96 protein-coding genes and 1 tRNA gene (2 of these 97 running past the window's edge) are annotated in these 115,343 nt (G+C 46.2%); 42 read left to right on the top strand and 55 right to left on the bottom strand.

Going from position 1 to position 115,343, the window contains the following annotated elements; translation table 11 throughout:
* The 6 genes from tig to JT717_RS06420 all read left to right on the top strand — a co-directional run.
* Nucleotides 1-849, top strand: the 3' portion of a protein-coding gene (gene tig, locus JT717_RS06395) for a trigger factor (RefSeq protein ID WP_205509370.1). The gene continues 531 nt to the left of window position 1, outside the view; only the last 849 of its 1,380 coding nucleotides appear in the window; its start codon lies beyond the left edge, outside the window; the stop codon is at nucleotides 847-849.
* 311 nt (nucleotides 850-1,160) lie between these two features.
* Entirely contained in the window at nucleotides 1,161-6,461 is a 5,301-nt protein-coding gene (locus JT717_RS06400; protein ID WP_205509371.1) for a S8 family serine peptidase, read from the top strand.
* A 242-nt stretch (nucleotides 6,462-6,703) separates the two neighbouring features.
* Complete coding sequence (locus tag JT717_RS06405; RefSeq protein WP_240347864.1) at nucleotides 6,704-7,612, top strand: DMT family transporter; 909 nt, start codon at nucleotides 6,704-6,706, stop codon at nucleotides 7,610-7,612.
* A gap of 177 nt (nucleotides 7,613-7,789) precedes the next feature.
* Nucleotides 7,790-10,270: a TonB-dependent receptor gene (locus JT717_RS06410; protein WP_205509372.1), complete on the top strand. Its 2,481-nt coding sequence runs from the start codon at nucleotides 7,790-7,792 to the stop codon at nucleotides 10,268-10,270.
* Between the two features lie 301 nt (nucleotides 10,271-10,571).
* Nucleotides 10,572-11,732, top strand: a complete 1,161-nt coding sequence (locus tag JT717_RS06415; RefSeq protein ID WP_240347865.1) for a PepSY-associated TM helix domain-containing protein — start codon at nucleotides 10,572-10,574, stop codon at nucleotides 11,730-11,732.
* Between the two features lie 165 nt (nucleotides 11,733-11,897).
* Complete coding sequence (locus JT717_RS06420; RefSeq protein ID WP_205509373.1) at nucleotides 11,898-12,413, top strand: hypothetical protein; 516 nt, start codon at nucleotides 11,898-11,900, stop codon at nucleotides 12,411-12,413.
* 28 nt (nucleotides 12,414-12,441) lie between these two features.
* Here JT717_RS06420 and JT717_RS06425 read toward each other — a convergent pair whose 3' ends face one another.
* From JT717_RS06425 to JT717_RS06435, 3 genes are all read right to left on the bottom strand, one after another.
* Nucleotides 12,442-13,524: a fatty acid desaturase family protein gene (locus JT717_RS06425; RefSeq protein WP_205509374.1), complete on the bottom strand. Its 1,083-nt coding sequence runs from the start codon at nucleotides 13,522-13,524 to the stop codon at nucleotides 12,442-12,444.
* Between the two features lie 410 nt (nucleotides 13,525-13,934).
* A tRNA-Ser gene (locus JT717_RS06430) sits at nucleotides 13,935-14,021 on the bottom strand.
* Nucleotides 14,022-14,104: 83 nt separating this feature from the next.
* Nucleotides 14,105-14,878: a TatD family hydrolase gene (locus tag JT717_RS06435; RefSeq protein ID WP_205509375.1), complete on the bottom strand. Its 774-nt coding sequence runs from the start codon at nucleotides 14,876-14,878 to the stop codon at nucleotides 14,105-14,107.
* 107 nt (nucleotides 14,879-14,985) lie between these two features.
* Between JT717_RS06435 and JT717_RS06440 the strand changes: the two genes are divergently transcribed.
* Entirely contained in the window at nucleotides 14,986-15,864 is an 879-nt protein-coding gene (locus JT717_RS06440; protein ID WP_205509376.1) for a hypothetical protein, read from the top strand.
* A 140-nt stretch (nucleotides 15,865-16,004) separates the two neighbouring features.
* Here JT717_RS06440 and JT717_RS06445 read toward each other — a convergent pair whose 3' ends face one another.
* On the bottom strand, nucleotides 16,005-16,646 hold the full coding sequence (locus JT717_RS06445; protein WP_205509377.1) for a polysaccharide deacetylase family protein: 642 nt from the start codon (nucleotides 16,644-16,646) through the stop codon (nucleotides 16,005-16,007).
* Nucleotides 16,647-16,678: 32 nt separating this feature from the next.
* Nucleotides 16,679-17,611 (bottom strand): ARPP-1 family domain-containing protein, encoded by a 933-nt coding sequence (locus JT717_RS06450; protein WP_205509378.1) that lies wholly within the window; start codon nucleotides 17,609-17,611, stop codon nucleotides 16,679-16,681.
* A 115-nt stretch (nucleotides 17,612-17,726) separates the two neighbouring features.
* Here JT717_RS06450 and gltX point away from each other — a divergent pair, with 115 nt between their 5' ends.
* A complete protein-coding gene (gene gltX, locus JT717_RS06455) occupies nucleotides 17,727-19,268 on the top strand; it encodes a glutamate--tRNA ligase (protein WP_205509379.1) in 1,542 nt (513 codons plus the stop codon).
* A gap of 70 nt (nucleotides 19,269-19,338) precedes the next feature.
* Here the strand turns inward: gltX and JT717_RS06460 are convergent, their stop codons facing one another.
* Nucleotides 19,339-19,758, bottom strand: a complete 420-nt coding sequence (locus JT717_RS06460) for a cobalamin B12-binding domain-containing protein (RefSeq protein WP_205509380.1) — start codon at nucleotides 19,756-19,758, stop codon at nucleotides 19,339-19,341.
* A 216-nt stretch (nucleotides 19,759-19,974) separates the two neighbouring features.
* Between JT717_RS06460 and JT717_RS06465 the strand changes: the two genes are divergently transcribed.
* From JT717_RS06465 to fumC, 3 genes are all read left to right on the top strand, one after another.
* Nucleotides 19,975-20,751 (top strand): enoyl-CoA hydratase/isomerase family protein, encoded by a 777-nt coding sequence (locus JT717_RS06465; RefSeq protein WP_205509381.1) that lies wholly within the window; start codon nucleotides 19,975-19,977, stop codon nucleotides 20,749-20,751.
* 172 nt (nucleotides 20,752-20,923) lie between these two features.
* Complete coding sequence (locus tag JT717_RS06470) at nucleotides 20,924-21,937, top strand: LacI family DNA-binding transcriptional regulator (protein ID WP_205509382.1); 1,014 nt, start codon at nucleotides 20,924-20,926, stop codon at nucleotides 21,935-21,937.
* A 193-nt stretch (nucleotides 21,938-22,130) separates the two neighbouring features.
* Entirely contained in the window at nucleotides 22,131-23,528 is a 1,398-nt protein-coding gene (gene fumC, locus JT717_RS06475) for a class II fumarate hydratase (protein WP_205509383.1), read from the top strand.
* 108 nt (nucleotides 23,529-23,636) lie between these two features.
* On the opposite strand, the gene JT717_RS06480 is transcribed toward fumC, so the two are convergent.
* The 7 genes from JT717_RS06480 to JT717_RS06510 all read right to left on the bottom strand — a co-directional run bounded on the left by JT717_RS06480 (nucleotide 23,637) and on the right by JT717_RS06510 (nucleotide 33,241).
* Complete coding sequence (locus tag JT717_RS06480; RefSeq protein ID WP_205509384.1) at nucleotides 23,637-24,326, bottom strand: lipoprotein signal peptidase; 690 nt, start codon at nucleotides 24,324-24,326, stop codon at nucleotides 23,637-23,639.
* 191 nt (nucleotides 24,327-24,517) lie between these two features.
* Nucleotides 24,518-27,013, bottom strand: a complete 2,496-nt coding sequence (locus JT717_RS06485) for a bifunctional UDP-N-acetylmuramoyl-tripeptide:D-alanyl-D-alanine ligase/alanine racemase (protein ID WP_205509385.1) — start codon at nucleotides 27,011-27,013, stop codon at nucleotides 24,518-24,520.
* Nucleotides 27,014-27,026: 13 nt separating this feature from the next.
* Entirely contained in the window at nucleotides 27,027-27,992 is a 966-nt protein-coding gene (locus tag JT717_RS06490) for a TerC/Alx family metal homeostasis membrane protein (RefSeq protein ID WP_205509386.1), read from the bottom strand.
* A 48-nt stretch (nucleotides 27,993-28,040) separates the two neighbouring features.
* Nucleotides 28,041-29,753, bottom strand: coding sequence for a gliding motility-associated ABC transporter substrate-binding protein GldG (gene gldG / locus JT717_RS06495; protein WP_205509387.1), 1,713 nt, complete (start codon nucleotides 29,751-29,753; stop codon nucleotides 28,041-28,043).
* A gap of 14 nt (nucleotides 29,754-29,767) precedes the next feature.
* A complete protein-coding gene (gene gldF / locus JT717_RS06500) occupies nucleotides 29,768-30,493 on the bottom strand; it encodes a gliding motility-associated ABC transporter permease subunit GldF (protein WP_205509388.1) in 726 nt (241 codons plus the stop codon).
* 1,008 nt (nucleotides 30,494-31,501) lie between these two features.
* A complete protein-coding gene (locus JT717_RS06505) occupies nucleotides 31,502-31,834 on the bottom strand; it encodes a HesB/IscA family protein (RefSeq protein ID WP_205509389.1) in 333 nt (110 codons plus the stop codon).
* A 234-nt stretch (nucleotides 31,835-32,068) separates the two neighbouring features.
* On the bottom strand, nucleotides 32,069-33,241 hold the full coding sequence (locus tag JT717_RS06510) for an IscS subfamily cysteine desulfurase (RefSeq protein WP_205509390.1): 1,173 nt from the start codon (nucleotides 33,239-33,241) through the stop codon (nucleotides 32,069-32,071).
* 220 nt (nucleotides 33,242-33,461) lie between these two features.
* Here JT717_RS06510 and mce point away from each other — a divergent pair, with 220 nt between their 5' ends.
* Entirely contained in the window at nucleotides 33,462-33,863 is a 402-nt protein-coding gene (gene mce, locus JT717_RS06515; RefSeq protein ID WP_205509391.1) for a methylmalonyl-CoA epimerase, read from the top strand.
* A 99-nt stretch (nucleotides 33,864-33,962) separates the two neighbouring features.
* On the opposite strand, the gene JT717_RS06520 is transcribed toward mce, so the two are convergent.
* The 5 genes from JT717_RS06520 to JT717_RS06540 all read right to left on the bottom strand — a co-directional run bounded on the left by JT717_RS06520 (nucleotide 33,963) and on the right by JT717_RS06540 (nucleotide 39,031).
* The gene (locus tag JT717_RS06520) at nucleotides 33,963-34,568 is read right to left on the bottom strand and encodes a MarR family winged helix-turn-helix transcriptional regulator (protein ID WP_205509392.1); all 606 of its coding nucleotides are present in this window, start codon (nucleotides 34,566-34,568) and stop codon (nucleotides 33,963-33,965) included.
* A 207-nt stretch (nucleotides 34,569-34,775) separates the two neighbouring features.
* Complete coding sequence (locus tag JT717_RS06525) at nucleotides 34,776-35,735, bottom strand: T9SS type A sorting domain-containing protein (protein WP_205509393.1); 960 nt, start codon at nucleotides 35,733-35,735, stop codon at nucleotides 34,776-34,778.
* An 863-nt stretch (nucleotides 35,736-36,598) separates the two neighbouring features.
* Complete coding sequence (locus JT717_RS06530) at nucleotides 36,599-37,333, bottom strand: ribonuclease III family protein (protein ID WP_369411695.1); 735 nt, start codon at nucleotides 37,331-37,333, stop codon at nucleotides 36,599-36,601.
* Between the two features lie 103 nt (nucleotides 37,334-37,436).
* Complete coding sequence (gene fabF, locus JT717_RS06535) at nucleotides 37,437-38,690, bottom strand: beta-ketoacyl-ACP synthase II (protein ID WP_205509395.1); 1,254 nt, start codon at nucleotides 38,688-38,690, stop codon at nucleotides 37,437-37,439.
* Nucleotides 38,691-38,794: 104 nt separating this feature from the next.
* Nucleotides 38,795-39,031, bottom strand: coding sequence for an acyl carrier protein (locus tag JT717_RS06540; RefSeq protein ID WP_081146706.1), 237 nt, complete (start codon nucleotides 39,029-39,031; stop codon nucleotides 38,795-38,797).
* Nucleotides 39,032-39,296: 265 nt separating this feature from the next.
* Here JT717_RS06540 and JT717_RS06545 point away from each other — a divergent pair, with 265 nt between their 5' ends.
* Nucleotides 39,297-39,725: a GNAT family N-acetyltransferase gene (locus JT717_RS06545; RefSeq protein WP_205509396.1), complete on the top strand. Its 429-nt coding sequence runs from the start codon at nucleotides 39,297-39,299 to the stop codon at nucleotides 39,723-39,725.
* Between the two features lie 62 nt (nucleotides 39,726-39,787).
* Here JT717_RS06545 and mfd read toward each other — a convergent pair whose 3' ends face one another.
* On the bottom strand, nucleotides 39,788-43,042 hold the full coding sequence (gene mfd, locus JT717_RS06550) for a transcription-repair coupling factor (RefSeq protein WP_240347904.1): 3,255 nt from the start codon (nucleotides 43,040-43,042) through the stop codon (nucleotides 39,788-39,790).
* A gap of 36 nt (nucleotides 43,043-43,078) precedes the next feature.
* On the opposite strand from mfd, the gene JT717_RS28350 reads away from it, so the two are divergent.
* Nucleotides 43,079-43,294, top strand: a complete 216-nt coding sequence (locus JT717_RS28350; protein ID WP_240347866.1) for a hypothetical protein — start codon at nucleotides 43,079-43,081, stop codon at nucleotides 43,292-43,294.
* A gap of 295 nt (nucleotides 43,295-43,589) precedes the next feature.
* Nucleotides 43,590-44,357: a ferredoxin--NADP reductase gene (locus JT717_RS06555; protein ID WP_205509398.1), complete on the top strand. Its 768-nt coding sequence runs from the start codon at nucleotides 43,590-43,592 to the stop codon at nucleotides 44,355-44,357.
* Nucleotides 44,358-44,581: 224 nt separating this feature from the next.
* On the opposite strand, the gene JT717_RS06560 is transcribed toward JT717_RS06555, so the two are convergent.
* The 4 genes from JT717_RS06560 to dtd form a co-directional block, all read right to left on the bottom strand.
* Nucleotides 44,582-44,875: a hypothetical protein gene (locus JT717_RS06560; RefSeq protein ID WP_205509399.1), complete on the bottom strand. Its 294-nt coding sequence runs from the start codon at nucleotides 44,873-44,875 to the stop codon at nucleotides 44,582-44,584.
* Between the two features lie 121 nt (nucleotides 44,876-44,996).
* A complete protein-coding gene (locus tag JT717_RS06565; RefSeq protein ID WP_205509400.1) occupies nucleotides 44,997-46,436 on the bottom strand; it encodes a glycine--tRNA ligase in 1,440 nt (479 codons plus the stop codon).
* Nucleotides 46,437-46,591: 155 nt separating this feature from the next.
* Nucleotides 46,592-46,921, bottom strand: a complete 330-nt coding sequence (locus tag JT717_RS06570; RefSeq protein WP_205509401.1) for a nucleotide pyrophosphohydrolase — start codon at nucleotides 46,919-46,921, stop codon at nucleotides 46,592-46,594.
* 101 nt (nucleotides 46,922-47,022) lie between these two features.
* On the bottom strand, nucleotides 47,023-47,475 hold the full coding sequence (dtd, locus tag JT717_RS06575; protein WP_205509402.1) for a D-aminoacyl-tRNA deacylase: 453 nt from the start codon (nucleotides 47,473-47,475) through the stop codon (nucleotides 47,023-47,025).
* Nucleotides 47,476-47,516: 41 nt separating this feature from the next.
* On the opposite strand from dtd, the gene arfB reads away from it, so the two are divergent.
* Genes arfB through JT717_RS06590 form a run of 3 tightly spaced genes read left to right on the top strand, consistent with a single transcriptional unit; the run spans nucleotide 47,517 to nucleotide 49,806 of the window.
* Nucleotides 47,517-47,915, top strand: a complete 399-nt coding sequence (gene arfB / locus JT717_RS06580; RefSeq protein WP_240347867.1) for an alternative ribosome rescue aminoacyl-tRNA hydrolase ArfB — start codon at nucleotides 47,517-47,519, stop codon at nucleotides 47,913-47,915.
* Nucleotides 47,916-47,932: 17 nt separating this feature from the next.
* On the top strand, nucleotides 47,933-48,739 hold the full coding sequence (locus JT717_RS06585; protein WP_205509403.1) for an MbnP family protein: 807 nt from the start codon (nucleotides 47,933-47,935) through the stop codon (nucleotides 48,737-48,739).
* A gap of 56 nt (nucleotides 48,740-48,795) precedes the next feature.
* A complete protein-coding gene (locus JT717_RS06590; protein ID WP_240347868.1) occupies nucleotides 48,796-49,806 on the top strand; it encodes a cytochrome-c peroxidase in 1,011 nt (336 codons plus the stop codon).
* 153 nt (nucleotides 49,807-49,959) lie between these two features.
* Here JT717_RS06590 and JT717_RS06595 read toward each other — a convergent pair whose 3' ends face one another.
* Nucleotides 49,960-50,637, bottom strand: coding sequence for a hypothetical protein (locus JT717_RS06595; RefSeq protein ID WP_205509405.1), 678 nt, complete (start codon nucleotides 50,635-50,637; stop codon nucleotides 49,960-49,962).
* Between the two features lie 285 nt (nucleotides 50,638-50,922).
* On the opposite strand from JT717_RS06595, the gene JT717_RS06600 reads away from it, so the two are divergent.
* On the top strand, nucleotides 50,923-52,434 hold the full coding sequence (locus tag JT717_RS06600; RefSeq protein ID WP_205509406.1) for an oligosaccharide flippase family protein: 1,512 nt from the start codon (nucleotides 50,923-50,925) through the stop codon (nucleotides 52,432-52,434).
* 107 nt (nucleotides 52,435-52,541) lie between these two features.
* Here the strand turns inward: JT717_RS06600 and JT717_RS06605 are convergent, their stop codons facing one another.
* Nucleotides 52,542-53,183, bottom strand: coding sequence for an MBL fold metallo-hydrolase (locus JT717_RS06605; protein WP_205509407.1), 642 nt, complete (start codon nucleotides 53,181-53,183; stop codon nucleotides 52,542-52,544).
* 73 nt (nucleotides 53,184-53,256) lie between these two features.
* On the opposite strand from JT717_RS06605, the gene JT717_RS06610 reads away from it, so the two are divergent.
* Nucleotides 53,257-56,778 (top strand): hypothetical protein, encoded by a 3,522-nt coding sequence (locus tag JT717_RS06610; RefSeq protein WP_205509408.1) that lies wholly within the window; start codon nucleotides 53,257-53,259, stop codon nucleotides 56,776-56,778.
* A 167-nt stretch (nucleotides 56,779-56,945) separates the two neighbouring features.
* Here JT717_RS06610 and JT717_RS06615 read toward each other — a convergent pair whose 3' ends face one another.
* The 8 genes from JT717_RS06615 to JT717_RS06650 form a co-directional block, all read right to left on the bottom strand.
* Nucleotides 56,946-57,656: a DUF1361 domain-containing protein gene (locus JT717_RS06615; RefSeq protein WP_205509409.1), complete on the bottom strand. Its 711-nt coding sequence runs from the start codon at nucleotides 57,654-57,656 to the stop codon at nucleotides 56,946-56,948.
* Nucleotide 57,657: 1 nt separating this feature from the next.
* A complete protein-coding gene (locus JT717_RS06620) occupies nucleotides 57,658-58,032 on the bottom strand; it encodes a diacylglycerol kinase family protein (protein ID WP_205509410.1) in 375 nt (124 codons plus the stop codon).
* A gap of 28 nt (nucleotides 58,033-58,060) precedes the next feature.
* On the bottom strand, nucleotides 58,061-58,471 hold the full coding sequence (locus tag JT717_RS06625; RefSeq protein ID WP_205509411.1) for a hypothetical protein: 411 nt from the start codon (nucleotides 58,469-58,471) through the stop codon (nucleotides 58,061-58,063).
* A 7-nt stretch (nucleotides 58,472-58,478) separates the two neighbouring features.
* Complete coding sequence (locus JT717_RS06630) at nucleotides 58,479-60,110, bottom strand: DUF4153 domain-containing protein (protein WP_205509412.1); 1,632 nt, start codon at nucleotides 60,108-60,110, stop codon at nucleotides 58,479-58,481.
* A 19-nt stretch (nucleotides 60,111-60,129) separates the two neighbouring features.
* Nucleotides 60,130-60,570: a hypothetical protein gene (locus JT717_RS06635; RefSeq protein ID WP_205509413.1), complete on the bottom strand. Its 441-nt coding sequence runs from the start codon at nucleotides 60,568-60,570 to the stop codon at nucleotides 60,130-60,132.
* Nucleotides 60,571-60,615: 45 nt separating this feature from the next.
* On the bottom strand, nucleotides 60,616-60,915 hold the full coding sequence (locus JT717_RS06640) for a winged helix-turn-helix domain-containing protein (protein ID WP_205509414.1): 300 nt from the start codon (nucleotides 60,913-60,915) through the stop codon (nucleotides 60,616-60,618).
* Between the two features lie 16 nt (nucleotides 60,916-60,931).
* Nucleotides 60,932-61,585: a hypothetical protein gene (locus JT717_RS06645; protein ID WP_240347869.1), complete on the bottom strand. Its 654-nt coding sequence runs from the start codon at nucleotides 61,583-61,585 to the stop codon at nucleotides 60,932-60,934.
* A 349-nt stretch (nucleotides 61,586-61,934) separates the two neighbouring features.
* On the bottom strand, nucleotides 61,935-62,111 hold the full coding sequence (locus JT717_RS06650) for a hypothetical protein (protein ID WP_205509416.1): 177 nt from the start codon (nucleotides 62,109-62,111) through the stop codon (nucleotides 61,935-61,937).
* Between the two features lie 74 nt (nucleotides 62,112-62,185).
* Here JT717_RS06650 and JT717_RS06655 point away from each other — a divergent pair, with 74 nt between their 5' ends.
* Nucleotides 62,186-64,693, top strand: a complete 2,508-nt coding sequence (locus JT717_RS06655) for a DUF5686 family protein (protein WP_205509417.1) — start codon at nucleotides 62,186-62,188, stop codon at nucleotides 64,691-64,693.
* A 773-nt stretch (nucleotides 64,694-65,466) separates the two neighbouring features.
* On the opposite strand, the gene JT717_RS06660 is transcribed toward JT717_RS06655, so the two are convergent.
* Nucleotides 65,467-65,982, bottom strand: coding sequence for a DUF4399 domain-containing protein (locus JT717_RS06660; protein ID WP_205509418.1), 516 nt, complete (start codon nucleotides 65,980-65,982; stop codon nucleotides 65,467-65,469).
* A 186-nt stretch (nucleotides 65,983-66,168) separates the two neighbouring features.
* A complete protein-coding gene (locus tag JT717_RS06665; RefSeq protein WP_205509419.1) occupies nucleotides 66,169-67,362 on the bottom strand; it encodes an aspartate aminotransferase family protein in 1,194 nt (397 codons plus the stop codon).
* A 306-nt stretch (nucleotides 67,363-67,668) separates the two neighbouring features.
* Here JT717_RS06665 and JT717_RS06670 point away from each other — a divergent pair, with 306 nt between their 5' ends.
* The 3 genes from JT717_RS06670 to JT717_RS06680 all read left to right on the top strand — a co-directional run bounded on the left by JT717_RS06670 (nucleotide 67,669) and on the right by JT717_RS06680 (nucleotide 68,829).
* Entirely contained in the window at nucleotides 67,669-68,196 is a 528-nt protein-coding gene (locus tag JT717_RS06670) for a gamma carbonic anhydrase family protein (protein WP_205509420.1), read from the top strand.
* 74 nt (nucleotides 68,197-68,270) lie between these two features.
* A complete protein-coding gene (locus tag JT717_RS06675) occupies nucleotides 68,271-68,435 on the top strand; it encodes a hypothetical protein (RefSeq protein WP_205509421.1) in 165 nt (54 codons plus the stop codon).
* Between the two features lie 58 nt (nucleotides 68,436-68,493).
* The gene (locus JT717_RS06680) at nucleotides 68,494-68,829 is read left to right on the top strand and encodes a DUF3630 family protein (protein WP_205509422.1); all 336 of its coding nucleotides are present in this window, start codon (nucleotides 68,494-68,496) and stop codon (nucleotides 68,827-68,829) included.
* A 126-nt stretch (nucleotides 68,830-68,955) separates the two neighbouring features.
* Here the strand turns inward: JT717_RS06680 and rsgA are convergent, their stop codons facing one another.
* From rsgA to JT717_RS06705, 5 genes are all read right to left on the bottom strand, one after another.
* On the bottom strand, nucleotides 68,956-69,888 hold the full coding sequence (rsgA, locus tag JT717_RS06685; protein WP_205509423.1) for a ribosome small subunit-dependent GTPase A: 933 nt from the start codon (nucleotides 69,886-69,888) through the stop codon (nucleotides 68,956-68,958).
* Between the two features lie 183 nt (nucleotides 69,889-70,071).
* A complete protein-coding gene (locus tag JT717_RS06690; protein WP_205509424.1) occupies nucleotides 70,072-71,079 on the bottom strand; it encodes a vWA domain-containing protein in 1,008 nt (335 codons plus the stop codon).
* 3 nt (nucleotides 71,080-71,082) lie between these two features.
* Nucleotides 71,083-71,982, bottom strand: coding sequence for a BatD family protein (locus JT717_RS06695; protein WP_205509425.1), 900 nt, complete (start codon nucleotides 71,980-71,982; stop codon nucleotides 71,083-71,085).
* A 2-nt stretch (nucleotides 71,983-71,984) separates the two neighbouring features.
* Nucleotides 71,985-72,857: a DUF58 domain-containing protein gene (locus JT717_RS06700; protein WP_205509426.1), complete on the bottom strand. Its 873-nt coding sequence runs from the start codon at nucleotides 72,855-72,857 to the stop codon at nucleotides 71,985-71,987.
* Between the two features lie 114 nt (nucleotides 72,858-72,971).
* Entirely contained in the window at nucleotides 72,972-73,973 is a 1,002-nt protein-coding gene (locus JT717_RS06705; protein ID WP_240347870.1) for an AAA family ATPase, read from the bottom strand.
* A 280-nt stretch (nucleotides 73,974-74,253) separates the two neighbouring features.
* Between JT717_RS06705 and JT717_RS06710 the strand changes: the two genes are divergently transcribed.
* Nucleotides 74,254-74,733, top strand: coding sequence for a lipocalin family protein (locus JT717_RS06710; RefSeq protein WP_205509427.1), 480 nt, complete (start codon nucleotides 74,254-74,256; stop codon nucleotides 74,731-74,733).
* Between the two features lie 178 nt (nucleotides 74,734-74,911).
* On the opposite strand, the gene JT717_RS06715 is transcribed toward JT717_RS06710, so the two are convergent.
* Nucleotides 74,912-76,627: an NAD+ synthase gene (locus JT717_RS06715; protein ID WP_205509428.1), complete on the bottom strand. Its 1,716-nt coding sequence runs from the start codon at nucleotides 76,625-76,627 to the stop codon at nucleotides 74,912-74,914.
* A 503-nt stretch (nucleotides 76,628-77,130) separates the two neighbouring features.
* Between JT717_RS06715 and gldB the strand changes: the two genes are divergently transcribed.
* Entirely contained in the window at nucleotides 77,131-78,147 is a 1,017-nt protein-coding gene (gene gldB / locus JT717_RS06720) for a gliding motility lipoprotein GldB (RefSeq protein ID WP_205509429.1), read from the top strand.
* A gap of 319 nt (nucleotides 78,148-78,466) precedes the next feature.
* Here gldB and JT717_RS06725 read toward each other — a convergent pair whose 3' ends face one another.
* Nucleotides 78,467-78,946, bottom strand: a complete 480-nt coding sequence (locus JT717_RS06725; protein ID WP_205509430.1) for a YcxB family protein — start codon at nucleotides 78,944-78,946, stop codon at nucleotides 78,467-78,469.
* A gap of 858 nt (nucleotides 78,947-79,804) precedes the next feature.
* Complete coding sequence (locus JT717_RS06730; protein ID WP_205509431.1) at nucleotides 79,805-83,173, bottom strand: vitamin B12-dependent ribonucleotide reductase; 3,369 nt, start codon at nucleotides 83,171-83,173, stop codon at nucleotides 79,805-79,807.
* Nucleotides 83,174-83,608: 435 nt separating this feature from the next.
* Here JT717_RS06730 and JT717_RS06735 point away from each other — a divergent pair, with 435 nt between their 5' ends.
* The 11 genes from JT717_RS06735 (at nucleotide 83,609) to argH (ending at nucleotide 95,019) form a co-directional block, all read left to right on the top strand.
* Nucleotides 83,609-84,364: a DUF2490 domain-containing protein gene (locus JT717_RS06735; protein WP_205509432.1), complete on the top strand. Its 756-nt coding sequence runs from the start codon at nucleotides 83,609-83,611 to the stop codon at nucleotides 84,362-84,364.
* A gap of 91 nt (nucleotides 84,365-84,455) precedes the next feature.
* Nucleotides 84,456-85,214 (top strand): phosphoglycerol geranylgeranyltransferase, encoded by a 759-nt coding sequence (locus JT717_RS06740; protein ID WP_205509433.1) that lies wholly within the window; start codon nucleotides 84,456-84,458, stop codon nucleotides 85,212-85,214.
* 438 nt (nucleotides 85,215-85,652) lie between these two features.
* Complete coding sequence (locus JT717_RS06745) at nucleotides 85,653-86,396, top strand: GNAT family N-acetyltransferase (protein ID WP_205509434.1); 744 nt, start codon at nucleotides 85,653-85,655, stop codon at nucleotides 86,394-86,396.
* Between the two features lie 74 nt (nucleotides 86,397-86,470).
* Complete coding sequence (locus tag JT717_RS06750) at nucleotides 86,471-87,727, top strand: argininosuccinate synthase (protein WP_205509435.1); 1,257 nt, start codon at nucleotides 86,471-86,473, stop codon at nucleotides 87,725-87,727.
* Nucleotides 87,728-87,899: 172 nt separating this feature from the next.
* Entirely contained in the window at nucleotides 87,900-88,916 is a 1,017-nt protein-coding gene (gene argC, locus JT717_RS06755; protein ID WP_205509436.1) for an N-acetyl-gamma-glutamyl-phosphate reductase, read from the top strand.
* A 42-nt stretch (nucleotides 88,917-88,958) separates the two neighbouring features.
* A complete protein-coding gene (locus tag JT717_RS06760; protein WP_205509437.1) occupies nucleotides 88,959-90,104 on the top strand; it encodes an aspartate aminotransferase family protein in 1,146 nt (381 codons plus the stop codon).
* 53 nt (nucleotides 90,105-90,157) lie between these two features.
* On the top strand, nucleotides 90,158-91,126 hold the full coding sequence (locus tag JT717_RS06765; protein WP_205509438.1) for a Rossmann-fold NAD(P)-binding domain-containing protein: 969 nt from the start codon (nucleotides 90,158-90,160) through the stop codon (nucleotides 91,124-91,126).
* A gap of 123 nt (nucleotides 91,127-91,249) precedes the next feature.
* Complete coding sequence (argB, locus tag JT717_RS06770; protein WP_205509439.1) at nucleotides 91,250-92,080, top strand: acetylglutamate kinase; 831 nt, start codon at nucleotides 91,250-91,252, stop codon at nucleotides 92,078-92,080.
* Nucleotides 92,073-93,146 (top strand): M20 family metallo-hydrolase, encoded by a 1,074-nt coding sequence (locus tag JT717_RS06775; RefSeq protein ID WP_205509440.1) that lies wholly within the window; start codon nucleotides 92,073-92,075, stop codon nucleotides 93,144-93,146. The genes argB and JT717_RS06775 overlap by 8 nt, the downstream gene beginning before the upstream one ends.
* Before the next feature lie 117 nt (nucleotides 93,147-93,263).
* On the top strand, nucleotides 93,264-93,641 hold the full coding sequence (locus JT717_RS06780) for a four helix bundle protein (RefSeq protein ID WP_205509441.1): 378 nt from the start codon (nucleotides 93,264-93,266) through the stop codon (nucleotides 93,639-93,641).
* Nucleotides 93,642-93,717: 76 nt separating this feature from the next.
* Nucleotides 93,718-95,019 (top strand): argininosuccinate lyase, encoded by a 1,302-nt coding sequence (argH, locus tag JT717_RS06785; RefSeq protein ID WP_205509442.1) that lies wholly within the window; start codon nucleotides 93,718-93,720, stop codon nucleotides 95,017-95,019.
* Nucleotides 95,020-95,205: 186 nt separating this feature from the next.
* Here the strand turns inward: argH and JT717_RS06790 are convergent, their stop codons facing one another.
* The 3 genes from JT717_RS06790 to JT717_RS06800 are packed head-to-tail and all read right to left on the bottom strand — an operon-like array spanning nucleotide 95,206 to nucleotide 98,314.
* Entirely contained in the window at nucleotides 95,206-96,495 is a 1,290-nt protein-coding gene (locus JT717_RS06790) for a M20/M25/M40 family metallo-hydrolase (protein ID WP_205509443.1), read from the bottom strand.
* Nucleotides 96,496-96,515: 20 nt separating this feature from the next.
* Nucleotides 96,516-97,250, bottom strand: coding sequence for a LytR/AlgR family response regulator transcription factor (locus JT717_RS06795; protein ID WP_205509444.1), 735 nt, complete (start codon nucleotides 97,248-97,250; stop codon nucleotides 96,516-96,518).
* A gap of 8 nt (nucleotides 97,251-97,258) precedes the next feature.
* The gene (locus JT717_RS06800) at nucleotides 97,259-98,314 is read right to left on the bottom strand and encodes a sensor histidine kinase (protein ID WP_240347871.1); all 1,056 of its coding nucleotides are present in this window, start codon (nucleotides 98,312-98,314) and stop codon (nucleotides 97,259-97,261) included.
* Between the two features lie 239 nt (nucleotides 98,315-98,553).
* On the opposite strand from JT717_RS06800, the gene dxs reads away from it, so the two are divergent.
* Nucleotides 98,554-100,485, top strand: a complete 1,932-nt coding sequence (dxs, locus tag JT717_RS06805; RefSeq protein WP_205509446.1) for a 1-deoxy-D-xylulose-5-phosphate synthase — start codon at nucleotides 98,554-98,556, stop codon at nucleotides 100,483-100,485.
* A 217-nt stretch (nucleotides 100,486-100,702) separates the two neighbouring features.
* On the opposite strand, the gene JT717_RS06810 is transcribed toward dxs, so the two are convergent.
* The 4 genes from JT717_RS06810 to JT717_RS06825 all read right to left on the bottom strand — a co-directional run bounded on the left by JT717_RS06810 (nucleotide 100,703) and on the right by JT717_RS06825 (nucleotide 104,104).
* Entirely contained in the window at nucleotides 100,703-101,527 is an 825-nt protein-coding gene (locus JT717_RS06810) for a segregation and condensation protein A (RefSeq protein WP_205509447.1), read from the bottom strand.
* Between the two features lie 302 nt (nucleotides 101,528-101,829).
* Nucleotides 101,830-102,762, bottom strand: coding sequence for a DUF3078 domain-containing protein (locus tag JT717_RS06815; RefSeq protein WP_205509448.1), 933 nt, complete (start codon nucleotides 102,760-102,762; stop codon nucleotides 101,830-101,832).
* Between the two features lie 87 nt (nucleotides 102,763-102,849).
* The gene (gene mscL / locus JT717_RS06820) at nucleotides 102,850-103,221 is read right to left on the bottom strand and encodes a large conductance mechanosensitive channel protein MscL (protein ID WP_205509449.1); all 372 of its coding nucleotides are present in this window, start codon (nucleotides 103,219-103,221) and stop codon (nucleotides 102,850-102,852) included.
* Nucleotides 103,222-103,354: 133 nt separating this feature from the next.
* A complete protein-coding gene (locus JT717_RS06825; RefSeq protein ID WP_205509450.1) occupies nucleotides 103,355-104,104 on the bottom strand; it encodes a PPK2 family polyphosphate kinase in 750 nt (249 codons plus the stop codon).
* A 66-nt stretch (nucleotides 104,105-104,170) separates the two neighbouring features.
* Here JT717_RS06825 and JT717_RS06830 point away from each other — a divergent pair, with 66 nt between their 5' ends.
* A complete protein-coding gene (locus tag JT717_RS06830; RefSeq protein ID WP_205509451.1) occupies nucleotides 104,171-105,055 on the top strand; it encodes a DMT family transporter in 885 nt (294 codons plus the stop codon).
* 187 nt (nucleotides 105,056-105,242) lie between these two features.
* Here the strand turns inward: JT717_RS06830 and frr are convergent, their stop codons facing one another.
* Entirely contained in the window at nucleotides 105,243-105,806 is a 564-nt protein-coding gene (gene frr, locus JT717_RS06835; RefSeq protein WP_205509452.1) for a ribosome recycling factor, read from the bottom strand.
* A gap of 229 nt (nucleotides 105,807-106,035) precedes the next feature.
* Entirely contained in the window at nucleotides 106,036-107,169 is a 1,134-nt protein-coding gene (locus JT717_RS06840) for an MraY family glycosyltransferase (protein ID WP_205509453.1), read from the bottom strand.
* A 244-nt stretch (nucleotides 107,170-107,413) separates the two neighbouring features.
* On the opposite strand from JT717_RS06840, the gene JT717_RS06845 reads away from it, so the two are divergent.
* Nucleotides 107,414-108,250 carry a transketolase gene (locus JT717_RS06845; RefSeq protein ID WP_205509454.1) on the top strand — a complete coding sequence of 279 codons (837 nt, stop codon included), beginning with the start codon at nucleotides 107,414-107,416 and terminating at the stop codon, nucleotides 108,248-108,250.
* Nucleotides 108,251-108,361: 111 nt separating this feature from the next.
* On the opposite strand, the gene JT717_RS06850 is transcribed toward JT717_RS06845, so the two are convergent.
* On the bottom strand, nucleotides 108,362-109,585 hold the full coding sequence (locus JT717_RS06850; protein WP_205509455.1) for an FtsX-like permease family protein: 1,224 nt from the start codon (nucleotides 109,583-109,585) through the stop codon (nucleotides 108,362-108,364).
* Between the two features lie 153 nt (nucleotides 109,586-109,738).
* A complete protein-coding gene (rbfA, locus tag JT717_RS06855; protein WP_205509456.1) occupies nucleotides 109,739-110,116 on the bottom strand; it encodes a 30S ribosome-binding factor RbfA in 378 nt (125 codons plus the stop codon).
* Between the two features lie 68 nt (nucleotides 110,117-110,184).
* Here rbfA and JT717_RS06860 point away from each other — a divergent pair, with 68 nt between their 5' ends.
* Both JT717_RS06860 and JT717_RS06865 read left to right on the top strand, forming a co-directional pair.
* The gene (locus tag JT717_RS06860; protein ID WP_205509457.1) at nucleotides 110,185-112,002 is read left to right on the top strand and encodes an ABC transporter ATP-binding protein; all 1,818 of its coding nucleotides are present in this window, start codon (nucleotides 110,185-110,187) and stop codon (nucleotides 112,000-112,002) included.
* A gap of 271 nt (nucleotides 112,003-112,273) precedes the next feature.
* Nucleotides 112,274-114,385 (top strand): S9 family peptidase, encoded by a 2,112-nt coding sequence (locus JT717_RS06865; RefSeq protein ID WP_205509458.1) that lies wholly within the window; start codon nucleotides 112,274-112,276, stop codon nucleotides 114,383-114,385.
* A gap of 183 nt (nucleotides 114,386-114,568) precedes the next feature.
* On the opposite strand, the gene JT717_RS06870 is transcribed toward JT717_RS06865, so the two are convergent.
* Nucleotides 114,569-115,343, bottom strand: partial view of a TraR/DksA family transcriptional regulator gene (locus tag JT717_RS06870; RefSeq protein WP_205509459.1) — the 3' portion only. 110 nt of this gene lie beyond the right edge of the window; 775 of the gene's 885 nt are visible here — the last part of the coding sequence; its start codon lies beyond the right edge, outside the window; it ends in the stop codon at nucleotides 114,569-114,571.

Here is a 115,343-nt window from a genome sequence, read left to right on the forward strand (position 1 = left end):
ACCGATGCCAACGGTAACGAAATTGAAGGCGGTATTAAAAAAGACAACTCTTTCCTGGTTAAATACTTTGCCCCAGATTTTCGGGGTAACCTTACCGGCAAGAAAAAAGACGACGTATTGAACATTCAGTTAAATAAAGCGTTCGACGAAAAAGAAAGAGAGTGGATCCTGGGTGACCTGGGCCTCGACAAACACGACGAAGCTGCTGCCGCCAAATTCTTTAACATGACCATTACCAAAGTGGGCCTGGTAGAGAAAGCTGAACTGAATGAAGAATTCTTCAAAGCTGTATATCCTAAAAAAGACATCAAATCAGAAGCTGATCTCCGCAACGAAATAAAAGAAGAGATCCAGGGCTACTGGGATAAACAAACGAAAAATCATTTACAGCACGAGATCTATCACGTGCTGTTAGACCATACGAAGATCGAATTCCCCGAGTCATTCCTGAAACGCTGGATGCAAACCGGCGGCGAACAACCGAAGAGCCAACAGGAAGTAGAACAGGAATTCCCCACCTTTGCCAATCAGCTGAAATGGACCCTGATCATCGATAAACTGGTGCAGGAAAACAATATCGAAGTAAAAAATGAAGATATTGAAGCTTTTGCCAAGCAACAGTTATTCGGCTATATGGGTATGAGCATGCAGGAAGATGAGCAACCCTGGATCGCCGAATACATCACCCGCATGATGAAAGACCGTAAGTTTGTGGAAGATGCCTACCATCGCATTCAAACCGAGAAAGTGTTTGAGCTGGCAGAAACAAAAGTAAATGCTGTTGAAAAACCGGTAACTGTAGAAGAATTCACGAAAGAAGCTGAAAAACACCAGCACCACCATCATTAGCAGATCGCACACAGCCCATAGCTGTTTCAACATAAAGGACCCGGAATCTGAGGTATCAGGTTCCGGGTTTTATTTTATCCCTATTCCCCGCAAACAGCCCGCTCGATCAATCAACCTTGCTACATAGAACCACATAGCCCGAAAAATGGAAACCCATTAGTTGCTGAGCAAGTGATAACAAACTGATTAAAAGCACCTTATACAATTCAGTTCACAATAATAAACCCTTCTTATTTCCGTTTATATAGCTGATCATTCCGGCTCACATCATTGTATAACCTGAGAACCCTGTCCTGCTAAAAAATCCGTTGATGAAATACCCTTTACTCGTAGCCTTTTCACTTTTCATTACCGTTACAGGCTCTGCCCAGGAGATCATTCGTCCCATTCAATTGAAAAGCGGCACCATCTCCAGGTCTAAGAACCTGCGTAATGAATCGCATCTAACCGATTCCCTGTTCAAATACCGTTTCCGGAACAAATGCTATGTAATGCTTCAGTTCACCAAATTGCCTGATGCTGCAGAGCGCCAGTCCCTGGCCCGGGAAGGGATCTTACTTTACGATTATATTCCCGACAATACATTCCTGGCCGAAGTAACCGACCGGCTTAACCCCGCTTTGCTTAAGAAGAATACGATCGGCGGCGTATATACATTGAATGCAAAAGCCAAAATAGCCTCCTCGCTGAAAAAAGATCTAAGCGCCTCGCTGATGGATCCTGATAAACTGATAGCGGTAAGTTTTTATGGCCATATGGATAAAGCCACGGCCATCGCCGAATTGAAGCAGGCCGGCGCCCAGATCGTTGAAACCAAGATCCAGCCGGCCCACGTGGTTTTTGTAAAAGCGGCAGCCGCTACGGTAGATAAAATTGCAGCACTCCCATTCGTAGCTTACGTGAGCAGCCAGCAGATGAAACCGGTACCACTCAACAATAATAACCGCGCTGCGCACAGTATTGAAATATTAAGCGCTGCATCGGGCCGTAACCTGCATGGCAGCGGCGTTGTGCTGGGAATCGGGGACGATGGCGATGCCAGCACCCATATTGATTTCGCAGGCCGGCTGATCAACCGGAACCCGGGCGCAGCCACCCTGCACGCTACCCTTACAATGGGCTGTATGAGCGGCGCAGGCATTGTGAATCCCAGGTTCAGGGGTGTGGCGCCCAAAGCCACTATGATCGGTCAGAACTTCAGCGATATCCTGGTGAACGCGCCTTATTATGTGACCGATTATGGAATGGTTATTACCAACAACTCATACGCCTACGCGCCAACCGGCTGCCCGGGGCAGGGCGATTATGATGTGCTGAGCCGGTATATAGATAACATGGCCAATAACAACCTCACGCTTTTACACGTCTTTGCAGCCGGTAACGATGGCGGTTATACCTGCTCGCCCTTTCCACAGGCATTTGGAAATATTAAATCCGGTTTCCAAACCGGAAAGAACGTGTTGACGGTAGGTGGCATCAGTAATATAAACTTCAGCAATATTTTCAGCCGCGGCCCGGTTGATGATGGCCGTTTAAAACCTGAAATAGTCGCCGGTGGAGATGCCGTTGGAACTACTGCGCCCAATAACAGTTACACGGTTCAATGGGGAACCAGTTTAGCGGCGCCTGCTGTTGCCGGCTCCATGGGGCTTTTATATGAACGCTACCGCCAGTTGCATGGCGGCGCAAACCCAACGGCCGCCCTGATAAAAGCACTGACCTGCAATGGCGCCGATGACCTGGGTAACCCCGGTCCGGATTTTACCTATGGCTTTGGCAGTCTGAATACACTCAAGGCAGTAGAAGCACTTGAAAACCATACTTACTTTAACGGTACTGCCAACCAGGGCGGTTTCCAAACATTTACAGTAACAGGCGTACCGGCCGGTACGGCGCAGCTAAAGATCCTGTTGTATTGGAATGACCCTGCAGGAACGGCCTATGCAGCATCTTCCCTGGTCAATAACCTCGACCTCACCGTTACTGCACCAGACGCCACCATCCACCGCCCGTTAATTCTGGATCCATCACCCACCAACGTTACCGCTGTAGCGGTGGAAGGTCTCGACAGCCGCAATAATATCGAGCAGGTGGTGATCAATAACCCGCCTGCCGGTGATTTTACGGTCCGGGTCAATGGCACCCATGTACCCCAGGGCCCGCAGGATTATGTAGTAGCGTACCAGGTAACTGCCCCCACCATTACCGTCACCTACCCTGCTGGCGAAGAAACGCTGGTACCCGGCGAAACTGAATATATCAGGTGGAGCGCTTTCGACGGCAGCACAAACAGTTTTACCATTGAATATTCTACCAATAACGGCAGCAGCTGGACGACCATCAGCAACAGTGTAGCGGCCAGTGACCGCTTATATCAATGGACGGTTCCTGCCACAGCCTCCAATGCAGCGCTTATCCGGGTAAGCCGGAACAGCACCGGAACCAGCGACCTAAGCGATCATACCTTCACCATTCTCGGTCAACCAACGGTACAACTCGCCGATACCTGCGCAGGTTATGTGTATATGAACTGGGATGCCATACCCTCCGCAACCAGTTATGATATCATGATGTTAACAGGCAGCGAAATGAGCGTTGTGGCCAATACCAGCAGCACGGGTTATTTGCTGGGCGGTCTGAATAAAGACAGCACCTACTGGCTCGCGGTTCGCCCGCTGATCGGTACTGTCGCCGGCCGCCGTTCAGTTGGTCAAAGTATTACTCCATCGGGTGGCCCCTGTCCATCGCCCGACTTTGATAACGACATTACCACCGATCTGCTCGTAGCACCGGTTAGCGGCCGCGAACATACTTTGTCTCAACTAGGTGCTGTATCACCCCAGATCCGCATTAAAAATCTTGGTGCTATAACCGCTACCGGCACATTCAATATCACCTACCAGGTAAATGGCGGCACACCGGTGACCGAAGCCACTGCACAAAGTATTGCAGCCAACAGTACGTACACGTTTACCTTTGCATCTGCATACAATTTTGCAGCAACCGGCACCTATACCATAAAAGCCTGGGTTGATTTTGCAGGCGATCTTAAAAAGGCAAACGATACCCTGGTAACCGTCGTAAAGCATTTGCAGAACAGCCCCATTACTTTAAGCCCTTCATTTACGGAAGGATTTGAAAGCGCCACAGCCCAAAGTTATTCTACCGGAACCCGTGGTTTTGATGGCCTCGACCGCTGCGACTTCTTCGCAGGAAGCAGCAATGGCCGCGCCCGCACCTTTGTGAATACCGGCATAGCAAGAACGGGCAACCGGGCAGTAACACTCGATCAAAAAGCCAATCTCAATGTGCTGCAGGCAGACAGCCTGATCACGACCTTTAACTTAAGTAATTATAACGCTACGGACCAGTTATGGCTGTCTTTCTATTACCAGAACCAGGGAATTGATTTCACGGCGCCCAACAACCGCGTATGGATCAGGGGTAGTGAAACCGGCGCCTGGATCCCCGTATTTGTGTTGCCTGCGAGCACTGCTGATTTCGGGGTTTACCGCGCCGCTACCCCCGTTAACATAACGGAGACCCTGGCCAATGCCGTACCTGCCCAGGCGGTTAGCAGCAGTTTCCAGGTGAAGTTCGGCGAGCATGGCTACCGGTCTACCAATTCGGTTGTTGTAAATGGCAACGTCGATGACGGTTATACTTTCGATGACATCACTATTACGCTTGCTACAGATGATATGACCATGGTTCAGCTGCAGGCCCCGGCCACCAACAATGTGTGCGCCTTCAGCAGTACGCAACCTGTAACCGTTCAGGTAAAGAATTACAGCACCGGAACACTTACCAATGTACCCGTATCTTACAAGGTTGATAATAACCCCGTGGTCACAGAATTCATCCCATCGATTGCAGGCGGTCAAACACTGAGCTATACGTTTACACAAACGGCCGATCTTTCAGCCTTTAAAGAATACACATTAATTACCTACGTTGACCTGGCTACCGATAACTACCGGGTAAATGATACCCTCACCGCTACCTTCCGCACCAAACCGCTTATTACAAGCTTTCCCTACTATGAAGGTTTTGAGAACGACAATGGCGGCTGGTATACAGGCGGCATCAACAGCAGCTGGCAATGGGGTCAACCCGCCGCTGCGCTCATCAACAGGGCAGCCAACGGCACCAATGCATGGGTGACCAACTTAACAGGCAATCATAACGACAACGAATTGTCTTACCTGTATTCACCTTGTTTTGACCTGAGTGGTTTAGCACAACCTGTGTTGTCATTCAGCCATAAGTATCGAACAGAAGACAATTGCACCTGCGATCTGCATTGGGTTGAATACAGCAACGATGGCGTAAGCTGGAGCAAACTGGGCAGCACCAGCGGCGGTACCAACTGGTATGATAATGTTCCATTCCAGGTTTGGCGATTTTCCAATACCCGCTGGCATGTAGCCAGCCATAATCTGCCAACACCTCCCGGCAGCACAGTACGGTTCAGGATCGTTTTCTACAGCGATCCGGGCGTAACATACGAAGGGGTGGGCATAGATGATATCCATATCTTCGACAAAGCAGCCATTTACAGCGGCCCCAATATCACAAGCGGACTAACGCAGGCGGTTAGTGGTAATAACTGGATCCATTTCAATTCGGGCGGTAACCGCATCGCTTCTATAAACCCCCATGGCCAGGACCTGGGCAATACCGAGGTAAAGGTGTATATCAATACCGCGGCTGTACGCAACGACGGATCACAATATTACCTCGACAGGAACATTGTTATTCAACCTACCAATGCCCCCGGCAGTCCGGTAAGCGTACGTTTTTATTTTTTGAACACCGAGGCCAACAAACTGATCAATGCTACGGGCTGTGGAACCTGCAGCACGATTTCCGATGCCTATGCTGCCGGTGTTACCCAATACAGTGGCCTGCCGGCAGAAGAGAACGGCACCCTGGCCGATAACGCCAGCGCCTTGCCCAGCTTTATTACGCCATCCAATGTAGCCGTCATTCCTTACGACAATGGGTATTATGCCGAATACCAGGTGAACGGCTTCTCGGAGTTCTGGATCAACAGTGGTGGACCGGGACAAAATCAACCGCTGCCCATGATCTTGGGACAATTCACCGTTACAAAAAATAACAAAGCCGCTTTATTACAATGGACCACCCTGCAGGAAAACAATACCAGCCAGTTCATTATTGAAAGAAGCACTGATGGCGTCCATTATGCATCGATCGGTACGGTGGCTGCTGCGGGTAATGCCACCACTGCCATCAAATACCAGTTCATTGATGCAGGAATGGCCAATGGTATCAATTTCTATCGCATTAAAACTGTGGACAAAGATGGGAAGGCGGCATTATCGCCGGTGCGTTCGCTGAATAATGCAGATAATGATCTCACCATCAGCCTGCAGCCTAATCCGGTTACAAACGGCGTGGTTTATATCACGAGTTCGGTAAACAGTACCCGTATTGAATTACGGGATGCAGTGGGCCGCCTGATCAAAACAATGCCAGTGACCGGCACCCAGCATACATTGCCGGTTCATCAGCTTAACAAAGGCCTGTACTTCCTTACCATAATTACCGATAGCGGTTCAAAGATCGAAAAACTCTTTGTTGAATAACAAAGGACCTGTGTTGAGGTGCAAAGCGGATACGAGCAGGATCGTATCCGCTTTTTTTTATTTACTTCCTGCGTTTTGCTTTCAGGTTTTGCGCTAAGCGCCTGTCCGTCTTTGGCGGATTCCGCGTTAAGCGGTTTTTACGTTCCGCGTTTGTGGCTCCCGTTTTCTTTGCGTTAAGCGCCTGCCGCGCCCTTTGGCGGATTCCGCGTTTTCGTACTTTTGCCTTCCAAAAAATCCAAGTTTTGAAGCAGCAAGGAGATCCCGGGATCTGGAAAAGATCGGCAGGCTGGTTATGGTTTTTAACAGGAATAGGTTTTGCCATTCTATGGCCTTCCGCTGCTGTAGCCACTAAATACGGTTTACAACACGCACAACCTTTCGTGATCTGCATTGTTCGTTTTTTTATAGCCGGATTATTAATGCTTTTTCTTGCGCATGGCCTTTTACGCAAGCGCCTTCCGCAAAAGAACGAATGGAAACAACTGGCCATCTATGGCCTTTTGAACATTTCGCTCTATCTCGGCCTCTATGTACTGGCCATGAGAAATGTATCGGCAGGTTTGGGTTCACTGGCCATTGCCACCAACCCGGTGCTCATCAATTTGATGGCCACCCTCTTCTTCGGCCACCGCTTACGGATGGTTACACTGGCAAGCCTCGTATTATGCATGAGCGGCGTATTACTCGCAGCCTGGCCCCTGTTTACAGATAGTTATGCAACACCCGGAGGTATTGGGCTTTTAATGTTTTGCATGATCATTTATTCTGCCGGTGTCATTTACTTCTCAAAACAAAACTGGGGCGATCTGCATATCCTCACCATTAATGGCTGGCAAACATTACTGGGCGGCGTATTCCTGATCCCGGCAGTTATATTCACCTACGACCAAGCAAAAAATGCCTGGGGTTTCAACATGCTCGCGCCCATATTATGGCTCGCCATTCCGGTATCCATTGTGGGCGTTCAGCTTTGGCTTTACCTGCTAAAAGACAATGCAGTGAAAGCTTCCTTCTGGTTATTCCTTTGCCCGGTATTTGGCTTTATGATCGCCGGCTTTATGATGGCCGAACCGATCAGTTTATTTACCATTAGCGGCATGCTATTGACTTTAGCAGGTTTGTACCTGGTGCAGAAATACAAGTCGGAATAACCGCCGGCTTTCGCTGCTAAACGATGAGCAAAGCTATCTGCCTGAAGATCACCGGACTTGAATTTTCCCTTGGGAAATGGGAGCTATTGTTTTCCGCATTGCGTAAATTCTCTTTCCAATCCCGTAAGCCGCGAATGCCTGTTTCGGAGAAATTTGCGCAAATTTATTTGCGCAACAATGAAAATTATTTACCCGCTTGCCCTGTTATTATTGACAGGACTTTATGCGATCGGTCAGCAAGCCACGGTTAAAGGCATCGTGAAAAACGAGAAAGGCGACACCCTTACAGCTGCTTCTGTATTTATCAAAGGAAAAAAGATTGGCACTTACACTTCCGCCACCGGTGAGTATGAATTGGTAAACCTGGCTCCGGGTTCCTATACGATTCAGGTTTCACTGATCGGTTACGAACCCGCTGCCCAAAAGATCAACCTGGCTGCGGGCGAATCCCAAACCATCGATTTCATACTGAAAGAAACTTTATACGAGCTGCAACAGGTGGAGATCACCGGTCGCCGCGAATCAGGCTATAAGAACACAAGCTCTTTTATTGGAACAAAAACAGCGACTCCTCTGAAAGACGTTCCCCAGGCAGTAAGTTATGTTACCAAAGAGCTTATGCAGGACCAGGCGGCTGCCCGTGTAGGGGATGTGGTAAAGAACTTCAGCGGCGTAAACCAGTTTTCCGCCAATAACGACATTACCATGAGGGGTTTCAGGGTGTACGCAGGCAATGGCACCATGCTGGTAAACGGCTTAAGAGCCAATGCTTCCTTTTGGAAACAGCCACCCGCGAACTACCTTGAAAGAGTGGAAGTGATCAAAGGCCCCGTATCAGCGCTTTTTGGCAATGCTTCCCCCGGCGGCACCATTAACCGCGTCACCAAAAAACCACTCGACCAACCCAGAAAATCCATCTCTTTTATCACCGGCAGTTACAATACCTTCCGGGCACTGGCCGATTTTACCGGTCCCATGAACGAAAGTAAAACCCTGTTGTACCGGTTGAATGTGGCGTACGAAAATTCACAATCGTTCCGCGACCTGCAATTCGAGAAGAATATTGTGGTGGCGCCATCCATCAGCTTTTTGCCCAACGATAAGACCCGCCTCAATTTCGACCTGGTGTATAATAAGTCGAACAGCCGGATCGACCGCGGACAATCTGCCTTTGAGAACGATCTGTATTCAACCCCCGTCTCGCTTTCCCTGAATGCAGTGAACGATCACCTGAATGAAGAACAGTACAATATCACTACTTCCTTAACCCATAACTTCACCAGCAACACCAGCTTCAATATCGCCTATATACGCACCAGCTACTCAGAAGACCTTTTTGAGCATAGAAGCAATAATACCTATGCAAAAGACGTAAACGGCAAGCCGGTGAACTTCCTGGTTGAGCGGCAGGTGTTCGACAGGCGATCAAAGGAGTTCAACGACAATATCTCTGCTTACTTCACCCATAACATGTATACCGGTCCGCTCGAACATAAGATCGTAGCTGGCTATGATTATGCGCAAAGCAAATTACCGGTTGGATCAGCACAACTTACCGCCAGCGGTTACCTGAGAAAAGATGGTACTGCCGGTGGTTACAACGGCGATTCTTCGAAGTATGTAACCTACAGGTACACCACAAAAATAGATGGCCGTGACACTACTTTGTACCTGGTGAAACCTAATGTACCCACCTATGACCTTACGAAGAACGAACATAACATGGAAGACGCTTCCAAATATGTATACACACCAACTGCCAATGAGGCCACCACGCCCCGCCTGAACTTTCTGCATGGGGCTTACGTTCAAGACCAGATACAGTTTGGCAGACTGCAATTGTTGCTGGGTTTACGGTATGAATGGTTTATCGATAAGGTAAACTATACCAGATCAAATGAAAAAAGAGTTACCCAAACCGCCTTATTGCCACGCCTTGGCCTCGTGTATGCGATCAATAAAAATATCAACGCTTATGCTTTATACGCACAGGGTTATAATCCGCAGGCCGCCAGCAGCCAGGCAGACACTGCCAAGGGCGGACCGTTCGATCCTTTGCAAAGCAAGATCATTGAAGCCGGTCTCAAATCAGAATGGTTTAACAAGCGTTTATCGGTAACCACTTCTGTTTACCAGATAGAACAAACAAATGCCTTGTATGATTTTCCTACCGCAGCACATCCGCTTGGATTGGCCCAGATAGGGAAAGAAATATCAAAAGGGTTTGAGTTGGAAGTAGTAGGTCAGATCACCGACAACTGGAATGTGGTGTTGAACTATGCGTACAACGAAGCAGAGCTAACCGATGCCGGCAGCCTTGATAAAGACCTGATCGGCCGTCAGAAACCCAATGCACCGCGCAATATGGGTAACTTCTGGACGAAATATACGTTTAAGAACAAGGCGTTAAGGGGGTTAGGCATTGGCGTTGGCGGCAACTATGTAACAGAACGTTACGTATCGCTGAACAGGACCCAAACCTTACCTGGTTATGAATTATTAAATGCGGCTCTGTACTACAGGATCGATAAATTTCAGATCCAGTTCAATATGAACAATATTATGGATAAAACGTATTGGGTAGGTGGTTACGATTTTCTAAGGCTGTTCCCCGGTGCGCCGCGCAACTGGCTGGCCACGGTGGCCTATACGTTTTAACATAAATGTCTTACAGACAGCTTGTTACTTGTAAGCGGGCGCCTTTACCCGAAAATAAGGCAAGTTCTTTACATGAGTGTACATAGTTAGACGTACATAAGGGTTTTATTTATACCCGGCAAACGATCTCTTTATTATTTTGCTGTTTACGGGTTTTAATGGAACTTTTACCTGTCGTTAAATAGCTTTTACCCGGTTGTATATACTGGTAAGTAATACAGCCAGGTGTTAAGGCGCTGATTAGTTTGAAGTCCCGCCGCTCTGGCGGGACTCTTTTTTTATTTATTTACAATAGCTAGCGATGACATTGAAACAGATTTTTGGCAAACTGCATTTATGGCTCGGACTCGCGTCGGGGCTGGTGGTGCTGGTAGTTGCAGGAACGGGTATGCTGCTCGTGTTTGAAGATGAGCTGGATGAATGGGCCAACCATGATTTCTATTTTGTGTCAGTGCCGCCGAAAGCAGAACGCCTGCCTGTAGATAGCCTGTATCATACTGCGCGCGCCTACCATCCCGAGATCAAAGTAACCCGCATTTATATCGAAACCCAGGCGCCCGGGCGCTCCGTGATCTTCATGGCCAAAAAGGATAAAAAGTATACCTGGCACATAGCAGTAAACCCATATACCGGTCAGTTGATAGAAGCCCGGGAATTTAATAAACGCTTTTTTGGCGTTGTGCTGAACCTGCACCGCCACCTGTGCATGAACGAAGTAGGCTTAGCTATCACCGGGGCTTCCTGCCTCATTTTTGTGGTCATGATCATTACGGGTATTGTATTATGGTGGCCCAAACGCTGGCATATGCTAAAGCAACGCTCCCGCATTGCCTGGCGCTCGAAATGGAAACGGTTGAACTGGGACCTGCACGCAGTCGGTGGTTTTTATGTGCACCTGGTTTTGTTGGCCATCGCTTTAACCGGCCTTACCTGGGCGTATGACTGGTTTAATAACGCCATTTATCTGTTGGCCGATGGCAAACCCATGAAAAAGATAGAAGCGCCCGCCAATATTGTCAAGCAACCCATCCGGGCCGGATTTTATGAATCGTTATACCGGCAAACCAATCAACGGCTTCCTTATAAGGGACGTATCAGCATACTATTACCTGCTGTAGACAGCCTGGCGGTAACTGTAAACAAAATGAATCACGAAGTGGCCGAGAACAATGTTACCGATGTGTTGTACTTTGAAAAAGGCACCGGCCGCCTGCTGAAGGAAAAATTATTCAAAAGCTCTTCCACTGGCAATAAGATCCGGCGAATGGTTTATCCTATTCATACCGGAAAACTATACGGTTTACCTACCCAGATCATAGCATTGATTGCCGCCATGGTAGCTTTCAGCTTACCCATTACCGGTTTACTCATTTACCTGGTGGGCAGAAAAAAGAGAAAAGCAAAAGCAGTTAAAAAGCCGTTACGCGTGGTTGTTGAAAATGAAGAAAGCATTGTGGTCTGATGCGAAAGAAAAATGTTTAAGTGCCGCCGGTATAAAGTATGCCCCCGAAGCTGTACAGTTTTGGGGGCATTTTTTTACAGCATTTGCGCTCCGGAACCCCTGAACTGCTCCCTGAGTAAATATTCGTATATTCACCGTTTACAGTTCTAAAAATTATTTTTATAAATGAAGGATGATGACGCAGATGAAATGGTTCTTCTCGAAAAATGTGTGGCGTTCCTGAACGATATTGGTATCGAGACTACGTTCAGAAAGATTGGCAATAAAAGCTTTCTACCCGGTCTTTTGATCAATAAAGGCACCATTATCATTGATCTGGATGCCCTGGAACATCCCGGTGATATTTTGCATGAAGCCGGGCATATTGCGGTAGTACCGGCTATTGACCGGTCAGGGTTGTCGGAAAGAAATATTATCAACAGATCAAACCGCGAAACAGAAGAAATAATGGCCATTGCCTGGTCATATGCCGCCTGTATACACTTACTTATTGATCCATTCTTCGTTTTTCACGAACAGGGTTACCGGGGCGGCCGGGATTACATAACGGACAGCTGTCGCGATAAAAATTATATCGGTCTCTCCATGCTGGAAAGGATCGGCTTAACGGTGAACGAAAAAAATGCGCGGCGTTTGAAGGTACTTTCCTACCCCCATATGATCAAATGGTTACGGGCATAACTATTCGCTGCCTGTTCATTATAGCCGGTTAAGCCATCACCGGTTTCCTGCCCAGCGATCTTATAAACCGGAAATGCGATTGAACAGCCCGGTTGAAGGAAGGGATGCTGTTATAGGGAATATTGAATTCCTCACATTTTGACTGTACGATCTTACTCAATGCCGGATAATGAATGTGGCTGATGCGGGGGAAAAGATGGTGCTCCACCTGGTAGTTCAGGCCACCGGCAAACCAGGAGATCAATTTATTATTGGGTGAAAAGTTGGAGGTCGTCTTTAATTGATGAATAGCCCATTCATTTTCAATAATGGTAGTTTCCTGTAAAGGCGCATACACAAATTCGGTTTCTTCTACCACATGCGCCAATTGAAACACAATAGCAAGTGTAAAACCAAGTCCTGCATGCAGGCTTACAAAAAACACCAGCCACTGTTGCCATCCGGTAAGTATTATGGGCAATGCGATGTAAAAAAACAGATACAAAAGTTTACTGATCCAGAAAACAAGATGATCGCCGGCTTTCATTTTCTGCAGTTCCGTATTATGCACTTTCCGTTTAAAATACTTTTCAAAATCCTGGAATAATATCCAGATCATTGAGCTGATCGCATACAGAACGGGCGTATATAAATGCTGAAGCCGGTGCATGGGCACCCATTGCTGCGAACTGCACATTCTTATGAATGGCGTTTTGGCGATATCATCGTCTATTCCGTCTACATTTGTATACGTGTGATGTATAATGTTGTGTTTATGCCGCCAGATAAAGCTATTGCCGCCTAAGGCATTTATTGTCAACCCAAGGGTATTATTAACCCATTTCCTGGAAGAATAGCTTCCGTGATTGGCATCATGCATAACATTGAAACCTATACAGGCCGCTAAAAATCCTGCTATAATACCTACAAAAATGGTAAGTACTACGGGCATCGTAAAAGAAATTGCTACCAGGTATAAAGCGCTTATTGCAACGATCAGGATGATCGATTTATAATACAATCTCCACGAACCTGTTTTTCTGAGATCATTTTCACTGAAATATTTGTCAATGGCCATTTTCAAAGACGGGAAGAATACGGCGTTTTTATTATTGAAGACGGCTTTCGACATTTTAATTATTTGATGTAAAACGGTTAAAGGTATCTTTTATTTCCAAGGGTATATCAGTATAAATAGTTAAACCGGGCAATGCTGTAAAATAAAAGATCGCGCCAGGAGCGGGATCTCACTTTGTATTATCGAATTATATAGCTATTCAGTGGGGATGCCAAACAAAATAAATGCGACGTTTACGCGCCTTTCTTTTTTATTTCTGCGCATTTGCCCGGGCGAGCCCGGCAAACCTGGGGATTGCCTCCGCTCCGCTCCGGCGATCCCTGGGTGGGGAATGTCAAATACAAAATAGCGCGGCGCTTGCGCGCTTTTCTTTTTTATTTCTGTGCATTTGCCCGGGCGAGCCCGGCAAACGCTCCGAAATAAAAAACCCCTCGGCGATGCCGAGGGGCGCTATTTTGTATTTGCAGAGAGGAAGGGATTCGAACCCTCGATACGTTTTACCGTATAGCCGCTTTCCAGGCGACCCCCTTCAACCACTCGGGCACCTCTCTTTATTTCCTTCCTAAAGCAGACTAACTCGTTTAACCGAATACCTCCGCTTTTAAAAGGGCAGCAAATTTACATCTTCAAACCATTAGTCCCCGAAAATTTTTTTCGCATTGGCGCTTGTGATCGCAGCTGCTTCTGCTACCCCTATTTCTTTCACCTCCGCTACCTTCTCCACAATATATTTTAAATAACTGCTCTCATTTCTTTTTCCCCTGAAAGGGACCGGCGTAAGGTATGGCGCATCCGTTTCCAGCACGATCCGGTCCATACTAACCGCTTTTAACACTTCGCGTAAATGGGTATTTTTATACGTTATCACGCCCCCGATCCCCAGATAAAATCCCAGGTCTATGATCTGTTGCGCCTCCTCCAGCGTTCCGGTAAAACAATGAAAAATGCCCCGCAACTGCCCTTTTTGATGCTCTGCAACGATCCTGATGCTGTCGGCCATCGACTCCCGCGAATGGATCACGATCGGCAACTGATAGTGTAAAGCCCATTCGATCTGCTGGTGAAAGGCTTTTTGCTGCGCCTCCACAAATGTCTTATCCCAGTAATAATCCAGCCCGATCTCCCCTACTGCCTTGAACGGCCGCCTGGCCAGCCATTCACCTACCAGGGCCAGCTCCTGCTCAACATCTTCTTTTACAGAACAGGGATGTAACCCCATCATCGCGAAACATTTACCGGGAAAATCCAGCTCCAGCTGCAGCATGTCGTTTATCACTTCACTATCAATTGCAGGCAGGTAAAAGCGCCGAACACCTTCATTCTCAGCCCGCTCAATAACCGCCCTGATGTCCTGCGCAAAATCCTTCCCGTATAAATGACAGTGAGTATCAATTAATTGAATATCCATATCGGCCGCAAAATTCCCAAAAAAATTATGAATCTTTTAAACTATTTACACAGGCCATCGTCATAAACCCCGATCCTGGTTCATCATATTCAGCTTTAATTTGTTTTATGAAAACTATACCCAACCCCTGTAGCGGGTTATTGGTTCCAATTATGATCATCGCGGTCTTTTTTTCGGCCTGTAAAAAAGAGGACGACGAGGCCTCCGGACCTGCCGCCCAGGCTGCATTTGCCGAAGCCGCTTCGCAATCCGATGCTGCAGCGGAAGTGGTCTTTGATGATGTTTTCAATAATGTAATGGGTGTAAGCACGGAAGTGGGCATCGGTGGAACCGGTGTTTTCAAAGTGGAAGGGCTTGATACAACCACCTGCTACGCGGTGGTTACCAAACAGTTGAATCCAGCCACCCGCTTTCCTTTACAAGTTACGATCGATTTTGGCTCCGGTTGTACTGGCCGCGACGGAAGAACCCGCAAAGGCAGGATCAGTATAGTATATTCCGGCAACCTGTTCTTACCGGGTAATTCAGCCGCAACCACTTTCGAAGGATATTATTTAAACGATCTCAAAATAGAAGGCTCGTATAAACTGGTAAATACAGGCAGCCCGGATAAAAAAAGCTATACTACCACGGTTTCCAACGCCAGGCTTAGCACCTCCAACGGCAATTATATTCAATGGAATAGCGAAAAAACGATCACCCAAACCGAAGGAGCTGCTACACCCCTCATCAGCCTCGACGATGTTTTTACCGTCAACGGCCAGGCAGCCGGATCGGTGCTGCTGAATGACAGGTATTTTCAATGGTCAACCGCTATTACCACCCCGCTCACCAAAAGATTTATTTGCCGGTGGATCTCCCGCGGAACCCTGGCGGTGAAGAAAGGAAATGACGCAGTGGCAGTGCTCGACTATGGTTCCGGGGCCTGCGAAAACAAGGCAAGTTTTTCAGTAAATGGCCAGGTTAAGGAAATTACTTTGCATTAATCAAAAAAGTTTATACCTTTAAGTCAGTTTTCATAGGGTACGGATTAAAAACGGGCCAGGGTGTCTACCCAGGCCCAACTTTTTTTAAGGACATACTGTCGCAAATTCAGGTCTTTCTCCCTCCTTATTTATAATATTTTTTACAGATTTATAGCCTCAAAACGGTATCCTTTTTCACTAAAATATTGCAGCGTTTTTGGCAGTGCTTCTTTCAGTCGGGGGAAAGCTTTTTCACTATCATGAAATACGATCACAGAACCCGGTTGTGCATTCCTGATCACATTTAATGCACATACATCACCTGATAGTGCAACATCAAAATCACCGCTTAGCACATCCCACATGATTATACTGAAGTTATTGTTCACCGGAGAATTTCGGATACCCGTCAATAACTTTACCTGAAAGCGGGTGATCCTTCCGTATGGTGGGCGAAAGAGATTGGAGTCGATATGTTTTCCCGCAGCTAAAATATTTCTCATATACAGCTCATCGGTAACTTTCCAACCATTTAAATGATTGAAAGTATGATTGCCGGCGCGATGCCCTTCGTCTAACATATTGCGATATATATCAGGGTGCGCGGCAACATTTTTACCAATACAGAAAAAAGTGGCTTTGGCATTATATTGCTGCAGCTGATCTAACACAAATGGAGTAACTACCGGGTGTGGACCATCGTCAAATGTGAGATACAGAATTTTTTCTTTGACCGGAATGTCCCAAACACAACGCGGATAAAGCCTTTTAAGCCACCAGGGAGTTTTTACAAAATACAGCATGCTGCTATCCTCTGCGACAAAAATAACTGAAATTACTGTGCGTAACTTGTAATGTGTACTACTTTCTCTTTGTACTTGTACATCTTACCGTTTTTTTTAAGGTAAAGCTCCTGGCTTGTTTCATCTGTAAGTATGGGGTTCAGATATGCTTTTACTTTTTCATCCTCGATAACCGGTGTACTGCCAAAGCGGATCGCCTCTTCAATATACCCGTGCAACAGCGGTTGCAGTTCACCATAAAATAAATTACTGCCTGCATATATATCGCAGCCGATCACTTTATCGCCGCTCATACAAACAAAACCCATGATGCTGCTGTCAGTTTTAAAGGCATTGGTGAAATAACGTAAATATTCATCCTGCTCCGGTGTATACTTTTTTTCGCTGCGATGTGCCAGATAAGCCAGCGTGGGTGACTTAACACTGCTTTTATCCAGCTGTGATGCTATTTCTTTCCATACCAGCACCTGGTTCTTCGATTTATCCAGTACTTTGCGCAATGAAGGATCGGCATAATTACTATACTGAAATTTCTTTTCTTTATTGCTCCATCGCCCTTCTTCCACACACATCACCGGTATATACTGATCCTTGCGTGAAGGCGGCAGGATGGTATCCTTGGAAACCATGCGATCCTGTCGCCCGCCCAGAATAATTTCTCCTGAACCTATATAAACCGATTCAGTTCCATTATTATTTATGCGAAGCCAGTGTACGTTCTCTGTAGCAGCAGAACCACGTTCGCTTACCACAACACTGCCATTGGCCAGTCCCTGGCTCAGCGATATTACCCCTGGAACCACCCGGGCCGGCCCAGCCCAGCCTTTTGGCCTGATTGGAATGATCTTTAAATTTTTGTAGGTCCAGGCGCTGTCATAGTCTACGTACAGGGTCTGATAGGTCAGCTGCGCCGGAACTATTTTGTACATAAATAAAAGACAGAGAAAGATCATCTTCTTTAGCATATGGTAAATATACAGGTAAGCTGAGCAAGTGTCAAGTCTGATGGCGTAGTTGCGGATGCTCAATTAGTCAACCGATCAACTTGTCAACTTTTCAACTTCTTGTATCTTTGGGCCTATGTCTAAAAAAGTACGGGTACGATTCGCGCCTAGTCCAACCGGCGGCCTTCATTTGGGAGGGGTAAGAACTGTTCTATACAATTATTTGTTTGCCCGCCAGCAGGGCGGTGATTTTGTTTTGCGTATCGAAGATACCGATCAAAGCCGCTATGTGCCGGGGGCCGAAGAATACATTTATGAATGTTTACAATGGTGCAGGCTGCAACCGGATGAAAGCCCGCAGGCTGGTGGTCCTTATGCGCCTTACCGGCAAAGCGAACGTAAAGCGCTGTACAGGCAGTATGCTGAATTTTTAGTGCAGGAAGGAAAAGCCTATTATGCATTCGACCGGCCCGAAGAACTGGAATCGATGCGCGAACGGTTTAAAACAGCCGAAAATCCTTCACCCCAATACGATCACAAAGTAAGGCAGCAAATGCGCAATTCCTGCGCCCTTACATTTGAAGAGACCGAGCGCTTACTGGCAGATAATGTTCCTCATGTTATTCGCATCAGGATGCCGGAAAACGAAACAGTGACCTTTACCGATATGATCCGCGGTGAAGTCAGCTTCAATACCAGCCTGGTTGATGATAAAGTGTTATTGAAAGCCGATGGTATGCCTACTTATCATCTCGCAGTGGTTGTAGACGATTACCTGATGAAAATAACCCATGCCTTCAGGGGAGAAGAATGGCTGCCCAGTTCGCCTGTACATATCTTATTATGGAAATACCTGGGTTGGGAAAAAGAGATGCCGCAATGGGCGCACCTGCCTTTGATCTTAAAACCCGATGGCAATGGTAAATTAAGTAAACGGGATGGAGACCGCCTGGGCTTCCCGGTATTTGCCATGAACTGGACCACCAAAAAAGAAGACGGCAGTGAAGAATTGACCAAGGGCTTTCGGGAAATGGGATTTTTGCCGGAAGCATTTATCAATATGCTGGCCATGCTGGGCTGGAACGACGGTACCGACCAGGAACTGTTCACGCTGGATGAATTAATAGAAAAGTTTTCTATAGACCGCGTGCATAAAGGCGGCGCCAAGTTCGACTTTGAAAAAGCCAAATGGTTCAACCATGAATGGATCAAGAGATCGGATGCAGCGTATTTGCGGCCTGATGTAAAAAGAATCTTCCAGGAGCAGGGCATTCAAGTCAATGATGATGCGTTACTCGAAAGAGTGATCGCCCTGGTGAAAGAAAGATGCACCTTATTAACCGATTTTGTTGAGCAGTCAAAATTCTTTTTCCAAACCCCGCAACAGTGGGACCTGGCGGCCATTCAACCCAAATGGAATGAAGCGAAGCAGGCATTTTTTACAGAGGTGATCAGTTACCTGCAGCAGCAAAATAATTGGGTGGCAGCAGACCTTGAACAGGGATTTAAAGAGCTGGCCGCTGCCAAACAGATTAAACCGGGCGATGTACTGTTACCACTGCGTATAATGCTGGTAGGTGGCAAGTTTGGTCCCGGCGTATTTGACATCGCCGGCATTCTTGGGAAAGAAGAGACGGTAAACAGAATTAAAAAGGTGCTGGAGCAATTGCAGAAATAGTATACCAGGATATACTTAAAATAAAATGAGGGTCAGCTGTAGAAGGTGACCCTCTTTTTCTTTATTATGGTTAGAAGCTTCTATGTGTTACGACCCAGTCGGCAATATAGGAAGCGATCTCGGTAGTAGGTGTTCCCGGCGCAAATAATTTTCCCACGCCCATAGCATTTAACTGCTGCATATCTTCTTCGGGAATAATGCCGCCACCGGTCAATAATACATCGTCCATTCCCTTTTCCTTCATCAAGGCTACCACTTTAGGAAAAACGGTCATATGGGCGCCGGAGAGAATACTGATGCCAATGGCATCCACATCTTCCTGTAAAGCCGCATTCACCACCATTTCAGGGGTTTGCCGCAACCCGGTATAAATAACCTCCATACCGGCATCCCGTAAGGCCGTAGCAATTACCTTGGCGCCCCGGTCGTGCCCGTCGAGCCCAACCTTGGCCACCAGCACCCGCAGGGGGCGATTTACTTTCTGAGTCATGCAAGCAACATTTAGGTTCAAAAATACGGTTCTTTGGCATACATTGAAGCCTGCCTTATGCGCGAGTACGCTTTTGTCGGCCAGCCCGGCTGCCTCAATATCACAGCCTTAAAATCACCTATTTACTTTAGATTTACAATACCATCAAAGCACCTGCTGCAGGTGTGCGATAATGATAGGTAAATAACGAATTCAAACTGAATTAAAACCTGTAACATGTATACTGCCATCACTACATCTTTAGAAAATGCTATTCTGCTCATTACGATCAACCGGCCCGATAAGATGAATGCGTTGAATAAAACCGTTCTCGATGAATTGAACAGCGCCATCGATGAAGTATATAGCAATCATGCGGTGCGGTCGGCGATCATCACGGGCGCCGGCGCGAAAGCCTTTGTGGCCGGCGCTGATATCAGTGAGTTCCAGGGCTTGAAACACAATGAAGGAATGGACCTGGCGCACAAGGGCCAGTATATTTTTAAGAAGATCGAAGATGCGCCCAAACCTGTTATTGCTGCCGTAAACGGATTTGCCCTGGGCGGTGGCTGCGAACTGGCCATGGCCTGTCATTTCAGGCTGGCTTCCGAGAATGCCCGTTTTGGCCAGCCCGAAGTGAACCTGGGCCTCATTCCCGGCTATGGCGGCACCCAGCGCCTCACCCAGCTGATCGGCAAAGGAAGAGCGATAGAATTGCTTATCACCGGCAATATGCTCGATGCGGCTACGGCGCTGCAGTACGGACTGGTCAATTATGTGGTGCCGCAGGAAGAATTACTTCCCAAAGCAAAGTCGATCCTCGAGCTGGTAAATACGAAAGCGCCATTGGCCGTTGGGCGCTGTATCAAAGCCGCCAACGCCGTTTTTGATCATACTAAAGATGGATTTACTGAAGAAGTGAAGCTCTTCGGCGAATGCTTTTCCACCCAGGATATGATCGAGGGAACTACCGCATTTTTGGAAAAAAGGAAGCCGAATTTTCAGGGGAAATAAGGTCAATGTGCTGATGTGCTGATGTGCTGATGTGCTGATTTGCTAATCATAGCTGCCATGTAACTTTGATTCCATTAGCACATTAGCAAATCAGCAAATTATCACATTAGATTCCGCAATCGTTTGCTTACTTATCTTAAGGGTACATTGTTTATCTTCGGTACCACACTGTATGGAAAAGAAACTCCCCACCATAAAGGAAATCGCCCGCCGCCTGAATATTTCAGCTTCTACTGTATCCCGTGCCCTACACGATCATCCCAGTATTGGCCTTCGCACCAAAATGGCGGTAAAGAAACTGGCTGCCGAACTGAATTACGAACCCAACCAAACTGCCATCTTCTTTAAGCAGCGCAAAACGTTTACGATCGGACTGGTAATACCCAACCTGCGGGAGGAATTCTTTTCCGCCGCCATCAATGGCATTGAGGATGTAGCGCTCGATCACAATTATATTGTGCTCATCGGTCAATCGCACGATGACCTGGCGCGTGAACAAAAGCTGGTGGAAAGTATGAAGAACCATCGCGTTGATGGCATCATTGCCTCCATCAGCAGCAGCACCACGCATATTGAGCATTTTGAACAAATGAAGAATTACGAAATTCCAGTCGTATTCTTCGACCGCGTGCCCGATGCCAAAGACATTCATTCTGTAAGCTGCAATTTGTACGACAGTTCCGTGGAAGCCGTGGAATGGCTTATAAAAAAAGGACATAAACGCATTGCGTACCTGCAGGGGCCGCCTACCCTGAACATGAAGAATGAAAGGCTCGACGGGTATATGGAAGCGCACAAGAAACACAAACTCCCCGTTGATGAATCGCTGATCGTAAGTACCGACCTGTCGGTGGAAGGCACTAAAAAAGCATTTGATGCTTTAATGCAGCTTAAAAAACGCCCAACCGCCATCCTTTCCTTCAATGATTATGTTACCCTCGACGCCATTCACTATGCCCGGCAAAAAAAACTGACCATCAATAAAGACATTTGCTTTGTAAGTTATGCCAATGTGCCGGTAACCCAGTACGTTGAATATCCGCCGCTGGCCTCGGTAGAGCAGTTCCCCTATGACCAGGGTGTGAGCGCCACCGAGCTGCTTTTCCGCCTGATTGAGAAAAAAACCTCCCGCCAGGAAGCGCCTTACGAAAACATTGTGCTTAAAAGTGAACTTATCATCCGGTAAATAAGGGTTATCAGGTAAGGAGTGCGATTTCTTTTAACGAGTTACAGGTTACAGGTCGCAGGTTGCAGGGCCCGCATTCCTGAACGCAGCATAAAATTCCGCAAACTGATCTATTGAAGAAAGCTTGAAATTAGCGAACCGGTAACCGGGAACTGGTAACCGGAAACGTGTATTTTTGCGCAAATTTTACTTTATGGAATTCCGGATAGAAAAAGATACCATGGGAGAAGTGCAGGTTCCTGCCGATGCCCTCTATGGCGCACAAACTCAGCGCAGTATTGATAATTTCAGGATTGCACAGGATATCAATAGAATGCCGAAAGAGATCATCCGGGCATTTGCTTACCTGAAAAAAGCAGCCGCGATCACCAATTTCGAAGCAGGGGTTCTGCCCAAAGAAAAAAGCGATGTAATAGGCCAGGCATGCGACGAGATCCTGGAAGGTAAACTGGACGCTTATTTCCCCCTGGTAGTCTGGCAAACCGGTTCCGGCACCCAGAGCAACATGAACGTAAATGAAGTAGTTGCTTACCGCGGGCACCTGATCAAAGGTGGTAAACTCACCGACAAAGAAAAATTCCTCCACCCGAATGACGATGTAAATAAATCACAGTCTTCGAACGACACCTTCCCTACCGCCATGCATATTGCGGCGTATAAAATACTGGTTGAAGTTACCATCCCCGGCATTGAGAAATTACGCAACACCCTGGCTGAAAAAAGTAAAAAGTACATGAATGTGGTAAAGATTGGTCGTACGCATTTTATGGATGCTACACCGCTTACCGTTGGCCAGGAGTTCAGTGGATACGTTTCACAGCTCGATCATGGTTTACGCGCTATCAAAAACACGCTGGCGCACCTGAGCGAACTGGCGCTGGGTGGTACTGCCGTGGGAACCGGCATTAATACACCGCCAAATTATGCAGAAAATGTAGCCAAACACATTGCCAGGCTCACCGGTTTGCCTTTTGTAACTGCTGAAAATAAATTCGAGGCCCTGGCTGCCCACGATGCGATCGTGGAAGCGCATGGCGCATTAAAAACAGTAGCGGTAAGCCTGATGAAGATCGCGAATGATATCCGCATGTTGTCTTCAGGCCCCCGCAGCGGCATCGGTGAACTGTTCATTCCCGATAATGAACCCGGTTCTTCCATCATGCCTGGTAAAGTAAACCCCACGCAGTGTGAGGCATTGACCATGATCGCTGCCCAGGTAATGGGTAATGATGTTGCGATCAATATCGGCGGCGCCACCGGGCATTTTGAACTGAACGTGTTCAAGCCGGTTATGATCTATAACTTCCTGCACAGCGCCCGCCTCATTGGTGATGGTTGTGTAAGCTTTAATGATAAATGTGCCGTAGGTATTGAGCCTATTGAAGCCAATATTAAAAAGCACGTTGATAATTCCCTGATGCTGGTAACTTCCCTCAATACAAAGATCGGTTACTACAAAGCGGCAGAGATCGCACAGAAAGCACATAAGGAAGGCACTACCCTGAAGGAAATGGCTGTAAAGCTGGGTTATGTTACCCCTGCGCAGTTCGATGAGTGGGTAGATCCGAAAGATATGGTGGGAAAGATCTAATGAAATCGATCGTGTAAAGCGAGTGTCCCCATCTTCGCTAGCTATAAAACAAAAATGTCGAAGTGAATCACTTCGACATTTTTTATTGAGATCTTTTTATTCAAATCATTATTGATCACTATACACCTTCACGGTATCTTTCAGATCGTCCTTTTTTAAGTTAACGGGCGTTTCTGAACCTTCCATTATTTCTTTTCTGAAAAATCTTTTCTGGAACACCAGGATCGCAATTACGCCTGCTGAAATAGAAGCATCGGCTATGTTGAAGATGGGTGAGAAAAAAGTGAAGCGCTCACCGCCCCAAAAGGGTATCCATGCGGGTAAGACCTTATTCTCGATGATGGGCGCATAGATCATGTCTACCACTTTGCCATGCAGGAAGCCGGCATAACCGCCTTCGGGCGGGAACATGGTCGCCAGCGGTAATCCATCATCGCTGCGCGAGAAGATCATGCCGTAGAACATACTATCGATCAGGTTGCCAAGGGCACCTGCAAAGATCATTGACACGCAAATAATAAAACCGGGATGGTATTTTTTCTGGATAATACTGCGGATATAATAAACACCAAAGATCACGGCGATCAGTCGAAAGATGGTCAATGCCAGTTTACCCCATTCGCCGCCAAACTTCCAGCCCCAGGCCATGCCTTCATTTTCGATAAAATACAGCCTTAATGACCTGCCCAGCAAAAAGATCTGCTCTCCGTAACTCATGCTGGTTTTCACCCATATCTTTAAAGCCTGATCGGCGATAATAATTCCTAGTATTACCAGGGCAACTGTTCTGATCTTCACTATGCTAAAATTTAGTTTCCAAAGATAAGGTTTTATTGCTTCAAGGTTCCCGGTTCGGGGTTTACAGATTAGTCCCTGACACGGATTTCGGACCAGTGGTCTTTATTTGATGTAATTGGGGCCAGGCGACCCGAACTTTGGCAAAAAGACCCTGTTTCAAGGGCTTTATACCGTGGACTTTGAACTTTGAATTATTCTTCAAAATACACCCTTTTTACCCTCTGTGAAATACCGGCAAGCAATTCATACGGAATGGTTTGCGCCCAGTGTGCAACCTGTTTAACCGGTAAGTCACCGCCAAAAACGATCACTTCATCGCCCTCCCGAACATGTGAAATATCAGTAATATCAATCATCGTCATATCCATGCACACGGATCCAATGATGGGGGCCAGGTGACCGTTTACCAGCATTTTTCCGGTGCCATTTCCCAGGCGGCGGGGGTAGCCATCGGCATAACCGATGCGCACAGTTGCAATACGAGTATCCCTGGTTGCCACACCCCTGCGGCCATAGCTTACCGTTTCTCCTTCCTTCAGCTCTTTTATCTGCGCAATGGTCGACTTAAGGGTAGAAACCTCCCGCAGGTCGAGGCCGCCCTCACCGCTGCTGTCGCCGCCGTATAGGCCAATGCCCAGGCGCACCATATCGAGGTGCCATTGGGGATGGCGAATGATACCCGCTGTATTTACCACATGCCTGATGAAGGGATAGGTCAGCACCGCCTTTAATTGCTCCACCATCTGCAGGTACAAAGCGCCTTGCTGATGCGTGTAGGCATCGTGCTGCGGATCTTCGCTCGATGCCAGGTGCGTAAACACGCTTTGCACTTTAAAGAAGGGAGTGCGCAGTGAATTTATTACGGCGGGCAATTCAGCCAGGGAAAATCCCAGGCGGTTCATCCCTGTTTCCAGTTCAATATGTACCGGAAATTGTTGAATGCCCTGTTTTTTAACAAAATCTTCAAATAAAGCGAGGATGCCGGGCGAATAAAGATCGGGCTCCAGGTTGTACTGTACCAGCACGTCGAAAGTGGATTCTTCCGGGTTCATCACCATGATGGGCAGGTTGATTCCTGCCTTACGCAATTCAACGCCTTCGTCGGCATAGGCAACCGCCAGGTAATCGACCCGGTGGAACTGCAGGGCATTGGCGATCTCATAACTGCCGCTGCCATACGAAAATGCTTTTACCATGGCCATAATGCGGGTGGCCGGCTGCAACAGCTGCTGAAACTGCTTCAGGTTATAAGCGACTGCGGTAAGGTCTATTTCCAGTACGGTTTGATGTACTTTCTGTTGCAGCAGGCGGTCGATCTGCTCGAGCTCGAAAACCCGTGCGCCCTTTAACAAAATGGTTTCATCCCTGAACGGAATATGATTGTTGAGCTCTTTTATAAATGCGTCTACCGACGAATAAAACGTCAATTCCGGAATGCCGGCTGCCTGGAAAACTGCCTGGTGATGCGAAATACGTTCGCCGATGCCCACCAGGCGGTTCACCTGGCGTTGCTGCAATAAGCGCGCTACTTCGGCATACAGGTCTTTTTCAGACCGGCCGCTTTGTAAGATATCTGAGAGAATGACCGTTTTGCGGCCATGCTGTTGTTGCTGGCTTAAAAAATCTAGGGCAATGGTAAAGGAGCTGAGATCGGCGCTGTAACTGTCGTTGATGATCGAACAATTGTTAAGGCCTTTTTTCAACTCCAGCCGCATGGCCACAGGGCCCAGCAGTTCCATCTGCTGTTTGATCCTTTCCTGCGGAACCTGCAAATGCAGCAGCACGCACCAGCAATGGATGGCATTCTCCAGGGAAGCTTTATCAGTGAATGGTATTACAATACTGATCTCCTCCTGCTGAAAGCTGGCCGTAATGGTCGTCCTTGCATTTTCCTTTACCACCTGCCTGATCTGCAGGGTGGCTTCCGATACCATACTCCAGCTGAAAATTTCAAAGCGTTTGTTATTGGGCAGCTGTTGCCATAATGCAGCAACCCCGCTGTTGATCTCATGATCGTCCTGGCAGTATACCAGGGTTTGCACATGCCTGAACAATTGCAGCTTTTCATTCACTTTCTGCCGCAGGGTCACAAAACCTTCGCTGTGCGCTTCGCCGATATTGGTAAAAATGCCAATAGTGGGCTGAATGATCTTTTGCAGCTGTTCCATTTCGCCGGGCTGTGAGATCCCCGCTTCGAAAATGGCCAGCTCATGCTGCTCGTTGAGCGGCCAAACACTCAACGGAACACCTATTTGCGAATTGTAACTTTTCGGACTTCTGATGATCGTGTACTGCTCGTCGAGCAACTGGTTCAGCCATTCTTTTACAATGGTTTTTCCGTTGCTGCCGGTAATGCCTATTACCGGTAAGCTGAACTGCCTGCGGTGCCAGGCTGCCAGTGTTTGCAGGGCCTGCAGCGTATCGGTGACCTGGATGATGTTGGCGCCGGCTAACTGTGTAATGTCCACCGCTTCGCTCACCACGAAATTGCGAACGCCTTTTTTATACAGGGCTGTAATAAACGAATGCCCATCGCGCCGCGGCCCTTTGAGGGCGAAGAATAAGGACGTTTGCGGAAAGATCAGTTTGCGGCTGTCTGTCAGCAATTGTTCTATTAACGAATTCTCGTGCTGCATCAGCCACTGCCCCTTGATGATAGAAGCAATATTGTCAATAAAATATTTCACCCGGTTGATTTGATCAGTGAATTTCCCGGTCTATACCTGCATCTGTTGGTTTGGATTCAAGGGCGCGGTTACTTACGTTGATAGAATAAATGATAGAAGCAACAATGCAGGTTACTATTACCAGCAGGGAAATATAAACTGGAATTTCAATATGGAAATACTCCACCAGCATTTTTATACCGATAAAGATTAAAACGATGGCAATGCCCTGTTGTAAATGCGCAAATTTGTTGGCTGCCCCTTTCAGCAAAAAAAACAGGGAGCGCAAACCGAGCACCGCGAAAATGTTGGAAGTATATACTACCAGCGGTTCGGGCGAAATGGCAAATACTGCCGGAATAGAATCCAGGGCAAAAACAATGTCGGTAGTTGCCAGCATCACTACTACCACAAACAGGCTGGTGTAAAATTTTTTGCCATTGATCCTTGTCGTCCATTTACCGCCACCGTCATCCGTAGTCAGGGGCAGCACGCGTTTCAGCAGGCGGTATACCCGGTTGTTTTCCAGGTCGGCCTCTTCATCGTGTTTTGCCCGGAACATGGAGATACCGGTATATACCAAAATGGCTCCGAAAATGTACAGGATCCAATGGAACTGTTTTACAAGGCCAATACCAATGGAAATAAAGATGATCCTGAAGAAAATGGCCATCAGGATACCGATCAGCAGCACCCGCCCATAGTATTGTTCCTTGACCTTGAAAAATCCGAAAATCAGAATGAATACAAAGATATTATCAATGCTTAGCGACCATTCCATCAGGTAAGCGCTCACGTAACTGAGGGCAATTTCATGGCCGTTCTCGATCCACAAAAAACCAAAGAAAAGCATGGCCAGTTTTACCCAGAAGGCAGTTTGCCATATCGCTTTTTTTATAGTTATCTGGGTACCTTTTTTACTCAGTAGTCCCAGGTCAAACGCCAATGCCAGTATTAATAAACATCCAAACGTTAAAAACGTGATCTGCTCAGCTGTCATGTATATAGTAAATGGTCGGCAAAGATAAGTCATTAGGATTTGCCATGACTAAGTCAGCTTGCGCTGATACTTTCTTTTCCGAAGGGCCTGATACACAAGGCCGAATACCAACACGAGCACAACGGGCAGGGCAATGTTCATCAACTGCCATAACACGCGGTCCTCTTCGGTCTTTTTCGTATCGAGCAGGCGGAGAGCAAAATCTTTTCCGCGCGTTTCAAGAATTCCAGATGAATCGGTGAGGTATTGAATGCAATTCAGGAAAAAATCCTTGTTGGCGTATTGATTATTGGTGAACTGGTTATACCCCATGAACAAGGGCCCTTCATTGGCGGTAACAACATTGGCTACCAGGTCGGCATCAGATACCACGATCATTTTGCTTTCTTTTTCGGTAGCTGCGCGGAAAGGCTGTTTGTACAGGCCTGCCAGGGTATCGAGTGTGCCGGCCGACAGGCGATTGGTATATAAAGAAGAAAATCTTCCTTCGAGCAAGACCGCCACCGGAATGAATGACTGATTGAAGGTCTTAAGATCCTCTTCGGTTTTTACACTGTTCAGGGATACGATCGCGGGCGTGGTGATGACGCGCGCACTTTCCGAGGTCGACAAGAGGATCGTTTTTTTGATATTATTTTTTACGGTATCGATGGAATTGGGGAAGATCGATAATACGTTGTCGAGGTTCTTGGCGATGGGGTGACCCGAGTAAGAAGATAATGTTGGAAAATAAGGCCAGGGCACCAGCTGCATTTGGGGCTGATTGCCATAATTACCTACTACCAGGGGAATTTTATCGCATTGCAGGTCCTGCACCAAATTGCCATTGATGCGCACGCCGTATTTGAACAGCTGATCATCGAGGTTCAGGTTACGGTCATACGCTACAAAATCGCTGCGCGAACGCATGAGGCTGTCCATTTCGGCATACAGCTTATCAATCAGCCAGATCACCTTGCCGCCATTCATGATGTACTGATCGATCTTCAGCTTTTGCTGATCATTGAAACGCTCAGTAGGTTTAACGATCACCAGGGCATCAAAAACAGAAGGGATCACCGGCACACTGTCGATAGGCACAAAACCAAAACGGTATTCCTGGCGAAGGGTGCGGTCGACCAGGTCGTAAACATTATAATTGAACAATTCGCCATTACCCAGCAGGTAACCGATGGCGGGCACCGTATCGGCAGTTATCTTTTGAATGGACCGGGCCATTTTATATTCCAGCAGGGCCTCGGCATTATTGAGCGACTGAACGCCCCCGGTCATGTCCTGCCCCTGCAGCAGGTCAATGGCTACTTCGCGGTCTCTGTACTTTACCAGCGCACCCGGATACACCAGCCTTTCTTCCTGCGCTTCGCCTGCTTTCGCCTGCACTTTGATGTTGGTAGGTTTCAGGCCCAGGCTATCGAGATGCAATTGCATTTTTGCTTTGGCAGAATCATCGAGCCCCTCCCCGGCTTTTTCGAACCTGAACTGCAGATTGCTGCCGGCCAGTTCTTTAAACTCCTGCAGCATTTCCTGGGTGCTGTTGGACAGTTTTTTAAAGCCGGCGGGCATCTCGCCGGTAAGCAGAACCGTAATGGAAACTTTATCGTGTAAACCTTTTAGTAATTTTTTGGTAGCGGGTGATAAGGTATATCTTTTTTCCTGGGTAAGATCAATGCGGGTATGCACTACTGATGCCAGGTAGTTAATACCTACCAGTACGATCAGCAACAACAACCACCATAATTTTGAGGACAATATTTTGTTCATGGTGTATTTGCGGATTATCGTTTCAACAAATTGCGATTGGTAACAATCAGAAAGAATAGAATAACGCTGAGAAAATAGATAATATCTCGGCTATCGACCACACCCCGGCTCACGCTGCGGTAGTGGAAGTCGATGCCCAGCATTTCGATATAATAGTCGGCCCCTGCCTCCAAAGCCGGAATGCGGCTCACGGCATTGAATCCGCTGTATAAGACAAAACAAAGGAAAGCGCCGGCTATGAAGGCTACCACTGCATTATTGGTCAAACTGCTGCAGGCGATACCAATAGCGACAAAAACGCCGGCCAGGAAAACAAGTCCGATGTAGGAACCGATGGTGCCACCCAGATCGATACCGCCGCCGGTTGCAGCCAGTTGCTGCACACTGATGGGGTAGATGATGGTTGGGACAAGCGCTATGATCACGACGCCCAGGGAGCCAAAATATTTTCCGGAGACCAGTTGCCAGCGGCTAAGCGGCTTGGTTTGTAAGATCTCGAAGGTGCCGCCCTTGAATTCGTCGGCAAAACTTCGCATAGTTATGGCAGGAATAAGCAGTAACAATATCCAGGGGGCCAGCTCAAAGAATTTGTCGAGGGTGGCAAACCCGTAATCCAGGATATTGGTATCAGGGAATACGAACAGGAACAATCCATTTAACAGTAGGAATACGATGATGGCAATATAGCCGGTCAGGCTGCTGAAAAATTGCCGGAACTCCTTTTTACAAACAGACCACATGGGAGCGAAAATAAGTGATTATAAGTATATGTTAATAAAAGATGCCGCTCTATGACGCACGTTTCAGCAATTTTATTATATTGCGTGTACACTTTTAACTATCCATGAAAAATTGATCTATCCGGTTACCGTCTATTTTCTCAAGTTCAATCATAAATAGCCGAAACCTACTGCATAAAAAGTCCCCCCGATAAAGGGGGATTTTTATTTTAGGCCGGTGCCCGAAAGGGTAACGAGGCAAAAAGGCATAGAGCCAAAAACAAATGCATAGAGGCATAAGGCAACGAGGTAAAAAGGCAAAGGGCGTTTAGGCTGCCTCACACTTATTGAGCGGACTTCCCAATTAAAGCTCCTCCACAGTAGAGCCTCCAGCAATGTTGTGAACGCTATAACTTCTCAAATTGCTCTCCATTCGCCAACCGCCCGGGTCTACTGCAATTGAAGCCTCCATCAACGTTGTCAACACTATTAACTTTTCAACCTGCCCTCCATTCGGCAACCGCCCGGGCCTACTGCAATTGAAGCCTCCATCAAGCTATCAACTGTATCAACCCGTTAATCCGACTGCCCCACCTGCCCGGCCAATACGCCAATTGAGGCCTCTCGAGCTAAATCAATGTTGTCAATGCAGTAAACTTTTCAACCTGCCCTCCATTCGCCAACCGCCCGGGCCTATTCAGCCAATACTGGCAATTGAGGCCCCTATCAACATGATCAAGCTATGTCAACGATTTCAACTCCCATGTAGCCTGCCACAGATGAACCCCGGAACCGGGTTAGTACCGGGTCAGATTCGACCATATTCCGTACATATCCCGTACTTATCCCGTACATGTCCCGTATATATGCCGTTCCTTTAAAGGGACGAGACATCTACGTAACACCTGCGATAAACAAATCTGTTACCAACGAAACATTGTAGGTACTGACCCGGATCAGGTCCGGTATAGATACGGCAAAGCCCCGCTCTCGACAGAAAGCGGGGCTTCGCCTGATCAAATATATTTATTATACAGAAAAACTTTCGCCGCAGGCGCAGGTACGGCTGGCATTGGGATTATTGAAGTAAAATCCTTTACCATTCAGTCCCTCTGAGAATTCCAGCGTGGTATTTACCAGGTATAAAAAGCTCTTCAGGTCGGTGACCACCTTGATACCATTGTCTTCAAAAACCTGGTCACCGGGTTTTGACTGGTTATCAAAATCCATTTTATAGCTGAGTCCGGAACAACCACCGCCCACAACGGATACCCGCAAAAAATAGCCGGCATCTGGTGAGTAGGAGGATTCTTCCATCAGTTTAATTACTTTTTCCTTTGCTTTATCGCTAACGTAAACCATAAATACTAATTTGATAATGTGCTTATTAGCTAATGTGCTAATGCCTCTCAGCATAAAGCCTGACAAGCGTGGCAGCAGCATACTAATGTACAACGCTTTTTTATCTAAATTGTTTAAGCTTCACTTAATTTTTTAACAGTTATACTTATATAACTCGCTGTATTTCAATTAACCTAACATCTCCATTGTTAGCCGCAGCACATCAGCACATTGGCACATTAGCAAATCAGCTAATTAACCGATCGGCCTCATTGCTCTCAACTGCTCCACTACTCCCTTTACCTTTGCTATAACAAAATCAACCTGTTCTTCCGTCGTGTACCGCCCAATCGAAAACCGTAACGAGCTGTGTGCCAGCTCGTCTTCCACGCCAAGCGCTTTCAACACATAACTGGGTTCCATGGACGCGCTGGTACAGGCGGCGCCCGAAGACAGGGCTATATCTTTATTAAGCCCCATCATTAGTCCATCGCCATTCACAAAATTAAACGATATATTGGTTACATGGGGCAGGCGGCTGCTGCGGCTGCCGTTAACGTAGGTGTCACCGAGTTGCAGCAGGGCGTTTTCCAGCTTGTCGCGCAAGCGGCTCATGCGTTCGCCCTCTTCCTGCATCTGTTGACGGCAGATATCGGCAGCTTTGCCAAATCCAACTATGCCCGGAACATTCAATGTCCCGCTGCGCATCCCTTTTTCATGGCCACCTCCGTCGAGTTGGGCGGTTAAACGAACCCTCGGGTTCTTTCTTCGTACATACAGTGCGCCCACGCCTTTGGGACCATACATTTTATGCGCGCTGCAGGTAAGCAGGTCGATCCCGTCTTTGATAACATCTACCGGTATTTTACCCACTGCCTGGGTGGCATCGGTGAAGAACAATACATTGTGTTTTTTGGCAATAGCTCCTATCGCTTTCACCGGTTGAATAGCGCCTGTTTCGTTATTGGCATACATAATGGCGATCAGGATAGTGCGCGGGGTGATGGCGGCTTCCAGTTGCTGCAGATCGATCAGCCCCTCTTTATTTACCGGTAAATAAGTCACTGCTCCACCCAGCTTTTCAATATGCCTGCAGGTATCCAGCACGGCCTTATGTTCGGTAACGCAGGTAATAATATGATTTCCCTTAGCGGCATACATCTCATAGACCCCTTTTATGGCGAGGTTGTCGCCTTCCGTAGCGCCGGATGTAAAAATGATCTCTTTCGGTTCGGCGCCTATCAGCCGGGCCACCTGTTCCCGGGCATAATCTACCGCTTCTTCGGCCTGCCAGCCAAAAGAGTGGCTGCGGCTGGCTGCGTTGCCAAACTGTTCGGTGAAATACGGCAACATCACCTCCATAACCCCCGGATCACAGGGGGTGGTAGCGTTATGATCGAGATATATGGGTAGTTTGAGTGTGCTCACGCGGGTATTTTCTGTTTAAGAACAAAATTAGGTGGTTTAAAGTTGCCGTTATGGGGTTCCAGGTTGCAGGTTGCAGGGCAGTTCGAGCATTCTGATTAACTGGCTTGATTCCCGAAATATAGAGTCCCTGAAACCTGCAACATGTAACTGTAACAATTTTAAAATACCTCAAGAGCTTATTCCATTAAATTTGTTTTCTCTATAACAACAACTACCTGATATGCTGAAAGTAGAACACATTGGCATTGCCGTACGCGCATTATCCGAATCGATACCCCTGTTTGAAAAGCTGCTGAATACCCCTTGTTATAAAACCGAAGCGGTGGCCAGTGAACAGGTCTCTACCGCCTTTTTCAAAACCGGTGATACCAAAATTGAACTGCTCGAAAGCAGCAGTGCCGAAGGGGTGATTGCCCGCTACATCGATAAAAAGGGCGAAGGGATCCATCATATTGCTTTTGAAGTAGCAGATATTGAAGCTGAAATGAAGCGGCTGGCAAACGAAGGTTTCGTACTGCTGAATGAGAAACCTAAACAGGGCGCCGATAACAAACTGGTTTGTTTCTTACATCCCAAGGGAACTAATGGGGTATTGGTAGAGCTTTGTATGGAAATGAAATAAGAAACAGTCACTGGTTCCAAGATACAAGCCCAGGGGCATATCACCATGCGGGACTATTTCCAGGCTCAAATTACAAAGCCTGAAACCTGTAACCTGAAGCTATTTGCCTGTTTTATGCTCAGGGCATTCAATACGCAACTCATCAATGACCAGTGCTTTTTGCATGAGGTGGCAATAGTGTGTTTGCTGCCGGTCGCCACTATAATAAAAACAGGTATAACACATGCGCTGGGTGGAAATGATCCCATTTTGATTCAGGCGGTAGATAAGATCGAGCACTGCAGCCAAAAATTGCTCTTTTTGTAAGGGCGATAAGGTAGCGATGGCGCCATCGAGGGGCAGTGTAAAATTTTCGATCATGCCGGTCAGTTTCATTCCCTGATCAGTAAGCGAAAAATTAAAACTGCGGGAATCGAGCGCATCGTCTGACCGCTGGATCAACCCTTTTTGTTCCAGTACTTTTATGGAATCGCTGATGGTGGCTTTGGTAAGATTGAATTCGCGTGCCATAGCGGCGATACGGCGCTGCTTATCGGAGTTATGATATTTTATAAAGATCAATAGCTGCATCTGGATAGGACTCAGCTTATGTTCCTTGGCTTCTGTCCATAGCAAAACCCTGAATACTTCAGAAATTTTTTCCAAAGCGGCTACAATCTTGTAGTCTACATTGGTAATATGGCGTTCCGGGTCGAATGCGGACATGACAAAGCAATTCGCTTTAAAGATAGTGACTTAACGCGGTGAATATAATACAAGTAAGGGTAATATTCCATACCCTGTCGGGACAATAGACGGAAATGGCTGTAACTGTGCCCATTACGTTAAAAAAAGGGAGCCATAGAAAAGAAAAGTTCCACTGTAGATACAGCGGAACCATTACTGTTTACCTAATATGAGGACCATTTAAACCTACAACATTATTTTCTTAACCTCGCTCCATCCCTTGCTATCACTAACCCGTACTACATACACACCGGAGCCGGCGCTCATCGCGTCTACGATAAGCCGGTAAGAAGCCTGATGAAATTCCTTACGCACTACAACCTGTCCGCTCAGATTTATCAATTGTATAGAAACCTTATCTTTTACATCGCTGTTAAAATCGATGGTAACTGTTTTGTTTGATGAAGCGTAGATGTTGGCGAGCTGGCTGTTTTCGCTGTTGCGCAGGCTGCGAATCGCGGAATAAAACACAACACCGCTTCTATCTACCTGGCGTATGCGATAATACACCACTGCATCGGTTATATTTTTATCGGTATAACTGTATTTGTTCACCAGGTTTGAAGTGCCTGCACCGCTTATGATGGCAAGCTGTTTCCAGTTGCGGGCATCGGCGCTTCTTTCTATTGCATAATACTGGTTGTTCAATTCCTCACTGGTTGTAAAGCTTACCTGAACATTTGCACCCTGGCGGGTTACATAAAAAGATTGAAACTGTACAGGAAGAACAACTGTAGTTACAAAACCGTTACCGGTTGAATTGTCTGCGTAGCTATAGCCGGTTTGAACGCCCTGGGAGCCATTGAACTTAAGTACATTACCGATCCTTACCTGATCGTCATGATTGATGCCGGTTATTTTACCATCTACGTCTACAATAATGCGGCTGGCATCATTCATTCTTAATTTACCGCCATCCATATCGAGGGTGCCTTTCACGATCACCACAACATTATCGAGGTCGATATTGCGATCGAGCAAAACGGTTTTGCCAAATGGAATGATTATGCTATCACCGCTTTGGGGCAGGCGGCTGGGCGTCCAGGTGGTTGATTGGTCCCAGTCTCCGTTTGAAGCGGTAATATTACCTGCCATCAGGTTGGCAGTGATCAGCAGGGTTACAAGGGTAGTGTAGATCGATTTCATGGGGTAAACAGTTTCGCCTTAGTATTTTCAATACACGTACCTGAATTTTTTAACATAGGTAAAAACAGGGCTGGCAATAACCGTATAAATGACCTTTTTTCCTGTACAAACAAGTGAGCTTCAGTTGGATATCAATTTTTCATAATTTCTCAAAAAAACATTTTTTCCTGCCCGGGAACCAGCCGCCAGGCAGCGGAAACATTCCCATATATGGAAAACTTTTACAATAAGGGGAACCATTTAAGGGTCACGGAGGGTTATCAGTTAAGAGAAAAATAGAGTTGATAGTGTTAATAAAGGAAAAGCAGGGTGTGGTATAGCCTTACTGGAAAGGACCTGGCTGGTTGGTGCAGCTGAAAGACGGGATAAAATTGATATGTTGACAAAGTCAGCGATGGAAGACCTAACGAGTTGACCGGTTAACCAGGAGATAGGTTGACAATGTTGATATGTTGCTAAAGTAAATGCAGGGTGTAATATAGCCTTACTGGAAAGGAGTTGGCTGGTTGGTGCAGCTGAAAGACGGGAGAAAATTGATATGGTTGACAAAGTCAGCGGGAATGGGAGACCTAACGAGTTGACCGGTTAACCAGGTGATAGGTTGATAAAGTTGATATGTTGATAAGGAAACCAGTGTTTTGGATACTGTACCTTATGAAAGAAGTCAACCAGTTGATAAAGGTAATAAAGTTAATAAAGTTCAGGCGGGAATGAGAGTCGCTAAGAGGTTGACCGGTTATCAGAGTGAATATGTTGATAAAGGAAGGGGGCTCGCTTAAACTTTTTTCCGGACCTTGCGCCGCCAAATTATTTGCCCATTGCCCATTGCCCATTGCCCATTGCCCATTGCCCATTGCCCATTGCTATTCCTCCTCGGCGGCTTCTGTTTTATTGAGGCCCAGTTTATCAATGGCGATGGCGGCGGCTATCTGGCTGGCGTCTTTTTTATTATAGGCTTTGCCTTCGGCCAGTAATTCGCCATCGACAACGGCGCCGATGGTGAAGAGGCGGCGGCCTCCCTCGATACGTTCATCAAGGGTTTCAAATTCGAGGTTTTTGCCATTCTTATTGGCCCAGCCGTATAATTTGTTCTTATGGTTGATCTCCAGGTTCTCCAGGTCTTCCATATATAAATGGGGTATGATGATGCATTCGAACACCCATTGCTTGGTCTTCTTAAAACCCCGGTCGAGGTAAATGGCGCCGACCACCGCTTCCAGGGTATTACCAAAGATCTGGCTCATCTTTAGCGAGTTGTCGAACTTATTGTAGAAGGTGATCTTTTTCAAGCCCATTTTGATGGCGATCTCATTAAGCTTGTTACGGTTCACCATCTTCGAGCGCATTTCGGTGAGAAAACCTTCTTCTTTGTAGGGATATTTCTTAAAAAGAAAATCGGCTACGATCCCACTGAGTATTGCATCTCCGAGGTATTCGAGCCGTTCATTATTTTCGTCGGCATTATCCCTTACAGACCTATGTGTAAGGGCAGCCTTATATAATGCGAGCTTGCCCGGGGTAAAACCCAGTACATTACGCAGATTCTTTTTAAAAGAAAGATTCTCTTCTTTGCCTAAAAAGCGGTCCAGGATTCCCACAATTGTCAATCTACTAATTTTTCATTAAGCCAAAAAATCATAAATAGGGCCAGGAGTCCGCAGCCATCAAAATCATTAGTTCATCAACTCGCAGCGTATAAAGTTACGCTTTATATTTTTTCACGATCACACAGGCATTATGCCCTCCAAACCCGAAAGTATTACTTAATGCAGCACGTACCGGGCGCTGCTGGGCTTTGTCAAAAGTGAAATTTAAACGTTGATCCAGTTCCGGGTCATCGTTAAAATGGTTGATGGTAGGTGGAACGATATCGTGTACCACGCTCATGATACAGGCTATGGCTTCAACTACGCCGGCAGCACCTAAGCAGTGACCGGTCATGGATTTGGTTGAACTAATGTTTACATTATAGGCGTGTTCACCAAAAACATCGGTTATGGCTTTCACTTCGGCTATATCACCGAGCGGTGTAGAAGTTCCGTGGGTATTAATATAATCTATATCCTCGGGCTTCATGCCGGCGTCTTCAAAAGCGGCCAACATAACGTTTTTAGCGCCCAATCCTTCAGGATGCGGGGCTGTAATATGATGGGCATCGGCTGTAGCTCCACAACCGGCGATCTCGCAATAGATCTTTGCACCACGTTTTAACGCGTGTTCGAGTTCTTCTACTACCAGTACGCCGGAACCTTCGCCCATAACAAAACCATCGCGTTCTTTATCATAGGGACGGCTGGCTGTTTTAGGATCTTCGTTACGCTCGCTCAGGGCTTTCATCGCATTGAAACCACCTACCCCTGCTTCGCTGATAACACTTTCAGCACCGCCGGTAAGAATGATATCGGCCTTGCCAAGCCTGATGAGGTTAAACGCATCCATGATAGCATTGGTAGAAGAGGCGCAGGCACTTACCACGGCAAAGTTAGGGCCGCGAAAACCATGCCGCATAGAAATGTGACCAGCTGCAATATCCAGGATCATCTTGGGAATGAAGAAAGGATTGTAGCGGGGGGTTCCATCGCCTTTGGCAAAGTTCATCACTTCTTCCTGGAAGGTGATCAAACCACCGATACCGCTGGCGAATACGACGCCTACCCGGTCAACGTTTACGTTGTCTTTGTTTATACCGGCATCGAGCACTGCCTGATCGCTGGAGATAATGGCAGTTTGGGTGAACCGGTCAATTTTGCGGGCTTCCTTACGATCGAGGAAGTTCAACGGATCGAAATTCTTTAACTCGCAGGCAAAGCGTGTTTTGAACTTTGAGGCATCAAACTGGGTAATAAAATCGGCACCGGATACTCCGTTAATGAGTCCGTTCCAATATTCCTGTAAACTGTTACCGATTGGTGTAAGGGCACCAATACCGGTTACAACAACTCTTTTCAATTGCATAGCTCTTGCCAGAGGGAGTTTTAAGTAAGAAATCCGCCTTCGCAGCATGCGCCCAGCTACCGAAAGCGGATTTAATTTATTGCACCTGATCTACAGTATTCAATTTACTTAGCATGCTCTTCTAAGTAAGCAACAGCCTGGCCAACAGTAGTAATTGTTTCGGCCTGTTCATCAGGGATGGAAATATTGAACTCCTTTTCAAATTCCATAATTAATTCCACGGTGTCGAGCGAATCGGCACCCAAATCATTGGTGAAAGAAGCCTCATTGGTAACCTCTGCTTCTTCTACACCAAGCTTATCAACAATGATCTTTTTTACTCTTGTTGCGATGTCTGACATTTTTGTAAAGTTTAGTTACGGCTGCAAAAATATAGATTTTGGAATAATGACAATAAAAGGCTGGTTTTTAATTAATCTTGTTAATATTTTGTGATTTACCGGTTTTGTAGTACTATCCCAGCCAATCCCCGAAGCCATCGGGACCCCTTAAACGGTCGGACACTTATTTTTATGCTTTACAGGCCCGTTTATTTTTCGATAACGTTATAGGGACAAATAAATGGTAAATCCTTATATTGCAGCGCACTACCCCCAATAAGTTGGCATGGCTTTAAAAATAATAGATCATGGTTCCCGGGAGTACCAGCAAATGGTTCAGCTGCGTAATGAAATATTACGGAGGCCACTGGGCTTGCAATTTACCCCCGAAGAGCTGGAAAAGGAAAAAGAGGAGATCTTAATCGGCGCCTTTGAAGAAGAAAAGATGCTGGGCTGCTGTATGCTCATCAAGCAGGACCCCGTATCGGTTCGCTTGCGCCAGATGGCTGTATTAAATAACCTCCAGGGTAAGGGTATCGGCCGCGCCCTTATGCAGTTTGCCGAAAACATCGCCCGCGACCGCGGCTTTCAAAAGATCACCATGCATGCCCGAAAGACGGCCGTTGGTTTTTATGAAAAACTCGGTTACCGGGTATGCGGCCAGGAGTTCGAAGAGGTTACCATCCCCCACTATGTCATGGAAAAACTGCTCTGAGTGTAATCAACTTTAATGGAGATCTAATGGCTGCAGCGGAAGGCAACAGGATACTGCTGCACCTATGACGCCGTAGCTTCCTTCGAGGTTACAAACTGTTTCATTTGTGAAAGGAAACGAACCATCTTTTGCATACCCGTCATGTCTTCTACCACCAGCATAAATAATTTTCCGTTCTGCTTCAACCGGGCCTTATTGGTCTGGGTTTGAATAAAAGTGAGAATGTTATGAAATACAGGTGATTCAAAATAGGGCGAGTCGGCCTTATTGATAAAGTAGCACTTCAGCGTTTCATCTTTCAGCAACATCTTTTCGAAGCCCAGCTCTACGGCCAGCCGGCGGCATCGCACCGTATCGAACAGGTCTTCCACCTGTTGTGGAATGGGTCCAAAGCGGTCTTGCAATTCCAGGGCGAAGGCCTGCAGCTCTTCTTCATTATCACAATTATCCAGGCGGGTGTATAGGGTGAGGCGTTCCGTAATACTTTCAACGTAACTGTCAGGTATCAATATTTCCAGGTCGGTATCAATGGTACAGTCCTGCACATAATCTTCCTGTTTCGAGATCTCGGCCTTAAACAGTTCACGGAACTGGGTGCGTTTAAGCTCCTTGATAGCTTCTTCCAGCACCTTCTGGTACATTTCGAAACCGATCTCGGCCATAAAGCCGCTTTGCTCACCACCCAGCAGGTTACCTGCTCCCCGGATATCGAGGTCACGCATCGCGATCTGGAAGCCACTGCCCAGCTCGCTGTGCTGCTCCAGGGTTTGCAAGCGCTTTCTTGAATCGGGTGGCAGGGTGCTCATGGGCGGCGCCAGCAGATAACAGAATGCTTTCTTGTTGCTGCGCCCTACCCTGCCTCGCAACTGGTGCAGATCGCTTAGCCCGAAGTGATGGGCATTGTTGATGATGATGGTATTTACGTTGGGGATGTCTACACCACTTTCAACGATATTGGTACAAATAAGCACATCGTACTTCTTGTCGATAAAGTCTAGGATGCGTTCTTCCAGAACATGTCCTTCCAGCTGACCATGGGCAAAACCAATGCTCAGGTCGGGACATAAACCCAGGAGCAAAGCCGCCATTTCTGAGAGGCCCTGAATGCGGTTATGAATAAAGAATACCTGTCCGCCCCGTTCGGTCTCATAATAAATGGCATCCCTGATGAAGTCCTGGTTAAACACCTGCACTTCGGTTTGTATAGGCTGCCGGTTAGGCGGCGGGGTATTGATAATGCTAAGGTCCCGGGCGCCCATGAGGCTGAACTGCAGCGTACGGGGAATTGGCGTTGCCGTTAAGGTGAGGCAGTCTACATTCGTACGCAGGGTCTTGATCTTTTCCTTATGGGCCACACCGAATTTCTGCTCTTCGTCAATGATCAGGATGCCCAGGTCTTTGTATTTAACTTCCTTGCCTAAGAGCGCGTGGGTTCCAATGATAATATCTATTTTGCCTTCTTCCAGTTTCTTTAAGGTTTCCTTTTTCTCTTTGGAAGATTTGAAACGGTTTAAATAATCTACCGTAACCGGGAAATCTTTCAGGCGCTCACTGAAAGTTTTGTAATGCTGGAAGGCCAGGATGGTAGTTGGCACCAGTACGGCGGCCTGCTTCCCATCACAACAGCTTTTAAAGGCTGCACGTATAGCGATCTCCGTTTTTCCAAAACCAACGTCACCGCATACCAGCCGGTCCATAGGCGATGGCGATTCCATATCTTTTTTTACATCGCTGGTGGCCTTGCTTTGGTCGGGGGTATCTTCATAAATGAAAGAAGCTTCCAGCTCGGTTTGCATGTAGTTATCCGGCGCATGCTGAAAGCCTTGCTGCGCCTTACGTTGCGCATAAAGGGTAATGAGGTCGAAAGCAATTTCCTTAACCTTGGTTTTGGTCTTTTCTTTCAGTTTGTTCCAGGCATCGCTGCCCAGCTTGTTCACTTTGGGTATACTTCCTTCCTTACCGGTATATTTCGAGATCTTATGCAGCGAGTTAATGTTCACATACAGGATATCGCTGTCTTTATAAATGATGCGCACCGCCTCCTGCAATTTGCCATTCGATTCCAGTTTTTGCAAGCCGCTGTAAATGCCTACGCCATGATCGATATGGGTAACATAATCGCCGGGCTGCAATTCGCGCAGGGTACGCAGGGTAATGGCCTTATTCTTATTATAGGCCTGTTTCACCTTGTATTTATGGTAACGCTGGAAGATCTGGTGATCGGTATAACAGATCACTTTCAGATCTTCATCAATAAAGCCTTCGTGTATGGAGGTTGGCACCGGCGTAAACTGAATGCCGGCTTTCAGGTCCTCAAAAATGCTGTTCAACCGTTCCAGCTGCCGCGGGTTCTCGGCAAACAGGTAGAGGCTGAACTTTTTGGCCTCCCATGATTTCAGGTCCCTGATCAGCAGATCGAACTGGCGGTTGAAAGCTGGCTGGTCTTTCGTATTAAAGTCAATGGTGAATGGGGTATGGTCAATGGTCAATGGTGAATGGTCAACAGGCCCCTGATCATTTATGAAGCCTGCGGAATGGCCAAACTCAACCACATGCCGGCCGGCTAACTGTTGCTTTAATGAACTGCCTGAAATAAACTCGTCGGCCTTTATAGTTGTTTTTATCGTCTTATCATCTTCTTCTGCAGCCTCTTTAGGCACGGCATTGCTGGACTGCATTTCCAGGAACAGGTGCAGGTCTTCTTCCTGGGTCAGGAGTTTTTCTTTGGTCAGCTCCCAGTCCTGGAACCAGTAAATGGTATTTGCCGGCAAAAATTCGAACAGGGAGATCTTATCATCCTCGTCGAACTGCGTTTCTACATTGGGAATGATGCTGACCTGTAATAATTTCCGTTCGCTCAACTGGGTTTCAGGATCGAAAATGCGGATGGAATCTACATCATTGCCGAACAATTCAACCCGGTAAGGCTTTTCGTTGCCGAATGAATAAATATCCAGGATACCACCGCGTAAGGCGAACTGCCCGGGCTCGTACACAAAATCAGTAGAAGAGAACCCATAGTCAACCAGCTGCCGCAGGAGGCCTTCCACATCTATAACGTCGCCCGACTTTAGATAAATGATATTTCCGGCCAGTGTTTTGGGCAGCACCACTTTTTCGAACAAGGCCTCTGGGTAAGTAATGAGGGCGCCTACCCGGTTGCTGCCTGCCATGGGAGAAGAAAAGCGGGTAAGCGCTTCTGTACGCAACATCACATGCGAGGAATTCAGCAGCCGGAAATTCTTCCTGTTCTTGAACGAGCTGGGAAAGAAAAAGAGGTTCAGCGCATTGGTAAGGTTTTCCAGCGAATTGTGCATGTAAGCCGCCGATTCGGCATCTTCACACACAATAACATGATTGAGCTGGCTGCAGGCATCGTGCTGAAAAATGGTGCCAATGACAAAGGCCGGGGAGCTGCCATGCAGGTTTTTGCAAAAAATTTGTTGAGGTTGGGCAAAAGTCAGCCTGTCCGCCAGTTGGAAAAGGCGGGGGTTATTTTTATACGCGTCGAGCAACACCTGCAAATTCATATCAGCGGCGCAAAGATACGGGAAAACACAATTAGCTAATTTGCTGATTTGCTAATGTGTTAATGCCGCAGAACTACTTTTAACAATATTGAGATTGGTACCGGGCGCCAGTAACGAGGACTTGAATTTCGGTCACTCCACAAGTTATCGGATCCTCCAAATCTTTGCCCGGTGTACGGAAACCCCGGAACTGACAACTGCCTTCCTTCCAGCCTGAAACATGGAACTTGCAACCCTTAACTGATTTGCACCACCGCCCATTCAACGACGGACCAATTTTGCCAATGCCCATAAATCGACTAACTTATGACGAGTTATCAAAATTGCAAACCATATGTCTCTTATCTGGCAAACCGGTAAGGTGATCCGCATCGTTAATGAAACCAGTAATACAAGAAGGTATTGGATAGAAGTGCCCGACATGCCGAAATTTGATTTTGAGCCGGGTCAGTTCGTTACGCTCGATCTTCCCATTCATGAAAAGCCCAATAAGCGCTGGCGCAGTTACTCCATTGCTTCCTGGCCCGATGGGTCGAATGTTTTTGAGCTGGTGATCGTTTTACTGGAAGGCGGGGCCGGCACTACCTGGCTTTTTAATGAGGTAAAAGAGGGAGATACACTTACATTCCGCGGTCCGCAGGGCAAATTCACCCTGCCTGAACCCATTGACCGCGACCTGTTTTTTATTTGTACCGGTACAGGCATAGCCCCTTTCAGGTCTATGGCGCATCATATTTTGAACCATAATATCAGCCATCAGAACATCTACCTGATCTTTGGCTGCAGAAAACTGACCGACAGTTTATATGGAAAAGAAATGCAGGAGCTGTCGGAAAAGGTAAGCAGCTTCCAATATATTCCTACGTATTCGAGGGAAGTGCCCGAAAACCAGCACCACCTGATCCGTACCGGTTATGTGCATGCCATTTATGAGGAGATCTGCCGGAACAACAGCGCCGGAGCTGGTTCTTCAGAAGCGGGGAGCCCCCGGCCGGCCTATTTTTATTTATGTGGCTGGAAGAATATGATCGATGAGGCGAAAGAGCGCATCCAGGCGCTGGGTTATGACCGTAAAGCCATACACCTGGAGTTATACGGTTAGTGTATAATACATAGTCATGACGCGATCTCTCCATCTGACGATCAAAAAATTATCGTTCAGGATGATTTCTTGATACATATCAAGCAAAAAAAGGGCGTTCACCGGATCTTTCCGGATGTTATTGGTTGTAAATTCTAATAGAGATTCAAAAGGATGCTGGTGAAAATAGTGCAGGACAAAGGAGATACAAGAGATCAGAAACGGGAATGAACAGGGCAGGATGTTTACTTGGTTCCGGCTGATTTATCCTGCAGCTTGTCTGATTTTTTCTCCTCTTTAGCCGTGATCGGAATTACAGGAATGTTGGATGAGCCTTTGAGCTTGTCTTCCAGCTCTAATCTTTCTTTCTGTAATTCAAGGATTTCTGCATGACTGGCCATCATTTCCTTCTCCAGTTCGAAGATCCGCTTCTTTTGTTTTTTCAACCGGGCGCTGCGGAGCAGGAAGCCCGTGGCAAATGCAATCACTATAATGCCGGCCAGTACGGGAACGTCAATTAATAGTTTAATTAAAAGCATAGGCTAGCCATTTGATTCACATGGTTTGTTTTAAGGAGATAACAAATATACAAGCTTAGACATAAATTAAAAGAGTAGTTTCCCCATAAAACATTTCAATTAATGCAATGTCTATACCACACTATACTAAGTATTTGGACACTAATTCCCGCACCTGGCTGGCAGGAATACGATCCTGTTGCATGGAATCGCGGTGGCGGATGGTCACTGTTCCGTCTTCTTTGGTTTGCTTATCAATGGTAATGCAGAAGGGCGTGCCGATGGCGTCCATACGACGGTAACGCTTTCCAATCGTGTCTTTTTCCTCGTAAAAACAACGGAAATGCGACTTACAGTTATCCATGATCTCCCGGGCTATTTCGGGCAGGCCATCCTTTTTTACCAATGGCAATACCGCCAGTTTTATGGGCGCCAGTTTTGGTGGGATCTTCAATACAACCCGGCTGTCTTGCTTTTCAGGCGTACTCAGGTCTTCTTCGGTATAAGCTTCGCTTAGTACCATCATGATGGTCCTGTCAAGCCCTACGGAAGTTTCCACTACATAAGGAATATAGTTCTGGTTGATCTCTGCATCGAAATACTGTATTTTCTTTTTGCTGTACTCCTGGTGATTGCGCAAATCGAAGTCAGTACGGGAATGGATACCTTCCAGTTCCTTAAAACCGATGGGGAATTCGTATTCTATATCGCAGGCGGCATCAGCATAGTGAGCCAGCTTTACGTGATCATGAAAACGGAATTTTTCTTTAGGGATTCCCAGGCTCAGGTGCCATTTCATACGCTCCTCTTTCCAGTAGTCGTACCACTCTTTCTGAGAACCGGGACGAATAAAGAACTGCATTTCCATCTGTTCAAATTCGCGCATGCGGAAAATGAACTGGCGGGCAACGATCTCATTCCGGAAAGCTTTGCCGGTTTGGGCGATCCCAAAGGGGATCTTCATGCGGCCGGTCTTTTGTACGTTCAGGAAATTCACAAAAATACCCTGGGCAGTTTCAGGCCGCAGGTAAATTTCGCTGGCTTCCTCAGATACACTTCCCAGCTGGGTGCTGAACATCAGGTTGAACTGACGTACTTCCGTCCAGTTTTTAGTACCGCTGATGGCACATTTTATATTAGCGTCTTCAATAAGCTTTTTTAAACCTTCATAGTCATTGGCAGCCAGTAACTTATCCATTGTGGCCAGGAGGGCGTCGGCTTCGGCTTTTTTACCTTCTTTTTCCAGTTCATCAGCTTTTGCTTCGAGCAGGTGATCTACCCGGTAGCGTTTTTTACTGTCCTTATTATCGATCATGGGATCGCTGAAATTATCCACGTGACCGCTGGCCTTCCAGGTGGTGGGATGCATAAAAATGGCAGCATCGATACCCACAATGTTCTCATGCATCTGGGTCATGCTCTTCCACCAGTAATCGCGGATATTTTTTTTGAGCTCGCTACCCCACTGGCCATAATCGTAAACCGCGCTGAGCCCGTCGTAAATTTCACTGGACTGAAAAATAAAACCGTATTCTTTACAATGCGAAATAATTGCCTGGAACCTGTTGTTATCTGTTGCCATAAGGATGCAAATATAATAGTTGATCAGTTAATAGAGTTAACAAGTTGACAAGGACTTTTCATCCCAGCATTTCCGGCCGGACAGGAAAAAGTTCGCACGCGTGAGCTTTTTTTGCCCCCGGCAAACCTGTCAACTTTACAACGACATCAACTTCATCAACTATTCAGCTTGGGATTATCTTTATGCCTGTTAGCATCCCGAATATTCTTTTTCTCAAAATTCTTTTGCAGTGCTTCGGTGAGATCGACGCCGGTTTGGTTGGCCAGGCAGATAAGCACCCATAATACATCGGCCATTTCATCGGCCAGGTCTTTATGTTTATCACTTTCCTTGAACGACTGATCGCCATATTTACGGGCCATGATGCGCGCGAGTTCGCCAACTTCTTCAGTAAGTATAGCCATATTGGTTAGTTCGCTGAAGTAACGAACGCCTACGGTCTTTATCCAGTGATCAACCTGTTGTTGCGCTTCTTTGATTTCCATATTGTGAATGGTGAATGGGGTGAATATATCGTGGCTCTTAAGGCTCGCTCTTGGTTTTCTCAGCAAATTAGCATATTAGACAATTATCACATTAGCATTTTTTATTCTTTATTTTTTGTGTCGATAACGATCGTTACCGGTCCGTCATTTAACAGAGACACCTTCATATCGGCGCCAAACTCACCGGTGAACACGGGTTTGCCAAGATCCGCTTGCAGTTGCTGCACAAATTGCTCGTATAAGGGAATGGCAATGGGTGGTTTGGATGCTTTGATATACGAGGGCCGGTTTCCTTTTTTGGTAGAAGCATGTAAGGTGAACTGGCTTACGACGAGGATGTCGCCACCCTGTTCTTTTACCGATTCATTCATAACGCCCATGACATCATTAAAAATACGCAGGTTAATGATCTTGCCGCTCAGCCATTCGATGTCTTCCCTGCTATCGCTGTCTTCAATTCCTACCAAAACAAGCAAACCCTTTGAAATGGCAGCACGTATATTATCATTGATCACAACATTCGCCTGCGTTACCCGTTGTATTACCGCTCGCATAGTACCTGTAAATTAGTTTTACCTTTATGAAATGAAGATAGATGTTTCAAGAGAAATTCAATTTAAAACTGCGCGTAGCGGTGGTAAAGGGGGGGCAGAACGTAAACAAAGTGGAGACCATGGTGGAGGGTTATTTTCATATATCTAATTCACTGATTTTAAGTGATGAACAAAAAGCAACTGTTCAAAAGAAATTGGCAACAAAAATAAATTCGGAAGGGTTTTTGCAAGTAAGAAGCCAGGTTCACCGCAGCCAGTTGCAGAACAAGGAAGAGGTGGTAAAAAAATTAAATACGTTAATAGAACAGGCTTTAAAAAAAGAAAAAAAACGGATCGCCACTAAACCTTCGAAAGCAGCCAAGGAAAAGCGGCTTGAAACGAAACAGAAACAATCACAACACAAAAACAACCGCCGAAAGATCCGGCCCGGCGATTTGTAAGCGTAACACCGAATGCTATGAAACTGACTCAACAACTGCACCGTGTTAATTTTCCCAAATTATGTATTGCCTTACTCTTGGGCACAACAGTTCTTTCCTGCCAGAAGGAATTACACTTCGACGCAGAACCTAAAAAAGAACACAACCTTATTCTGAAATTTAAACCCGTGGTTCAATATGATTCTGTTCCCTTAGAACTGGGAAAAACATATACCAACTATTTTAAGGAACCATATACCCCCACCGCTTTCAAATTCTATATTCACAATTTTGAAATGATCAATACCGATTCAGGTAGAACATTCAAACTTGCAAACGATAAATATTACCTGGTTGATTTCGCAGATTCAGCATCTACGGAAATTAAAATATCTATTTTTCCATACGTATATAACCGGATCTCCTTTACTATTGGCGTAGATAGCGCCGATAATGTCAGCGGCGCCCAGGCCGACGCGCTTGATCCTGCCCATGGAATGTTCTGGACCTGGAACACGGGGTATATCATGGCAAAACTGGAAGGAACTTCGCCCAGATCGCCGCAAGCTGGTAAATTTGAATATCACATCGGCGGCTTCACGGCAGCTGAAAGTGTCATTAAAAAGGTGGAATTATTATTCCCCTATGCGCAAAACCTGGATCTGAAGCCTGGCCAGGAAAGCCTGATGTACATTACCTGCGATGCCAATGACTGGTTCTATAACCCCTGGGATATAAAAATTTCCCAAACGCCGGTAGTTACTACCCCGGGCCAGCTGGCAATGCAGGTTGCTGAAAATTATAAAAAAATGTTTACGGTAGACTCTGTGTTCAATCAACAGTAGCTGCTGTGTTCGATGAATAAATTGTGGCTGTTAGATGGACGATAAGAATTTGTTTATTGCTTTTATCGGGATGCCTGCTGGTAAATGCCTGTAAAAAATCGGGCGATGGCAACAGCGGTCCACACCCGCTTGACCTGGAAATACCAGCAGGATTCCCTGCCCCGCAATACTCCTTTACCGGTAATCCCCTCACGCAGGAGGGGTTTGAGCTGGGCAGGAAATTATTTTATGATGGCCGCCTGTCAAAAGACGGCAATTTCCCCTGTGCTTCCTGCCACCAGCAATTTGCCGCTTTTGCCACCTTTGATCATCCATTGAGCCATGGCTTCGATAACCAGTTCACGCTGCGCAATGCGCCTGGTCTTTTCAACCTCGCCTGGCTGAAAGAAATGCACTGGGATGGAGGTATTACCAACATGGAAGTACAGCCGCTGGCGCCCATCACCGCTCCCAATGAAATGGCTGAGGACGTGAATAACGTCATTAAAAAGCTGGAGCAGGACGATCACTATCCCCGCCTGTTCGCTGCTGCATTCGGCGATGCCACCATCAACAGCCAGCGGATGCTGTTGGCGCTTACACAATTTGTAGGCTCGATGGTTTCGGCCAATTCAAAATATGATAAAGTAAAACAGGGAGCGGCCAGTTTTTCACTGACAGAGCAAAACGGGTATACGCTTTTTCAATCGAAATGCGCCAGCTGCCACCCCGAGCCATTATTTACCGATAACAGTTTTCGCAACGTAGGCCTGCCGGTTGACCCATTCATTAATGATCATGGCAGAATGCGCATTACGAATAAACGGGAAGATTCCCTGAAATTTAAGGTGCCCAGCCTGCGCAATGTTGCCCTTACCTTTCCCTATGAGCACGATGGCCGTTTTTCAAGCATCACCAGTGTGCTCGACCATTACAGCAGCGGCATACAGCCAGGCCCTACACTTGACCCGCTGTTAAAAAATAAGATCCCGCTCACCAATGCCGAAAAATTCTACCTGCTCGAATTCCTGAAAACACTTACCGATTCCAGCTTCATCAATGATAAAAGATTTGCCCAGCCTAAATGATCAGTGTGCATGATATCACGCAATCGCCAAGGGGCAGCATCTGCCATAAAAAACGCGGCACACCGGAGTGTACCGCGCTGTAAAAGATGTATCAGATAGCCAGTTACCATCAGTTTGATGATGCCTTGTTGCCTCTATGCCGCTGTGCCTTTTTTATTGCTTGCTCAGCTTGGCGCCCTGGCTAACTTCTTTCTTATTCAAAATAACATTCAGGGCGTCTTTCTGCCGGTTCAGATCCTCCGTTTGCATTAACTGGTCATTCTTGTTCTGGGCGATCTTCTCCTGCAGGTTCTTTAACCTTTTTTCGAGATCATACTGATCATCTTTCAGGTTCAGCAGTTTCTTTTCAGACTTCTTCACCACCTCTTCCTGTTGTTTAATTTGAACATCCAGGTTGAAGGCATCGATATAAGGAGCCATCCTGTTCAACAGTTCTTTTGAATCACTGATCTTGAAACGGTCGTCGGAAGTACGGGCGCCTACATTCTCGCCGGGACGGCCGATCAACAGGTACACCACGCTGGTCTCACGTTCTTTGAAGATCTTACGGTCTACCTTGAAATATACATCAACGATTTCAGGATCCGTGTCGTCGAGGCGGGCGTTGCGATAAACATCAAAGCTTTTAGCGCGGTCGCTTTTGCCTCCTTTTTTTCCCATATACTCTTTGATGGCATCCTCTACCACCTCGGCAGTATAAGGGAATTCGATGGTGGCGGCTATTTTATCGCTTTTCTGGTATTCAATTTTCGTTTCGCCGGATTGCGAAAAAACGGGCGTACTGCAGGTAATAACGGTCACAAGGACCATTAAGGGTAATGACACTTTCATAGTGATCGGATTTTGAAGCTTAAATATACAATGCGGCGGCAAAGATAGCAATAGTAGCCTTATAAAATCATTATACACATTCGGGCTACCCGGGGGCGGCAGAATGTTTTAATCAGGTTCTAATCCGGCAGCTGAAGGCATGGCAATCAATGGTCCTATATATAAACCGGATTTACGGGCATTTATATTGTTATTTCCAGGCTATATCGGGCATAAACAGGCTGCTTCTGCAAGGATATTATTACCGAACCCTTAATTTTGACCATTCATTTTAAATAAACATCATTGAGCGGTATAAAAAAATTAGCGGGGCAAACATTGTGGTATGGGGTCAGTAGTATATTTGCCCGTTTCCTGAATTACCTGCTTACTCCGTACCTGACTTACAAACTCAGTGGCTCAGGCTATGGAGAGATGAGCCTGGTATATGCATCCATTCCATTTTTAAATACTATTTTTCTTTTTGGCCTTGATACTGCCTATTTCAGGTATGTTCAAAAGGAGGAGTACGCTAAAAACATTTACAATACCCTTTCTATTTCGATTTTCACCAGTACTTTTTTCTTATCGGCGCTGCTTATACTTTTTAATGATTCATTTGCCCACCTGGTATCCATCGAGGACCACCCGGAATATATAACCTTAAGCATATTGATCATTGCCTTCGATGCCTTGTCGGCCCTGCCATTTGCCAAACTGAGGCAGGAAAACCGGCCGGTTAAATTCGCCATGGTTCGGGTAACGGGTATTCTGATCAATATCGCTGTGATCTATTTCTTTCTGTCGGTTTGCCCCCGGCTGCTGGAACAAAATGCCAATAGTCCGCTCCTGCTGGTTTACAATAAAGATTTTGGGGTAGGTTATGTGTTGCTGGCTAATGCCATTCAATCTTTTTACCAGCTTATCATATTACGAAAAGAATTATTCGCCTTCGATCTCAAGTTTGACCTTTCGGTATGGAAGGAGGTAATGGTGTATGCCTTACCACTGGCCTTTGCCAATTTTGCCGGCATGATCAACGAAACATTCGACCGGATCATGTTGGGCTGGTGGGCACCGGTTCAAAACCAGGAGGCTGCCCGCTTTGAAGTGGGTACCTACAGCGCCTGTTATAAACTGGCCATCCTCATCTCACTTTTTATCCAGGCCTTCCGCATGGGCGCCGAACCATTTTTCTTTAAACAGGCCACCCAGGAAGATGCGCCCCGAACTTATGCCCGGGTTATGAAATTCTTCGTGATCACCATTACCCTCATGTTCCTGGTAGTGGCGCTTTACCTGGATGTATGGAAACATTTTATTCAAAATGAAGCCATGTGGAAAGGGCTTTCAGTAGTGCCCATTCTGTTATTTGCGAATATGTTCCTGGGCATTTATTATAATCTGAGCATCTGGTATAAGTTATCACAGAAAACCTCGGCCGGCGCCTGGATCACGCTCATCGGGGCCTTTATTACCCTGGGAATTAATGCGGCTTTTATTCCCCGGTTCAGTTATATGGCCTGTGCCTGGGCTACTTTTTTCTGCTACGGAAGCATGATGGCTATTTCATACATATGGGGACAAAAAAAATATCCGATCCCCTACGCTACCAAAAAGCTTTGCGCTTATATGGTAATAGTAGCCATTTTATATTTTATTCATCGTGGCATCACCGGCTGGTGGCCCGTCTCCTGGTTGAATTTCACCCTGGCAACCCTGTTCACGCTTGGCTACCTCGTATTCATACTTCGGATAGAGCGCAAGGAATTCAGCAGACTGCCTTATGTTGGAAAAATGATCTACAAATTCATATAGGATTTAGAGATTTCTGATTTAGAGATTTCTGATTTCGGGATTTTGAGATTTCGGGATTTACGGATTTTTAAATCCTAAATCCCAAAATCACAATCAGCAATCGGTACTTAGTCCCTGAGGAAAGGATTATGCTTTTTCTCATACCCGATGGTCGTTTGGGGGCCGTGGCCCGGGTACACTACCGTTTCGTCGGGTAAAACAAATAACTGGCTGCGGATGCTGGCAAGAAGGGTTTCCAGGTTTCCGCCCGGCAGGTCGGTTCGGCCAATGCTTTGCTGAAACAATACATCGCCGCCAAGCACAAACTGCTGCGCCTGACAATAAAATGCAATATGTCCGGGCGAATGACCAGGCGTAAACAGTACCTGTAATGTATCGTTACCCAACGCTAGGGTATCACCTTCGCGTAAAAAGATAAGGTCGCCTTTGTAATTATCGAAGGGCAGCCCCCAGGATACAGCAAAGGTTGGCGCATATTCCAGCAGTGGCTTTTCTTTTTCATGCAAATGAAGGGTGAGTCCCCAGGTATCGTGGATGAACTTGTTTCCGAATACGTGGTCTAAATGACAATGGGTATTTAACAAATATTTAGGCGTGAGGCCGGAAGTTTGTATAAATTCTTTTAATTCATTGCGTTCATTGCCGAAATAGCAGCCGGGGTCGATAAAGCAGCATTCGCCCGTCTCGTTATGCACCACATACGTATTCTCCTGAACCGGACTAAATGTAAAAGATGTAACTGTTAGCATACTCGTACCTTATTATAATTGATTTTCGCGGTATTATGGATTGTTTTAACTTTAAAACATTTAAAGACAGGCTATGCAATTTCATCAGATTCAGCCAAAGACAAAAGTATTTTATTCGTTCCCTTTACTACTTGCCTTGTTACTGCCATCCGTACTATTCGCCCAGGTGAATACTGTGGAGTTTGGAAAAAACCGGGTTCAGTACCGTAAATTCAAATGGCAATATTACCAGACTACCAATTTCAATACATATTTCTATGAAAATGGTCAAACCATCGCTAACTATGTAGCACAGGTGGCTGAAAGTGAATTGCCCGGTCTGGAACAATTTGTAGAATACGGCCTGCAACGCCGCGCCAATATTGTTATATACAATCATTTTGATGAATTACGGCAATCGAATATCGGCCTGAACCTCGACTGGCAAACAACCGGGGGAACCACCAAGCTGGTGAATAACAAAATGGTGATCTACTTCGATGGCGATCATTCGAAATTGCGCAAACAGATCCGGCAGGGTATTGCCCGTATCCTGGTAGATAATATCCTTTTCGGTGACGACCTGGGTGAGTTTGCTACCAACCAGGCATTGCTCGACCTTCCCAAATGGCTGGTTGACGGTTACGTTGATTATGTTGCTGAAGAATGGAGCCCCGAATACGATAATGAGTTGAAACTGGCCCTGCTTTCAGGCGAATACCGTAACTTTTACCAGTTGGCTTATGAAAAGCCGCTATTGGCCGGACACGCATTCTGGCATTACCTGGCTGAAAAATATAAAAAAGAGAACGTCACCTACTTCTTATACCTGTCGCGGGTGTACCGCAACCTGAACAGCGCCTCTCAACGCATAGCCAAAAAGAAGTTCAAGGAAGTGCTGAAGGATTTCATGATGGAGAGAACGGAATTGTATGAGAAGGACCTGCGCGGACGGCGCGATATCCCTAAAGGAACGGTCGCCATTGTTGAAGAAGTGACCCACAATAAAGACTTTCTTCATTTTACCGCCAACCCGGCGCCCCGCAGTCAAACCTATGCAGTAGTAGAATTTATCAAAGGTCAGTACCGGGTCGTTTTGTGGGATAATATGACAGTTAGAAAGGTGCTGTTAAAAACAGGCGTGCGGGCGAACGAGAACGAGATCAACCCCAATTATCCCCTGCTCGCCTGGGATGGCAAAGGCACCCGCCTCGCCTGCATTTACTGGTCGGAAGGGAAAGTGAACTTGTTCGTGTACGATATGGTAGCCCGCTTCAAACGGGTAAAACAGGTAATACCCCATTTTGAACAGATCCAGGATATGAAGTTCATGCTGAACTCCAATACCCTGCTGTTAAGTGCTGTTCGCAACGGTCAGTCAGACATTTACATTTACGATATCGAAAAAGACACCTACGAGCAGGTTACCAACGATGCTTATGCCGACCTCGACGCAAGTTTTGTAGCCTTCCCCAATAAAACAGGTATCATTTTCTCCAGCAACCGGCCCGACGCTACCACCCGGGGCGGCGATACAGCCGTGGCTTCCCCACGCTTTAATATTTTCCTGACCGACGTTTATAATAAGAGCGAGTTCAGGCAGATCACCCAGTTAACAAAAATGAAGTATGGGAATGCGCGCTTTCCCATGCAGTATAATACCTACCACTTCACTTTTGTAAGTGATGAAACCGGGATCTCCAACCGATTTGCCGGCTTCTTCAACACCGTACGGGCCGGCCTCGATACGGTGGTACTGGTAGGCGACCAGGTATTGCGCAACCCTGATCCCATGGAGATCGATTCAACGCTGAAAGCCTGGGGTAAAACGGAACCCGATTCTGTATTCACTTTTTCAGTGACCAACGATTCGGCCTATGTGTTCCCCATCACCAACTACCAAAGCGCCCTCCTGGAAACCAAAATAGCCGGTTACCAGGGCCAGGTAAGTGAAGTAAGGCAACAGGGAAACCTGAAGTTCTTATATCGCCTAAAAGTAGATGACGCTACACTGCGCAGACGTAATCTTAACCCCCGGCCTACAGAATACCGGCGAAAGACCATTATAGCCGAACAGGCGGCCAGCGGGGCAGCGATACAGTTCAACAAAACAAGCACCCAACCCGATAACCAGAAAGTCAGCGATATTTTTGAGACCGGATTTGAGAAAGAGAAAAAAGACAGTGCTCAGGCACAACCGCCACAACCAGGGAATGTACCCCTGGTACCTACTGTTCCTGACGCCAAAGAAGAGGAAAATGAATCGGTGCTGAAAAAAGCCAAACGATTCGATTATAAACTGAAATTCTCTGTAGACAATTTCACCGGCGGTTTTAACAATGACGTGCTTATCAGCCGCTACCAACCGTATACAGGCGGATTACCGATCGTATTGCAAAGCGGCGGGGCTTTCAACGGTATGCTGAAAGCTTCCATTTTCGATCTGTTCGAAGACATTCGCTTTACGGGCGCAATGCGCCTGCCACTGATCGGTGGCATTGGAACCGGCGCCTCGATTGGCGGTGGCGGTGGCTCCGGCACAAACATTTTTGTACCCGTTAACCAGTCCCTGTTCGATGGCGGCGGCGAGTGGTATGGCCGGGTTGATTACCTGAAAAAGAGGCTCGATTACTCGTTGATCTATTATCGCCGTACCGACCTGGGCAATGTATCCGGCCTGAACGGCACATCAGAAGAGTTCGAAGGAAAATCATATACCAACCTGTACCAGGCGGTGGTCAAATATCCGTTCGACAGGGTACGCAGCATCCGCTTATCTGCCGGTATCCGTACCGATAAAGTGGTGGTGCGTGGTACTCAGTTTGACACGGTAACCCTGAAAACACAGGACCTCAACAAACAAACCTTTGCGGTTACCCGCCTGGAATACGTACATGATGACGCCATTCAAAAAGCAACCAATATCTGGAACGGCTTGCGGTATAAGATCTATATGGACCTCAATGGCCAGATCAGTAAACCATCTGAAGGCAACCTGAAGCCTGGACGTTTCACATATAACTTCGGTTTTGACGGCCGTTATTATTATCCCATTTACCGGAATTTCATTTGGGCCGGCCGTGTAGCAGGCGATTTCTCGTGGGGCAGCCAGAAAATCGTTTACTATCTGGGTGGTGTAGATGGCTGGATGTTCCCCAAATACAGTGAGAATCCGAGGCCAGCGGATCCTACGTACGCCTTCCAGTCACTGGCAGTGAATATGCGCGGTTTCCCGCAAAACGTGGCCAATGGTAATAATGCGGTGATCATCAACAGCGAATTCCGCTTACCGGTCTTTTCTACCCTGTTCAATAAACCGATCAACAATGCCTTCCTGCGCAATTTCCAGCTTATACAGTTCATCGACCTGGGCAGCGCCTGGAACGGTACCTACAGCAAACTGGCAAGACCACAGGTGGTATATACAAACCCTGATATTCCACAAACACAGGTGCTCATCAAAGCCGGTGGCATAGGACCTTTTGTTGGCGGTTATGGATTTGGCGCCCGCAGCACCCTGCTGGGTTATTTCCTTCGCCTCGATGCGGGCTGGGAAATGAATGTGTTCTTCAAAGGAAAACCCTATTTACATTTTGCCATGGGTGTAGACTTTTAATTGCCGTTAACAACAATACTTAAAGCCCCCGGAAAACCGGGGGCTTTTTATTTTACAGGTAACTGATCAAAAAAATAAGGCGCTATGAGAACAAAGCGCCTTTTTGTGGATAAACCAACCGCTATATTGGAAGGGCTCGCGCATGCGGAGCACGTATAGCGTCTGGATCAGTGAATAGCTTTATGCAATCTTTTTATGGTGAGGTATACAAGCGTCATAAAAACCGAGAAACAGGCAACCATGCCCCAGGCATACACATGCTGTACCGGATGTAAGAACATTTTTACCAAATAAGCCACAACGCCCAGGGGATTGGTAATGATATTCCAGCTATTGAAGCGGGGATAACGGCCCATATAAACGCCCAATGCATTTAAAAACATGATAGGATAAATGAATAACAGCTCATGTTTGCCCCGTAAGTATGGCTGGATCATTTTTTCCATTTGCCGTACCGATAAAACGCCGAGCAACAACCCATTCCAGGCAAAAGAAATGATCAATGCCAGATCGAACCAATTGGGCACATTGTGATATTTTCCCAAATGAAAAAGATCGGTAAGAATGTAAAATGAGTTAGGGACAAACAGCAGCCATACGAATGAGATCATGGCAAACTTCCCGGGCTGGGCCTGCAAGGCCGGCCGCTTTTGCAACCACGACGAGATCATATAGGGCAGCCAGGCCAGGAAAAGATTCCAGTTCATGAAGATGAAGGTGAACCGGTCGGTATACACAATGCGCGCCAGCACAAGGGCGATACTAAAGGCCATTGACAGGGCCAGCATGCGATCTATTTCACTGCCGGGTAACTTAATTGATGATAAGGCATAGCCATTCGCCGGTTTACCAAAACGTTTTATTTGCGCTAATTTCATTTTAAAATAGTTTGGGAATGAATACAACGAGGCCTACCACCACTGCAGTGAGCGCCGCAATGAGTACGGCGCCGGCAGCGAGGTCTTTAATGAATTTTATTTCAGGGTGCCGCTGATCAGAAACAAAATCCATTACCCGCTCGATACAGGTATTGAACATTTCGGCCACCCAAACAAATCCGATCGCAAATACCAGGGCCAGCAATTCATGTTTCGTAACGCCTACCAGGGCGGCCAGGGTAAATACCACGATGGTAGCCATAAAATGGATCCAGGCATTATGCTCTTTGAGCAAAAAAGCACCCAGTCCCTCAAAGGCAAACCGGAAGCTTCTGATTCTTGACCGGATTGAAAAGTCCTCCTGTTGTGACTTCATAACTTCGTTTTATAAATAGTTAATAATCTTATATTTCCGAATACAATTTCGTAATCGATCGGCGGGTTGTAAATACCGCGATCAACAGCCCTGCTATCGTGGTACGCATTAATTGAACCGCATAAGAATCAGGTACAAATAATGCACCCTTTTCGATGACTGAAAAAAACATATAGAACAGCACAACGACAATGATCAAATGGAATGTGAGCCAGGCTATTCTGGCCGGTATACTGTAAGGCAGCATGGTTGAAATATTCAGCAATGGAGCAATGATGATGATCAATGGAACGGTAGTTATATAACCTGCCACCAATACGATCACCGATCCCAGCATATCGAAAATATCACCGGTTAAGGCTGCCCATGTTCCGAAAAACAAGGCGTTCAGGAATACAGTCTTCCACCACAGCTTTGCACTTACTGATAATAATTTCATATAAGCTTTATTGGGTAAGGGTGATGCGTTTCTTCCTTTGAAAATACCGTTTTGTATATGCATCTGCATAATTCCACGACAACCAGGAGTACTGCTGCTGCTTAACTGCAAATTGTTTTTCCCGCTGCTTTAACTGTTCAATAAAACAGGTATCACAGGAAGGGGCATTTACATCGCGCATGGTTACCTGTAATTGATTCTGGCGTTGTTGCAAGGATGTTATATTGGTATCGAGCAGGGGCAATGTCTTGTCTGACAAGGACAAGAGGAATGGCACATCCAGGTCAACGGTGTTTTGTCTTTTCAGGTTATAAGCGGCAATGAATTCATCCCAGTGAATGGTAGTTGCCAGCACCAGGATCACGATACCCGCCCATGCATTTACCCTGAACAGGAAGTAATTGGTTTTCCGGCTCCATATTTTCAGGAATACGGTCAACAGGCCTACCAGCACCATTAGCAAAAAGAACAACACACCTATCCTTTTATAAGCAAGGCCATGCCTGAGAATATAATAGTAATCGCGCAGGAAAACAGAGCCCACCAACATCGCGTTCTGAATGATCCAGGCATAAGCGCCATACTTTAACCATTTATTCCGCTTATAAAAGTTCAGGTTGCCCTTAAAGAAGAACAATAAGATCACCATCGCCAGTACAATGGATACGATCAGCAGTTCCGTTCCTTCATGCACCATTTTGTATACGGGTTCTCCTGTTTTATACTGAAAATGCAACCAGAGGAAGTTCAGGTCTATGGCATTCACTACCAGCAACAATACATTCAATAACAGGAGGCTGATGATACCGGTGGTATTTTCATTTTTTAATGACAACATACCGCTGGCCATTTTGCCCATGATCAATTCAACGAATTGAAAAAAAGCGCCGCTTCTTTTCTCATGTAACGTTTTGCGGGTTCTTTGCAATCCGTCGTTCAACCCGGCTTCACGGACGCTGAAGTAATCCAGTTTACTTTTCAGCAGAATGGAACCGGTGATCAGCAGTCCCAACAACAGGAACAATAAGCGTTGCCAGGAGAAGAAATCGAAAAAATGACTAAAGAACAATTCCAACTGAACACCGATCTGGGCGGCAATTGACGAGAAAACACTGTTAGCCACCCGGTAAATACAAAAGAATACAACCAGTAATATAAGCGGGAATACGGCAAACCGAATAAGCCGGCTGAAGCCTTTTCCTTTAACGGCCGGCTTCCTGCTGAACCGGATAGGCTCTACAAAAGACGCCACCACCATTACAATATTCATCAACATGGAGCCACCGGCATACCAAACAGAACGGTGGCTGTATTCAGCAAAACCCGCCACCAGCAACAAGGTAATGAAAAAAGCAATTTTACTGAGCTCGGTGTTATGCACTACGAGCATGGCCAAACAAACCAGGTGCCCGAGCAACAACCAGTTCACCGCGGCAGATCTACGGGCCTGGGGATACAGGTAGAACAATGCCGATAATAAAAAAGCATCGAACAAGACAGTATTAATGGCCAGTTTTTCATTCCAGAAGACGAGGTTAAACAAAACAGCACCTGCTGTTACCAAAACAATTTTTACAAGGTCTCTATTCATAGTGTCGTTATTTTCGTATTTCATGGCTATACTTTGAAGGCTGTTCATGGCTATACTTTTTGAATTTTTATTCGTGGCTATACGTTTGATGGTAATCACTCCCCAGTTTTATAAGTGATCTGTAGTGAATTGAAACGGCAATTAGTCCAGAAAGCAAGGCGATCCCCAGCAGCGAGGCCATAAGCCGATAATCACCAATACCTACCAGGCCCCAAAAGCATATAAACACAAGTACCGTAACGAAGACGCTTAGGATAATAACAAAGCCAAATATCTTTGACCCGCTTTTATGGGTATACACACAATGTTTAATGAGATAATATAATGCTGCCATAACCGGTAAAGAAAAAACGCTTCCCCAAAGAAGTCCCGCCAGAAAAAACTGCCCGGTATACCTGGTGATTGAAAAGTCGTCGAGATAGAACGCTCCCAATGCTGCATTGGTTATTACGGCTACGAGCCATATTCTGACGGCCAGCCATAATTGTTTTAATAAGTTGTTATTCATAATTGATAAAGTGCTTTGTATTTCAAAGTGTAAGGACAAAAAAAATTACTTCATGCCTTTGATCATATTTTCCAATGCTTCAATGTGGTCTTTGAATGCTTTTTCACCCGCCCTGGTAATTGAATAAGTTGTATTTGTCTTTCGCCCGATAAATCCCTTATGCACTTTAATATATCCATTCTCTTCGAGGTTCACCATATGCGAAGCCAGGTTGCCATCGGTTACATCGAGCATTTTCTTAAGGTCATTAAAGCTCACCTCCTCATTCACGATGAGAATGCTCATGACCCCCATGCGAATGCGGCTATCAAAAATTTTATTAAGATTTTCAATCGGGTTCTTCATGCAAAAAAATTATTGTCTAACGCTTCCGTTCATACTTCCACCACATAATGGCGCCATACAGGATGTGCAATACGCCAAAACCGGCAGCCCAAAAATACAATCCGTACACACCGCTCCATAAATTAATAATCCCCAGTATTAATTGTCCGTACCCTAAATAGCGGATCTCGCCTAATGTGTACTTCGATGCATTCACCAATGCGAGACCGTAAAAGATCAAACAGCCGGGCGCCACCAATTCAAAATAATGCAGCTCGATAGCCCTGATAAGCACCAGACCACCTATCACCATCGGCAAGATGGTATTCCAGGCCAGGCGCTGAACAGTACGGTCCCACAGCGGCGTTCCGTTGCGCCGGCTGCGTGCCCAGGTAAATAAAAAGGCCGAAATAAATGCTGTTATGAAAGTGATACCTGCAATTAAGAACAGATCGTTATAAAGGCTTGCCACGTTCCCGCTTACCACTTCCGTTTCGCCCCGATAATAATTGTCACTGCGCTTGGCCTGCAAATAGGCGCTAATACGCTGCTGGGCAGCCCAGGCGCCTACCAGGGCGCATATGCCGGCACTGATGCCGCTCCACCCGCTCAGCGAAATAAAGCGTGAAGACCGTTCCATCATTCGTTTAATATCCTGCAGGGTTTCCAGCGGGGGATGTTGGCTATCCATATAAAGCACTTTGTAAAACAAAGTAAATAGCAATTTCTGAGATTTGCAAACTTTTTCTGCCTGAAAAAAGAAATTAACAATGATGGTCAGCTCTCTACCGTGGTGAATTAAATATAGATTTAAAGCATGTGGGCGGCAGGACCTGTACTGCACACTTGTTTGCGCAGCATTGGCCTAAATAATAAAATTTGATCGGTTGACTGCAGTAGCCATCAGCTAACGGTTGATCGTCTAATAATTAGTTACAGCATATACAGCCAATGACCGGTGAAAGGGTTCACAGAAGACCGTAAAAGGCCTGTTAAACACCAATTCCGGAACCGGCTGCAGCAACGTTCCTGTCACTTTATTATTGAATGACCGGGAAACTTATTCGGGAAATACCCGAACGCCACCAGTAAAAACAGGTGTTAGCCTGGTATAAACCGGCTACCATATTATAATTCCGGCCTTTAGCGCCAATTCCGCCATCACGAAAACTATGTTCACCGGATAAACGGCGGTTTTGTGGGAAAACGGTCTCCATTTGTCGGTTTTAACAAAATGCTTTTCTTTCTGTTATTGTATTTTTGGGCCGCGAAACAAACCGACCTTATAAGAATGCCTATTAGACCACTTAAACTCCTGCTGTTGATACTGTTGACCCAAAATGCAATAGCTCAAACCAGGATACTGAAAGGAATTGTAAAAGATGCCCATAGCGACGAACGTATCCCTTTCGCCTCTATGCAATTTAAATCTCAAAAATCTGGCAAACTCAGCGACTCAGCAGGAACATTTATCTTTCGTTTTAACGAATGGCCAACTGACACCCTGATCATCTCTTACGTGGGATATCGGGATTTCAAATTGCCATTCGATAGCTTTCTATTGCAAAGAGTCAAAGACAATGTTTTAGACATCAGTATTTTGATGGAGCGCGGTAAGTTTGATGCCGTAGTGGTAAGAAAGAAGATCGACCGCGGCCTCCTGATGTGGAAACGCATTGTAAAACATAAAGCCAGGAACGACCGCTACCGCTTCCGCAATTTCTCCTATGAACTGTACAATAAACTGGAAGTAGACCTCAAGAATGTCAAAAAAGAAAAATGGGAGAACCTGCCCTTCATCAAAAAGTTCAATTTTGTGTTGAACAATATTGACACCACAGAAGAGGGCGTGCCTTATTTACCCGTTTACATTACAGAAGCCATCTCCAATTATTACTACCAGAAATCGCCGCTTCGCCGCCGGGAAGTTTTTAAAGGCACCAAAAGCCTGGGGGTGAATAACGAAAGTGTGTCGAAGTTATTAGGCGGTATCGATCAGAACGTCAATTTTTACTCCAATTTCATCCCGGTATTCGATAAACAGTTTGTAAGTCCCATCAGCGATAATGGGGACGCCTTCTATAATTACAAAGTGCTGGATACGCAAATGGTGAATGGCCGCAGGCTCATTCACTTTTTCTTTATACCCAAACACAAAGGTCAAAATACATTCGAAGGTGATTGCTGGGTACATGACACCACGTTCGCGATCCAGAAGATGAACCTTCGCCTGGGTAAGGAAGCCAATGTGAATTACGTGAACAAACTGAGCCTTATCCAGGAATTCAGTTTGCTGAACGACAGCACCTGGTTCCTTACAAGAGATAAGTTCGTGGTTGATCTTTCGCTGTTATCGGGTGAAAAAATGTTAGCGGCCATCGGCAGAAAGACCACTACTTACAAAGACATTGTGGTGAATGATACCTCAGTAACCAATGAGCTGGCCAAAAACAAACTGATCGAAGAAACGGTATTTCCGCCCCAGGCCAATAATGCGCCCGATTCATTCTGGGCAGTGAACCGTCATGAAGAACTAACAGTAACGGAAAAGAAATTATACCAAACCATCGATACCCTCTTAAAACTGCCCGCTTTTCAACGTGCGGTGAAAACAGTTAATTTCCTGGCAACCGGTTACCTGGATGTTGGTAATTATGAGATCGGTCCCTGGTATAACTGGGTATTCTCGAATGTACTGGAAGGATGGCGTTTCCGCTGGGACCTGGGTACTAACCGCTACTTCAGCAAAAAACTACGGCTGCATGGTTACCTGGCTTATGGCACCAAAGACCAGCAATTCAAATATGAGGCAGATGCCATGTGGTTGTTCAATAAAAATCCACGGGCATACATTTTTGCCAAATATTCGAAAGACATTGATTATGGACAGAATTATTTAGATGAAGTTAGCCAGGATAATATTTTTGCTTTGGCAGTCAGAAAGAACGGTGTGCCCATTAAATTCCTCAAAACGGAATTGATGCAGCTGGATCTGTTTAAAGAGTGGCATTCCGGTTTCTCTATTACCCTGGGTGGCGCTCGTAAGATCTATAACCCGTTACTGAACCTGCCCGAAAAAGAGATCTTCACGGATGGCAACGGTGGCACAACACCATTGAATACATTTGAGGCTTCTGTTCAGCTGCGTTTTGCTTATTTGGAAAAATTCCTCGAAGGTACTTTTTACCGCTACAGCATGGGCAGTCCCTACCCCATTACTACGATCAAATATACGCGCGGTATGAAGGGTGTGTTCGACAGCCATTACGAATACAGTAAGTTAAGTGGCAGCATTTCTGACTACCTAAAAATATCGCCATACGGAACCGTTTATTACAATGTATTTGGCGGTAAAACTTTTGGCACCCTTCCGTTTATGTTACTGGATGTAGCGCCCGGTAATGAGATCTATTACTATAACAAGTATGCATATAGCTTAATGAACCGCTGGCAATACCTGCACGATCAGTATGCCGGTTTTAATTTCGAACATAATATCGGAGCCGGTATTTTCCGCTTTACACCGCTTACCCGGCGGTTAAAGTTCCGCCAGTTCTATACCGTGAAAGGATTGTGGGGCAGCTTAAGTGAAGAGAATAAAGCGCTGAATATGCCTGCAGGATCTACATACATTTTCGAATCGCTGGATGGTAAAACATACCTCGAGCTTGGTACCGGTGTTGATAATATCTTTAAGGTATTGCGGTTCGATTTTGTTTGGCGGGTATTACCTCAACCATTGCCCGAAGCAGCTTCACAACGCTGGGGCGTGTTTGGCAGCTTTAGGTTACAATTCTAATGATCAGCGGTGAATGATGAAGATGAGTTCTGTGGTGGTAATGAGTAGTAAATAGTGATGTTCTAACCTTACTTTTTTAACCTCCGTTATGCTTTATGCAAGCGGAGGTTTTTTTAATGTACAAGCGAGAGGGATCGTTTATGGTACTATTAGCGCAGGCAACAATGATAATGGCCTTCCAGAAAAATAAAAAAGACAGGAACCAGAGAACTGGCTCCTGGTAAAGTGTAATTTGCGATACTTCACAAAGAAAAAGAACTACAATAATCTGTTACTGAGACCGAAAATGAAATTCAGGGGGGATTTCATTTTTTACCGGAATAATAACCGACTATCACTAATTAAAACAATTGAACAAGGCCGATGTACCAAACGACTTGCAAATAAATTATCATATTTGATTTGGGTCAACGAAAAAGCTGGTTTTCTTGATCAGTTTAAATAAAAAAAGGGCGATTAGAAAATCGCCCCGCAGGTCATGCCCTCAAAGCTATTGCATAGACCTTGTTTAACTTCTTCAAAAATATTATACAGAACCTTAAATAAATAATTTTTTAGACGAGCAGCATTATTTTAACAAATAAGTCATCTAAAACGACGACATATAACATCGTCTTTTTGTGTAAAAAAGACACTTTAATAATAGGTTAGCCTTACTCAATCGATTGCGCCTTTGAAATTCCACAACTGACCTGCACCGTCCTGTTATTGCCAATAAAAAAGGGCAGACACTTATAGTGTAATCTGCCCGGTTCATTTATCTTAATAAAAATTTATTTCTGCACATTCACTGTTACGGTAGCAGCCAGTTTACTGCCATACGAGCGATGGATGCCATCGGCATACTGTAAGGTAAGTTTGTGCTCTCCCGGCGTCAGGTTCAATTCGGCTGATTTTTGTGCATTACCGAAATGCAAATGCGTAGAATCTTTTGGCACCACTGTACCAGTAGCCAGTGAGTCGCCGGCATCTATCAGAATATGATGGTGGCCAGACGCTGGTTTTAATACACCGGCTGTATCGAGGGCAATACCTGACACGCCCATTTCTACCTTGAAAGGAGATTTAATTTTTTGTCCGTTTTTCAGGTTCACAAAGAACACTTTAGCGCCCGCCGGAATTTCAGGCACCGGGGCAATGGCTCCGGAAGTATCTGCATGATGATGCAAAGTATCTACTGTGGAAGCTGCTGCAGCGGTATCTGCATTTACTTCTTCTTTAGCGCCGCCGCCATCGTTACAAGCCATTAAACCAAGGAGCAGAAAAGGAATAAGATCAATTTTACGCATAGCCTATTTTTAAAGTGATTAAATAAAGGTGAACCCATCGTCACAACATCAAAGATGGCGCAAATTTAAAGGTATCTGGTCGATATCTTCAGAATCGCCTGTTTATTAACAATCAAAAAACCAGCGCGTTGTATGCCGGTTGCCGGTTACCTGTTGCCAGTCACCAGTTGCAGTTGCCAGATGCAGCTACTTTGGTTGTGATATTCCATCCAACACCTGTAAGATCGTTTTCACTGCTTTTTTAATTTCTTTGGGCGAAATGGTCAACGGGGGGGCTATGCGCAGGCATTCCGGTGCAAATAAGAACCAGTCGGAAAGAATACCCTTTTGCAAACAGCCATCTATCACCTGTTTATTGATGTCAAAATGCTCAAATTCAACAGCTATGAGCAGCCCATTCACCCGTACCGCCTTGATCAGCGGATGTTGCAGCATTTCCCGGAACAGCGCTGCTTTATTGTTAACCTGGTCAAGGATCCCTTCTTTCAGCAATACTTTAAAAGCGGCCAGTCCGGCAGCACAACAAACCGGGTGGCCCCCAAATGTGGTGATATGTCCCAACACAGGTTTTTCGGTAAAGACCTGCATAATGTTTTTATCGGCCACAAAAGCACCGAGGGGCATGCCGCCTCCCAGGGCCTTTCCCAGCAAAACGATGTCGGGCACCACATTGAATTGTTCAAAGCCCCAGATGGTACCCGTGCGGCCAAAACCCACCTGTATTTCATCGAGGATCAGTAAGGCGCCCGTTTCTGTACATTTTTGCCGCAAAGCGGTCATCCATTGGGCGGAAGGCGTATATACGCCCCTTTCTGCCTGAACGGTTTCGGCGATCACACAGGCCGTTTGAGTAGTTATTTCGGCAAGGGAGGCGGGGTCATCATATTCAAGGTGCAGCACATCGGGCAGCAGGGGCCGGTAGGCATTTCTCCAATATTCATCGCCCATAATGCTGAGCGCTCCCTGGGTAGAGCCATGGTAGCTTTTGTTGAAAGCAATGATCCGGGTGCGGTTGGTAAAGCGTTTTGCCAGCTTCATAGCGCCCTCCGTTGCTTCGGCGCCCGAATTCGTGAAATACACCGAATTCAGTGAGGCCGGCAAATGATCGGTGAGCCATTTGGCATACTGCACCTCGGGCGTTTCGATCATTTCACCATAAACCAGCAGGTGCATATAGTCATTCAACTGTTTTTTGATGGCTTTTACCACTTTCGGATGACAATGGCCCACATTGCATACACTGATGCCGGCGATCAGATCGAGGTATTTTTTACCGTTGGCATCGCGGAGGGTAGTGCCGGATGCTTTTACGATCTCAAGGCCGAGGGGAGCCGGTGAGGTTTGCGCTACATGCTGCAGGAATAATTCGCGTTTGTTCATAATCAGGGCAAAGATACTGGTTACTGGTTACCAGTTGCCGGTTGCCGGTTACCTGGTGTGGGTTACCAGTTGCCGGTTAGCGGCTTCCGGTTACCAGTTGACGGTTTCAGGTTAAAGGGCTTTACCTGCAAACCGCGAAATTCATTGCAGGGGGCCGCAAGGAGCCTCGTAACATGAACCTCAAACCCGGAGCCTGCAACTCTCCCATCAAAGACGATTCATCATCACGATGGCCGATTGCAAAGAATTATTTGGATATTTGTTGCCGGACCGCATCTCAAACTATAACCATAAACTATACACACCATGCCAGTGATCTTACACGTTGAAGGTAAATATCCTCAATTCGGAAGTAATTGTTTTATTGCCCCCAATGCCACCATAGTTGGAGATGTGGTGATGGGCGATGATTGCAGCGTATGGTTCAGCGCCGTGGTTCGGGGCGATGTAAACAGCATACGCATGGGAAATAAAGTGAATATCCAGGACGGCGCCGTTATTCACTGCACCTATAAACGCACCCAAACGATCGTTGGCAATAATGTTTCCATTGGCCATAACGCCATTGTGCATGGCTGTACCATCGAAGACAATGTACTGGTAGGCATGGGCGCTATTATCATGGATCGCGCCCATATCGGCACCAATTCCATCATTGCAGCCGGGGCTGTGGTACTGGAAGGAACCGTTGTTCCCGCCGGAACCATTTTTGCCGGTGTACCTGCCAAAAAGGTAAAAGACATCGTAGTATCGCAAATTCACACAGAAATTGACCGCATCGCCAATAATTACATCAAATATGCCGACTGGTTCCGGGACCAGGTAACCGAATAATTGGTTCTACCTATTGCAATTGTGGCATAATATTTCTAGATTTAAGGGGCGTATTACCCGTGAAAAAAAGGACTATGAAATCTATTAGAATCTTACTGTTTTTTGCTGTTGTGCTGTATTTTTTAGGTGGAACTGCATGCAGTCCGAAATATGGCTGTCCCAGTAACGGCAAAAATGTGGGTGCAGAAAGGATCCTGAGCGGCGAAAAGGTTCCCAAAGCGAAAAAGTTCAGATCGTAATACCTGCTAAACCGGTTGAACCCGTTCAACTGTATTCATAACTTAGAAACCGTACTTTATGAGCCTAACCCTACGCACCGATTTCGGCTGCACCGAGGCCATCATTGATGATGACTGTGGGCTGAAACGCTTTTACGAGGTAGCTAATATTCTCCTGGATGATCTCAAGATCAGATTTACCAATAAGCAGGATGATTTTGATACCCTCACGTGGAACTTCACGTACAAAGGACATTTGCTTACTTTGTATTACAACATTTACACCGGTATTTCGATCTATCCTTACAAGTTCAAGGAAGCTCCCCGCAAAGACAATGATGCGGTAATAGAAGTAGCTAAATTTCTGGAGACCAAACTCCTTGTTAACAAAGCAAAGCGCTTTATTGCGCAGTAATGCTACCGGTCGCATTTGCCTGTTTCATTCCTTCCAATATCCTCCCCTCTTTACATTTCCAGTATCCGTTATTAAAATTCCCAATGATGAAGTGATCCATTTAAATCGCTTCGGCATTGCGCGTATTTAATAATTTTTATCATCAATAGATTCAAGGATGTTGACATAGCTCACGTAGCGGTCTTCATTGATGCTTCCATTGATCACGGCGTCTTTAACGGCACAACCCGGCTCATTTATATGAAAGCAGTTGTTGAACTGGCAGTTGGTGATGAGGCGCGCCATTTCGGGGAAATAATGCGACAATTCCTGCCGGGAAATATCTACCAGGCCGAATTCGCGCATACCCGGCGTATCTATCACCCTGCCACCCGTGGCCGGCGGCAGATCGAACATTTCAGCGAAAGTGGTCGTGTGCAAGCCCTTGCCGCTCCATCCGCTTACATCCTGTGTTTTCAACTGCAGCCCGGGAAAGATGGAATTAATAAAAGAAGATTTACCTACACCCGAGTGCCCGCTCAATAAGGTGGTCTTATTGGCCAGTGCTTCCTGCACTTCCTGTACACCTTGATTTGTTTTTACCGACATCAATACGGTACGGTAGCCTATAGCCGCATACATTTCCTTCAACGCCGTGTATTTGTCGAGTTCTTTGTTCTTATACAGATCTGCTTTATTAAACACCACGATGGCGGGCACATGATATGCTTCGCTGGTTACCAGGAAACGATCTATAAAACCCTGTGAGGTCTTCGGTTCCCGGAGCGTTGCAAACAACAAGGACTGATCGATGTTTGCGGCTACAATATGATGCTGCTTTTTATGAGCAGGCGATTGCCGGTTGATATAATTGCGCCGGGGAAGGATCTCTGTAATGATAGCGGTATTCGCTGATTCACTTTCAATGTCAACGATCACTTCATCTCCTACTGCAATGGGGTTGGTGGATGTTATATCATCTATTTTAAACACACCTTTGATACGGGCACTCATGGCCTTGCCCGTCTCCGTCTTGATATTATACCAACTGCCTGTTGACCTGTAAACAATTGCTTTCATTGGAGCATAAAAGTACAATTATTGGGGCAGAACTGTAAGGTTCACCGTTTGGTGCTGCGGAAGCAGTTGGTTTACGCGAATCTGACAGCTGTAATCAGAAGGGCTACAGCTGACCTGCCAGGGCAATAAAGCTAATGAGAACAGAAGCTCAAATACTGCACCTTACAGGTCTGTTCTAACTTCTTAAGGGAATTTTTTAAATAGTGTGTAGCGCAAAAATATTTCCAGCAATAACATAGCGGCTGCTGCAAACGCAAAGGGAAAGAAGCGCTCGGTGTAGCGTTTGAGTGCAGTAACTTCTATGCGGGATTTTTCGAGTTTGTCAATCTCAGCATATATTCTTTTCAGGCTTTCATTGTCACGGGCCCTGAAGTATAAGCCACCGGTTTCTGTAGCGATCATCCGCAACAGCTTTTCATCGATATTCACTTTCTGCTGCCGGGTAGTGGTGCCACCGCTGCCATCAGGAATCGGTACAGGGGCATAACCTTCCGAACCAACGCCAATGGTATACACCCGTACGCCATAAGCTTTTGCCAGTTCTTTACCGGCCAGCGGATCTATACGCCCTCCCTGGTCTTCGCCATCGGTCAGCAATATGATCACCTTCGATTTTGTTTTTACGTTCTTCAGGCGGTCGACGCTTACGCCCAGGCCATCGCCAATGGCGGTACCATCTTCGAGCAAGCCGCGTTGAATATTGTAGATCTGGGTCTTCAATACTGCTTTATCAGTTGTAAGAGGCACCAGCGTAAAACTTTCGCCGGAAAATATGACCACGCCAATGCGGTCGGTGGGGCGCATATCTACAAAGGCTGCCGCCATTTGTTTGGATGCTTCGAGGCGGTCGGGTAAGAAGTCCTGCGCCAGCATACTGCCGCTCACGTCCATACAAAGCACGATATCGATGCCCTGGCCGGCTTTCAGTTCTTCATCATTCCGGGTTTGCGGGCGCGCCATGGCCATTATAACACAGCTCAGGGCCAGCAACCGCAACACAAAAGGCGTGTGGCGGAATGTATTTTTCCAGGAATTGCTTTTACGATATACCGCAAGCGAAGATACTTTCACCGAAGCCTGCTGCTTATTATACCTGTTCAGGTACCAGTAAAGCATAACGGGTATCAGTACGAACAATCCGAATATTTCAGGATAGGCAAATGTTATATTTTCAAACCAATTGTACAGCAAGGGTCAGGAAATGTTGTTTAGTGTTTTGATAGCCGTTTGTATAACGGTAAAATTCTTTTCATTATCGGTTGCATCAGGCTGGTAGCGGGCAAACTTTACAAAATCTGCGATCTGTAAAGCACGTACCAGTTGATTGAAACTTTCTTTTTCCATGGGCATCTGGCGCAGTTGCGAAATCAGCTCTTCATTTGTTTTCTCCAGCGTGGCCACTTTCAATTTACGGAACATGAATACGCGCAGTATATCGTTCAGCCGGCTATAGTAAGCCTTTACTTCTCCGTTCTGCAGCCCTTGTTTGCGCAGTTCTTCCAGTGCCTGTAACGCTTCTTCGTATGCGCTCAATTTCGGCTGGGGCGGTGGTGGCGCAGCCACTGGTTTCTTTGGTTTTCTCAACAGATAAAAGATAACGCCCGCGGCGATCACTGTAAACGCTCCAATGATCCAGGGGATCCAGGCCATCCAGGCTGGTTTCGGTACTTCTATAATATCCTTGATATCGCGATAGTCTTTCGACAGATCATCCCTGGTATAACTGACTTCAATAGGAATCGAATCGGTGGCATAGGACTTACCTTCCACTTTAAGCACCAGCGGCGGAATTACCATGGTGCCCGAATCAAAGCTGGTGATAGTGAGTTCCTGGTGATATTGCTTCCCATCGATATTATCGTTGGTATCTGGCTTGCCGGCCTCAATGATCTCGAAATGAGGAATGGTATCGAGGTTAAACCAGGTAAGCGATTGTCCCATGGGGATCCGCACTTCAAAGGTCAATTTGATGGGTTCACCAATGAGGATCTGATCGCGGTTGACCGATGCACGGGCCATCACCTGGCCAAACATATAAAGGGGGCTGGTGAGTAAACTACCAATGAGGACAATATAAAGAATAGGGTTTTTCATAATTACCGGTTACGCCCGATAAAGAACTTCTGCAGCACTTTTACATAATCTTCGCCGGTGCGTATATGCAGGAGGTCGCAACCTGCCCGCGTAAAGATATTTTTACAATAGTTTGTGTGATTAAAAAAAGCAGCTTCGTGTTGCTGACGCACCAGGTAATCGCTTGTATCTATCCAGGTGCGCGCCCCCGTTTCTGCATCTTCCACTTCCATTAAACCGGCATCGGGTAACTGCATATCCATTTTATCGTACACCTTTATGCCAATCACATCGTGCTTTTTACCTGCTACCTTCAAACCGTCTTCAAAATCATTGTCCAAAAAATCGCTTAATACAAAAACGATACTGGTTTGCCGCACGGTATTATTCAGCCTTTGCAGGGCATTGCCCAGGCGGGTTCCTTTATTCTTTGGCTCTGCCGTTAACAGCTCGCGAACGATGTACAATCCATGATCCCTTCCTTTTTTGGGCGGAATGAACTTTTCGATCACGTCGCTGAAGAAGAGCACGCCTATTTTATCATTATTGCTGATAGCGGAAAAAGCCAGTACGGCGGCCACTTCCGTGATCAGGTCTTTTTTCCGGGCCTGGGTGGTGCCAAACAAAGAACTGGCGCTTACATCAACCAGCAGCATCACCGACAGCTCACGTTCTTCTTCAAATACTTTACTGAAGGGGTGATTAAAGCGGGCAGAGACGTTCCAGTCGATAAACCGGATATCATCGCCGGCCTGGTATTCGCGCACTTCTTTAAAAAGCATACCCCGCCCTTTAAATGCGCTGTGATATTCACCTGTAAACAGGTGGCGGGTGATCTTTTTGCTTTTGATCTCCAGCTCGCGAACTTTTTTTATTATTTCAGCTGTTGTCAGCATATTCAATGGACAATTGGCGTGACAATAACAATTCAATTGGCAATGAGCAAGACGCAACCGGCATTTGTACCCTTATGTTATTTGACTATTGCCTATTGTTTATTGCCTCCTGGGTTAAGGTACTTGTATAACACGAAGAACGTCATCGATGATATTCTCCACATTCACATTCTCCGCTTCAGCTTCATAGGTCAACCCGATGCGATGGCGCAATACATCTTTTGAGATACTGCGTACATCTTCGGGAATAACAAAACCGCGTTTGTTCAGGAATGCATGCGCTTTGGCGGCCAGGGCCAGGTTAATGCTGGCGCGGGGCGAACCGCCATAAGCGATCAGCGGCTTCAATTTTTCCAGTTTATATTTCTCGGGGAAACGGGTGGCAAAAACAATGTCGAGGATATAATTCTCCACTTTTTCATCCATATAGATCTGGCGCGCCAGTTCTTTTGCCTGGGTGATCTCCTGCATCGACACTACCTGGCTCACTTCGGGCGATTTGGACCCCTGTACGTTCTGGCGAATGATGATCTGCTCTTCCTGTTTTGTAGGATAATCCACGATCACTTTCATAATGAACCGGTCCTGCTGTGCTTCCGGCAATGGATAGGTACCTTCCTGTTCCAGCGGGTTCTGGGTGGCCAGCACCAGGAATGGTTCATCCAGTTTATGGGTAGTATCTCCAATGGTAACCTGCCGTTCCTGCATGGCTTCCAGCAAGGCGCTTTGCACTTTTGCCGGAGCGCGGTTGATCTCATCTGCGAGTATGAAATTGGCGAAGATCGGTCCGCGGCGAACTATGAATTCATTTTTCTGCTGATTATAGATCATGGTGCCAATGACGTCGGCCGGCAACAGGTCGGGTGTGAACTGGATACGGCTGAATTTGGCATGAACGGCCTGGGCGAGTGATTTAATGGTGAGGGTCTTAGCCAAACCAGGCACCCCTTCCAGCAACACGTGGCCATTGCTTAACAGGCCAATGAGCAGCCTGTCTAACATATGATGCTGTCCAATAATAACCCTGGCTGTTTCATCGCGGAGCCGGTCGATAAATGCGCTCTGATACTGGATCTTGTCATTGAGCTGCCGGATATCATCTGCTGTTAATAGCATATACGGGGTTTAGTATGAATGATTGATAATCAGTTATAAAAAATACGCCCATCACCTTTGCAAGATGCTTGCCAACTTGCAAAAACGACCCTAAAATCAATAAAAATAAACATGTTTCCACATACACAATAAGCGGGCAATACAGCAGTTATGGTAATATTACGATTTCCTAAACCACAAAGCAACGGAAAGGGAATAAAATTTGCTCATAATAGTGTGTTATTTTGCAGCCCTGGCTGGCGACATTGTTAAATAGGCATTAAAAATAAAAACTGTTAAGATGAAAAATTATGCATTAGCTCTGCTTTCACTTGTTTTTGTTATCTGGGGTTGCGACAAGGATGATGATGATGACAAGAATAACGATGTTCAGGCAAAGGTTCAGTTAATGATCGCTGCTCCGTGGAAATATGATACAGCAGCGATAGATGCTGACAAGAACGGCACTCCTGACCAGGCATTCCCTCCGGGCTTTGACATTGAGTCATGCATAAAGGATAATATTATCACCTTTAAGAGCGATAGTACCGGAAACCTGAATGAAGGCGCTCAAAAATGTGAGTCAACCGATCCGCAAAACACAGCCTTTAACTGGTGGTTCAAAGACAATGGTGCTATATTGCACAGCCCCGATCCTATCTTCGGTGGTTTCAGTGGCGATGCCAAAGTAATTGAACTCACAGGCACCAAATTACGGGTAACAAAAGAATTGTCTTTTGGCCTTGGCACTTACAATGTAGTGCTCGACCTGAAGCATTAATCGAACTTATTATAGACCAAAAGCCCTCCCGATGCATTGGGAGGGCTTTTTTGTGCTTTTTCAGCTGCCTGAAAGGCGCATGAGAAAGTAATTAATTGATCACCCTGTACGACAAACGAAAACAATCAAATACCTGCTTACCCCCTTACCTGTTTTGGCGTGTTTATTAGATGACCATCTATGACAGGTATTTACCTACGATCGGAACCCTGCGGCCCACTCCGAACGCTTTACAACTAACCCTGATGATGGGGCAGAATTGATTACGTTTGTATTCATTGCTGTTCACCAGTTTCAGCACGCGCCGCACCAGGGCTTCATCAAATCCCATGGCAACAAGTTCCTTCGGTCCTTTTCTTCTTTCAATGTATTGGTATAATACTTTATCGAGCACCGCATAATCGGGCAGGCTGTCGCTGTCTTTTTGATCGGGCCGCAATTCAGCTGATGGTGGTTTGGTAATAATATTTTCGGGAATGATCTCTCCATTGCGGTTGAGGTAATTCGCCAGGGCATATACCTGCATTTTGTACACATCGCCCAGGACGCTTAAGCCGCCAGCCATATCACCATACAGGGTGCCATAACCGGTGCTCAGCTCGCTTTTATTGGAAGTATTCAGCAGGATGTAACCGAACTTGTTCGAAATGCTCATTAAGAGATTTCCCCTCGAACGGCTTTGCAGGTTCTCTTCTGCCAGCCCAAAGGGCAGATCGCCAAATACGGGCTGCAGGGTATGCAGGAAAGAATCGTAGATATTTTTTATGGGAATAATATCATAGGGATTGCCCAGGTTCTTACTGAGCTGTTCAGCATCTTCTACCGAATGAGAGGTAGAGAAATGAGATGGCATCAGTACCGCCCTTACATTCTCACGGCCTAATGCGCGGGTGGCCAGGGCCTGCGTAACAGCGCTATCAATGCCACCGGAACTACCGAGGATGGCTTTGGTAAAGCCCATTTTCCTGAAATAATCCCTGATGCCGAGGATGAGCGCTTCTTTGATCTGGCCGATATTCTCATCAGATGTTAAATATTCGATGATCTTTTCCGGATCCTGCACTTTTCCTACACGCATGTCTTTATCAAATTCCGGAATTGCTTTCATCGGTTTGGGTTTTGCCTTCTGTACCTGGATCTCATCGAGGTTCACAATGGCAAAATCCTCTTCAAAATACTTCATCTCCTTTATGATCTGGCCGTTTGCGTCCATCACCATGCTGCCACCGTCGAAAACGATCTCCGTTTGCGAGCCAATGGCATTGCAATAGAACATGGGCAGCCCGTACTTAAGGACGTTCGCCCGAATGATCTCTTCGCGGTCCTTATCATGGTCATAATCGAAAGGCGAAGCGGAGATATTGATCATGAGATCGGGTTGCTGCGTGATGAGCTTGTCCATTGGGCATTGGCGGTACAATGGATTATCGCCCAGGTTCCAGATATCTTCACAAACGGTCAGGGCGATTTTCTTCCCTTTAAACTCCAGCACATTCCAATCGTAACCGGGTTCAAAATACCGGTACTCATCAAACACATCATAATTCGGCAACAGGGTCTTGTGCGCTACGCCAAGCACTTTTTTATCGTATAACAACCAGGCGGCGTTAAACAGGTCTTTTCCTTCTTTCAGGGGATTACGTTGCGGACTGCCTACGATCACCCCGATGGTATCGGCCTGCTCTTTTATGATGTCGATCGCTTTATAACATTCATTTATGAAATCGTCAAACTCGAGGAAATCCCGGGGCGGATAACCACAGATGCTCAATTCCGAAAACACCACCAGGTCGGCTTTCCTGCTCTTTGCATACTGGATAGCCCCCATTATTTTGCGGGTGTTATCTTCGAAATTCCCTATATGATAATTTTGCTGCGCGATCGCAATTTTCATTTGAGTTCTTTAGGTTTAATAAAAACGAGGCCCGTTTTTTCTTCCAGCGCAAATTTACACCAATGTGCAAAGCAATACAAGCAAGCTTACTGCTTAAGACTGAAGGCTTAACGCCAATCAGCGAATTTGCCGGGTGACCTGCAAGCAACCTGCTGACAGCGCAGAAGCCTGAAGGCTGCAGGTGGAAGTTCAAACGCAAAACAACTAATTGGCGGCTGACCTCCAATGCTGACCTTACCGATTAACTTAGCTGGCGCGGAACGCTTAACGCAGAAAGCCCAACGCCAAATACCAGCATACAGTTCCTGCTTTTCAACCTTACCTTCGCCGAAACTTTGCCATAACCATAGGGTTCGAGCGCAGTGGTGCCAGCGAACAGCCCAGAAACTCAGAATGCAAAATACTAGCGCATACAAACGAGGCGTTAAGCCCCTGGTTTTCGCCGGCGTTCGGTGTTACGCGTTAAGCGTTCGGCCTAAGCATTTATTTAAATATTTTTCCAGATGAAAAGAACAGCCCTGGCATTTTTGCTTCTTGCCGGATTATTTTCCTGTAAAGACAAAAACGTACCTGATGTATCAAAAATCAAGGTTGACCTTTCTGTACGGCGTTTTGAACAGGATTTCTTTGCTATTGATACCAACCAGATGATGGCTTCCCTGAACCAGCTTGGGGAAAAGTATCCACTTTTTTTAGGTGATTATCTATTCAATATTATGGAACTGCCGGGTATCAGTGATACCAGTACGCAGGAACTGGTCCTGCTGAAAAAATTCATTAACGATTACCGGCCGGTGAAAGATTCGGCCGACAAGGTCTTCCGCAATTTCAGTGCTGTTGAAAAGGATGTAAAGAAGGGCTTACAATTCATAAAGTATTATTTTCCGGCTTACAAGACCCCGCCGCAACTGATCACTTATATCGGACCAATGGAAGGCTATAGCGATGTTATTACCCGCGATGCGCTGGCGGTTGGTTTGCAGTTGCACATGGGCAGCAATTATTCCTTATACCGCAGCAGCCTTGGCCAGTCGGTATTCCCTGACTATATCTCACGCCGGTTCACACCCGATTACATTGTGGTAAACTGCATGAAAAATATCATCAATGATATTGCCCCTGAAAAAGGGGGTAGCAAACCCCTGGTAGAGCTGATGGTAGAAAGTGGAAAGCGCTTATATGTGCTGGATAAAGTGCTGCCTTTTGTGGAGGACACGCTTAAAACCGGTTATACCGCTGCCCAATTGAAAGGCTGTTATGAAAATGAAGGCAAGATCTGGAACTTCTTTCTCACCAATAACCTGCTGTACAATATTGAGCCGGTGAATATAAAGTCGTATATGGAAGAAGCACCCAATACACCTGAACTGGGCGATCGCTCACCGGGCGCTATTGGCGTATTTGTAGGCTGGCAGATCGTTAAAAAGTATATGTCGAAGCATGAAGGGCTTTCTTTGAATGAACTGCTGAACACAGATGCGAAGAAGATCTTTGAGGAGAGTAAGTATCGGCCGGGTTAACAGTTCGCAGTTGGCAGTTGGCAGTTCGCGGTTGGCAGTTGGCAGTTCGCGGTTGGCAGTTACCTGGATTTCAAATTCGAGAACGGCGACTAACTATTATAGTTGAAAATTCAGGGTCCCGGGCGACCTGGAAAGCTTATCGTCGTTTTTGTCCGCTTACCGGCAACCGGTAACTATTGCATTCCCCGGAACATGGAACTTGTATCTGATTGATTTGCGCCGAGCCCGGCAACCGGTAACTATTGCCTTTCCCCTGAAACCCGGAACATAGAACTTGTAACTGATTGTTTTGCACCTCCCCCTTTAGGGAGTTGGAGTATTATTTCTTCCCAATCTTTTTTCTCAGCAGCTCCCTGGCAAGTTGCAGATCGGTGATCGATTTAAACGAATCCTTGGGTACCAGGAAAAAAGACCGCGCGTCGAAGTATAAGTGAAAAAAATAAGGGCTTTCCACAAAATGGCTGAATTGTTTCCAGGGCCAGCCTTTGGAGCCTTTGGCTGTTTCCAGCACCACATTCTCATCATCAAAATGCATAATGAATTCGTCCTGGAAGGTGTGGGAACGCCGGTAAATGCTGCTGGGCAGTATCCGCCAGATCACCAGCATCAGCAGGAACCATAAAAAAGAAAAAATTAAGAAAGAGATAGCCTGTATCTTCTTTAAGGCAAACAGTACGGCCGAGGTAATGGCGAATACGTTGATCAGCACCAACAGGACCTTGATTTCAGGTCGCATTAAAAAATGATAACGTAAAGCCTGTATTACCTGCTTTTTATCATAACCAAATTGAACTGTCATTCAGTTTTCCCCCATTAAGGCCGTAAAAGTAAGGATTCCACGGTAAGACCATGATAAAAAACAGGGTTCAAATTAATGAACCCTGTCCAGCAGTGCACATGAAACAATCCCTTTTACGGGAAAGTCATTTAAGGGCAAATTGTTCTCAATGGCTATACCTGAGGTTTAGTAATCCGTTCCTGAATATCTTTAATGGCAGGCGATCTTTTCTTTTGCAAACCTACTTAGTTACTGGCCCTGGAACAATACCACTTTGTGGTGCTATTGAAAGGAGTAATTTATCATCAGATACACTGAAGTTCAATCAATTGCTATAAAAAAGAGGATTTTTTTGCCCTGCCCAAGGTCTGGGGTGAACGGGTATTCCGGGCGGCAGGTGCCAATGCACCATCTTTAACGAACCATTTTACCACATTTATATCTTGTTTTACCATGAGCGGCTTCATAGGGAGTAATATACCGGTTACAGGAGGCCAGAAAGGCCATGCAGATCGTCACAAGTAAAAGCGTTTTCAGTTTCATTTGTTAGTGTTGGTTTCTACCGGAATAAACGAAGCGTCCCATTATATTGATATTTATAAATATACAAAGAAATGTCAAAATATCTGTCGCAGCTTAACCACGATCAGCCTTTTCCCCTTGAAGGAAAGTATCCAGCCTCTGCCATTCAAAAGGCTTCCGGTCAAATAAAAAATCCGCTCATAAACATGAGCGGATTGAAGTTTATAAAAATAACCGTCCAAAATTCTCGTGTATTGAGCTGGCAACTTGCTGTTCAACAGCTTATTTTTTGCCAGCCTGCCCTCATTTTAAAGGGGGCGCAGGATATTGGAACGGGTACCTGTTGATCGGGATCTCTTAACTGCAACCCATGCTATTACCGCAATTGAGGCATTTATAGCAGGTTCCGCTACGGATGGTAATATGTCCGCAGGTATTACAGGCCGGCGCATCGCTTTGCATGCTTTTGGCGGCTGCGTTGATGGCATCGATACCTGCTTCTGCTTTTTTAACAGTGGCTTTTACAGGTTTCAACGGGTCTGCATCTGGTGTTTTAACCGGTTTACCGGGCACGACGCGCACATCACTTAGTGGTGGTGTTTTTTTTTCGTACTCCAGCGAAGTGGGAATTTCATCCCAGTCATCGGTGCCGGTATTCATTACTTCAGGCCGGTCAAGTACATGTACCAGGTCGGTTCTGCCCAGGTATTCATACGCCAGGGCACGGAATATGAAGTCAACGATCGAGGTGGTGCTCTTAATGTTCGGATGGTCTACCATTCCGGCGGGATCAAAACGCGTGAACACAAATTTCTCAACAAACTCTTCGAGCGGCACACCATACTGCAGGCCAATTGAAATAGCTATAGCAAAGCAGTTCAGCATACTGCGCATGGTGGCGCCTTCCTTGGCCATATCGATGAAGATCTCACCTACTGTACCATCGCCGTATTCTCCGGTACGCAGGAAAATGGCCTGTCCGTTGATCTTGGCTTTTTGGGTAAAACCACGTCGTTTTGCCGGCAGGGTCCTGCGCTCAACGATTCGCGCCAACTCCCTTTTCAATCTTGTATCGGGAGATGCCTGAACGCGTTTCTGCACTTCACCCAGCAGTTCGGTAATGGTGAGTTTACCAAGGTCTACAATATTTGATTCCTGTGGCTCAGCGGCAGGGGCTGTTTCACTTGTTTCGTCTTCCGCTTTTTTCTTCTTATCGCTTTTATTGCTGAGCGGCTGGCTAAGCTTTGATCCATCGCGATACAAAGCACAGGCTTTTAAGCCCAGTTTCCAGCTCATCATGTAAGCATCGGCAATTTCTTCTACTGTTGCTTCATTCGGAAGGTTAATGGTTTTTGAAATAGCACCACTCAGGAACGGTTGTGCGGCGGCCATCATGCGAATATGGCCATGGGCATGAATGTAACGTTGGCCCTTTTTACCGCATTTGTTGGCACAGTCAAAAACGGGCAGGTGTTCGGCCTTTAAGAAAGGAGCACCTTCGATGGTCATGGTACCGCAGATATAATCGTTGGCGGCTTCCACCTGCTCATCGGTAAAGCCTAAAGCTTCCAGCAGGCTCCATTCAAAATTAAAGTACTGCTCAGGTTTGAATCCCAGGCGTTGCAGGCACTCTTCACCGAGCGTGTAAACATTGAATACGAATCCGATTTCAAAGGCGGAAGCTACGGCTGCATCTAATTTTTTGATCTCTTCGGCAATAAATCCTTTCTCGCTCAGGGTCTGGTGATTGATATGCGGCGCTCCAACGAATGTTCCGGCGCCTACTGCATATTTCACGATCGATTCAATCTCCCGGGGCTGGTATCCAAGATTCTTTAAAGCTGTGGGTACAGACTGGTTAATGATCTTGAAGTAACCGCCACCACTGAGCTTTTTGAATTTAACCAGGGCGAAATCGGGTTCTACACCAGTTGTATCGCAATCCATTACCAACCCAATAGTACCGGTAGGTGCTATTACAGTGACCTGGGCATTGCGATAACCATGTTTCTCCCCTAACTGAACAGCTTCATCCCATGCTTTGGTAGCCGCTTTCAGGAGGTAATCGGGACAATATCTTGCTTTAATACCCTGGGGTTTGATGTGCAGTTTTTCATACTCATCTGCATCGTAGGCAGCGAGCCGGTGGTTGCGCATTACGCGCAACATGTCTTCCCGGTTCTCCTCAAAACGGGAGAAAGGTCCTAAGATAGAAGCCAGTTCCGCCGACGTTTTATACGCAATACCGGTCATGATAGCGGTTATGGCGCCGGCAATACCCCGGGCCTCTTCACTATCGTATGGAATGCCCATTACCATCAGCATGGAACCCAGGTTGGCATAGCCCAAACCGAGGGTGCGGTAATCATAGCTCAGCTGTGCTACTTCTTTGGAAGGGAACTGCGCCATGAGCACGGATATTTCCAGAACAACCGTCCACAGGCGGCATACATATTCGAAACCTTCTACATCGAATGAATTGGCAGCCTCGTTATAAAAGCGGCGCAGGTTGGCAGAAGCCAGGTTACAGGCCGTATTGTCGAGGAACATATATTCACTGCAAGGGTTGGAAGCATTGATGCGGCCTCCTTTGGGACTGGTATGCCATTCGTTGATGGTAGTATCGTATTGTGTTCCGGGGTCGGCACAACGCCAGGCGGCATAGGCAACCTGGTTCCAAACCTCTTTGGCGGGAATACGCTTCATTACTTTACCATCGGTACGGGCTTTCAATTCCCACTCTTCATCATTCTCGAGCTTGCTAAAAAATTCATTGGGAATTCGAATCGAGTTGTTGGAGTTTTGGCCGCTCACCGTTCTGTAAGCCTCCCCTTCATAATCACTGGGATAACCTGCGGCGATCAATGCGCCTACTTTCTTTTCTTCTTCTACTTTCCAGTTAATGAACTCCATGATCTCAGGGTGGTCAAGATCAAGGCAAACCATTTTGGCGGCCCTGCGCGTGGTACCACCACTTTTGATGGCGCCTGCGGCGCGGTCGCCGATCTTCAAAAAGCTCATGAGGCCGCTGGAAGTGCCGCCACCGCTTAATTTCTCGCCTTCACCCCGGATGGTAGAAAAGTTAGTACCTACGCCACTGCCATATTTGAAAATACGGGCTTCGCGCATCCACAGGTCCATGATACCGCCTTCATTCACCAGGTCATCCTCTACGCTCAGGATGAAACAGGCGTGCGGTTGCGGGCGCTCGTATGCTGAAGTTGATTTTTTCAGTTCACCATCAACAGGGTCTACATAATAATGCCCCTGTGGTTTTCCTTTGATGCCATAGCTTTCAAATAAACCGGTATTGAACCATTGCGGACTATTAGGCGTACATGACTGATTGAGGATACAATGCACCAGCTCTTCGTAAAATATGGTGGCATCCTGTTCAGAAGCAAAATACCCATATTTCTCACCCCATACCCGCCAGCAATTTGCCAGACGATGGGCAACCTGTTTTACCGATGTTTCACGACCCAGTGACCCATCCTTTTGTGGAACGCCTGCCTTACGGAAATACTTTTGAGCCAGAATATCTGTAGCAATCTGACTCCAGTGTTTGGGAACCTCTACATTATTCATTTCAAACACCACTTCACCACTTGGATTGCGGATCACCGACGTTCGATAATCATATTCGAACTGATCAAACACAGACACTCCTTCGCGGGTGAACCGGCGACTGAACTGTAAGCCTTTCGATTGCTTTTTACTGGGCATAGGTTACTTAGTTTTTTAACAATGATTAAATCAGGGTTTGGGTGGAAAGGGTGAAGAACGAAAATATCCAGTCAGGGCCAGATTTCCGATCGAGAAATATGCACAGCTGTGGAAAAAGGATGTTAAAAATACGAAGATGCAAGCTGGGTGTGCTTTACTCGATTTTTGCACAGAATACGGTCAGATGTTAATTACTTTTTCAAGGTTGTTATGAAAAAAAATGTTATCTATAAAGGCGTCGCGAGTTACTGGTTCCCGGTTGCAAGTTTCAGGTTTCAGGTTACACGTTTCACGTTACAGGGCCTTCAACTCAGTTGGCTGGAAAATCGTTGCGTGTACTGCAATGGCAGCCATGCAACTTGCAACCTGGAACTTGCAACTGCCACATTCCCGCTCACAAACGATCATTAGGCAATTGTTGCTTTTCTTTGCCAGATGTCCTTTTATAAACAACTGATCCTGGTGATAGTTGGAATGATTGCAGGCTATAATTCCCGGTCACAGGTAGCGCTCTCGGGGTGGGTAACCACCAATAACCAAATAGCGCTTACCAAAAGTCTTATTTACCAGTTGGAAGCCAGCGGAAGGACAGAACCGCAAAGGCAGCACCTGCAAACCTTTTTATTGCGCACCGGCGCTTTTGTTCAGCTAAACAACCAATGGAGCGTGGGTGCCGGCTATTGTCTTACGGAAGGGCGCCGCACCATCAACGGAACCAGCAGCTTTGCAGCTGAGCACCAGGCCCTTGAGCAGGTATGGTTCACCCACAATGTATATCTTGGTTCGGCAAAAAACAAACACACTACCCTCTTACGCCATCGCCTCAGGCTTGAGAACCGGTTCTTACCTAAACTGATCTGGGAAAATAATGCCATAAAAAGAACCGGCAGCGCTTTTGCCAACCGGTTGCGATACCAGATCAGGCAACAGATCCCGCTGGTGAGGGTCACCAGCAGTTTCGACAAAGGCATGTTCCTGATCCTGCAGAACGAAGTCTTTTTCAATGTGAGCGGGCAGCAGCATGTAAACGGCCAGATCCTTGATCAAAACCGCAGTTTGCTGGCTACCGGCTACCGCTTCAGCCGGAAATTTGACCTGGAATTATCGTATATGTTACGCGTTGTTAAGGAACCCAGCAAAAGGTGGTCGCGCGAAAGCATTATACAGGTAACTGCTTTTAGTAGAATATAATGCCCTGAATAACAATAAATGGTAAAAGTTTTGGCACCTTATAGCCCCTTTGGAAAACTTTTTGCATTTTTGTAGTCACCAATAGCCCAGCATGACGAATCGCATTTATCAATCACTACTGCAACATAAGGAGAAAGGACAAAAATCATTTGCAGTACTGATTGACCCAGACAAGGTTACGGTAGAAAAAATCGATGAATTAACAGCATTGGCCACCAAAGCGCGGGTTGATTACCTGCTCGTGGGCGGAAGTTTGGTGGTTACGAACCGGCTGGACGAAGTGGTGCAGCAGATAAAAAAGAATTGCAATATCCCGGTGATCCTCTTTCCGGGCAGTCCCTCCCAAATAACCAGTTATGCAGATGCATTGCTTTATCTCTCGCTTATTTCAGGCCGCAATGCAGAATTACTCATTGGCCAGCATGTTATTTCAGCACCATTTGTGAAGCAAAGCCGGCTCGAGATCATCTCTACCGGTTACATGGTCATCGATGGCGGCGCTCCCACGACCGTATCATATATCAGCAATGCAGCGCCCATTCCGGCCGATAAAAATGAAATTGCGATGTGCACCGCCATGGCAGGTGAAATGCTGGGCATGAAACTCATTTTCATGGATGCCGGCAGCGGCGCCAAACGTCCTATCAGTGAAAGCATGATCGAGAAAGTGGCACAGATCATCGAAGTGCCGCTGCTCGTTGGCGGCGGTATTACCGATCCCGAGAAAGCATACCGCAATTGCAAAGCCGGCGCCGATATGATCGTAATTGGCAATGCTATTGAGAAAGATGCTTCGCTCATAGAAGAGATGAGTGCCGCTATCCATTCAGTGCCCACCCGCATTGTGTAATGAACTTTTTGATGATTATATTGTTCTGATAGATATTCAAGATAGCACCGTTTTGTCATTGAGGATTTAAGGTATTTCAGGATTTAGACAAAATTTTACACCAAAAATCCCCATTGAATTAAAAAAGTTGTTTTTCTTTGCGGTGACAAAATCTATTGATTTAAAAGCATACCCGATAAAAAATGCAAAAAAATCTCACCATAATACTCGCTGATGTGATCGCGCAAACCGCGATTACTATAGTGCGTGGGGTTTTTCCTGTACGGCTCCGTACAGTTTTTTACTTCCAACCTATTCCCGTCAGGGTGCGACGTTGATACTTACTGTACCATACAGCATGCATTTTAGTGACCGGAATGGCTTCAGTTCCTGCAAGCTATTACCCCCGGCACAATGTTTTAAGCCGTTGCATTTTTCACATTTAGCCTTGTTACAAAAATGGATACCCAACAACAATTTCAGGTACTTGTAGCTAACGAATCACACCTCAGCTTTGCACAGATCATATGCGATGAAATGGCGTCGAGCGCCAAAGCCCGTGGAACCGGTATTGCCAAACGTTCGCCCGAATATATACAACAGAAAATGCGGGAAGGAAAAGCGGTGATCGCTTTTAACCAGGATGGCATTTGGGCTGGCTTCTGTTATATCGAGACCTGGAGCCATGGCGAATACGTGGCCAACTCAGGACTGATCGTATCGCCTAATTTCCGTAAGGGTGGACTGGCAAAGGCCATTAAGAAAAAAATATTCGAGCTGAGCCGGCAAACATATCCCGAAGCGAAGATCTTCGGACTCACCACCGGCCTGGCCGTAATGAAGATCAACAGCGACCTTGGCTACGAGCCGGTTACCTATTCAGAGCTTACGCAGGACGAAGCCTTCTGGGCCGGTTGTAAAAGCTGCGTGAACTATGATATCCTCATGAGCAAAGAACGGAAAAACTGTTTGTGCACTGCGATGCTGTATGATCCTAAAGATCACTACGAGCCGGAAGAGACCAAAGAGTTCTTCGAGGAGAAAAAGAGTGTGTTCGAACGCATGTTACGCATCAAACAATGGAAATTGCTGAAGCCTTTTTTCAAGGAGGATAATAAAGACTCCCAGAGCGGAGCCAAGGCTTCACAAAGCGGAGGAGCCGGCAAGATCAAATCATTTTTTCACTACTTTTTTAATCTCTAACCCCATCTCCGTCAGCTGGCGGAGAGAAAAAAGGGAATCAGAAATAATTGTATAACCAGTAATTTTTTTAAATAATGAATTCAGGCTCTTCAAAATTTCAGCACTCTCCCTCCCCTTCAGGGGTTGGGGGTGTAAAGAAAGTCGTTCTCGGTTTTAGCGGTGGATTAGACACTTCATTCTGTGTAAAATACCTGGGCGAAGACCAGGGCTACGAAGTGCACAGCATTATTGTAAATACCGGTGGTTTCAGCGAAGAAGAACTGAAGCAGATTGAAGAGCACGCCTATAAACTGGGTGTAAAAACACATACAACAGTTAATGCCATAAAAGGATATTACGACCGCATCATAAAATACCTCATTTACGGAAATGTGTTGAAGAACAACACGTATCCCTTAAGTGTGAGTGCCGAGCGGTTGAGCCAGGCCCTGCACATTGCAGAGCATGTAAAAACATTAAAAGCCGATGCAGTAGCGCATGGCAGTACCGGTGCGGGTAACGACCAGGTTCGTTTCGACATGGTCTTTCACATCCTCATCCCAGGTGTCGAGATCATTACGCCCATCCGCGACCTGAAACTGAGCCGCGAAGCAGAAATTGAATACCTGAAAGGCAAAGGGGTGAACATGAACTTTGCTAAAGCAGTGTACTCGATCAATAAAGGATTATGGGGTACCAGCGTTGGTGGTAAAGAAACATTGTCATCGAAAGGTATGTTGCCCGAAGAAGCCTGGCCAACACAGGTAACCAAAACCGGCAGCGAAGAAGTGAAACTGCGTTTTGAAAAAGGGGAACTGAAAGCCATCAACGATAAATCATTCGCTCATCCGAGCGAAGCCATACAATACCTGCAAACCATTGCGGGCCCATATGGTGTTGGCCGCGATATTCACGTAGGCGATACCATCATCGGTATTAAAGGCCGGGTAGGTTTTGAAGCAGCCGCTCCCATGGTGATCCTGAAAGCACACCATGCCCTGGAAAAGCACGTACTTACCAAATGGCAGCTGAACTGGAAAGACCAGTTGGCCCAGTTCTATGGCAACTGGTTACATGAAGGCCAGATCATGGACCCTGTAATGCGCGACATTGAAGCGTATCTCGAAAGCGCCCAGGCGAATGTGACCGGCGATGTATTTGTACAGCTGCAACCTTATCGCTTCCAGATCATCGGAATTGAATCGAGCTATGACCTCATGAGCAGCAAGTTTGGCAAATACGGTGAAATGAATACCGGCTGGAGCGGTGAAGACGTACGTGGCTTCAGCAAGATCTTCGGTAACCAGACCTCGATCTGGAATTCGGTGAAGGAAGAGAATGAGGGTAAGTAGTTGGCTAGTTGATAATGTTGATATCGGTGACAGAGGGATTGAGAAGTTTATCAAATGACAGGTAACAGGAGGTGAATAATGGGAAAGCGCTAACGAGGAATCAGGAATATAGTCAGCAATTCGAAAGCAAGGCGCTATTCACCATTCACCATTGACCGTTTAAATGAAAGTTATGAGTACCAAAATAAAAGTAGGAATAATAGGTGGCGCCGGATATACCGGTGGTGAATTGCTGCGGCTGCTGATCAATCATCCGCATGTGGAGATCGCTTTTGTGAATAGTAAAAGCAATGCAGGCAATCCGGTTCACCAGGTGCATGCCGACCTCATAGGTGAAACCCAGCTCCAATTTTCCGACGACCTCTCCGCTTTAGCGGATGGAAGCATCGATGCTTTGTTCCTCTGTGTAGGCCATGGCGATGCGCGGAAATTCTTAACAGAGTACACAGTAAATGATAAAATAAAGATCATCGATCTGTCGCAGGACTTCAGGTTGAGCGCCAAATCATCGATCGGCAACCGGCAATTCGTTTACGGATTACCAGAGCTGAATAAAGAAAAGATCAAAGCTGCGCAGAACATTGCCAACCCCGGCTGTTTTGCTACCGGCATTCAGTTGGGCCTGTTGCCATTGGCCAGGGCCGGACTGCTCAGCTCTGTTTACACCACCGGCATTACCGGATCAACCGGCGCCGGCCAGAGCTTATCGGCCACTTCTCATTTTTCATGGCGGGCCAATAACATCCAGGCGTATAAAACGCTTACGCACCAGCACCTGAAAGAGATCACACAGTCATTGCAGCAATTGCAACCCTCTTTCTCACCCACCTCTGCCGAGGGCGCAGACGCATTGAGCTTTATTCCCTGGCGGGGCGATTTCACCAGGGGTATCTTTATCAGCTCACTGGTTGATTGCGACTGGAAGATGGAGCAGCTACAGGAATTGTATGCAGCCTTTTACCAGGACCAGCCATTCACGGTCATGAGCCAGGGTGAGATCTTTTTAAAGCAGGTAGTGAATACCAACAAATGTATCATTCAGCTGGAAAAAGTAGGCAGCAAACTCGTGGTGCACAGTGCCATTGATAACCTTACCAAGGGCGCTTCCGGCCAGGCGGTTCAAAATATGAATCTGATCTTTGGCATTGATGAGTGCGCCGGGTTGAAATTGAAGGCTAACTATTTCTAATTATAACGCGGAGCGGGTAACCGCTGATTAAACCTTTTAGTAATGAAGTTATTTGATGTCTATCCTGTCAACAACATTTCCATCGAAAAAGCAAAAGGCTCTTACGTATGGGATGACAAAGGAGAACAATACCTTGACCTGTATGGCGGTCATGCGGTGATTTCTATTGGCCATACCCATCCGCATTATGTTGAACGAATTACCAACCAGTTAAATAAAGTAGGCTTTTATTCCAATTCAGTTAAAATGCCCCTGCAGGAAGAACTGGCGGAGAAGCTGGGCAAGTTATCCGGCAAACCCGATTATCAGTTATTCCTGATCAGCTCAGGTGCAGAAGCCAATGAAAATGCATTAAAGCTGGCCTCCTTTCACAATGGCCGCAAAAAAATAGTTGCTTTTAAAAAAGCTTTTCACGGTCGCACTTCCCTGGCCGTTGCTGCCACCGACAATCCCGGCATTGTTGCCCCGGTGAACCAAACGCCGAACATTATCTTTCTTCCCTTCAATGACGTAGCCGCGCTCGAAGCCTGCTTCGCAGAACAGGGATCAGAGATCTCATCGGTGATCATCGAAGGCATACAGGGCGTTGGCGGCATCAATGTAGCCAGTGAATTGTTTTTACAAACCATCCGTCGCTTATGTACCGAACATGGCGCTGTATTCATTGCCGACAGCGTGCAATGTGGTTATGGCAGAAGCGGCAAATTCTTTTCACAGGATTATGCCGGTGTAAATGCAGACATCTATACCATGGCCAAAGGCATGGGCAATGGCTTCCCGGTGGCCGGTATCATCATCGCCCCGCATTTGCAACCCAAACACGGTATGCTGGGCACTACCTTCGGTGGTAATCACCTTGCCTGTGCAGCAGCACTGGCGGTAGTAGAAGTAATAGAGAAAGAGAACCTGATCCAGAACGCCGCCACCGTTGGGCAGTACCTGATGGACGAACTGAAGAAGATAAAGCAATTGGAAAATGTGCGCGGCCGTGGCCTGATGATCGGCTTCGATGTACCCGAGGCGTTCAAAGACCTGCGCAAGAACTTACTGTGGAAGCATAAGATCTTTACCGGTGAGGCCAAACCCAATGTGATCAGGTTATTACCATCCCTGGCTTTACGTAAATCGGATGCAGACCAGTTACTCGAAGCCATCAAAGAAGAAATCCAGGTTGGCGCAGAAGCATAACGCCCACCCATCAATATATTTTTTCATCATTAAAATTCCTTCCTGCTACAGGCATGAAAAATTTTACAAGTGTGCACGATGTGCCGCAAATAGATGCACTGGTAAAAAAAGCGCTCGCATACAAGGCCGATCCTTTTAAAGACAAATCCTTAGGAGCCGGCAAGCGCATTGGGTTATTATTCCTGAATCCCAGTATGCGAACCCGCCTTAGCACCCAGATCGCTGCACAGAACCTGGGCATGGAACCCATTGTATTCAACGTGGGCCAGGAAGGCTGGGCCCTGGAGTTTGAAGACGAGGCTATCATGAGCGGCAGCACCGTTGAACACGTAAAAGACGCTGCGCCCATTATGGGTAACTATTTTGATATCCTGGCGATCCGTACCTTCCCTTCTTTAAAGAACCGTGAGGACGATTACAGCGAACTGTATATAAAACAATTTATCAAATACGCCGGCATTCCGGTGGTAAGTCTCGAAAGCGCCACCCTGCATCCTTTGCAAAGCCTTACAGACATCATTACCATCAATGAATGCCTGAAAGCATCGCCCCTGCCTGCTGGCAGGAAACCAAAGATCGTATTGACCTGGGCGCCGCACGTAAAACCCTTGCCGCAATGCGTGGCCAATAGTTTTTCGCAGTGGGTAAATGCCTGGGGACAAGCCGACTTCGTGATCACCCATCCCGAAGATTATGAGCTGGATGAACAATTCACCAAAGGCGCTACCATCACCCATGATCAGAATGCGGCATTAGAAGATGCTGACTTTGTATATGTGAAGAACTGGAGCACCTTCAAAGATTATGGTAAGATCTATACCAATGATCCCGAGTGGATGCTCACCAATGAAAAGCTGAGCGTAACCAAGAATGCCAAAGTAATGCATTGTTTACCGGTTAGGCGTAATGTGGAGTTGAGCGATGAAATACTCGACGGCCCCAACAGCATTGTCACGCAGGAAGCCAGTAACCGGATCTGGGCAGCACAGGCGGTACTTAGTGAAATATTGTCTGCTCACTAAGCCATACCCCTGCCCCATCCCCCTCCCCCTAAAGGGAACCAGAAACAAAGTGCGTTTGATGAGATCTGAGGGGGAATGTGAAGATCCGGTATTCAGTTTAACATATCGAAAAGTTCAAGCACAGTGAGTGGAAAAAAGCAATTATACGTAATTAAGATTGGGGGCAATATTATAGATGATGAGTATAAGCTCACCAATTTTCTCAAACAATTTGCGAATCTCTCCTCTCCCCGCCAGTTGGCGGGGCCGGACGCACCGGAGGTACATAAGATCCTCATTCATGGCGGTGGCAAACTGGCTACCAAACTGGCTGAGCAAATGAATATTCCGCAACAAATGATCGATGGCCGCCGCATTACCGATGCAGAGACCCTGAAGATCGTTACCATGGTGTATGCCGGTTATATCAATAAAAATATCGTAGCCCAGCTTCAGGCGAATAATTGTAATGCCATTGGATTAACCGGTGCCGACGGCAACGTGATACTGGCGCATAAAAGAAATCATCCGACTATTGACTACGGTTTTGCCGGTGATGTAGACACCATTGACACGAACCTGTTGAAAAGCATCCTCGATCAGCAGATCGCTGTGGTGATGGCCCCTATTACGCACGATCAAAAAGGGCAGTTGCTGAACACCAATGCTGATACCATTGCCCAGGAAGTAGCCAACGCCTTGAGCACCCTCTACGATGTTCAGTTGATCTACTCGTTTGAGAAAAGCGGGGTGCTGCTCGATGCCAATGACGATAACACGGTAATTTCATCTATTAACCCGGCCTATTACCAGCAATTGAAATCAGAACAAAAAATATTCGCTGGTATGATCCCTAAACTGGATAACGCTTTTGCTGCCCTGAACCGGGGAGTAAAAAAAGTGATCATCGGCAAGGCCGAACAGTTAACCGATCTCATCACCGGCAAGGCCGGAACAAGCATTGTACATGAGTAATCTTACATTACATACCCTTCAGCATAGCGCTGTAGAATTACTGAAGCAGTTGATCAGCACCCCTTCCTTCAGTAAAGAAGAAGACAAAACAGCTGATATCCTGAAAACCTTCCTCGAAAACTATGGTGTAGCGGCAAAAACCGTTAAACACAACGTGTATGCCCGCAACGCTTCTTTCGACGACAGCAAACCAACGATCTTATTGAACTCGCACCACGATACGGTAAAGCCCAATAAGAATTATACCCTCGATCCTTTCACCCCGGTTGAAAAAGACGGCAAACTATTCGGCCTCGGCAGCAATGATGCCGGCGGTCCCCTGGTGGCATTGATAGCTACCTTTCTATATTTCAATCAGCGAGCTGATCTTAAATACAATGTGGTATTAGCGGCTTCCGCAGAAGAAGAGATCAGTGGCAAGGACGGCATAGAACTGGTACTGCCTCATCTTGGTAAAATAGATTGCGCCATTGTAGGCGAACCGACCCAAATGCAAATGGCGGTGGCTGAACGCGGACTCATGGTGCTGGATTGTATAGCGCATGGCAAAGCCGGTCATGCCGCCCGCAATGAAGGGGAGAACAGCATTTATAAAGCCATAAAAGATATAAGCTGGTTTCAATCGTACCAGTTCCCTAAGGTATCTGACCTGCTGGGACCGGTAAAAATGAGCGTAACGGTCATTGAAACCGATAATAAAGCGCATAACGTAGTGCCTGCTCAAACAAAGTTTGTGGTAGATACGCGGGTGAATGAGTTGTACACCTTTGAAGAGATCCTGGACACCATTCACCAGCATGTGCAGTGTGAAGTAGCGCCCCGCAGTACACGGTTACGCTCCACTTCCATTGCCCTCGATCATCCATTGGTTCAATCAGGTGTTGCATTAGGCAGAACGTATTACGGCTCTCCTACTACCTCCGACAAAGCCCTGATGCCTTTCCAGGCCCTGAAAATGGGCCCCGGCGATTCAGCACGCAGCCATACGGCGGATGAGTATATTTACATAAATGAGATTCTGGAAGGAATAGAGATATATATTAAATTGTTAGAAAACATACTGTAATTAATTGTTACAGGTTACCAGTCACCGATAACCAGTCGCCGGTTACCAGACACCAGGAATACAGAACGTGGTTAATACTTTGATTAGAGTGCATTTTATAATAAAAATCACTCTATTATGTCAAGTTACCGGGACCTGGACATTTATAAAGAATCAAAACGCCTGGCTATTGAGATTCACAAAATGACGATGTCCTTACCCAAACACGAGTTATTTGAAGAAGGGAGTCAAATAAGACGTTCTTCGAAATCAATTGCATCGATGATTGTAGAAGGATACGGTAGAAGAAGATATAAAGGCGACTTTATTAAATACTTAATATTTTCTCAATCTGAATGTGACGAAACAATAGTACATCTGGATTTTCTATTTGAAACAAATTCTCTCAGCGACGCTGAGGTATATAAAAAATTGAGAAGCGATTACGACCTATTAAGTAAAAGAATTAATAAGTATATTCAGTGGGTAGAATCAAATCTCAACGATTTCAATTAACAAAACAAAGTAACAGGGTACTGTATCTGGTAGCCGGCCCGGCAACCGGAAACCGGTAACCGGAAACTGAAACATAATGAAACTCTGGAGCAAAGAATCAACCAGCACTTCACAACTAGTAGAGCAATTCACCGTAGGCCGCGATAAGGAATTTGATTTCCTTCTGGCAAAATACGATGTGCAGGGTTCTATAGCACATGTACGCATGCTGGGCGAAGTAGGTTTAATGTCGAAAGAAGAAGCCGATACCGCTGTAAAAGGACTGGAAGCTATTGCTGCCGACATTGAAGAGGGCCGCTTCCGCATTGAAGAAGGCATTGAAGATGTACACTCCCAGGTTGAATTCATACTTACCCAACGCATCGGCGAAGCCGGCAAAAAGATCCATAGCGGCCGCAGCCGGAACGACCAGGTAGCGGTTGATATAAAATTATACCTGCGCGCGGAAGTACTGGCAATAAAACAGGAAGTAAAAGAAACGTTCGACCTGCTGATCGCCCAGAGTGAAAAATTCAAAGACCATTTATTACCTGGATATACACACCTGCAGATCGCCATGCCCTCCTCTTTTGGATTATGGCTGGGCGCTTATGCGGAAAGCCTTACCGACGATATGGAAGGCCTGGCAGCCGCCTTCCAGGTAGCCAACAAAAACCCATTGGGCAGTGGCGCCGGATATGGCTCTTCCTTCCCATTAAACAGAAAACGGACTACAGAATTACTGGGCTTCAAAACCCTGAACTGGAATTCGGTATACGCCCAAATGAGCCGTGGGAAAACTGAAAGAGTGATTGCTACAGCCCTGTCGGGCATTGCGGGCACTATCGGCCGCCTGGCCATGGATTGCTGTTTATATATCAATCAGAATTTCGGGTTTATCTCCTTCCCTTCCGAATTAACGACCGGCAGCAGTATCATGCCGCATAAAAAGAACCCCGATGTTTTTGAGCTGATCAGGGCCAAATGCAACCGCATTGTGGCAGTTCCGAATGAACTATCGCTCCTGCTCGCAAATCTGCCCTCGGGGTATCACCGCGACCTGCAGCTGACCAAGGAAATCTTATTCCCGGCTATTGAGGAATTAAAAGCCTGTCTGCAAATGACCCGCTTAATGCTGCAGCACCTGTCGGTTAAAACGAATATCCTGGATGACGAGAAATACAAATACCTGTTTAGTGTAGAAGCCGTGAATGAACTGGTGAACAAAGGCATTCCTTTCCGTGAAGCGTATAAACAGGTAGGTAACCAGATCGAAGAAGGCGAGTTCGCCTTCGATTATAAAAAACAGCTGCAGCACGTGCACGAAGGGAGTATTGGAAACCTCTGTAATGACGAGATCGTGGGGGTAATGAATGGGGTATTGCAGAAATTTAGTTAGCCTGTCGCCGGTCGCCAGTTACCGGTTGCCCGGCCTTGAACTTTAAACCTGTTTACAATTAATCGGACAGCTGAAATCAGTTACCGGCAACCGGTACCTGGTACCTGGTAACTGGTAACCGGTAACTGAAAGCTCATTCCTGACATCCGTAAGCGTAAAACAAACCGATGACTGGCACATGTTAAGTTATCGCTTCAAACTCTCACTAGTCACCCTCGTAGGCGTATCCTTCCCTGCCACAATAGAAGTTGAACTGATGGCAATGGCTTTGATGATAGCCGCCATATTCTTCATATCGAGCGTTTCAATTTCATCTTCCTGCGTATGATAATATTTTTCGCTATCCATTTTTGAGGTAGAAATGGTATGCGCAGGCACCCCCAGTCTGGCCAGGGTCGCATTATCGCTTCGGTAAAACAATTGCTGGCTGGGATATGGATCGGGATAAAAAGTAAAGCCCGTTCCTTTCAGGTTCTTCTCCAGGATCTTGCCCATATCCGTTTTTTCATACCCGGTGATAAATGCCGAGTTGGTGCCCCACTTGCTTTCGGTACCGATCATTTCTATATTGAACATAGCCATCACCTGGTCGGGATTGAACTGCTGCGAAAAATAGCTTGATCCAAATCCGCCGCTTTCCTCTGCTGTAAATGCGGCAAAGATGAGGGTACGTTCATTATTCTTTTGTTTGGCAAAGTAGTTGGCCAGCATGATCACGGCTGTAACACCTGCGGCGTCATCATTAGCGCCATTATAAATACTATCGCCGGCCGTATTGGCGCTGCCAACGCCCAGGTGATCATAGTGCCCGGAGAAGATCACGTATTCTTCCTTTTTTGATTTGCCGGGTAAAATGCCTACCACATTCTTGAGGGGCATGGTGGCCACCGTTTGTTTAAATTCTATAGCATATTCACCGGCTTCCTGGTTCGACAATACCATCACAATATTTCCTTTGGAAGCAAACTGCGAACGGCCGCCTCTTTTAATTCTTTCAAAAAGGGGGCGATGCGCCGTATCAACCATCAACAGGTAATCGCCGTCTGTTCGTTGTAAACGGCCTATTGTAACAGGGAGCGTATCCTTAGCCTGTATTCGAACCTGCTTATAGCCCGATGCCTGGTTCACCGATAATGCTGACTGGGATGAAATAACGGCAATGTCTTTGTCGGCAAGCGTTTTGCCGTTCATTGTTCCGCTGGCCGAAACCGGTGCAGTGCGCACCATGGCAAATTCCTGTAAATAGGAATTGTCTTTTACCGGCTGTATACCTGCTTTTTTAAATTCTGCGGCTATAAAATCGGCGGCTCGGTCAATATCGGGGGTAAATATTTTGCGGCCCCGCATCTCATCTGAAGCTAATGTTCTTTCAATCCGTTCAACTTCCTGGGCATTGATGATCTTGTCTATAGACTGGCAAAAGGCCGCCTGCTTAACAAGCAGCAAGAGGATAAAGTAAGAGTAGCGCTTAACCATGTGTTTTTTATGAGTAGTGTTTATAAGCTCATCATTTCTTTAAATTTCACCGTTTGGCGGCGGCTCACTTCTATCTTTTCCCCACCTTTCAGTTCCAGCAACAAACCGCCGTTGAAATAGGGTTCAATTTTATCGATCAGCCGCAGGTTCACAATATGTTTACGATTGGCCCTGAAGAAGGTCTTTTCATCAAGCCTTTCTTCCAGAGCGTTCAGGGACTTTAAAATAAGTGGTTTATTGGGACCAAAATATACTTTGGCATAGTTGCCAACACTTTCAAACAAGCGGATATCCGACAGCTTTACAAACCAGCAGCGCTCCCCATCTTTTACAAAGACCTGGTCGTTCTCGCTCAGGATGCTGCGGTTAAAGTTCACCGGCACCATGGGTCCCTGTTCACGTTCTTCCTGCAGGTGTAGTTTCTGAATGGCATCGGCCAGCCGTTTCGGCTCTACCGGCTTCAACAGGTAATCGAGCGCATTTACTTCAAATGCTTTCAGCGCAAACTCATCGTAGGCCGTGGTAAAAATAACATGGGGCGCCTTATCGAGCTCCGACAACATATCGAAACCGGTTTTCCCGGGCATACTTATATCAAGAAAGATCAGGTCGGGATTTATGTTCTCTATTTTCTCAACACCTTCACCGGCATTGCTGGCTTCAGCCACCACTTCAATTTCAGGAAAGTCCATCAACAGTTTCCGCAGTTCAGTTCTGGCCAGCCGTTCGTCATCGATAATTATGGCTTTAATCATAACTGGTATTATTTAATTTCAACCGGGATCAATATGCGTGCTTCCACCAGGTCGGATCCCACTTGCTTTATTTCAAAATTCGCTTTTTCGCCAAACAATAATTGCAGCCGGTTCCTCGTACTGAACAGGCCAAAACCATCACCTTCCTGGATATGCCCGTTCAGGTAACCGGTATTCAGCACCACCAGCTCATGAAAATTCTCTTTAAAATCCGAGATCACTTTTACCAATCCACCACCGATCTGTTTGCCAATGCCATGTTTAATGGCGTTTTCTACCAGGGTTTGCAGCATCATGGGCGGCACCGGTTGATCTAGGGTATCTTCATCGATCTGGTATTCTATCTTCAGCCGGTCTTCAAACCGGATATATTCCAGCGCCAGGTAATCTTTTACGATATCAAGTTCTTTCTCAAACGGAACCGTTTCCACTTTTTCTGCCTGCATGCTGCTGCGCAGAATATTGCTGAGCTCTGTTATGGCATTGCGCGCGCGGTTGGGGTTCTCATCGATCAAAGCCCGGATGCTGTTAAGCGCATTAAAAATAAAATGCGGATTGATATGCGCCTTGATGGTCTTCAGCTCCAGTTCTTTTACCAATGACTCCAGGCGGATCTTATCCAATTGCGCCTGCCGCGTTTTTAAAATGTAGTGATATGCAAAGTAGATGAGGTTCCAGATCAAAATGAAGGTAAAGCAGCCCATGGATGCCCGCATGATCTTGTTGAACAAGGTAAGCGATCGCTGCCGCTCTGCTTCAATTCTCAGTACCTGCTCCATAGTAGCGCCGATAGTAGCATAGATAAGCGAGAACAGGATAGAAATAAAGAATATATAAAACACCTGTTCATTCACCGGCTTATCCACAAACTTATATCGCTGTATAAAGAACCGCATCACATGGGTGACCAGGAATCCGATCACCGCCTCGGCCACCAATACATGGTAGAACCATTCGGTTTCCCGGGTACGCAGGGTAAGATAGAAAAAGATATACACCAGTATAAAGGCGCTCCAGCCTACAAACTGGCATAGCCAGTAATATGGAATTCTCTGCTTTATCATACGCGTTGGAACTGTAACAAATCTAGGCAATTAGCCCGCTCTGGTTCTGTAAATTGGATATGTGGCCGAATAAATAGGTTAAAGGCAGTACAAAGTAGGAAAATTGTCAGGAACTGACAGGTATTTTCCATACAAAAGCAGATCGTTGAACCCGGCATGCTTTTTATTCTGTTAAAATGTTCCCTTTATTAGGGCTCATGATTTAAAGCTGTATTTTTGTCGATAAATTTCAAACTAACATGGACATCACGCCCGGCCCCCTGTTGACTACCATTAATTCCCCGGCCGATCTTAAACAATTGAGCAGAGAGCAGTTACATCAGGTCTGCGATGAATTGCGGCAATATATCATCGATGTGGTCAGTGTGCATGGAGGTCATTTTGCAGCCAGCCTGGGTGTGGTAGAATTAACCGTAGCATTACACTATAGTTACAATACCCCGTACGATCAACTCGTATGGGATGTAGGTCATCAGGCGTACGGCCATAAGATCCTCACCGGCCGTCGCGACGCATTTCATACGAACCGCAAATACGGTGGCATCAGCGGCTTTCCCAAGCGCAGTGAAAGTGAATACGATACTTTTGGAGTAGGTCATTCTTCCACCTCTATCTCCGCCGCCTTGGGTATGGCCATGGCTGCCAAATACAAGGGTGAGAACCGCAAATCGGTGGCGGTTATCGGCGATGGCGCTTTAACTGCCGGCCTTGCTTTCGAGGGAATGAACCATGCAGGGGTAGCCGATTCAGACATCCTGATTATCCTGAACGATAACTGCATGAGCATCGACCCAAATGTGGGTGCGCTGAAAGAATATCTCACCGATATCACTACCTCTCATACCTATAACCGGCTGAAGGATGATATCTGGAAAGCCCTGGGAAAATTACCAGTTGGGAAAAACTTTACCCGGGAAATGGCCAGCAAACTCGAGCATAGCATCAAAGGCTTTATCAACAAAAGCAGTAACCTGTTTGAAGCTTTAAAGCTCCGTTACTTCGGCCCTATCGACGGGAATAATATCACCAAACTGGTTGATACCTTGCAGGACCTGCAAAAGATTCCCGGTCCCAAATTACTGCATGTACTTACGGTGAAAGGAAAGGGTTATGCCCTGGCTGAAAAGGAACAAACCCTGTGGCATGCGCCCGGTTTGTTCGACAAGATCACCGGTGAAATTTATAAAAAGAAATACGATACCCCGCAACCGCCCAAATACCAGGATGTATTTGGTCATACCATCATTGAGCTGGCCGAAAAGAACGACAAGATCTTTGGCGTAACACCTGCCATGCCGTCCGGTTCTTCGCTCAAGTTCATGATGGATAAAATGCCCGACCGCGCTTTTGACGTAGGCATCTGCGAACAACATGCCGTTACGCTCAGCGCTGGTATGGCTACCCAGGGAATGCGGGTGTTCTGTAATATCTATTCTTCCTTTATGCAACGCGCCTACGACCAGGTAGTGCATGATGTAGCTATTCAAAAGCTGCCTGTAGTGCTCGTGCTCGACCGGGCCGGCCTGGTTGGCGAAGATGGACCAACCCATCATGGCGCCTACGATATTGCCTACATGCGTTGTATTCCGAATATAATCATCAGCGCTCCCATGAACGAGAGCGAACTGCGCAACCTGATGTATACCGCCCAGCTCGACAGCATGGAGTATCCTTTTGTGATCCGCTATCCGCGTGGCCAGGGTGTACTTCCCGAATGGCGCACACCATTCGAAGAGATTCCTATTGGTAAAGGCAGAAAGCTGAAAGACGGTCAGGATATCGCTATTCTTACTATCGGCCATCCCGGCAATTTCGCCACAGTAGCTATCCGTGAATTGAAAATGGCCGGCCTGAACCCGGCGCATTATGATCTGCGTTTTGTTAAACCGCTCGATGAAGCTTTATTACATGAAGTGTTCAGTAAGTTTGACAAAGTGGTTACCGTGGAAGATGGAACGGTTACCGGCGGATTCGGCAGTGCTATCCTCGAGTTCATGGTGCAACACAACTACAAAGCCGAAGTAAAGATCCTGGGTATTCCCGATGAGATCGTGGAGCATGGCACCCCAAAAGAATTGTACCGTGAATGCGGCTACGATGCGCAGGCTATCAGAGAAACAGTGCTTGCAATGATGAAAGACAAGGTTACGGTAAATCAGTTGTTGGGATAAACCGGTCGCCGGTTACCAGTCGCCGGTTACAGGTTGCAGGGAAGTTCTATTGGCGTTGCCGTGTAACCTGAACCTGTAACCTCTGATATTTTCTTAGAGTATTCAGGGTCCTTACGCTTGCCATATTGCCATTTGCATTCCCCTGTAAATTGTGCCTGTAACGCTTTTTTAGCCTATCAAGGCTTTACTTTTACCATATTGTCTGTTGATTAGCTGATTACAGTACCGAACTAGGTTGTCTGTCGGGATCATCATCGGGATTGATAGGCGGCTGATTGGGATCGATATCCTGCTCCCAGTTCTCATTCCACTCAACCAGGAAGTTATTACGGCCTTCACCCACCATAATGGTCATGTACTTCATCTGGATCAGTTCCAGCACAGAAAGGAATATAAAGATGGCGTGAATGCGGTCCTGGCAGATATCAAACACTTTTTCGAACGACATTACCTTCTCTTTCTTCACCGTTTCCAGGGCATACTGGCGGCTTTCCTCCATGGTATAGTTGTATTTCACAACCGTATGCACCGGCTTTACGTTCCGCTGTTCAACACGCTTCATTACCCTTTCAAATGTTTTCATCAATTTGAAAAGGGTAATGGTTTGAATTTCAGTTCCTTCTCCACTTTCTTCGCCGATCTGGGAAATTTCCTTCGCCAGGTTGCCGCGGCGTACCATCAGCATCCGCATGGCCTCCATTTCAGCCATTTTTGCGGAAGCTTCCTTAAAGCGCTTGTATTCAAGGATCTTGTCAACCAGTTCCTGGCGGGGATCGATCTCATTGCCCTGTGCATCCAGCTCTTTACGGGGAAGCAACATCCTGGCCTTGATGCGCATCAGGGTAGAAACGAAGAGGATGAACTCGCTCGAAAGCTCGATGTTCAACTGTTCCTGCTGATGAATATAATCAAGGAAATCCTTAATGATACTGCTGATAGGAATATTATAAATATCCAGTTCGTCCCGCTCAATGAAGAACAGTAACAGGTCGAACGGACCTTCAAACTGCGGTAACTTGATCTGATACGAGGGTTGATTCACGTGCTTCTGTTTTTTCAATATCCCAATGGGAGCCAACAAACCTACGCCAAAAAAACAATTGCAGGAAATTAGCGGAAGCGCCCGGCCGATATTGTATATAAGTTGTGAAAAGGATGATGATTTTGTTACCAGTTACCGGTTGCCAGGTACCTGGGCTTGAATTTCGATCATTCTTCCCATTGCAGCGTCTTAAAATTTGTAGCTCGGTGACCGGAAACCGGCAACTGACGAACAGTTTCACGATGCCCTCAATAGCTATCAACCTGATTCACAATCCCATATAGGCTTTCATAATCACAGCTTTAGAACTTTCGCTGGTAACCGATGCCGATAAACTGCCTTACCTGCAGCCTGGGGGCATTCTTCTCTTTCCCAAAGGTCCTTACATCGTCGTCGTAAATAAGATCGGCTCCCAAATTAAAAGAGAAGCCCTTGTACACATTCATGCTTAACAGGTTGGTCATGAACAGGTCGATGTTCTGCGGATTGTGTTTATAGTTAGAGAAGAGGTCGAGCTTGGCTTTATAGGTCAAATTCTTGATGATCTCCCTGTTAACGGTGGCGGTTAAATAAGCACCGATCTCATTGCGGGAAGTGCGGCCGGTGTCTACCCCATAAGCGCCTTTGGCAGATAAACTATCATCACGCACAATGACCCAGCGGCTGGTGATGGGCGAAAGGAATAAAGAGAAGGTAGGACTCGGCTTCCAGTCCATACCCAGCGCTACGATCACGTAAGCCGGGGCCAGGAAGGTTGACTGTTTTATTCTGGTAGTATCATTGGGATAGGTATATCCTTCGGTGAACTGTGAACGAAAGTTAAACAGTCCGGTCAGGTACATATGGTCGAACAACTGGCAGCCATATTTGGAGATAATATCGAGCCGGTCATTCGTTTTGCGGGTACCCAGTGAAGTAGAATTGATATAACCCAATTCCATGTCAATACTGTTATCCCAGGAATGAATGCCTTTTTTATAAAATGCATAAAGACTTAATAATCCATTTGCGTTGAAAGAGAACTGGTCGCCACCGGCCGCCCAGTTCGAGAGCGAGGTTTGGCCCACCGTACCATTGAACATGCCGCCTGTTTTCCAGGTTTTAGCCACCGTGTCCTTATCGTCCTTTGTTATTGATTTTCCCGATTCCTTTCTTAATTCCTGAACCGTCTTGTCCTGTGCTACACTAATAATTGTAAGAAATACAAAAGCCACGGCGAACGCCACCTGTTTCATATGATAATTTATAGATTAAAAAAAGGCATTTTGAGGATAGTTCAAAATGCCTTGCAAATATAAAACGCAGGTGGAACTTATTATAAGCTATTTCCTTAATGAATCGCGTATTTCGCGTAACAATATGATCTCTTCCGGTGTAACCGGGGCAACAGCTTCTTCTTTGCGCTTAAAGCGGTTTATACCTTTTACAATTAGAAATAAAATGAATGCAACTATTAAAAAGTTGATCACGGCAGAAAGGAATACACCCGCTTTAACGGTTCCAAAGATCACCAGTTTATCCAGGTCTTTGAGATTGGTCGCCTCAAGCGCTGGTTTCAATAAGAGCGGTGTAATTACATCATCAACAAGCGAACTAACAATTTTGCTGAATGCCGCGCCAATGATAACACCAATGGCCAGGTCAACCACGTTGCCCTTCATGGCAAATTCCCTGAATTCTTTTATCATTCCCATAATGAATAGTTTTAGTTATTAATGATATTTACCACGCTAAACGCAAAACGCATTCATGTTATGCGGTCAGCGTTCAATCAACTAATATATTAATTTTTTACATCAATGGCCGCAAACATATAACAATTGCCTGTTACCCTTTCTTTAATCCGGGGTATTGCATATCCAGCTTCGATAAGGCTTTATGGAGCGTATCTGCAATTACATATTCCTTATACCAGTTCTGATCAGCGGGCACTATGGTCCAGGGCACATCATTACAATGCGCGAAACAATCATCATAGGCTGCCATGTAATGATCCCACAACCTGGCTTCCTCAAAATCCTTTTCATTGTATTTCCATTGTTTTGATGGATTGTGAATTCGTTCCTGCAAGCGCTCCTGTTGTTCTTCCGGAGAGATATGCAAATAGAATTTCAATATGGTGGTATTGTTATGCTCCTGCAATAACTGCTCAAAGGCATTGATGGCCTTCATCCGCTTTTTGACGGTCTTTTCGTCTATCCATTTATGTACACGGGTAACCAGCACATCTTCATAATGCGAGCGGTTGAAGATCTGAATAACGCCTTTTGGCGGCGCGGCTGCATGTATGCGCCATAAAAAATCATGGCTTAATTCCAGGTCTGTAGGCACTTTGAACGATTGCACGCGTACGCCCTGCGGATTCAGGGTTCCAAAAACTTTCCGGATGGTACTGTCCTTACCACTGGCATCCATACCCTGCAATACGACCAGTACCGAGTGTTTCGATTCTGCAAATAACAAATTCTGTAACTCATCTAGCTGCGACAGTATTGCCGCTGTTTTCAGCTTTGTTTCTTCCTTGTTCCAATCTTTGGGCGCCCGGGTGCTGACTTCTTTCAATTTGATCGTTGCCATGAGAATATGTTTCGTTTAATTTATTACATTTCGAAGTTATTACCTGATTTTTGAGCAAATTTTTACATGTCAGATTACAGGGGGGCATTCATAAACGCGATCATCTTTACAGGGCTTTGCATTATCTGGGGCAGTTCTTTTATTCTTATCAAAGAAGGAATAGCAAATTTAAGCCCATACCAGGTAGCCACCATCCGCATCCTGAGTGCAGGGCTTGTGTTATTACCGGTTGCTGTACGTGAATGGAAACATATTCCAACTAACAAGCTGGGTTATGTTTTTCTCTCTGGCCTCCTGGGCAGCTTTTTCCCGGCCTATTTGTTCTGCCTGGCTGAAACAAAGATCGACAGTTCCCTGGCCGGCTTTCTCAACTCCCTCACGCCTGTTTTTACCATCTTTATTGGTTTATTGTTCTTTGGCCAGGTATTTCAACTGCATAAGCTGGCAGGCGTACTGATCGCTATCAGCGGCATGCTGGTGTTGCTTTTTGCCAAAGGCAATGTAAGTATGCAGTTCCTTTCCTATGCTTCCTTTGCGTTAGTAGCTACCATATTGTATGGATTGAACATTAACCTGGTTGGCCGTCACTTACACGAAACGCCTTCCCTGGCCGTAGTGGCCGTAAGCTTTGCATTGTTGCTGCTTCCCTGTATTATTATTCTTTGGGTGACCGGTTACTTTTCGTTACCGCTCGGCGAAAAGCAGGTGCTCTTTTCCAGCGGCGCTTCTGCAGTGCTGGGTATTATGGGCACGGCCGTTGCCACCATTCTTTTTTATATGCTGATAAAACGGTCGGGCGGCTTGTTTGCCTCGATGGTAACTTATGGCATACCCTTTATTGCGTTAACCTGGGGATTACTGGATGGTGAAACGATCAATGGCTGGCAGGTGCTTGGACTGATCATCATTCTCGTTGGCGTGTATGTTACTACACGGAAGAAGGGCCGGTAGATTTCTGATTTCGAGATTTCTGATTTAGAGATTTCTGATTTCGAGATTTTGAGATTTAGAGATTTTGAGATTTAGAGATTTTGAGATTTAGAGATTTTGAGATTTAGAGATTTTGAGATTTACCAGGTATATAAAACCTGAACAGATCACAAAATCTCCATCTCCCAATTTTTTAATAAAAAGTATGTTATACAGTCATGATCTCTTTTTCCTTCGCCACCAGGTGTTTATCAACCAGTGATATATAGCGGTCGGTCATTTCCTGGATCCTGGCTTCCGCATCTTTGCAGATATCTTCGCTTAAACCGTTTTTCTGCAATTTTTTCACCTGCTCCATCGCATCGCGGCGGATATTACGAATGGCCACTTTTGAATGTTCGCCTTCACTGTGTGATCTTTTCACCAGCTCTCTACGCCTTTCTTCAGTTAATGGGGGCATAAATAAGCGGATCATAACGCCATCGTTCTGTGGGTTGATGCCGATATTGGCGGCGATAATGGCCCTTTCAATGGGCTGAAGCATATTTTTTTCCCAGGGCTGAATGGTCAGGGTACGCGCATCGGCCACCGAAATATTTCCTACCTGGTTGATAGGGGTAGGTGTTCCGTAATAATCTACAACAATGCCATCTACCAGGTTTGGATTGGCTTTTCCGGCACGTACTTTCACTAACTCTGTTTCCAGGTGACTAATGGCCTTATCCATATTCTCCTGGGCTGATTCCCTGATTTTATTTAATTCATCTGACATAGGAAGAAATATTAAATGCCTGCAAACCTACTTAAATTTTTTCGGATGGGAAGGCTCAATAGACAATTGGCAATTGGCAATAGACAAGAGACAAAGTTACCGGGTACCGGTTTCCGGTTACCGGCGCCCTCATTGCAGATTAATAATTGTAATTCCAGCTTCATGCGCCTCGGGGGGTGCTCCCTTCCCGGCAACTGGTAACTGGCAACTGGTAACTGGTAACCGGTAACTAATTCTTATGCTCCAATATCGTATCGGTAGTGAGGGGAACGATCTTGGACGTTTTCAGTTCCCCGTCGGGCGTATCTATGGTTTTGGCAACAAAGAGCCTTGCACGCGGACGTGTATAGTACAAAGCCGCTATACCTGAGAAGAAAACGATCAATATGGCCAGGATGATCCAGGTGCAACCCAGGTTACGCCCTGCATAAGCGGCCAGTATGAACAATACATTAATGGAAACCAGCAGTAATGTTATAAAGCGATGTGAAAAACCCCTGTCGAGCAGCAGATGATGAATGTGGTTCCTGTCGGGACTAAAAGGCGAACGGCGGTGGAATGTACGGATCGCAAACACCCGTAATGTGTCCATTAAAGGTATAACCAAAATGGCTACACTGATGGCAGGCGATGCAAGTATGGGATAGGCGATATCTGTTTGATTGGCCACACCAATAAACTTTACCACCAATATCGCGTTTACCAAACCGATCAGCAGGGAACCTGTATCGCCCATGAATATTTTTGCCGGCTGAAAGTTGAAGATCAGGAAGGCTACCAGGCTGCCTGCCAGTGCAAAGGCAAGGATCGCATAAGGCAGCATGTTAACCTGCAGAAAATAAAATCCGAATACAGTAGAAGCCACTAACCCCAATGAACCGGCCAATCCGTCAATTCCGTCGATCAGGTTGAAAGAGTTGATGATCACGATGATGGTGAGATAGGTCAATAGCAGGCTGAACATTTCAGGCAGTTCATGTATGCCCATAAAGCCATACATGCTTTTGATCTGAATATTACCCTTATAAATGATAAGGAAAGCCGCTAATACCTGGCCAATGAATTTTTTTATGGGAGATATAACTAAAATATCATCTTTCAACCCAAGGAAGAAGATCACAAATGCAGCTGCAAAATAATATTGAAAGTCAGTAGCGACCTGATATGGTATAGCTATAAGACATGCTAACATGAACCCGGCGAAGATGCCAAGGCCTCCTAAAGAAGGAATCGGGCTTTGGTGCACTTTTCTTTCGTCAGGAATGTCAAATAATTTTTTCTGTTCTGCTACGGTTATAATTACCGGAATAGCTAAAAAGGTAATTGCAAATGAAATAGCTATAGAAAATAATACATCAAACATCAGCCTGATTTTGTGAGTCTTGGAATATGATACGTGCTACCAATCGGGCCGGTTGGGCTCATAAACACAAAGCCTCCGCAAATTACAGCGTATTTTCGGATTTCCAACTATTAATAACACTTACTTTCGATCCAAAGTAAACCATTGAACAACGCGCTTTGATATAAAAATATTGGGAAAGTTTAATTTGATTTATTGATACAAAACAATTCCTTTAGTTTTGCAACCAAATTTAAATCTTGCTATGCCAGCTTTAAAGGACATTGCTACACAAATTCGCAGGGATATCGTTCGTATGGTTCACGGCTGTGCCAGTGGTCACCCCGGGGGTTCACTGGGCTGTACTGAGTACTTTACTGCATTATATTTTAAGGTAATGCAGCATAATCCACAGTTTTCCATGGAAGCCCGCAATGAAGATGTATTTATATTATCAAATGGCCATATTTCCCCGGTATTTTATTCTACATTAGCCCGTTCGGGTTATTTCGACGTAAAAGAACTGGCCACCTTTCGTAAAATAGACTCCCGCTTACAGGGCCATCCTGCTACCCATGAGCATCTGCCTGGCATTCGTATTGCCAGTGGTTCATTGGGCCAGGGTATGAGTGTAGCATTGGGTGTTGCTTTATCGAAAAAGCTTAATGGCGAGAACAATATAGTATACTCTTTGCATGGTGATGGTGAGCTGGATGAAGGTCAGAACTGGGAAGCGATCATGTTTGCTGCCCACCATAAAGTTGATAACCTGATCGCCACAGTTGACTGGAATGGCCAGCAGATCGATGGTCCAACTGATAAGGTAATGGCATTGGGCGACCTGGGTGCGAAATTCGCCGCTTTTGGCTGGGATGTTATGCACCTTGACAAAGGCAATGATATCGATGCAGTAGTAGCAGGTCTTGAACAGGCCAAAGCCCGTACAGGCAAAGGCAAACCTGTTGTTATCTTAATGAGAACGGTAATGGGTGCCGGTGTTGACTTTATGGAAGGTCATCACGAATGGCATGGTATTGCTCCTAACGATGAGCAATTAGCTAAAGCATTAGCTCAGCTGCCAGAGACCATTGGTGATTATTAGTCTTATTAAAGAGATCAAAAATATATCGACCGTTCGGGTTTACCCTGAACGGTCTTTTTTGTGGGTATTTGTTACGTTGAGATCTAACTTAAACGTTGTACAACTGAGGTATTAACTCCTCAACTCAATGGGTTGCAGCGCTGCGCGGCGCGAAGGGAACCAGGAAGCCAGGAAGGCAACCAGTGAAACGGTGATCAATACGAGCAGAAAGTCGGAAGCTACCAGCTCTACCGGATAATAATCAATTAAAAAAGTACCGCCCTGAATCGCGATCAGCTTGAAGTTCACCTGCGCCCAGCAAAAGAGCAGCGCTAATACCACACCTGTTGCTGAACCAATACCAGCCAGTAATAAACCTTCACTTAAAAAGATCTTTTGTATTAAACTGTTGTTGGCGCCCATCGATTTCAGCACCTGTATATCTTTCTGCTTTTCCAGTACCAGCATGGTCAAACTGCCGATCATGGTGAATGCAGCTACTATGAGCATCAGCGTAAGAATTCCGTAAATAGCCCATTTCTCCAGGTTCATTACACTATACAAACTCTGATTCTGTTCATATTTTGTCTCCACTTTATAGTTCAATCCTAATTTCTGTTGAATGGCTCTTTGTACCTCATTCGCATTCACCCCCTGCTGCAGGGCCAGCTCCAGGGCGCTGTATTCATTGGGTCCCAATCCCATCATCAGTTTCATGAACGCCAGATTGGTGATGGCATACTTGTTATCGATATCCTGTTGTATTAAAAAGGTACCAGCAGTAACGATGCTGGCAGCGGCCAGCGCCTGTGAAGGATCAGCCACATTGTAGTTCATGCCGCGTTTGAAAGCATACACGGTGAGCGGATATATGAATTTGTCGCTTTCCACACCAACCGCATTTTCAACCCCATTCCCCAATACCAGCGATGGTTCATCGATATTACCGGTTTGAAAATTCCCCCTTATCAGTTTCTGTGCTACATCGGTTACCGATTCATATGAGGTATCAACGCCTTTGAGATTTACAGGCACCTGTACATCACCATTGATGAGCAATGTCTTTTCTTCTGCCACCAGGCTGTAGGCACGAACACCTTTTAACCCGGCCAGTTCCTGTAATTGCTGCTGCGTAAGTATAATGGTCTTGCCCGATCTTGCGGAGATCTTAATATCGGGATAGAAAGAAGAATACAATGATTTTACCAGTCCCTCAAAGCCATTGAACACACTCAACACCACAATAAACGCAAACGTAATACCCATAACGGCAATAATGCTCACCCATGCTATTACGTTTATGGCATTGGTACTTTTTTTTGCCTTAAAATATCGCCAGGCGAAGAGGAAGTTCAATAGTATATGTTTGAATTGTGGTTGGTGAGTAGACGTAAATGATCGCCTTTATTTTTCACTAACTGCTACAAGTTCCAGGGTTCAGCGTACAGGGCCTCAATTACTGACGTGCCTTATTACCCCTGCAACCTGTACCTTGCAACCTGTAACCGCCTATTCTTCTTTCCCCGGTTCTTTTCCCGATGGATTGATCTTTTTAAACAATTCTTCCATCTTAAACACATGGTCCAGTGTATCGTCGAGAAAGAATTTCAGCTCAGGCATACGCCGTAATTGTTTCGCCACCCGGCTCGCCAGTTCCCGCTTAATTTCCCAGGCTCTTTCCTCTATCTTTTTCAAAGCCTCCTGCGCATCCTTCACCTGAAAAAAGCTCAGGTAAATGCGGGCTTCCAGCAGGTCAGGCGTCATCTTTACGGAAGAAATGGATACCATGCCCCCATCGACCATATTCAGCCCCAGTCGCTGAAAAATTAAATTTAATTCTTCACTCAATAAACTTCCCACCTGTTTTTGACGTTTCCCTTCTTGCATTTCCTTAACGGTTTAATAGCCGTAAAATTAGTTACTTTGCACCGTTTACTCATTATTTTAACTGATTCATGAAGCGATTTTCAAGGATTTTCTTTTACCTCCGCAATCAGAAGGGAAAAATTCTATTATACGTAGTTTTCAACCTGTTATCCGTTCTTTTCTCCCTGGTTTCGCTGGCGATGCTGGCCCCTTTTCTAAAACTCCTGTTTTCCAAGGAAGCCCCTGTTACCGAAAGGCCAGTGTGGGTGTTCAACTCCGATGGTGTAATGGCCCAGTTGAAATACGGACTTTCCTACCTCATTATCAATTATGGATATGCCCAGGCCCTGGCTGCCGTATGCCTTGTGATCATATTTTCCATCTTATTCAAGAACCTATTCTTATACCTCAGTTACCGTACGCTTATTCCCATGCGAAACCGGGTTATGACCAATTTCAGGGAAGACCTGTACGATAAGATCCTCATCCTGCCGGTAAGTTATTTTACCGACCAACGCAAGGGTGATATGATGTCGCGCATGAGTAACGATATGAACGAAATTGAATGGTGCGTTATTGGTACACTGGAAGGATTGATCAAAGACCCGCTGAATATCCTGATAGTACTGTGTGCGCTTATTTTCCTCAGCCCCATGTTATCTCTTGTTATGCTGGTGCTGCTGCCCATCGCCGGGTTTATCCTGGGCCGGGTAAGCCGCTCGCTGAAAAGACAATCAGGCGAAGCGCAGGAACAACAGGGTTTGTTATTAAGTACGCTCGATGAAACCCTCGGCGGCCTGCGGGTAGTGAAGGCTTTTAATGCCGAGAAACTGATGCGTAACCGTTTTGTGAGCACCAATAACCTGTTGAACAAACTGCGCATCCAGATGGCCTTTAAACGCGACCTGGCCTCGCCCATGTCGGAGTTCTTGGGGGTCATGATCTTTTGTTCTATCCTGCTGATCGGCGGTCAGTTCGTTTTTGTTGGAAAACTGCTGCAACCGGAAGCGTTCATTACTTATCTTACTTTGTTCTACCAGATCATACAGCCATCCAAATCGCTTTCCCAGGCTTTTTATAATATGCGCCGCGGCGCTGCAGCCATCGAACGGATAGAAAGTGTACTGGGAGCGCCCCTGGCCGTTAAAGAGGCTGATACGCCCCGTCACCTGCATGCTTTTGAGAAGAAGATCGAGTTCAGGAACGTTACTTTCAAATACGACGATGTAACTATTCTCGATAACATCAACCTTATTATTGAAAAAGGTAAAACAGTTGCCCTGGTAGGCTCATCAGGGGCCGGCAAAAGCACCCTGGCCGATCTGATCCCCCGCTTTCATGATGCCACCACCGGTGAACTGTTGATCGATGGCATCAACATCAAAGAGTACTCTTTATTGTCGTTACGCGACCAAATGGGTATCGTTACCCAGGAGCCCATCCTGTTCAATGATACCATTGCGGCCAATATTGCCCTGGGCAACCCGGTGGCCAATATCGCCGAAATTGAACAGGCCGCCCGCGTGGCCAATGCGCACGACTTCATTATGCAGAAAGAAGAGAATTATCAAACCAATATCGGCGACCGCGGCAGCAAACTGAGTGGTGGCGAACGCCAGCGGGTAACCATTGCGCGGGCGGTTCTCAAGAACCCGCCCATTCTTATTCTCGATGAAGCCACTTCTTCCCTCGATACAGAAAGCGAGCGCCTGGTTCAGGATGCCATTAATAAGATGATGGCCAACCGTACCAGCATTGTGATCGCGCACCGGTTAAGCACCATTCGCCATGCCGATGAGATCATAGTGCTGCAAAAAGGAAAGATCGTTGAACGTGGTACGCACGATAACCTGATAGCCCAAAATGGTTTTTATAAGAAGCTGGTTGATATGCAGGAGGTGAAGTAAGTACCTGGGTGCCGGTTACCAGTTACCGGTTGCCGGTTGCCAATTACCAGTTACCGGTTACCAGTTACCGGTTACCAGTTACCAGGCGTCAACGGCAGGGCAAGTATGGCAGCAACCATCAGAACTTTCAGGCCCGGTAACCGGTAACTGGTAACCGGCGACGCTGCCTTTTCCATTTGCCAGTCGTCAATTGGTTCAACCACTCACCCTTCAAACCTTATCCAAGTTATCTAAATAGCTAATTTTCTATCCTAAACAATAAAATCGCTACATGAAAAGGGCTGCTGCAAAAGGTATGTTATTGCCATGCCTGCTAGTAATTGCAATTACCTCACACGCACAAAAGAATTTCAGCTTCGACCAGCTATTCCGCAATGGGGAGACCAATGTGGTAAAACAACTGCCTGTTGTTAAAGGCTGGGCCGATGATACCCATTATTTACTGACACAAAAAGAAGCCGATGGAAAGATGGCCACCTATATGGTAGACGTTAAAACCGGCCAATCGGTCCCCTATCCCAATGTGGAAACCAGTCAGTTAAACCCTTCAGTGAATATCCAGGGCGGTATTAATATCAGTTTTTCGCCCGATAAGAAATGGGCCGCTTACACCAAAAAAGACAATAATCTCTACGTATTCAATGTGGCCGGCGGCAAAGAAACGGCCATTACCACCGACGGTTCTGCTACCATTCTGAACGGTTATGCCTCCTGGGTATATTATGAAGAGATCCTGGGCCGCGCCAGCCGCTATAAGGCTTTCTGGTGGAGTGAAGACAGCAAACGCATTTGTTTTATGCGGTTCGATGATTCGCAGGTCCCTGTGTTTCCCATTTATGTAGCCGATGGCCAGCATGGCTACCTCGAAAATACCCGCTACCCCAAAGCCGGCGATAAGAATCCCGAGGTGAAGATCGGCATTGCAACAGTGAATACCGGCGAAACCATCTGGGCCGATTTCAATGCCGGCGATGACCAGTATTTCGGAACCCCGGCCTGGTCGCCCGATGGACAATTATGGGTGCAATGGATGAACCGGAAGCAGAATAACCTGAAAGTTTATAATATCGATCTTACGAATGGCAGTAAAAAGGAAGTGTACGATGAGAAACAGGAAACCTGGATCGACCTGGATGAAACCGAGCGTATTACCTTCCTTTCTGCCGGCAAAGGATATATCATTAAAAGCGACCGCGATGGCTGGGATAATCTTTATTACTACGATAACAATGGCCAGTTAAAGAACCCGGTAACCAGCGGCAATTTCTGGAGCACCAGTATCATTAAGGTCGATGAAAAAGCCGGCCTGATCTATTTCAAATCGAGGAAGGAAAATTCGGCCCGCTTCGACCTGTATAAAGTAGGGTTCAACGGAAAGGGACTTACCCGCCTGAGTTTTGGTGAGTTCAGCCATGATATGGTAAGCATTTCACCCAAAGGAAGCTATTTTATAACCACTTATTCCAACCTGAATACGCCGCCGGCAACGGCTTTGTGCGATGCCAAAGGAAAGCTGATCCGGGAAATAGCCAATAGCAAGGGAAGTGATTTCGGGCTGTACAACCTGCCTAAAAGCGAACTGAAATACGTTAGTTCTGCCGATGGCCAGTTCCAGTTGCCGGTGCTCATCACCTACCCCATCAATTTCGATCCCACGAAAAAATACCCCGTGCTTATCAGTATTTATGGCGGACCGAATGCCGGCACCGTATACGACCGCTGGCGGCCAACCGTATCGCCGGCCCAATGGTGGGCGCAGGAAGGTTTGATACAGGTTTCTTTCGATAACCGCAGCAGCGGGCATTTTGGCAAGAAAGGCCTGAACTATATCTTCCGCCAGTTGGGTAAATATGAAATTGAAGATTATATGGCCTGCGGCCGCTGGTTGAAGAAACAGCCCTGGGTCGACAGCAATAAGCTGTGTATCACCGGTGGCAGTTTTGGCGGTTATATGACCTGTATGGCCCTTACCTATGGAGCAGACGTATTCCCCTATGGCATTGCCAATTCATCGGTTACCGACTGGCAGTTCTATGATACCCACTATACCGAGCGGTTCATGAACAGGCCCCAGGATAACCCCGAGGGATATAAACTGACCTCGGTTTTATCCTATGCCAACAAATACAAAGGGCTCCTGCGCATTGTACATGGCACTTCAGATGATAATGTGCATATGCAGAACAGCATAGTGCTGATGAATAAACTGCAGGACCTGAAAAAGCATTTTGAATGCATGGTGTACCCGGGTGAGCGGCATAGCATTATGGGTTTGAAGGGTGTACATAACCGCTATGAAGCCTATAAGTTCTATTACCAGTATCTGCTGGAAAAGCCGATGCCGTCGGTCTTCTGGGCGCCGGATTCTCAAAGAGGGTTTTAGCAAATGATCACGGTCCGACTGGCCATTTTCCAACCCTTACACATGCTTCGTTACAATAAAAGAAAAGCTCTGGCGGTATTGCCAGAGCTTAATTATTTATATTGCTATTGCGTTTCGTTACGGCATAACACTACAATTCCACTTTTAGTAGAATGGTAACCAACCGATTATACAGCACTAAGCTTACTTATTCATCATTTGCTTGGCCTCGATGCTCAGGGTAGCGTGCGGAACCGCCCGTAACCTGGCTTTATCGATCAGCTTGCCCGTAACCCGGCAAATGCCATAAGTCTTGTTCTCGATGCGCATGAGGGCTTTCTCCAGGTGATCAATGTAGTTGATCTGCCGGCTGGCCATTTGGGCCAACTGCTCCCGTTCCATACTCATACTGCCATCTTCCATGGTCATGTAGCGATTTTCGGTTTCATCGCCACCCATTTCGTCTTTGCGGGTAATTAAACCCTGTAAATAAGCCAGTTCTTTCTTTGCCTGTTCTAATTTTTTTAAAATCAGATCTTTGAACTCGCTCAATTCGGCATCACTATATCTCATGGTTGGTCCTGTTTGAATGTTTTCTGGTTGATCTAATACTGATTTTGTGAATTCCGGTTCGTATTTGCGTGCTGTTTTCGTTTTTATTTCCGGGATTACCACCTTTACCGGTTTAGCCGGTTCTGGCTTTTTCGGTGGCGGCGGCGGTGGGATCACAGGTTCTATTTTCTTGACTTCCACCTTTACTTCCGGCTTTTCGACTTTAACAGGAGCTTCAACTGCTTTTTTTACCTCTTTCGTTTCTTTTATTTCAACGTGTTTGGCAACTGGCTTGGCGGTAGGCGCAGGAGAAGGTTTGGCATGTGCTTTGGCGGTTACATGGTGAGTTATAGGTTGGTGTTTGGCCGGGACCTTTTTCTCAACAGGTTTGGCTGTCTTTTTTGCAGCAGGCTTAACATCCTTCTTA

Source organism: Longitalea arenae (assembly GCF_016924755.1).
Taxonomy (GTDB): domain Bacteria; phylum Bacteroidota; class Bacteroidia; order Chitinophagales; family Chitinophagaceae; genus Niastella; species Niastella arenae.

Excerpts from the sequence above, each read along its gene's own strand:
- JT717_RS06750 (WP_205509435.1), top strand. The coding sequence starts at position 86,471 with ATGAATTCAGGCTCTTCAAAATTTCAGCACTCTCCCTCCCCTTCAGGG.
- JT717_RS06715 (WP_205509428.1), bottom strand. The coding sequence starts at position 76,627 with ATGAAAATTGCGATCGCGCAGCAAAATTATCATATAGGGAATTTCGAA.
- JT717_RS06640 (WP_205509414.1), bottom strand. The coding sequence starts at position 60,915 with ATGAAGAACCCGATTGAAAATCTTAATAAAATTTTTGATAGCCGCATT.
- JT717_RS06615 (WP_205509409.1), bottom strand. The coding sequence starts at position 57,656 with ATGAAATTAGCGCAAATAAAACGTTTTGGTAAACCGGCGAATGGCTAT.
- rsgA (WP_205509423.1), bottom strand. The coding sequence starts at position 69,888 with ATGAAAGCAATTGTTTACAGGTCAACAGGCAGTTGGTATAATATCAAG.
- JT717_RS06540 (WP_081146706.1), bottom strand. The coding sequence starts at position 39,031 with ATGTCAGACATCGCAACAAGAGTAAAAAAGATCATTGTTGATAAGCTT.
- JT717_RS06450 (WP_205509378.1), bottom strand. The coding sequence starts at position 17,611 with ATGCTAAAGAAGATGATCTTTCTCTGTCTTTTATTTATGTACAAAATA.
- gldG (WP_205509387.1), bottom strand. The coding sequence starts at position 29,753 with ATGAACAAAATATTGTCCTCAAAATTATGGTGGTTGTTGTTGCTGATC.
- JT717_RS06765 (WP_205509438.1), top strand. The coding sequence starts at position 90,158 with ATGAAAAATTTTACAAGTGTGCACGATGTGCCGCAAATAGATGCACTG.
- dtd (WP_205509402.1), bottom strand. The coding sequence starts at position 47,475 with ATGCGAGCGGTAATACAACGGGTAACGCAGGCGAATGTTGTGATCAAT.
- JT717_RS06400 (WP_205509371.1), top strand. The coding sequence starts at position 1,161 with ATGAAATACCCTTTACTCGTAGCCTTTTCACTTTTCATTACCGTTACA.
- JT717_RS06465 (WP_205509381.1), top strand. The coding sequence starts at position 19,975 with ATGTATACTGCCATCACTACATCTTTAGAAAATGCTATTCTGCTCATT.
- argH (WP_205509442.1), top strand. The coding sequence starts at position 93,718 with ATGAAACTCTGGAGCAAAGAATCAACCAGCACTTCACAACTAGTAGAG.
- frr (WP_205509452.1), bottom strand. The coding sequence starts at position 105,806 with ATGTCAGATGAATTAAATAAAATCAGGGAATCAGCCCAGGAGAATATG.
- JT717_RS06420 (WP_205509373.1), top strand. The coding sequence starts at position 11,898 with ATGAAGGATGATGACGCAGATGAAATGGTTCTTCTCGAAAAATGTGTG.
- JT717_RS06630 (WP_205509412.1), bottom strand. The coding sequence starts at position 60,110 with ATGAACAGCCTTCAAAGTATAGCCATGAAATACGAAAATAACGACACT.
- fabF (WP_205509395.1), bottom strand. The coding sequence starts at position 38,690 with ATGCAATTGAAAAGAGTTGTTGTAACCGGTATTGGTGCCCTTACACCA.
- JT717_RS06865 (WP_205509458.1), top strand. The coding sequence starts at position 112,274 with ATGAAAAGGGCTGCTGCAAAAGGTATGTTATTGCCATGCCTGCTAGTA.
- JT717_RS06520 (WP_205509392.1), bottom strand. The coding sequence starts at position 34,568 with ATGTCCGCATTCGACCCGGAACGCCATATTACCAATGTAGACTACAAG.
- JT717_RS06705 (WP_240347870.1), bottom strand. The coding sequence starts at position 73,973 with ATGCTATTAACAGCAGATGATATCCGGCAGCTCAATGACAAGATCCAG.
- JT717_RS06860 (WP_205509457.1), top strand. The coding sequence starts at position 110,185 with ATGAAGCGATTTTCAAGGATTTTCTTTTACCTCCGCAATCAGAAGGGA.
- JT717_RS06435 (WP_205509375.1), bottom strand. The coding sequence starts at position 14,878 with ATGGATATTCAATTAATTGATACTCACTGTCATTTATACGGGAAGGAT.
- JT717_RS06470 (WP_205509382.1), top strand. The coding sequence starts at position 20,924 with ATGGAAAAGAAACTCCCCACCATAAAGGAAATCGCCCGCCGCCTGAAT.
- gldF (WP_205509388.1), bottom strand. The coding sequence starts at position 30,493 with ATGTGGTCTGTTTGTAAAAAGGAGTTCCGGCAATTTTTCAGCAGCCTG.
- JT717_RS06490 (WP_205509386.1), bottom strand. The coding sequence starts at position 27,992 with ATGACAGCTGAGCAGATCACGTTTTTAACGTTTGGATGTTTATTAATA.
- JT717_RS06425 (WP_205509374.1), bottom strand. The coding sequence starts at position 13,524 with ATGTCGAAAGCCGTCTTCAATAATAAAAACGCCGTATTCTTCCCGTCT.
- JT717_RS06800 (WP_240347871.1), bottom strand. The coding sequence starts at position 98,314 with ATGATAAAGCAGAGAATTCCATATTACTGGCTATGCCAGTTTGTAGGC.
- JT717_RS06440 (WP_205509376.1), top strand. The coding sequence starts at position 14,986 with ATGAAAACTATACCCAACCCCTGTAGCGGGTTATTGGTTCCAATTATG.
- JT717_RS06825 (WP_205509450.1), bottom strand. The coding sequence starts at position 104,104 with ATGGCAACGATCAAATTGAAAGAAGTCAGCACCCGGGCGCCCAAAGAT.
- JT717_RS06560 (WP_205509399.1), bottom strand. The coding sequence starts at position 44,875 with ATGCTTTTAATTAAACTATTAATTGACGTTCCCGTACTGGCCGGCATT.
- JT717_RS06620 (WP_205509410.1), bottom strand. The coding sequence starts at position 58,032 with ATGAAGTCACAACAGGAGGACTTTTCAATCCGGTCAAGAATCAGAAGC.
- mfd (WP_240347904.1), bottom strand. The coding sequence starts at position 43,042 with ATGCACAATTCGCTGGAAAACCTTACCAATGCGCTGAACCTCTTTTTC.
- JT717_RS06830 (WP_205509451.1), top strand. The coding sequence starts at position 104,171 with ATGTCAGATTACAGGGGGGCATTCATAAACGCGATCATCTTTACAGGG.
- JT717_RS06595 (WP_205509405.1), bottom strand. The coding sequence starts at position 50,637 with ATGAAAGTGTCATTACCCTTAATGGTCCTTGTGACCGTTATTACCTGC.
- JT717_RS06635 (WP_205509413.1), bottom strand. The coding sequence starts at position 60,570 with ATGAATAACAACTTATTAAAACAATTATGGCTGGCCGTCAGAATATGG.
- JT717_RS06505 (WP_205509389.1), bottom strand. The coding sequence starts at position 31,834 with ATGGTTTACGTTAGCGATAAAGCAAAGGAAAAAGTAATTAAACTGATG.
- gldB (WP_205509429.1), top strand. The coding sequence starts at position 77,131 with ATGAAAAGAACAGCCCTGGCATTTTTGCTTCTTGCCGGATTATTTTCC.
- JT717_RS28350 (WP_240347866.1), top strand. The coding sequence starts at position 43,079 with ATGATTGAGCTGGCTGCAGGCATCGTGCTGAAAAATGGTGCCAATGAC.
- JT717_RS06680 (WP_205509422.1), top strand. The coding sequence starts at position 68,494 with ATGAGCCTAACCCTACGCACCGATTTCGGCTGCACCGAGGCCATCATT.
- JT717_RS06625 (WP_205509411.1), bottom strand. The coding sequence starts at position 58,471 with ATGAAATTATTATCAGTAAGTGCAAAGCTGTGGTGGAAGACTGTATTC.
- JT717_RS06815 (WP_205509448.1), bottom strand. The coding sequence starts at position 102,762 with ATGAAACAGGTGGCGTTCGCCGTGGCTTTTGTATTTCTTACAATTATT.
- JT717_RS06650 (WP_205509416.1), bottom strand. The coding sequence starts at position 62,111 with ATGGAGACCGTTTTCCCACAAAACCGCCGTTTATCCGGTGAACATAGT.
- JT717_RS06740 (WP_205509433.1), top strand. The coding sequence starts at position 84,456 with ATGACGAATCGCATTTATCAATCACTACTGCAACATAAGGAGAAAGGA.
- JT717_RS06665 (WP_205509419.1), bottom strand. The coding sequence starts at position 67,362 with ATGAACAAACGCGAATTATTCCTGCAGCATGTAGCGCAAACCTCACCG.
- JT717_RS06645 (WP_240347869.1), bottom strand. The coding sequence starts at position 61,585 with ATGGATAGCCAACATCCCCCGCTGGAAACCCTGCAGGATATTAAACGA.
- JT717_RS06695 (WP_205509425.1), bottom strand. The coding sequence starts at position 71,982 with ATGAAAAACCCTATTCTTTATATTGTCCTCATTGGTAGTTTACTCACC.
- JT717_RS06670 (WP_205509420.1), top strand. The coding sequence starts at position 67,669 with ATGCCAGTGATCTTACACGTTGAAGGTAAATATCCTCAATTCGGAAGT.
- JT717_RS06780 (WP_205509441.1), top strand. The coding sequence starts at position 93,264 with ATGTCAAGTTACCGGGACCTGGACATTTATAAAGAATCAAAACGCCTG.
- JT717_RS06460 (WP_205509380.1), bottom strand. The coding sequence starts at position 19,758 with ATGACTCAGAAAGTAAATCGCCCCCTGCGGGTGCTGGTGGCCAAGGTT.
- JT717_RS06660 (WP_205509418.1), bottom strand. The coding sequence starts at position 65,982 with ATGCGTAAAATTGATCTTATTCCTTTTCTGCTCCTTGGTTTAATGGCT.
- mce (WP_205509391.1), top strand. The coding sequence starts at position 33,462 with ATGCTGAAAGTAGAACACATTGGCATTGCCGTACGCGCATTATCCGAA.
- rbfA (WP_205509456.1), bottom strand. The coding sequence starts at position 110,116 with ATGCAAGAAGGGAAACGTCAAAAACAGGTGGGAAGTTTATTGAGTGAA.
- fumC (WP_205509383.1), top strand. The coding sequence starts at position 22,131 with ATGGAATTCCGGATAGAAAAAGATACCATGGGAGAAGTGCAGGTTCCT.
- JT717_RS06570 (WP_205509401.1), bottom strand. The coding sequence starts at position 46,921 with ATGGAAATCAAAGAAGCGCAACAACAGGTTGATCACTGGATAAAGACC.
- JT717_RS06840 (WP_205509453.1), bottom strand. The coding sequence starts at position 107,169 with ATGTTTGATGTATTATTTTCTATAGCTATTTCATTTGCAATTACCTTT.
- JT717_RS06525 (WP_205509393.1), bottom strand. The coding sequence starts at position 35,735 with ATGAAATCGATCTACACTACCCTTGTAACCCTGCTGATCACTGCCAAC.
- JT717_RS06410 (WP_205509372.1), top strand. The coding sequence starts at position 7,790 with ATGAAAATTATTTACCCGCTTGCCCTGTTATTATTGACAGGACTTTAT.
- arfB (WP_240347867.1), top strand. The coding sequence starts at position 47,517 with ATGTTTCAAGAGAAATTCAATTTAAAACTGCGCGTAGCGGTGGTAAAG.
- JT717_RS06555 (WP_205509398.1), top strand. The coding sequence starts at position 43,590 with ATGTCTCTTATCTGGCAAACCGGTAAGGTGATCCGCATCGTTAATGAA.
- JT717_RS06415 (WP_240347865.1), top strand. The coding sequence starts at position 10,572 with ATGACATTGAAACAGATTTTTGGCAAACTGCATTTATGGCTCGGACTC.
- dxs (WP_205509446.1), top strand. The coding sequence starts at position 98,554 with ATGGACATCACGCCCGGCCCCCTGTTGACTACCATTAATTCCCCGGCC.
- JT717_RS06775 (WP_205509440.1), top strand. The coding sequence starts at position 92,073 with ATGAGTAATCTTACATTACATACCCTTCAGCATAGCGCTGTAGAATTA.
- gltX (WP_205509379.1), top strand. The coding sequence starts at position 17,727 with ATGTCTAAAAAAGTACGGGTACGATTCGCGCCTAGTCCAACCGGCGGC.
- JT717_RS06745 (WP_205509434.1), top strand. The coding sequence starts at position 85,653 with ATGGATACCCAACAACAATTTCAGGTACTTGTAGCTAACGAATCACAC.
- JT717_RS06735 (WP_205509432.1), top strand. The coding sequence starts at position 83,609 with ATGTCCTTTTATAAACAACTGATCCTGGTGATAGTTGGAATGATTGCA.
- JT717_RS06730 (WP_205509431.1), bottom strand. The coding sequence starts at position 83,173 with ATGCCCAGTAAAAAGCAATCGAAAGGCTTACAGTTCAGTCGCCGGTTC.
- JT717_RS06725 (WP_205509430.1), bottom strand. The coding sequence starts at position 78,946 with ATGACAGTTCAATTTGGTTATGATAAAAAGCAGGTAATACAGGCTTTA.
- JT717_RS06610 (WP_205509408.1), top strand. The coding sequence starts at position 53,257 with ATGCAATTTCATCAGATTCAGCCAAAGACAAAAGTATTTTATTCGTTC.
- JT717_RS06605 (WP_205509407.1), bottom strand. The coding sequence starts at position 53,183 with ATGCTAACAGTTACATCTTTTACATTTAGTCCGGTTCAGGAGAATACG.
- JT717_RS06700 (WP_205509426.1), bottom strand. The coding sequence starts at position 72,857 with ATGCTGACAACAGCTGAAATAATAAAAAAAGTTCGCGAGCTGGAGATC.
- JT717_RS06565 (WP_205509400.1), bottom strand. The coding sequence starts at position 46,436 with ATGGCAACAGATAACAACAGGTTCCAGGCAATTATTTCGCATTGTAAA.
- JT717_RS06790 (WP_205509443.1), bottom strand. The coding sequence starts at position 96,495 with ATGGTTAAGCGCTACTCTTACTTTATCCTCTTGCTGCTTGTTAAGCAG.
- argC (WP_205509436.1), top strand. The coding sequence starts at position 87,900 with ATGAGTACCAAAATAAAAGTAGGAATAATAGGTGGCGCCGGATATACC.
- JT717_RS06710 (WP_205509427.1), top strand. The coding sequence starts at position 74,254 with ATGAAAAATTATGCATTAGCTCTGCTTTCACTTGTTTTTGTTATCTGG.
- JT717_RS06655 (WP_205509417.1), top strand. The coding sequence starts at position 62,186 with ATGCCTATTAGACCACTTAAACTCCTGCTGTTGATACTGTTGACCCAA.
- JT717_RS06445 (WP_205509377.1), bottom strand. The coding sequence starts at position 16,646 with ATGCTGTATTTTGTAAAAACTCCCTGGTGGCTTAAAAGGCTTTATCCG.
- JT717_RS06760 (WP_205509437.1), top strand. The coding sequence starts at position 88,959 with ATGAAGTTATTTGATGTCTATCCTGTCAACAACATTTCCATCGAAAAA.
- JT717_RS06795 (WP_205509444.1), bottom strand. The coding sequence starts at position 97,250 with ATGATTAAAGCCATAATTATCGATGACGAACGGCTGGCCAGAACTGAA.
- JT717_RS06675 (WP_205509421.1), top strand. The coding sequence starts at position 68,271 with ATGAAATCTATTAGAATCTTACTGTTTTTTGCTGTTGTGCTGTATTTT.
- JT717_RS06585 (WP_205509403.1), top strand. The coding sequence starts at position 47,933 with ATGAAACTGACTCAACAACTGCACCGTGTTAATTTTCCCAAATTATGT.
- JT717_RS06545 (WP_205509396.1), top strand. The coding sequence starts at position 39,297 with ATGGCTTTAAAAATAATAGATCATGGTTCCCGGGAGTACCAGCAAATG.
- JT717_RS06845 (WP_205509454.1), top strand. The coding sequence starts at position 107,414 with ATGCCAGCTTTAAAGGACATTGCTACACAAATTCGCAGGGATATCGTT.
- mscL (WP_205509449.1), bottom strand. The coding sequence starts at position 103,221 with ATGGGAATGATAAAAGAATTCAGGGAATTTGCCATGAAGGGCAACGTG.